This is a genomic window from Janthinobacterium sp. GMG2, assembly GCF_033949445.1.
Taxonomy (GTDB): domain Bacteria; phylum Pseudomonadota; class Gammaproteobacteria; order Burkholderiales; family Burkholderiaceae_D; genus Janthinobacterium; species Janthinobacterium aestuarii.
Genome location: NZ_JAXAWA010000008.1, coordinates 223,047 through 335,463, shown reverse-complemented (window position 1 = coordinate 335,463; position 112,417 = coordinate 223,047). Strand labels below are relative to the sequence as shown.

At 63.6% G+C, this 112,417-nt stretch carries 104 protein-coding genes (2 of these 104 only partly in view); 47 read left to right on the top strand and 57 right to left on the bottom strand.

Going from position 1 to position 112,417, the window contains the following annotated elements:
* A protein-coding gene (locus SKZ59_RS25465) for an NAD(P)-dependent oxidoreductase (protein ID WP_319993322.1) crosses the window boundary here: on the top strand, positions 1 to 39 show its 3' end. It extends 714 nt beyond the left edge of the window; only the last 39 of its 753 coding nucleotides appear in the window; its start codon lies beyond the left edge, outside the window; the stop codon is at positions 37 to 39.
* A gap of 2 nt (positions 40 to 41) precedes the next feature.
* On the opposite strand, the gene SKZ59_RS25460 is transcribed toward SKZ59_RS25465, so the two are convergent.
* The 3 genes from SKZ59_RS25460 to SKZ59_RS25450 form a co-directional block, all read right to left on the bottom strand.
* A complete protein-coding gene (locus tag SKZ59_RS25460) occupies positions 42 to 1,361 on the bottom strand; it encodes a replication-associated recombination protein A (RefSeq protein ID WP_100876302.1) in 1,320 nt (439 codons plus the stop codon).
* A gap of 73 nt (positions 1,362 to 1,434) precedes the next feature.
* Positions 1,435 to 2,091 (bottom strand): outer membrane lipoprotein chaperone LolA, encoded by a 657-nt coding sequence (lolA, locus tag SKZ59_RS25455; RefSeq protein ID WP_034786149.1) that lies wholly within the window; start codon positions 2,089 to 2,091, stop codon positions 1,435 to 1,437.
* 5 nt (positions 2,092 to 2,096) lie between these two features.
* On the bottom strand, positions 2,097 to 4,457 hold the full coding sequence (locus SKZ59_RS25450; protein WP_319993321.1) for a DNA translocase FtsK: 2,361 nt from the start codon (positions 4,455 to 4,457) through the stop codon (positions 2,097 to 2,099).
* 215 nt (positions 4,458 to 4,672) lie between these two features.
* On the opposite strand from SKZ59_RS25450, the gene trxB reads away from it, so the two are divergent.
* The 3 genes from trxB to SKZ59_RS25435 all read left to right on the top strand — a co-directional run bounded on the left by trxB (position 4,673) and on the right by SKZ59_RS25435 (position 7,073).
* Positions 4,673 to 5,626, top strand: coding sequence for a thioredoxin-disulfide reductase (gene trxB, locus SKZ59_RS25445; RefSeq protein WP_034758671.1), 954 nt, complete (start codon positions 4,673 to 4,675; stop codon positions 5,624 to 5,626).
* A gap of 7 nt (positions 5,627 to 5,633) precedes the next feature.
* Positions 5,634 to 6,308, top strand: coding sequence for a Smr/MutS family protein (locus SKZ59_RS25440; protein ID WP_034758675.1), 675 nt, complete (start codon positions 5,634 to 5,636; stop codon positions 6,306 to 6,308).
* A gap of 135 nt (positions 6,309 to 6,443) precedes the next feature.
* The gene (locus tag SKZ59_RS25435) at positions 6,444 to 7,073 is read left to right on the top strand and encodes a trimeric intracellular cation channel family protein (protein WP_034758680.1); all 630 of its coding nucleotides are present in this window, start codon (positions 6,444 to 6,446) and stop codon (positions 7,071 to 7,073) included.
* A 143-nt stretch (positions 7,074 to 7,216) separates the two neighbouring features.
* Here the strand turns inward: SKZ59_RS25435 and SKZ59_RS25430 are convergent, their stop codons facing one another.
* Together SKZ59_RS25430 and SKZ59_RS25425 are read right to left on the bottom strand one after the other, a co-directional pair.
* The gene (locus SKZ59_RS25430; RefSeq protein WP_034758685.1) at positions 7,217 to 7,555 is read right to left on the bottom strand and encodes a P-II family nitrogen regulator; all 339 of its coding nucleotides are present in this window, start codon (positions 7,553 to 7,555) and stop codon (positions 7,217 to 7,219) included.
* A 174-nt stretch (positions 7,556 to 7,729) separates the two neighbouring features.
* Positions 7,730 to 9,346 carry an NAD+ synthase gene (locus SKZ59_RS25425; protein ID WP_319993320.1) on the bottom strand — a complete coding sequence of 539 codons (1,617 nt, stop codon included), beginning with the start codon at positions 9,344 to 9,346 and terminating at the stop codon, positions 7,730 to 7,732.
* 91 nt (positions 9,347 to 9,437) lie between these two features.
* Here SKZ59_RS25425 and SKZ59_RS25420 point away from each other — a divergent pair, with 91 nt between their 5' ends.
* Positions 9,438 to 10,583 (top strand): GNAT family N-acetyltransferase, encoded by a 1,146-nt coding sequence (locus SKZ59_RS25420; protein WP_319993337.1) that lies wholly within the window; start codon positions 9,438 to 9,440, stop codon positions 10,581 to 10,583.
* 52 nt (positions 10,584 to 10,635) lie between these two features.
* Here the strand turns inward: SKZ59_RS25420 and ppa are convergent, their stop codons facing one another.
* Entirely contained in the window at positions 10,636 to 11,178 is a 543-nt protein-coding gene (gene ppa, locus SKZ59_RS25415) for an inorganic diphosphatase (protein ID WP_034758697.1), read from the bottom strand.
* A gap of 611 nt (positions 11,179 to 11,789) precedes the next feature.
* On the opposite strand from ppa, the gene SKZ59_RS25410 reads away from it, so the two are divergent.
* Positions 11,790 to 14,222 (top strand): membrane-bound PQQ-dependent dehydrogenase, glucose/quinate/shikimate family, encoded by a 2,433-nt coding sequence (locus tag SKZ59_RS25410; protein ID WP_257620489.1) that lies wholly within the window; start codon positions 11,790 to 11,792, stop codon positions 14,220 to 14,222.
* Positions 14,223 to 14,315: 93 nt separating this feature from the next.
* Here the strand turns inward: SKZ59_RS25410 and SKZ59_RS25405 are convergent, their stop codons facing one another.
* From SKZ59_RS25405 to hemC, 4 genes are read right to left on the bottom strand one after another with little or no spacing between them, the layout of a single operon-like run.
* Complete coding sequence (locus SKZ59_RS25405; protein WP_080698801.1) at positions 14,316 to 15,512, bottom strand: heme biosynthesis protein HemY; 1,197 nt, start codon at positions 15,510 to 15,512, stop codon at positions 14,316 to 14,318.
* Positions 15,513 to 15,516: 4 nt separating this feature from the next.
* Complete coding sequence (locus tag SKZ59_RS25400) at positions 15,517 to 16,665, bottom strand: uroporphyrinogen-III C-methyltransferase (protein WP_058049383.1); 1,149 nt, start codon at positions 16,663 to 16,665, stop codon at positions 15,517 to 15,519.
* Positions 16,662 to 17,444 (bottom strand): uroporphyrinogen-III synthase, encoded by a 783-nt coding sequence (locus SKZ59_RS25395; protein ID WP_319993319.1) that lies wholly within the window; start codon positions 17,442 to 17,444, stop codon positions 16,662 to 16,664. The genes SKZ59_RS25400 and SKZ59_RS25395 overlap by 4 nt, the downstream gene beginning before the upstream one ends.
* Complete coding sequence (gene hemC, locus SKZ59_RS25390) at positions 17,437 to 18,441, bottom strand: hydroxymethylbilane synthase (RefSeq protein ID WP_319993318.1); 1,005 nt, start codon at positions 18,439 to 18,441, stop codon at positions 17,437 to 17,439. The genes SKZ59_RS25395 and hemC overlap by 8 nt, the downstream gene beginning before the upstream one ends.
* A 243-nt stretch (positions 18,442 to 18,684) precedes the next feature.
* Here hemC and ppc point away from each other — a divergent pair, with 243 nt between their 5' ends.
* From ppc to SKZ59_RS25375, 3 genes are all read left to right on the top strand, one after another.
* Positions 18,685 to 21,534 carry a phosphoenolpyruvate carboxylase gene (gene ppc / locus SKZ59_RS25385; RefSeq protein WP_319993317.1) on the top strand — a complete coding sequence of 950 codons (2,850 nt, stop codon included), beginning with the start codon at positions 18,685 to 18,687 and terminating at the stop codon, positions 21,532 to 21,534.
* Positions 21,535 to 21,713: 179 nt separating this feature from the next.
* Positions 21,714 to 23,510, top strand: a complete 1,797-nt coding sequence (locus SKZ59_RS25380; protein WP_319993316.1) for a PAS domain S-box protein — start codon at positions 21,714 to 21,716, stop codon at positions 23,508 to 23,510.
* A gap of 55 nt (positions 23,511 to 23,565) precedes the next feature.
* Positions 23,566 to 24,705: an HAF repeat-containing protein gene (locus SKZ59_RS25375; protein ID WP_319993315.1), complete on the top strand. Its 1,140-nt coding sequence runs from the start codon at positions 23,566 to 23,568 to the stop codon at positions 24,703 to 24,705.
* A 57-nt stretch (positions 24,706 to 24,762) separates the two neighbouring features.
* Here the strand turns inward: SKZ59_RS25375 and rpoD are convergent, their stop codons facing one another.
* Positions 24,763 to 27,321, bottom strand: coding sequence for an RNA polymerase sigma factor RpoD (gene rpoD, locus SKZ59_RS25370; RefSeq protein WP_034758711.1), 2,559 nt, complete (start codon positions 27,319 to 27,321; stop codon positions 24,763 to 24,765).
* Between the two features lie 580 nt (positions 27,322 to 27,901).
* Between rpoD and SKZ59_RS25365 the strand changes: the two genes are divergently transcribed.
* The 3 genes from SKZ59_RS25365 to SKZ59_RS25355 are packed head-to-tail and all read left to right on the top strand — an operon-like array spanning position 27,902 to position 29,514.
* Positions 27,902 to 28,411, top strand: a complete 510-nt coding sequence (locus SKZ59_RS25365; protein WP_034758713.1) for a ProQ/FINO family protein — start codon at positions 27,902 to 27,904, stop codon at positions 28,409 to 28,411.
* 9 nt (positions 28,412 to 28,420) lie between these two features.
* Complete coding sequence (locus SKZ59_RS25360) at positions 28,421 to 29,068, top strand: 3'-5' exonuclease (RefSeq protein WP_070304052.1); 648 nt, start codon at positions 28,421 to 28,423, stop codon at positions 29,066 to 29,068.
* Between the two features lie 20 nt (positions 29,069 to 29,088).
* Positions 29,089 to 29,514, top strand: coding sequence for an SMI1/KNR4 family protein (locus tag SKZ59_RS25355; protein ID WP_319993314.1), 426 nt, complete (start codon positions 29,089 to 29,091; stop codon positions 29,512 to 29,514).
* A gap of 21 nt (positions 29,515 to 29,535) precedes the next feature.
* On the opposite strand, the gene SKZ59_RS25350 is transcribed toward SKZ59_RS25355, so the two are convergent.
* The gene (locus SKZ59_RS25350) at positions 29,536 to 29,883 is read right to left on the bottom strand and encodes a DUF4870 domain-containing protein (protein ID WP_034758731.1); all 348 of its coding nucleotides are present in this window, start codon (positions 29,881 to 29,883) and stop codon (positions 29,536 to 29,538) included.
* Between the two features lie 89 nt (positions 29,884 to 29,972).
* The gene (locus SKZ59_RS25345; RefSeq protein ID WP_319993313.1) at positions 29,973 to 31,394 is read right to left on the bottom strand and encodes a PLP-dependent aminotransferase family protein; all 1,422 of its coding nucleotides are present in this window, start codon (positions 31,392 to 31,394) and stop codon (positions 29,973 to 29,975) included.
* Positions 31,395 to 31,549: 155 nt separating this feature from the next.
* Between SKZ59_RS25345 and SKZ59_RS25340 the strand changes: the two genes are divergently transcribed.
* Both SKZ59_RS25340 and SKZ59_RS25335 read left to right on the top strand, forming a co-directional pair.
* Entirely contained in the window at positions 31,550 to 32,272 is a 723-nt protein-coding gene (locus SKZ59_RS25340; RefSeq protein WP_413774601.1) for a c-type cytochrome, read from the top strand.
* On the top strand, positions 32,269 to 33,543 hold the full coding sequence (locus tag SKZ59_RS25335; RefSeq protein WP_319993312.1) for a cytochrome c: 1,275 nt from the start codon (positions 32,269 to 32,271) through the stop codon (positions 33,541 to 33,543). The genes SKZ59_RS25340 and SKZ59_RS25335 overlap by 4 nt, the downstream gene beginning before the upstream one ends.
* Positions 33,544 to 33,595: 52 nt before the next feature.
* Here SKZ59_RS25335 and SKZ59_RS25330 read toward each other — a convergent pair whose 3' ends face one another.
* A complete protein-coding gene (locus SKZ59_RS25330; protein ID WP_034758744.1) occupies positions 33,596 to 34,231 on the bottom strand; it encodes an SAM-dependent methyltransferase in 636 nt (211 codons plus the stop codon).
* Positions 34,232 to 34,416: 185 nt separating this feature from the next.
* Between SKZ59_RS25330 and SKZ59_RS25325 the strand changes: the two genes are divergently transcribed.
* On the top strand, positions 34,417 to 35,211 hold the full coding sequence (locus SKZ59_RS25325) for a head GIN domain-containing protein (RefSeq protein WP_319993311.1): 795 nt from the start codon (positions 34,417 to 34,419) through the stop codon (positions 35,209 to 35,211).
* A gap of 60 nt (positions 35,212 to 35,271) precedes the next feature.
* Here the strand turns inward: SKZ59_RS25325 and SKZ59_RS25320 are convergent, their stop codons facing one another.
* Genes SKZ59_RS25320 through SKZ59_RS25310 form a run of 3 tightly spaced genes read right to left on the bottom strand, consistent with a single transcriptional unit; the run spans position 35,272 to position 36,935 of the window.
* Positions 35,272 to 35,814, bottom strand: a complete 543-nt coding sequence (locus SKZ59_RS25320; protein WP_034758748.1) for a YaeQ family protein — start codon at positions 35,812 to 35,814, stop codon at positions 35,272 to 35,274.
* Between the two features lie 39 nt (positions 35,815 to 35,853).
* On the bottom strand, positions 35,854 to 36,735 hold the full coding sequence (gene purU, locus SKZ59_RS25315) for a formyltetrahydrofolate deformylase (protein WP_034758753.1): 882 nt from the start codon (positions 36,733 to 36,735) through the stop codon (positions 35,854 to 35,856).
* A gap of 38 nt (positions 36,736 to 36,773) precedes the next feature.
* Positions 36,774 to 36,935, bottom strand: coding sequence for a hypothetical protein (locus SKZ59_RS25310; RefSeq protein ID WP_319993310.1), 162 nt, complete (start codon positions 36,933 to 36,935; stop codon positions 36,774 to 36,776).
* Positions 36,936 to 37,079: 144 nt separating this feature from the next.
* Here SKZ59_RS25310 and SKZ59_RS25305 point away from each other — a divergent pair, with 144 nt between their 5' ends.
* The 3 genes from SKZ59_RS25305 (at position 37,080) to SKZ59_RS25295 (ending at position 38,711) form a co-directional block, all read left to right on the top strand.
* Positions 37,080 to 37,592, top strand: a complete 513-nt coding sequence (locus SKZ59_RS25305; RefSeq protein ID WP_072456539.1) for a phasin family protein — start codon at positions 37,080 to 37,082, stop codon at positions 37,590 to 37,592.
* A gap of 47 nt (positions 37,593 to 37,639) precedes the next feature.
* Positions 37,640 to 38,020, top strand: a complete 381-nt coding sequence (locus tag SKZ59_RS25300; RefSeq protein WP_034758763.1) for a KGG domain-containing protein — start codon at positions 37,640 to 37,642, stop codon at positions 38,018 to 38,020.
* A gap of 178 nt (positions 38,021 to 38,198) precedes the next feature.
* On the top strand, positions 38,199 to 38,711 hold the full coding sequence (locus SKZ59_RS25295; RefSeq protein WP_034758768.1) for a YgjP-like metallopeptidase domain-containing protein: 513 nt from the start codon (positions 38,199 to 38,201) through the stop codon (positions 38,709 to 38,711).
* Between the two features lie 96 nt (positions 38,712 to 38,807).
* Here the strand turns inward: SKZ59_RS25295 and SKZ59_RS25290 are convergent, their stop codons facing one another.
* The 12 genes from SKZ59_RS25290 to SKZ59_RS25235 all read right to left on the bottom strand — a co-directional run bounded on the left by SKZ59_RS25290 (position 38,808) and on the right by SKZ59_RS25235 (position 52,738).
* Positions 38,808 to 39,413 (bottom strand): PEP-CTERM sorting domain-containing protein, encoded by a 606-nt coding sequence (locus SKZ59_RS25290; protein ID WP_413774600.1) that lies wholly within the window; start codon positions 39,411 to 39,413, stop codon positions 38,808 to 38,810.
* 340 nt (positions 39,414 to 39,753) lie between these two features.
* Positions 39,754 to 40,299, bottom strand: a complete 546-nt coding sequence (locus tag SKZ59_RS25285; RefSeq protein ID WP_034759494.1) for a TIGR00730 family Rossman fold protein — start codon at positions 40,297 to 40,299, stop codon at positions 39,754 to 39,756.
* Between the two features lie 11 nt (positions 40,300 to 40,310).
* Positions 40,311 to 41,084, bottom strand: a complete 774-nt coding sequence (locus tag SKZ59_RS25280; RefSeq protein ID WP_034758773.1) for a hypothetical protein — start codon at positions 41,082 to 41,084, stop codon at positions 40,311 to 40,313.
* A 41-nt stretch (positions 41,085 to 41,125) separates the two neighbouring features.
* Complete coding sequence (locus tag SKZ59_RS25275) at positions 41,126 to 41,797, bottom strand: TetR/AcrR family transcriptional regulator (protein ID WP_034758777.1); 672 nt, start codon at positions 41,795 to 41,797, stop codon at positions 41,126 to 41,128.
* A gap of 138 nt (positions 41,798 to 41,935) precedes the next feature.
* Positions 41,936 to 42,517: a phasin family protein gene (locus tag SKZ59_RS25270; RefSeq protein ID WP_072456533.1), complete on the bottom strand. Its 582-nt coding sequence runs from the start codon at positions 42,515 to 42,517 to the stop codon at positions 41,936 to 41,938.
* Positions 42,518 to 42,669: 152 nt separating this feature from the next.
* Positions 42,670 to 46,308 carry an EAL domain-containing protein gene (locus SKZ59_RS25265; protein ID WP_070304064.1) on the bottom strand — a complete coding sequence of 1,213 codons (3,639 nt, stop codon included), beginning with the start codon at positions 46,306 to 46,308 and terminating at the stop codon, positions 42,670 to 42,672.
* Between the two features lie 285 nt (positions 46,309 to 46,593).
* Positions 46,594 to 47,550: an esterase/lipase family protein gene (locus SKZ59_RS25260; protein ID WP_319993309.1), complete on the bottom strand. Its 957-nt coding sequence runs from the start codon at positions 47,548 to 47,550 to the stop codon at positions 46,594 to 46,596.
* Entirely contained in the window at positions 47,547 to 49,181 is a 1,635-nt protein-coding gene (locus SKZ59_RS25255) for a GMC family oxidoreductase (RefSeq protein ID WP_319993308.1), read from the bottom strand. The genes SKZ59_RS25260 and SKZ59_RS25255 overlap by 4 nt, the downstream gene beginning before the upstream one ends.
* Before the next feature lie 7 nt (positions 49,182 to 49,188).
* Complete coding sequence (locus SKZ59_RS25250; RefSeq protein WP_319993307.1) at positions 49,189 to 49,716, bottom strand: hypothetical protein; 528 nt, start codon at positions 49,714 to 49,716, stop codon at positions 49,189 to 49,191.
* 71 nt (positions 49,717 to 49,787) lie between these two features.
* Positions 49,788 to 50,984, bottom strand: coding sequence for an MFS transporter (locus SKZ59_RS25245; RefSeq protein WP_319993306.1), 1,197 nt, complete (start codon positions 50,982 to 50,984; stop codon positions 49,788 to 49,790).
* A gap of 90 nt (positions 50,985 to 51,074) precedes the next feature.
* Complete coding sequence (locus SKZ59_RS25240) at positions 51,075 to 51,977, bottom strand: LysR substrate-binding domain-containing protein (protein WP_319993305.1); 903 nt, start codon at positions 51,975 to 51,977, stop codon at positions 51,075 to 51,077.
* Positions 51,974 to 52,738 (bottom strand): RNA methyltransferase, encoded by a 765-nt coding sequence (locus SKZ59_RS25235; RefSeq protein WP_319993304.1) that lies wholly within the window; start codon positions 52,736 to 52,738, stop codon positions 51,974 to 51,976. The genes SKZ59_RS25240 and SKZ59_RS25235 overlap by 4 nt, the downstream gene beginning before the upstream one ends.
* Positions 52,739 to 52,933: 195 nt before the next feature.
* Between SKZ59_RS25235 and SKZ59_RS25230 the strand changes: the two genes are divergently transcribed.
* On the top strand, positions 52,934 to 53,716 hold the full coding sequence (locus SKZ59_RS25230; protein ID WP_034758799.1) for an inositol monophosphatase family protein: 783 nt from the start codon (positions 52,934 to 52,936) through the stop codon (positions 53,714 to 53,716).
* An 80-nt stretch (positions 53,717 to 53,796) separates the two neighbouring features.
* Here SKZ59_RS25230 and SKZ59_RS25225 read toward each other — a convergent pair whose 3' ends face one another.
* The 10 genes from SKZ59_RS25225 to SKZ59_RS25180 all read right to left on the bottom strand — a co-directional run bounded on the left by SKZ59_RS25225 (position 53,797) and on the right by SKZ59_RS25180 (position 62,771).
* Positions 53,797 to 54,738 (bottom strand): type II secretion system F family protein, encoded by a 942-nt coding sequence (locus SKZ59_RS25225; protein ID WP_319993303.1) that lies wholly within the window; start codon positions 54,736 to 54,738, stop codon positions 53,797 to 53,799.
* Between the two features lie 18 nt (positions 54,739 to 54,756).
* Positions 54,757 to 55,725 (bottom strand): type II secretion system F family protein, encoded by a 969-nt coding sequence (locus SKZ59_RS25220; protein ID WP_319993302.1) that lies wholly within the window; start codon positions 55,723 to 55,725, stop codon positions 54,757 to 54,759.
* A 5-nt stretch (positions 55,726 to 55,730) separates the two neighbouring features.
* The gene (locus SKZ59_RS25215) at positions 55,731 to 57,077 is read right to left on the bottom strand and encodes a CpaF family protein (protein ID WP_319993335.1); all 1,347 of its coding nucleotides are present in this window, start codon (positions 57,075 to 57,077) and stop codon (positions 55,731 to 55,733) included.
* A 63-nt stretch (positions 57,078 to 57,140) separates the two neighbouring features.
* On the bottom strand, positions 57,141 to 58,301 hold the full coding sequence (locus SKZ59_RS25210) for an AAA family ATPase (RefSeq protein ID WP_319993301.1): 1,161 nt from the start codon (positions 58,299 to 58,301) through the stop codon (positions 57,141 to 57,143).
* A 37-nt stretch (positions 58,302 to 58,338) separates the two neighbouring features.
* The gene (locus SKZ59_RS25205) at positions 58,339 to 58,611 is read right to left on the bottom strand and encodes a pilus assembly protein (RefSeq protein ID WP_319993300.1); all 273 of its coding nucleotides are present in this window, start codon (positions 58,609 to 58,611) and stop codon (positions 58,339 to 58,341) included.
* 9 nt (positions 58,612 to 58,620) lie between these two features.
* The gene (locus SKZ59_RS25200) at positions 58,621 to 60,117 is read right to left on the bottom strand and encodes a type II and III secretion system protein family protein (RefSeq protein WP_319993299.1); all 1,497 of its coding nucleotides are present in this window, start codon (positions 60,115 to 60,117) and stop codon (positions 58,621 to 58,623) included.
* 27 nt (positions 60,118 to 60,144) lie between these two features.
* Positions 60,145 to 60,978, bottom strand: coding sequence for a Flp pilus assembly protein CpaB (cpaB, locus tag SKZ59_RS25195; RefSeq protein ID WP_319993298.1), 834 nt, complete (start codon positions 60,976 to 60,978; stop codon positions 60,145 to 60,147).
* Between the two features lie 42 nt (positions 60,979 to 61,020).
* The gene (locus SKZ59_RS25190) at positions 61,021 to 61,581 is read right to left on the bottom strand and encodes an A24 family peptidase (protein ID WP_319993297.1); all 561 of its coding nucleotides are present in this window, start codon (positions 61,579 to 61,581) and stop codon (positions 61,021 to 61,023) included.
* Positions 61,582 to 61,697: 116 nt separating this feature from the next.
* On the bottom strand, positions 61,698 to 61,871 hold the full coding sequence (locus SKZ59_RS25185; RefSeq protein ID WP_070304077.1) for a Flp family type IVb pilin: 174 nt from the start codon (positions 61,869 to 61,871) through the stop codon (positions 61,698 to 61,700).
* A gap of 204 nt (positions 61,872 to 62,075) precedes the next feature.
* Positions 62,076 to 62,771 carry a LuxR C-terminal-related transcriptional regulator gene (locus tag SKZ59_RS25180; protein WP_072456492.1) on the bottom strand — a complete coding sequence of 232 codons (696 nt, stop codon included), beginning with the start codon at positions 62,769 to 62,771 and terminating at the stop codon, positions 62,076 to 62,078.
* 558 nt (positions 62,772 to 63,329) lie between these two features.
* Here SKZ59_RS25180 and SKZ59_RS25175 point away from each other — a divergent pair.
* Genes SKZ59_RS25175 through SKZ59_RS25165 form a run of 3 tightly spaced genes read left to right on the top strand, consistent with a single transcriptional unit; the run spans position 63,330 to position 65,778 of the window.
* Positions 63,330 to 63,818 carry a TadE/TadG family type IV pilus assembly protein gene (locus SKZ59_RS25175; protein ID WP_319993296.1) on the top strand — a complete coding sequence of 163 codons (489 nt, stop codon included), beginning with the start codon at positions 63,330 to 63,332 and terminating at the stop codon, positions 63,816 to 63,818.
* Complete coding sequence (locus tag SKZ59_RS25170) at positions 63,818 to 64,420, top strand: TadE/TadG family type IV pilus assembly protein (RefSeq protein WP_319993295.1); 603 nt, start codon at positions 63,818 to 63,820, stop codon at positions 64,418 to 64,420. Before SKZ59_RS25175 ends, SKZ59_RS25170 begins: the two co-directional genes overlap by 1 nt.
* Positions 64,420 to 65,778, top strand: coding sequence for a vWA domain-containing protein (locus SKZ59_RS25165; RefSeq protein WP_319993294.1), 1,359 nt, complete (start codon positions 64,420 to 64,422; stop codon positions 65,776 to 65,778). Before SKZ59_RS25170 ends, SKZ59_RS25165 begins: the two co-directional genes overlap by 1 nt.
* A 13-nt stretch (positions 65,779 to 65,791) precedes the next feature.
* On the opposite strand, the gene SKZ59_RS25160 is transcribed toward SKZ59_RS25165, so the two are convergent.
* Both SKZ59_RS25160 and SKZ59_RS25155 read right to left on the bottom strand, forming a co-directional pair.
* The gene (locus SKZ59_RS25160; protein ID WP_319993293.1) at positions 65,792 to 67,642 is read right to left on the bottom strand and encodes an amidohydrolase; all 1,851 of its coding nucleotides are present in this window, start codon (positions 67,640 to 67,642) and stop codon (positions 65,792 to 65,794) included.
* A gap of 67 nt (positions 67,643 to 67,709) precedes the next feature.
* Positions 67,710 to 68,363 (bottom strand): hydrolase, encoded by a 654-nt coding sequence (locus tag SKZ59_RS25155; RefSeq protein ID WP_034758835.1) that lies wholly within the window; start codon positions 68,361 to 68,363, stop codon positions 67,710 to 67,712.
* Between the two features lie 222 nt (positions 68,364 to 68,585).
* Here SKZ59_RS25155 and SKZ59_RS25150 point away from each other — a divergent pair, with 222 nt between their 5' ends.
* Entirely contained in the window at positions 68,586 to 68,828 is a 243-nt protein-coding gene (locus SKZ59_RS25150; protein ID WP_319993292.1) for a hypothetical protein, read from the top strand.
* Positions 68,829 to 68,835: 7 nt separating this feature from the next.
* Here SKZ59_RS25150 and SKZ59_RS25145 read toward each other — a convergent pair whose 3' ends face one another.
* The 3 genes from SKZ59_RS25145 to SKZ59_RS25135 form a co-directional block, all read right to left on the bottom strand.
* The gene (locus SKZ59_RS25145) at positions 68,836 to 70,962 is read right to left on the bottom strand and encodes a TonB-dependent receptor (RefSeq protein WP_319993291.1); all 2,127 of its coding nucleotides are present in this window, start codon (positions 70,960 to 70,962) and stop codon (positions 68,836 to 68,838) included.
* 75 nt (positions 70,963 to 71,037) lie between these two features.
* Positions 71,038 to 72,465, bottom strand: coding sequence for a M23/M56 family metallopeptidase (locus SKZ59_RS25140; RefSeq protein WP_319993290.1), 1,428 nt, complete (start codon positions 72,463 to 72,465; stop codon positions 71,038 to 71,040).
* A gap of 3 nt (positions 72,466 to 72,468) precedes the next feature.
* Complete coding sequence (locus SKZ59_RS25135) at positions 72,469 to 72,846, bottom strand: BlaI/MecI/CopY family transcriptional regulator (protein WP_072456461.1); 378 nt, start codon at positions 72,844 to 72,846, stop codon at positions 72,469 to 72,471.
* Between the two features lie 414 nt (positions 72,847 to 73,260).
* On the opposite strand from SKZ59_RS25135, the gene SKZ59_RS25130 reads away from it, so the two are divergent.
* The 6 genes from SKZ59_RS25130 to SKZ59_RS25105 all read left to right on the top strand — a co-directional run bounded on the left by SKZ59_RS25130 (position 73,261) and on the right by SKZ59_RS25105 (position 77,905).
* On the top strand, positions 73,261 to 74,631 hold the full coding sequence (locus tag SKZ59_RS25130; RefSeq protein WP_034758850.1) for a DEAD/DEAH box helicase: 1,371 nt from the start codon (positions 73,261 to 73,263) through the stop codon (positions 74,629 to 74,631).
* Between the two features lie 131 nt (positions 74,632 to 74,762).
* A complete protein-coding gene (otnI, locus tag SKZ59_RS25125; protein WP_319993289.1) occupies positions 74,763 to 75,545 on the top strand; it encodes a 2-oxo-tetronate isomerase in 783 nt (260 codons plus the stop codon).
* A gap of 97 nt (positions 75,546 to 75,642) precedes the next feature.
* On the top strand, positions 75,643 to 76,452 hold the full coding sequence (locus SKZ59_RS25120; protein WP_319993288.1) for a hypothetical protein: 810 nt from the start codon (positions 75,643 to 75,645) through the stop codon (positions 76,450 to 76,452).
* Positions 76,437 to 76,910 (top strand): hypothetical protein, encoded by a 474-nt coding sequence (locus SKZ59_RS25115; protein ID WP_051992001.1) that lies wholly within the window; start codon positions 76,437 to 76,439, stop codon positions 76,908 to 76,910. Before SKZ59_RS25120 ends, SKZ59_RS25115 begins: the two co-directional genes overlap by 16 nt.
* 84 nt (positions 76,911 to 76,994) lie before the next feature.
* Entirely contained in the window at positions 76,995 to 77,414 is a 420-nt protein-coding gene (locus tag SKZ59_RS25110; protein WP_034758858.1) for a VOC family protein, read from the top strand.
* A 110-nt stretch (positions 77,415 to 77,524) separates the two neighbouring features.
* Positions 77,525 to 77,905, top strand: coding sequence for a TraR/DksA family transcriptional regulator (locus SKZ59_RS25105; RefSeq protein WP_072456609.1), 381 nt, complete (start codon positions 77,525 to 77,527; stop codon positions 77,903 to 77,905).
* A gap of 162 nt (positions 77,906 to 78,067) precedes the next feature.
* On the opposite strand, the gene phbB is transcribed toward SKZ59_RS25105, so the two are convergent.
* The gene (gene phbB, locus SKZ59_RS25100; protein ID WP_072456454.1) at positions 78,068 to 78,814 is read right to left on the bottom strand and encodes an acetoacetyl-CoA reductase; all 747 of its coding nucleotides are present in this window, start codon (positions 78,812 to 78,814) and stop codon (positions 78,068 to 78,070) included.
* 168 nt (positions 78,815 to 78,982) lie between these two features.
* On the opposite strand from phbB, the gene SKZ59_RS25095 reads away from it, so the two are divergent.
* Positions 78,983 to 79,849, top strand: a complete 867-nt coding sequence (locus SKZ59_RS25095) for a universal stress protein (protein WP_319993287.1) — start codon at positions 78,983 to 78,985, stop codon at positions 79,847 to 79,849.
* Positions 79,850 to 79,869: 20 nt separating this feature from the next.
* Here the strand turns inward: SKZ59_RS25095 and SKZ59_RS25090 are convergent, their stop codons facing one another.
* From SKZ59_RS25090 to SKZ59_RS25080, 3 genes are all read right to left on the bottom strand, one after another.
* The gene (locus SKZ59_RS25090) at positions 79,870 to 80,229 is read right to left on the bottom strand and encodes a hypothetical protein (protein WP_034758862.1); all 360 of its coding nucleotides are present in this window, start codon (positions 80,227 to 80,229) and stop codon (positions 79,870 to 79,872) included.
* 196 nt (positions 80,230 to 80,425) lie between these two features.
* On the bottom strand, positions 80,426 to 80,992 hold the full coding sequence (locus SKZ59_RS25085; RefSeq protein WP_319993286.1) for a glycine zipper domain-containing protein: 567 nt from the start codon (positions 80,990 to 80,992) through the stop codon (positions 80,426 to 80,428).
* A gap of 186 nt (positions 80,993 to 81,178) precedes the next feature.
* A complete protein-coding gene (locus tag SKZ59_RS25080; protein ID WP_319993285.1) occupies positions 81,179 to 83,293 on the bottom strand; it encodes a serine hydrolase in 2,115 nt (704 codons plus the stop codon).
* A gap of 164 nt (positions 83,294 to 83,457) precedes the next feature.
* Here SKZ59_RS25080 and SKZ59_RS25075 point away from each other — a divergent pair, with 164 nt between their 5' ends.
* Both SKZ59_RS25075 and SKZ59_RS25070 read left to right on the top strand, forming a co-directional pair.
* The gene (locus SKZ59_RS25075) at positions 83,458 to 85,119 is read left to right on the top strand and encodes a histidine kinase (RefSeq protein WP_319993284.1); all 1,662 of its coding nucleotides are present in this window, start codon (positions 83,458 to 83,460) and stop codon (positions 85,117 to 85,119) included.
* Positions 85,116 to 85,805 (top strand): LytTR family DNA-binding domain-containing protein, encoded by a 690-nt coding sequence (locus tag SKZ59_RS25070; protein ID WP_319993283.1) that lies wholly within the window; start codon positions 85,116 to 85,118, stop codon positions 85,803 to 85,805. Before SKZ59_RS25075 ends, SKZ59_RS25070 begins: the two co-directional genes overlap by 4 nt.
* A 4-nt stretch (positions 85,806 to 85,809) precedes the next feature.
* Here SKZ59_RS25070 and SKZ59_RS25065 read toward each other — a convergent pair whose 3' ends face one another.
* Both SKZ59_RS25065 and SKZ59_RS25060 read right to left on the bottom strand, forming a co-directional pair.
* On the bottom strand, positions 85,810 to 86,682 hold the full coding sequence (locus tag SKZ59_RS25065) for a zinc-dependent peptidase (protein ID WP_319993282.1): 873 nt from the start codon (positions 86,680 to 86,682) through the stop codon (positions 85,810 to 85,812).
* Positions 86,683 to 86,950: 268 nt separating this feature from the next.
* Positions 86,951 to 87,451 carry a winged helix-turn-helix domain-containing protein gene (locus SKZ59_RS25060; RefSeq protein WP_223278908.1) on the bottom strand — a complete coding sequence of 167 codons (501 nt, stop codon included), beginning with the start codon at positions 87,449 to 87,451 and terminating at the stop codon, positions 86,951 to 86,953.
* Between the two features lie 467 nt (positions 87,452 to 87,918).
* Between SKZ59_RS25060 and SKZ59_RS25055 the strand changes: the two genes are divergently transcribed.
* The 10 genes from SKZ59_RS25055 (at position 87,919) to SKZ59_RS25010 (ending at position 96,797) form a co-directional block, all read left to right on the top strand.
* Positions 87,919 to 88,155, top strand: coding sequence for a hypothetical protein (locus SKZ59_RS25055; RefSeq protein ID WP_034758874.1), 237 nt, complete (start codon positions 87,919 to 87,921; stop codon positions 88,153 to 88,155).
* 398 nt (positions 88,156 to 88,553) lie between these two features.
* Positions 88,554 to 89,555 (top strand): ABC transporter substrate-binding protein, encoded by a 1,002-nt coding sequence (locus SKZ59_RS25050; RefSeq protein ID WP_070304092.1) that lies wholly within the window; start codon positions 88,554 to 88,556, stop codon positions 89,553 to 89,555.
* 15 nt (positions 89,556 to 89,570) lie between these two features.
* Positions 89,571 to 90,392, top strand: a complete 822-nt coding sequence (locus SKZ59_RS25045; protein ID WP_034758877.1) for an ABC transporter permease — start codon at positions 89,571 to 89,573, stop codon at positions 90,390 to 90,392.
* Between the two features lie 11 nt (positions 90,393 to 90,403).
* Positions 90,404 to 91,195 carry an ABC transporter ATP-binding protein gene (locus tag SKZ59_RS25040; RefSeq protein WP_319993281.1) on the top strand — a complete coding sequence of 264 codons (792 nt, stop codon included), beginning with the start codon at positions 90,404 to 90,406 and terminating at the stop codon, positions 91,193 to 91,195.
* 30 nt (positions 91,196 to 91,225) lie between these two features.
* Positions 91,226 to 93,127 carry a sensor histidine kinase gene (locus SKZ59_RS25035; protein ID WP_319993280.1) on the top strand — a complete coding sequence of 634 codons (1,902 nt, stop codon included), beginning with the start codon at positions 91,226 to 91,228 and terminating at the stop codon, positions 93,125 to 93,127.
* The gene (locus tag SKZ59_RS25030; protein WP_081368342.1) at positions 93,114 to 94,460 is read left to right on the top strand and encodes a sigma-54-dependent transcriptional regulator; all 1,347 of its coding nucleotides are present in this window, start codon (positions 93,114 to 93,116) and stop codon (positions 94,458 to 94,460) included. Before SKZ59_RS25035 ends, SKZ59_RS25030 begins: the two co-directional genes overlap by 14 nt.
* Before the next feature lie 116 nt (positions 94,461 to 94,576).
* Complete coding sequence (locus tag SKZ59_RS25025) at positions 94,577 to 95,062, top strand: hypothetical protein (RefSeq protein WP_219329634.1); 486 nt, start codon at positions 94,577 to 94,579, stop codon at positions 95,060 to 95,062.
* Positions 95,063 to 95,089: 27 nt separating this feature from the next.
* Positions 95,090 to 95,602 carry a hypothetical protein gene (locus SKZ59_RS25020; RefSeq protein WP_219329635.1) on the top strand — a complete coding sequence of 171 codons (513 nt, stop codon included), beginning with the start codon at positions 95,090 to 95,092 and terminating at the stop codon, positions 95,600 to 95,602.
* A gap of 115 nt (positions 95,603 to 95,717) precedes the next feature.
* Positions 95,718 to 96,047 (top strand): hypothetical protein, encoded by a 330-nt coding sequence (locus SKZ59_RS25015; protein ID WP_319993279.1) that lies wholly within the window; start codon positions 95,718 to 95,720, stop codon positions 96,045 to 96,047.
* A 69-nt stretch (positions 96,048 to 96,116) separates the two neighbouring features.
* Entirely contained in the window at positions 96,117 to 96,797 is a 681-nt protein-coding gene (locus SKZ59_RS25010) for a hypothetical protein (RefSeq protein WP_319993278.1), read from the top strand.
* A gap of 54 nt (positions 96,798 to 96,851) precedes the next feature.
* Here SKZ59_RS25010 and pbpC read toward each other — a convergent pair whose 3' ends face one another.
* Both pbpC and SKZ59_RS25000 read right to left on the bottom strand, forming a co-directional pair.
* Complete coding sequence (gene pbpC / locus SKZ59_RS25005) at positions 96,852 to 98,936, bottom strand: penicillin-binding protein 1C (RefSeq protein WP_319993334.1); 2,085 nt, start codon at positions 98,934 to 98,936, stop codon at positions 96,852 to 96,854.
* 17 nt (positions 98,937 to 98,953) lie between these two features.
* The gene (locus SKZ59_RS25000; protein ID WP_319993277.1) at positions 98,954 to 104,698 is read right to left on the bottom strand and encodes an alpha-2-macroglobulin family protein; all 5,745 of its coding nucleotides are present in this window, start codon (positions 104,696 to 104,698) and stop codon (positions 98,954 to 98,956) included.
* Positions 104,699 to 105,169: 471 nt separating this feature from the next.
* Here SKZ59_RS25000 and SKZ59_RS24995 point away from each other — a divergent pair, with 471 nt between their 5' ends.
* On the top strand, positions 105,170 to 106,198 hold the full coding sequence (locus SKZ59_RS24995) for an OmpA family protein (protein ID WP_070304100.1): 1,029 nt from the start codon (positions 105,170 to 105,172) through the stop codon (positions 106,196 to 106,198).
* 71 nt (positions 106,199 to 106,269) lie between these two features.
* Positions 106,270 to 107,217: a YihY/virulence factor BrkB family protein gene (locus tag SKZ59_RS24990; protein ID WP_319993276.1), complete on the top strand. Its 948-nt coding sequence runs from the start codon at positions 106,270 to 106,272 to the stop codon at positions 107,215 to 107,217.
* Positions 107,218 to 107,274: 57 nt separating this feature from the next.
* Here the strand turns inward: SKZ59_RS24990 and SKZ59_RS24985 are convergent, their stop codons facing one another.
* From SKZ59_RS24985 to SKZ59_RS24975, 3 genes are all read right to left on the bottom strand, one after another.
* Positions 107,275 to 108,474: an AI-2E family transporter gene (locus tag SKZ59_RS24985; protein ID WP_413774599.1), complete on the bottom strand. Its 1,200-nt coding sequence runs from the start codon at positions 108,472 to 108,474 to the stop codon at positions 107,275 to 107,277.
* Between the two features lie 72 nt (positions 108,475 to 108,546).
* A complete protein-coding gene (locus SKZ59_RS24980) occupies positions 108,547 to 108,858 on the bottom strand; it encodes a BON domain-containing protein (RefSeq protein WP_034758914.1) in 312 nt (103 codons plus the stop codon).
* 82 nt (positions 108,859 to 108,940) lie between these two features.
* The gene (locus SKZ59_RS24975; protein ID WP_034758917.1) at positions 108,941 to 109,495 is read right to left on the bottom strand and encodes a hypothetical protein; all 555 of its coding nucleotides are present in this window, start codon (positions 109,493 to 109,495) and stop codon (positions 108,941 to 108,943) included.
* 269 nt (positions 109,496 to 109,764) lie between these two features.
* On the opposite strand from SKZ59_RS24975, the gene SKZ59_RS24970 reads away from it, so the two are divergent.
* The 3 genes from SKZ59_RS24970 to SKZ59_RS24960 are packed head-to-tail and all read left to right on the top strand — an operon-like array spanning position 109,765 to position 110,771.
* Complete coding sequence (locus tag SKZ59_RS24970; protein WP_034758920.1) at positions 109,765 to 110,211, top strand: glycine zipper 2TM domain-containing protein; 447 nt, start codon at positions 109,765 to 109,767, stop codon at positions 110,209 to 110,211.
* Between the two features lie 60 nt (positions 110,212 to 110,271).
* Positions 110,272 to 110,424 (top strand): DUF3309 family protein, encoded by a 153-nt coding sequence (locus SKZ59_RS24965; RefSeq protein WP_010396415.1) that lies wholly within the window; start codon positions 110,272 to 110,274, stop codon positions 110,422 to 110,424.
* Between the two features lie 44 nt (positions 110,425 to 110,468).
* Positions 110,469 to 110,771 carry a hypothetical protein gene (locus SKZ59_RS24960; RefSeq protein ID WP_219329638.1) on the top strand — a complete coding sequence of 101 codons (303 nt, stop codon included), beginning with the start codon at positions 110,469 to 110,471 and terminating at the stop codon, positions 110,769 to 110,771.
* Between the two features lie 81 nt (positions 110,772 to 110,852).
* On the opposite strand, the gene SKZ59_RS24955 is transcribed toward SKZ59_RS24960, so the two are convergent.
* Positions 110,853 to 112,007, bottom strand: coding sequence for a patatin-like phospholipase family protein (locus tag SKZ59_RS24955; RefSeq protein WP_319993275.1), 1,155 nt, complete (start codon positions 112,005 to 112,007; stop codon positions 110,853 to 110,855).
* 136 nt (positions 112,008 to 112,143) lie between these two features.
* Positions 112,144 to 112,417 carry the 3' portion of a hypothetical protein gene (locus SKZ59_RS24950; protein ID WP_319993274.1) on the bottom strand. 65 nt of this gene lie beyond the right edge of the window, so 274 of the gene's 339 nt are visible here — the last part of the coding sequence; its start codon lies off the right edge, out of view; the stop codon is at positions 112,144 to 112,146.

The following is a 112,417-nucleotide window of genomic DNA, read 5'->3' as shown; positions in this document are numbered from 1 at the left end:
GCGCCGCAGGATGACGGTTTTACCCTGCTGGGGCTGTAACCTCAGCCCTTGCCCGCTGGTTTTCCTGCTTTTCTGTCCAGCTCGCGCAGCCACGCCAATTTATCGGCGATCTTGCTTTCCAGGCCGCGCGGCACGGGCTGGTACCAACCCGGTTCCGCCATGCCGTCCGGGAAATAGGTTTCACCGGCCGCGTACGCGTCCGGCTCGTCGTGCGCGTAGCGGTAGGCGTGGCCGTAACCGAGTTCCTTCATCAACTTCGTCGGTGCATTGCGTAGATGCACGGGCACTTCCTTCGACTTGTCTTTCTTCACAAACGCCATCGCCGTATTGAAGGCGTTATAGCCGGCATTGCTTTTCGCGGCAATCGCCAGGTAAATCACCGCCTGGCCCAGCGCCAGCTCGCCTTCGGGCGAACCCAAGCGTTCATACGTTTCGGCCGCATCATTGACCATGGTCAGGGCACGCGGGTCGGCCAGGCCGATGTCTTCCCAGGCCATGCGTACGATGCGCCGCGACAGATAGCGGGGGTCGGCGCCGCCGTCGATCATGCGGCAAAACCAGTACAGGGCAGCATCGGGGTTGGAGCCACGCACGGACTTGTGCAACGCGGAAATCTGGTCATAGAAATTGTCGCCGCCCTTGTCAAAGCGGCGCGAATTGAGGGTCAGCGCGTTGTCGACAAAGGCCGCGTCGATCCTGGTCGTACCCGTCGAGCTGGCGGCCGTCTCGGCCTGTTCCAGCAAATTCAGGAAACGCCGCGCATCGCCATCCGCATAGCCGATCAGGGTGTCGGCGGCCGCCTCGTCAAACGTCAGGTGCGTCAGCGCCGTGCTTTGCGCCTTGGCCAGCAACTGTTTCATCTCGTCTTCGTTAAGCGATTTCAACACATACACTTGCGCGCGCGACAGCAGTGCCGAATTGACTTCGAAGCTGGGGTTTTCCGTGGTGGCGCCGATGAACGTCACCAGGCCAGATTCGACGAAGGGCAGCAAGGCATCCTGCTGCGATTTATTGAACCTGTGGATTTCGTCGACGAACAATAAAGTGTGCTTGCCGAACTGGTCCAGGCTGTGGCGTGCCTGGTCCATGGCCGCGCGGATATCTTTTACGCCGGCGAACACGGCCGACAGGGCGATGAACTCGCTGTCGAAGGCGTTCGCCATCAGCCGTGCCAGGGTCGTCTTGCCCACGCCGGGCGGCCCCCACAAAATCATCGAATGGGCCTTGCCCGCCTCGAACGCGAGGCGCAGCGGCTTGCCCACGCCCAGCAGATGCGTCTGGCCGATGACTTCATTCAGGGTAGCCGGCCGCAAGGCTTCGGCCAAGGGCTGGCGCGGTGCGGTGGAAAAGAGATCCGCCATATTGAGTTACCTAATAAGAATGCAAAAGCCCCGCATTGCTGCGAGGCTGGCTCATACGCAAGGCGCGACAGTCTTAATTGTTGATGACGTCGGCGCCCTTGGGCATGACAAATTTAAAGTGATTGGCAGATAAGGCCGGATTTTTCTGGAAGTTCTTGAACGCCAGCACCGACGTCTGCCCGAACGAATCGCGCAACTCCATCGCTTCCGGCACGCCATTGCGCAGGCCGATGGTGATTTCGTCGAACGTCGTGTCCTTGGCTTTCGGTGTCGCTTTCAGCCATTCCAGGCCATCGCGCGTGCCCGCTTCGGCCAAGGTGAAATTCTTTTCCAGGTCATTGCTGCCGAACAGGATGGCTGCTGGCGAGGAACCGAGCGCGTCGCCCAGTTTCTTGACCGTCACCTGGCTCAAGTCCTTGTCGTAGATGTACAGCTTGTCGCCATCGGCTTGCAGCAGCTGCTCGTACGGCTTCAGATAGGTCCAGATGAACTTGCCTGGGCGGGCAAACTCGAACGTGCCGCTGGCCGGCGTCGACACTTTCGCCTTGCCGCTGGCGTCCGCCTTCTTGACCTGGCGCTGCACGAACTCGCCCTTGGCCGACTTGGTGCCGGCCGCAAAGCTCTTGAATTGCTCGAGCGCACTGGCCGAGGCACTGGCCGCGAACAGCAGGCTGCAGGCAACGCTGGCCGCGCCGATCATCATTTTTGCTGCGAAAGTCGTGTTCTTCATTCTATTTACCCTTGTTCACTACTGGCCGCCGGCACCAGGATTTCCCGGTTGCCATTGGATTGCATGGTTGATACCACCCCGCTCTGCTCCATCTGCTCGAGCAGACGGGCGGCGCGGTTGTAGCCGATGCGCAAATGACGCTGCACCAGCGAAATCGAGGCGCGGCGGTTTTTCAGCACCACCGCCACCGCCTGGTCGTACAGGGCATCGGCCTCGCCGCCGCCCTCGCCAGGCACGCCGCCTTCAGCGCCGTCGCCTTCCAGGGTGCCGCCTTCGAGGATGCCCTCGATGTAATTCGGTTCGCCCTGCAGCTTGAGATGGCTGACAACGCGATGGACTTCTTCATCGGACACGAACGCGCCGTGCACGCGCATCGGCAAACCAGTGCCGGGCGGCATGTACAGCATGTCGCCCATGCCCAGCAGGGTTTCCGCGCCCATCTGGTCGAGAATGGTGCGCGAGTCGATCTTCGACGATACCTGGAAGGCGATACGCGTCGGGATGTTCGCCTTGATCAAGCCCGTGATCACGTCTACAGATGGGCGCTGTGTGGCCAGAATCAAGTGCAAGCCGGCGGCGCGCGCCTTTTGCGCGATACGCGCGATCAATTCCTCGACTTTTTTACCCACCACCATCATCAAGTCGGCCAGCTCGTCGATGATGATGACGATGGTCGGCAGTTTTTCCAGCGGCTCCGGCGAATCCGGCGTCAGGCTGAACGGATTCGGGATATGTTCTTCACGCTTTTTCGCGTCGGCAATCTTCGCGTTGTAGCCAGCCAGGTTACGCACGCCCATCTTGCTCATCAGCTTGTAGCGGCGTTCCATCTCGTTCACGGCCCAGTTCAGCGCGTGGCCGGCCTGGCGCATGTCGGTCACGACGGGCGCCAGCAAGTGCGGAATGCCTTCGTAGACGGACATTTCCAGCATCTTCGGATCGATCAAAATCAGCCGTACGTCGAGCGGGTCGGACTTGTACAGCAGCGAGAGAATCGTCGCATTGATGCCCACGGATTTACCGGAACCGGTCGTACCGGCCACCAGCAAGTGGGGCATTTTCGCCAGATCTGCCACGACGGGCTTGCCGGCAATATCCTTGCCCAGCGCAATCGTCAGGCTGGAGACTCCATCGTTGTAGACCTTGGAGCCGAGGATTTCCGTCAGGCGCACGATCTGGCGCTTGCTGTTCGGCAGTTCCAGCGCCATGTAATTCTTGCCAGGAATGGTTTCCACCACGCGGATGGAAGTCAGCGACAGCGAACGGGCCAGGTCGCGCGCCAGGCCCACGATCTGGCTGCCTTTGACACCCGTGGCCGGCTCGATTTCATAGCGCGTGACGACGGGGCCGGGGTAAGCGGCCACTACCTTGGCATCCACGCCAAAGTCCGACAATTTCTTTTCGATCAGGCGGCTCGTGAATTCCAGCGTTTCCACGGACACGGTTTCCACCACGGGCGGCGCTTCATCGAGCAAGGACAACGGCGGCAGCTTGCCATCGCCCAGGTTCTCGAACAGATGGGCCTGGCGTTCCTTTTCCACGCGCTCCGATTTCACCACCGTCACCACCTGCGGTTCAATCTTCACGGGCGGCGCGGCCACGTGTTTCTCCACGTGCTTGGCCCGCTCGATGACTACCACTTCGTCGCGGCGCACGGCAGCCACTTCTCCCTGGCGGCGGTCTTCGCGGTCCTGGTAGCGCAGTACGAACCAGTTGACGGCGTCTTCGATGGCGCCACCGATGCGTTCGGCCACTTGCAGCCAGGATACGTGGAAGAACAAGCTGAAACCCAGGCCGAACAGCAGCAACAGCAGCAAGGTCGCGCCCGTAAAGCCAAAGGCCACGTGGGCCGAGTGCCCGACCAGCTGGCCCAGCACGCCGCCCGGATCGCGCGGCAGCTGCACGTGCAAGCTTTTTGCCATGCGCAAGTATTCGAGTCCCATGCTGCCGATCAGCATGATGGAGAAGCCGACGATGCGAATCAGCATCTCGACATGGTGCTCGCGCTCCACCTCTTCCTCTTCCAGCAGGAAGCGCTTGCTCAGGCGGCGATAGCCATGCCATACCGTGCGCAGCAGCCACACGCACCACCACCAGGCGGAAAAGCCGAAGATATACAGCAGCAAATCGGAAAAGGTCGCACCGAGCTTGCCGCCCAGGTTGGCCACCTTGTCGACATTGGTGGCGTGCGACCAGCCGGGGTCGAGCTTGTTGAAGCTGGCCAGGATCAGCACGAAATACAAGGCAAACGCGGCCAGCGCGAACCAGCGCGCCTCGGACAGCAGCCGCACCAGCCGGTTGGGCAGCGGGCGGCGTTCGACCGGTTTTCGGGTGTAGCTATTTTGATTGGCCTGGGCTGGTTTAGTCATTCTGGGAAGCGCTGCAAGGTGAAAAATGTTTCTGAAAGGGAATTTCCCATAATAAGGAAGTATTCTAAGCCATATATGCCTCGGACGGCCCCACGATTCGTCGCTACAGGCGGCTTGGTCTATAATCGTGGATTGCTTGCGCAAGCGCAATACGCCCTTGTTCTTCGCGCGTATGCCCCCAATTCGGATAGACCCCACTCATAGAGAAGCCTCCCATGACCACTACCAAACACGCCCGCGTTTTGATCCTCGGCTCCGGCCCAGCCGGCTACAGCGCCGCCGTCTACGCCGCCCGCGCCAACCTGAACCCGATGCTGGTCACCGGCGTGGAACAAGGCGGCCAGTTGATGACCACCACCGACGTGGAAAACTGGCCTGGCGACCCGATGGGCGTGCAAGGCCCGGACCTGATGCAGCGCTTGCTGCAGCACGCCGAGCGTTTCAATACGGAAATCGTGTTTGACCACATCCACACCACTTTCCTGAATGAAAAACCGATCCGCCTGAAGGGCGACAGCCACGAATACACGTGCGACACGCTGATCATCGCCACGGGCGCATCCGCGCAATACCTGGGCCTGCCATCGGAAGCGGAATTCATGGGCAAGGGCGTGTCCGCCTGCGCCACCTGCGATGGTTTCTTCTACCGCAACCAGGAAGTGGCCGTCGTCGGCGGTGGCAACACGGCCGTCGAAGAAGCGCTGTACCTGTCGAACATCGCCAATAAAGTCACGCTGATCCACCGCCGCGACAAGTTCCGCGCGGAAGCGATTTTGATCGACCGCCTGAACGCCAAGGTTGCCGAAGGCAAGATTGTGTTGAAATATAACCACACTCTGGACGAAGTGACGGGCAACGAAGGCGGCGTGACGGGTCTGAACATCAAGTCGACCATCGACGGCAAGGTCGAAGCGCTCTCCGTGCATGGCGTCTTCATCGCCATCGGCCACAAACCGAACACGGGCATCTTCGAAGGCCAGCTGGACATGCACAACGGCTACATCAAGACCAAGACGGGCTTGGAAGGCATGGCCACCGCCACCAGCGCACCGGGCGTGTTTGCCGCCGGCGACGTGCAAGACCATATCTACCGCCAGGCCATCACCAGCGCCGGCACGGGTTGCATGGCAGCACTGGACGCCCAGCGCTACCTGGAAGGCCAGGAGTAAGCGTCGCATGGCGTCGATGAAAGACTTTGCCGACCTGAAAGCGGTCAGCAAGCAGCTCAAGGAGCAGGCCGACGCGCGCGCCCAGGCTGAAGCGGAGCGCGTCAAGCAAGTCAAGGTGCAGGCCGTGGAGAGCAATCTGTTCAAGGCCAGCATCGGCGGCGTCAAGCGCCTGCCCGAGTCGGACCGCTACGTGCCCAGCCTGCCCAAGGCGGGCGCCATGGCGGCCCAGCAGCCGGCGCGCAAGTTGTCTCCGGAAGAGGACGATGCGGCCGTGCTGCGCGAGTCGCTGTCGGACTTGTTCGAAGTCGACCATTACCTGGAAAACGATCCGGCCCTGAACTACGCCCGCCCCGGCGTGGGATCGGACGTGGTCAAGAAGATGCGCAAGGGCCACTGGCCCATCCAGGATGAGCTGGACTTGCACGGCTTGCGCCGCGACGAGGCGCGCGACGGCATCGGCGCCTTTTTGAACCAGGCCACGCGGCGCAAGCTGCGCTGCGTGCGGGTCATCCACGGCAAGGGTTTCGGCTCGAAAGGCCAGGAACCGGTCTTGAAATCGATGGTGCACAGCTGGCTCGTGCAAAAGGATGAAGTCATCGCCTTTTGCCAGGCGCGCCGCTCTGAAGGGGGCGATGGCGCGCTGGTCGTATTGCTTTCTTCCGCCCTGCAGCCCATCCGCTGAGCACCGCAGCAAGAAATTACAATTCAGTAACAAGTTAGCCCATGCGCACGGCCCCGTTTGTCACCATTCGGGGCCGTGTCATGTTAACCTGTGACAATTATTTCCTGCTTAGCGTCTCGTGCACGCGCTCCACCCATGATGCCACCCCAATTGCCGCCTGGCTCGCTGATCAAGATCATTGAGGTCATCGCCATCCTGGTGGGCGCGTTTTCCGGCTTCATCGAAGCGCGCCGCAAGCGCATGGACCTGGTCGGCGTATTCGTGGTGGCCTTCATCACGGCATTTGGCGGGGGCACTTTGCGCGACATCCTGCTCGACAAGCGGCCATTGTTCTGGGTCTCGCACCAGGAATACGCGATTCTCATCTTCGTGCTGGCCCTGACGGCCGCGCCCTTGATCCAGCACTTGCGCCAGATCGTCTCGGAACGCCTGATCGTCATCGCCGACGCCATCGGCCTGGGCATGTTCGCCATCGCGGGCGTGGCCGAAGCGACGCGCGCCGGCATGCCGCTCTTCATCGCGTCGATGATGGGGGTGATTACGGGGATTTTTGGCGGCGTGATGCGCGACATCGTCTGCAACGAAGTGCCGATGGTATTTCGCGACGGAAAACCGTACGCGATCTGCGCGTTCTTCGGCTGCTGGGCTTATCTGCTGCAGATGCACTTCGGCGCCGAGCACGACTTCGCGCTGTGGACCAGCGCCAGCGGCATCACGATTCTGCGCCTGATTTGCTGGAAATTCGATATGCGGCTGGGGCGCTGATACGTCAACCGGCAACGTTGTTGGCGGCGCATGTCGGCTTACGCGCTGGTGCGCTAAGCCGACCTACGGCACGACACCCATTGCTACGCGTAGGTCGGATTAGGCTCAAAGAGCCGTAATCCGACACCATTGCTGGCTTGAACTTACACCGCGTCCGGGCCGGTTTCGCCCGTGCGGATGCGGATCACCTGCTCCACATCGCGCACGAAGATCTTGCCGTCGCCGATCTTGCCCGTGCGGGCTGCCTTGATGATGGCGTCGACCACCAGTTCCGACACGCTGTCGTCCACCACCACTTCGACTTTGACTTTCGGCAGGAAGTCGACCACATACTCGGCGCCACGGTACAGCTCGGTATGGCCCTTCTGGCGGCCAAAGCCCTTCACTTCCGTCACGGTCAAGCCCGTCACGTTCACGTCGGCCAGCGCTTCGCGCACTTCGTCGAGCTTGAATGGTTTGATGATGGCGGTAATCTGTTTCATGGCTTTCTCCTTATTGATAATCGACAATTCTTCACCAACTGGCTTAACGGGACCCCGCAAAACCGTAGCGAGCAAGTTCAATACCGGGCTGAGTAGCGGAGCCGTACTTTAAGTACGGTGAGCAACGGATGCCCGGTAGTGAGCTGCGCAGTAGGTTTGGCGGGGTTCCCTTCGTTATTCGTAGAACTTCGACGTGATCGGGTAGCGCCAGTCGCGGCCAAAGCCACGGTGCGTGACGCGGATGCCCACTGGCGACTGGCGCCGCTTGTATTCATTGATCTTGATCAGGCGCGTGATTTTCGCCACGTCGGCCGGCGGGTAGCCAGCCTCGATAATGTCGGCGATCGGCCGGTTTTCTTCCATGTACAGCTGCATGATGCCGTCGAGTACGTCGTATGGCGGCAAGGAATCCTGGTCCAGCTGGTCGGCGCGCAATTCGGCCGACGGTCCGCGCGTCAGGATGCGCTCGGGTATCACGTCCGACACGCTGTTGCGCCAGGCGCACAAACGGTAGACGAGGGTCTTGGCGATATCCTTGATCACGGCAAAGCCGCCCGCCATGTCGCCGTACAAGGTGCAATAACCGACAGCCATTTCGCTCTTGTTGCCCGTCGTTAGCACGATGCTGCCATGCTTGTTCGACAGGGCCATCAGCAAGGTGCCGCGGATACGCGCCTGGATGTTTTCTTCCGTCGCGTCTTCCGCCAGTCCGGCGAACTCGTCAGCCAAGGTGGCGCGGAAGGCGTCGAAGGTGTGCTTGATCGGAATTTCATCGTAGCGCACATTGAGGCGTTTTACCATGTCGCGCGAATCGATCCACGAGATATCGGCCGTGAATTGCGATGGCATCATGACGGCGCGCACCTTGTCGGCGCCCAGCGCATCGACGGCAATCGCCAGGGTCAGGGCGGAATCGACGCCGCCCGACATGCCGATCAGCACGCCAGGGAAACCGTTCTTGCCGATATAGTCGCGCACGCCCAGCACCAGCGCCTGGTACACCTGCGCCTCGGTCGTCAACGGCGCGGCCAGCGGCTGCCGCACGGGCGTGGCGCCGTCGAATTCGACCAGTTGCAAGTCTTCCTCGAAGTGGCGCAGCTGGGCGCACATCGTGCCGGCCGCATCCATCACGAAGGAGTCGCCGTCGAAAATCAGTTCATCCTGGCCGCCGACGAGGTTGGCGTAGACGAGGGCCATGCCTTGCGCGCTGACATTCTTGCGCATGGTGTCATAGCGCAGATGCTGCTTGTTCATGTGGTATGGCGAGCCGTTCGGCACCAGCAGCACTTGCGCGCCGGCCGCACGGGCGCGCATCGGTGCGTGCTCGAACCACGTGTCTTCGCAGATATTGATGCCGAAACGCACGCCCTTCACGCCAAACACGAAAGCCTGGTCCGACGACGTAAAGTAACGCTTTTCATCGAACACGGTCGTGTTCGGCAAATCATGCTTGCGGTAGGTGCCCAGTACTTCGCCGTTCAGCAGCACGGAGGTGGCGTTGTAGCGCACGCCCTTCTCGTCTTGCAGGGGCAAGCCCACCACCACGTGCAGATCCTTGAACTGGGCCAGGTCGGCAGCCAGTCCCGCAAACGCTTCCTGCGTTTTTGCGTAGAATGCATTGCGCAGCAATAAGTCCTCGGGTGGATAGCCGACCAGCGACAGTTCCGGCGTGAGCACGATATCGGCGCCCGCTTCAAAGGCGCGGCGGGAAAGGTCGAAGATCTTGGCACGGTTGCCGGCTAGATCGCCGACCGTACTATTCATTTGAGCAATTGCGACTTTGACTGTCATGATGATGATGGATATTTTCGTTCTATTAAACAAGACAGGGGCGCGCAGGCCGGTGGCGGCGCCCCGAGAGTGATGAATGCACACTACAACAATGAATTATCGCACGGCTATCGTCACTACCCTGGCTGAAATTGGCGAAGCGGCCTGGTCTGAACTGCTGGCAAGCCAGGCGGACGCCAAGGCGGAGGCCAATCCCTTCCTTTCCTACGCCTTCTTGCACGCGCTGCACGAGTCCGGCTGCGCCAGCGCGGACACGGGCTGGCAGCCGAATTACCTGGTGCTGTGGCAAGGCGAAACCTTGGCCGCCGCCCTGCCCCTGTACCTCAAAATGCACTCGTATGGCGAATACGTGTTCGACTGGGCCTGGGCCGACGCCTATCGGCAACATGGCCTTGAATATTACCCGAAACTGTTGTCCGCGATACCGTTTACACCCGTCAGCGGCACACGCCTGCTGGCCCGCGATGGCGAGGCGCGCGCTGCCCTGCTGGCCTTTCTGCAGGCGCAGCAGCAAGCGGCCGACGTGTCGTCCTGCCACATCCTGTTCCCGCCGGAAAGCGAAGCGCGCCAGCTGGAGCAAGCTGGCTACCTGATGCGTAGTGGCGTGCAGTTTCACTGGCTCAATCCCGGCTACACGGATTTCGAGCAATTCCTCGCCACCCTCGAGCACAAGAAGCGCAAGAATATCCGCGCCGAGCGGCGCAAGGTGCGGGAAGCAGGCGTCACCATGCGCCAGGTGCACGGAGCGAACGCCACGGACGCGGACTGGAAACTGTTCCACCGCTGCTACAGCAATACCTATGCGGAACACCGCTCCTCGCCCTATCTGTCGCTGGACTTCTTCCGACGCCTGGGCGCGAGCATGCCGGAAAACACTCTCTTGGTGATCGCCGAGCGTGAAGGCCGGGCCATTGCCGCCTCGCTGGTGATCCACACGGCTGACACCCTGTATGGCCGCTACTGGGGCGCGCTCGAGCACGTGCCCTGTCTGCATTTCGAGACGGCGTACTACCAGCCGCTGGAGTTTTGCATCGCCAATGGCATCGCCACCTTCGAAGGGGGCGCCCAGGGCGAGCACAAGATGGCGCGCGGCTTCCTGCCGCAAAAGACGTGGTCCGCCCATTGGCTGGCGCACCCGGCCTTTGCCGACGCCGTGCAGCGCTTCCTCGAGCGTGAACGGGGCGGCATCGATGCCTACCTCGACGAGTTGAACGAACACAGTCCGTTTCGCGCATAAAAAAACGCTCCCGGCCATGACTGGCGGGGAGCGTTTTTCTTACTCGATGTTCTTAGGCTTTGGCGGCGTCGGCCTTGAACGCAGCGACGCCGTTCAGGATTTCTTCCTTGGCCACTTCCGGGCCATACCAGCCGTCGATCTTGACCCATTTGCCTTTTTCCAGATCCTTGTAGTGCTCAAAGAAATGCTGGATCTGGCGCAAGCGCAGTTCGTTCAAGTCTTCCGGCTTTTGCCAGTGGCTGTAGATCGACAGGACCTTGTCGACTGGCACGGCCAGCACTTTCGCGTCTTCGCCCGACTCGTCGGTCATTTTCAGCACGCCGATAGGACGGCAGCGCACAACCACGCCCGGGATCAGCGGGAACGGGGTGATGACCAGCACGTCAACCGGGTCGCCGTCCGGCGACAGGGTGTTCGGCACGTAGCCGTAGTTGCACGGGTAATGCATGGCGGTACCCATGAAGCGATCGACGAAGATCGCGCCGCTTTCCTTGTCGACTTCGTACTTGATCGGATCGGCATTCATCGGGATTTCGATGACGACGTTGAAATCGTTCGGCAGGTCGCGGCCGGAAGAGACGTTATTCAAACTCATGGGATTCCTCATTAGCGGGTGGTGTTTTAACCGCGCAATTATAGCGAAGTACAGGCCGCTTGTGCGACGCAGCAGCGGCCCGCCGGCGTTTTGCGCGTCCTGCCAGCAACAGTGACGCGCCCGGCCCGTTGGACTGCGCAGCCTGCCGTTGAGAGTATAAACAGGCCACCGAAAATAATAAGTAGAAACACTTAAGCATTACTACGGTCAGTCCCGAATTAATTCCGTCAATATCCGCCTATTTTCATTTCAATATCACCATGCGGCAAACATGGTTATTATATTTGATATTGCATTTTATGCAGCCAATTATAACAACAGCGCCAGTCTTATTCTCCCCACAATGCGGGCGCATGACGACGCAGCCGCTTCAATACCGCCCTCCAGCCCTGGAATCCCCTCTTCCAGCATAATATTTGCGCTTATTTGAAGCATTTATTTATTCAAATGGCGAACCTTCCAAAAAATGGCGCGACCAGAAGACAATCATCAATTCTGATAAACTGTCACATTCTGGTGTTTCCAAAACTTCGCATACTCTGCAAACAAAGCCTTCGCTAGATTCAATATGGCGCATCACGCGCCACCGATAAATCCTTGCAAAAAGGAATATGATGATTCCCTCTTTCCGGCCCGGGCCTTTATTAAAGGTCACCGGCGTTATTTTCATTCTGTTTGGCCTCGCCCTGCTGGGCGGCGGCATCTGGCTGGCCTCTCTGGGCGGCTCCTGGTACTACCTGCTGGCCGGTATCGGCATGCTCGTTGCCGGCGCGCTGGTGTTCCAGGGCAAGCGCAGCGCGCAACCGTTCATGGCCTTCCTGCTGATCGCCACTCTCATCTGGTCCGTCATTGAAGTGAAATTCGACTGGTGGCAATTGCTGCCGCGCCTCGACATCTGGTTTGCCGCCGCCGTCTGGCTGCTGCTACCCTTCGTCAACCGCCGCCTGGCGCCAGCCGCCGCGGCGAAACAGGGACAAGCGGGCAAGACGGCGCTTTCCGCCGCCGTGGCCCTGACCGTCATCGCCGGTGTCATCGCCCTGTTCCAGGACTACCATGACCTGCATGGCGACGTGCCTGCCGAAAACATGGCCGCCACGGCCACGGCCACGGGCGACCTGGCACCCGGCGTCGAGCACAATGACTGGTCCGCGTATGGCCGCTCCGGCTATGGCGACCGCTATGCCCCGGCCGCGCAAATCACGCCGGCGAATATTTCCGGCCTGAAAGAAGCCTGGACCTACCACACGGGCGACTTCAAGGGACCGAACGACCCGGGCGAGATCGCCAACGAAGTGACGCCGCTGAAGGTCAATGACATGCTGTATTTGTGCACGCCGCACAATATCGTCATCGCCCTGAACCCGGACACGGGCAAGGAAATCTGGCGCCACGATCCGAAGATCAACCGCGACGCGGCCAGCTACCAGCACATGATCTGCCGCGGCGTGGCGTACTGGGACGTGAACGCGGGCCGCGCGAAGAACAATCCAGCCCCCGAAGCTGCCGGCATGGAATGCCCGCGCCGCATCCTGGCGCCAACCATGGATGGCACCATGATCGCCGTCAACGCCGATACGGGCGAGTCGTGCAAGAGCTTTGGCAACAACGGCGTCGTCAACCTGTACAAGAACATGGCGATGATCAAGCGCGGTTTCCTGATGCCGACCTCGCCGCCGGCCGTGTCGCAGAAAATGGCCGTGATCGCCGCCAGCGTGACGGACAACCATTCGACGGAAGAGCCATCGGGCGTGATCCGCGGCTACGATCCCGTCACCGGCAAGCTGATGTGGAACTGGGACCCGGCCACGCCGGAAGATACGCAACCCTTCCCTGAAGGCAAGAACTACACCAACAACTCGCCGAACTCGTGGGGCGTGGCCAGCATCGATGAAAAGCTGGGCATGGTCTACATCCCGATGGGCAATGAAACGCCCGATACCTGGGGCGGCAACCGCAACAAGAATGGCGAGAAATTCAACAGCGCCATCGTCGCGCTGGACCTGGCAACGGGCAAGGTGCGCTGGGTCTACCAGACCGTGCACCACGATATCTGGGATATGGATATCGGCGGCCAGCCGAGTCTGGTCGACATCGACACGCCGAAAGGCAAAGTGCCATCCGTCGTGGCCACGACAAAACGCGGCGACATCTACGTGATCGACCGCCGCGATGGCAGCCTGGTCGTGCCGGCGCCGGAAAAACCCGTGCCGACGAGCAATCCTGCCGCCGGCGACACCCTGTCGCCCACGCAGCCGTTCTCGGCCCTGACCTTCCTGCCTGAACGCAACATCAGCGAAGCGGACATGTGGGGCACGACACCGTTCGACCAGCTCGCCTGCCGCATCATCTTCAAGGAACGCCGCTATGAAGGCCCGTTCACGCCGCAAACGGCTGGCAAGGGCGCCGTCATCTCCCCGGGCCCATTGGGTATCTTCGAATGGGGTGGCGCGGCCATCGATCCCGTGCGCCAGTTGTTGATCGTCAACCCTGACTACATGGGCTTCCTGGAAAAACTCGTACCGCGCGCGGAAACGACGGCCAAGGGCGGCACCGGTGGCGAAATGGGCTTGCAGCCGCAGACGGGCGTCCCGTTCGCCGTGGAAATCAAGGCATTCCTGTCGCCGCTGGGCTTCCCGTGCCAGGCACCGCCGTGGGGCTATGTGGCCGCCGTCGACCTGCGCACGATGAAAAAAGTGTGGATGCACAAGAACGGCACCACGCGCGACAGCGGTCCCGTGCCGATCCCGCTACCACTGGGCGTGCCCAGCCTGGGCGGCATGGTCACCACCGGTGGCGGCGTGACCTTCCTCAGCAGCACGCTCGACTACTACATCCGCGGCTACGACGTCAGCAACGGCAAAGTGATCTGGAAAGCCCGCTTGCCAGCCGGTGGCCAGGCTACGCCGATGAGCTATGTGTCGAACAAGTCGGGACGCCAGTTCGTCGTCGTCATGGCCGGCGGCCACGGTTCGCTGGGCACGAAGATGAGCGATACCCTGGTCGCGTATGCCTTGCCCGAAGGCGCCGCCGTACCGAAAAAGTAAAGCGCGAAGAAGTAAAGTAGCAAGCTAGCAGCGCAAAAAAAAGCCGTTCAGTCTGCACTGAACGGCTTTTTTACGTCTGAAGAAACAAGTGGCTTACAGGATGGTCGCCAAGGCGCACTGCCGGTAATGGGCGGCAGCCTGTTCCGTCTGCTGCAAGGCGTCGTGCATCTGCGCCAGCTTCAGGTGGGCGTCGCGCACCATCTGCGGCTCGTTCGCGTCCGACAAGGCCTGCTCCAGGTGGCGCTGGGCCTTGCCCCACAGTTTTTGCTTGAGGCACAAGGTGCCCAGGGTCAGCGCCAGTTCCGCATCGAGCGGACGCTGTTTCATCCATTGTTCGCAATGCTCGATCTGCAGCAGCAGGGCCGGCGTGCCGCTTGGCGCCGCCGCTTCGCGGTAGGCGCGCACGACTCTCTCGTCCCAGTCGGCGGCCAGCGACTCTTCGCACACGAGGCGCGCTTCGTCGTGCAGGCCACGCGCATTCAGGGCCGTGGCGGCGCGGCAGGCGATGTACGGCTTGACCCGGTCGCTGCTGGGCACGGTGGACCACACGCGCATCAAGGATTCCGCGTCATGCGACGGATCGGACAGCAAATGATCGTATGCCAGCTCGCGCAGGCGCGACGACAGGGCCGGATGCAGGGCGCGGTGCTTGTCGAGCGAGCGCACGAGGCGCAGCACTTCCGGCCAGTTCTTCGCCTGCTGCTCGGCCTTGAGCGACCATTGCAGCGCGTGGATATGGCGCGTGCCGCTGGCATTGAGTTCGCGCACGGCGGCCAGGGCCGCTTCAGGCTGGTGGTCGTCAACCAGCAATTCCGTCACCGTCATCAACCGGGCCGTCTTCAGGCTGGCATCGCCTTCGACGCGGGACAGCCAGCTGTCGCGGCGCTCGGACTGGCGCATGCGGTGCGCGGCGCGCGCGCCGATCAGCGCGGCCAGGCCGGCGTTTTCTTCCAGTTCGGCGGCGCGCAAGGCGGCCTTCTCTGCATGGCCGAAACGGCCTTCGAACAGGGCTTTCAAGGCTTCGCGCAAGCCCTTGTTGCCATCGCGCTCACGCTTGCGCTGGCGGTAGGCCGCCACTTGCGCCGGCATGCGCACGGTGGCGCGCACGGCGCGCACCAGCAGGTACAGCAGCACGAACAGCACGACCTGCAGCAGCAGGAAGAAGTTCAGCGACAAGTCGATGCGGTATGGCGGATAGAACAGCACCACGTTGCCAGGGTTGAAACGGGCCGTCACGGCGATACCGATCGCCGCGGCCATCAGGGCGAGTAACCAGAGAAATAGACGCATGGGCTCAGGACTTCGCTTTGTAGTTGCGCACAGCCGTCAGGCTGTCGGACAAGGTTGGCATTTCGATGGCCAGGTTGCTGCCCTGCACCTGGCGCAGCAGCGCTTGCGCCGTCTGCGTGCTCTTGGCGCGGGTGTCGAAATACTTGGCCAGCGCATCCTGCGCAGCGATCAAGTCGTTACGGAAAGCCGTTTCATTACGCGACAACAAAGCCATGCGGGCATTGAGCAGGCGCAGCTTGACGTTTTCGCGCAAGAAATACGATTGCGTCGGCGACAGCATCAGCGCTTCCGGCGTATCGACGCGGCGGATACGGATCAACTGGCGCACGTCGGCCCACATGTCGCCGCTCCAGGTATTGAAGCCGTCGCGCACTTTTTGCAGCATCGGTTCCGGCGCAGGCGGACCCACCAGCTTGCCGGCGGCATCGCGCACGGGCTTGGCCTTGCCCGGTTTTTCCGGCGCGGCCGGCAAGGCCGGCGTTTCGTCTGACAGCATCGGCAGCGAGTCGATCTGGGCGATCACGGCGTCGAGGCGCAGGGCCACGCCCGTCGAATCGACGCTAGGGAGGGCCTTGAGTTTTTCCATGTCGCGCCCGATGGCGCGGCGGATGGTGATGAATTGCGGCTTGTCCGAGCGCGACAGGCTGCGGTCTGCGTTTTGCAGGGCGATCAGCGCGCCGGGCACGTTGCCGGCCAGTTGCAGTTGCTGGCTGGCCGTCGACAGCACTTGCTCGATTTCCGTCAGCGCCCACTCGTCGCGGTTCTTCGACAAGTCGTTATACAGTTGTTCCAGGGCCAGCTGCTGGCTTTGCGTTTCGCTCTGGCGGTTTTCCAGCGCGCCCACCTTGATTTCCAGCTCTTTCGTGCCTTCTTGCACGTTGCGCGCCAGCACGCCCGTTTCGGCGTTGCTGACATCGCCCTTTTGCAGGCGCTTGGCCACTTCTTCGCGCAGGTTGCGGATCTGCTTGCTGGTCGACCAGCTTTGCGCAGCCAGCAGCACGGCCAGCACGATGACGGCGATGCTCATGGGCTTTTGCAGCTGTTCCAGCAAGGTCGGCGCGCGGCCGGCAGGTTGGTCGGCCGCCTGCGGCGCCGTCTTCACGGCGCTGCCAGGCGTTGCATTCGGTTCGGAGAGTGTAGGCATTTCGTTCATGGTCGTGATTGTAACGCGGCGAGCACTCCTGCGTCGCCTGATCCTGTCAGGGTGACACGGGCAAAACCCAGGGCCGCCGCCGTTTGTGCAATGCGGGCGTGCGGCACGATCAGATGCTGCTGTTGCATTTTCACAACAGCCGTCTTTTCAGCATCCAATTCCTCCAGCAGCGCCAGCAAACCGCGCAGCGCTTCCGAGCTGGTGATGATCCAGTCATTATTATGCTGCAACAGCTTTTCCAGGGTCGCCCGCAAGGCCGGCGTCAGCGTCGGCACCTTGCGGCGGTAGGCCGTAACGAACTCGACTTCGGCGCCGGCCGCGCGCAAGCCGTCGGCCAGGTAATCGCGTCCGCCATCGCCGCGCACGATCAGCACGCGCTTGCCGCGCAGGGCCGGCAAGTCCAGCGCCAGCAGTAAATGTTCGGAATCGCTGCGCGCCGTGTCGAGCGGGCTGGTGATGGCCGCGTTGGCGTCCGTCACGCCATGCGCTGCCAGGGCCATCTTGCTGCCCTCGCCCACGACGGCCAGCGGCACACCTGGCGGCCACGCGGGCAAGTGCGCAAAGACGCAATCGATGGCGTTCGGCGAGACGAACGCCACCAGGTCAAAATCGCGCAGGCGCGCCAGCACGGCCTGCAAGTGCGCGCATTCGTCCTCGCCGTCGAGCGCGTGGATTTCCAGCAGCGGCAGCAGCTGCACGGGCAAGCCCAGCGCCGCGATGTGGGCGGCCAGCGGCCCCGCTTGTTGCGCGGGCCGCGTGATCACCACGGTGTCAGGCATGCGGCGCCAGGCCTTCATGGTTGTCGGGCGTGACGGCGCACGAGGCGAGGATGCCGGCGGCGTCTTGCCCGCGCAGCAGTTCGGCCACTTGCTCGCCCAGCAGTTCCGGCGCGCCAGCCGGACCACTGACGTCGGCGCTGGCCATGCGCGCGCCGTCCGGCGTGGCGACCATGGCGCGCAAGCGCATCTGTTCACCTTCGACTGTAGCGAACGCGGCCAGCGGGATCTGGCAGCTGCCGCCGAAAATCTTCGACACCTTGCGCTCGGCCGTGACGGCTTGGGCCGTGGCCGCGTGGTTCAGCGGCGCCAGCAGGCGCACGAGGTCGGCGCCGTCCGCGCGCCCGCTGCGGATCTCGATCGCCATGGCGCCCTGGCCTGCCGCCGGCAGGCTGTCTTCCGGCGCCAGCACGGCGCGGATGCGCGATTCGAGCCCCAGGCGCTTCAGGCCGGCGGCGGCCAGGATGATGGCCGCGTAATCGCCACGGTCAAGCTTGCCCAAACGCGTATCGAGATTGCCGCGCAGGGGCAGTATGGTCAGGTGCGGATAACGGGCGGCGATCAGCGACTGGCGGCGCAGGCTGCTGGTGCCGACGACGGCGCCGTGCGGCAGCTCGGCCAGGCTGGCGTAATCGTTCGACACGAACGCGTCGCGCGGGTCTTCGCGCTCGAGGATGGCGGCCAGGGCAAAGCCTTGCGGCAACTCCATCGGCACGTCTTTCAGCGAATGCACGGCCAGGTCGGCGCGGCCCTCTTCCATCGCCACTTCCAGCTCCTTGACGAACAGGCCCTTGCCGCCTACCTTGGACAGGGCGCGGTCCAGAATCTGGTCGCCGCGTGTGGTCATGCCGAGAATTTCAACGCTACACTGCGGATACAGGGCGGCCAGGCGCGCACGCACGTGTTCGGCTTGCCACATGGCCAGACGGCTCTCGCGCGTGGCGATCACCAGGCGGGCAGGAATATTCAATTCGTTCGGGGTCAATTCGGATGCTTTCAAAACAAGTTCTTTCGCTGTGGCTGTCGTTGTCATTGTCGTTGCCATTTCGCCCGTCCGATATCAATTTGTATCGGAATGGCGCCCGGCGTCGCTATAATCGTTATCCCTTGGCCTAGAAGGCCAAGTCAGGCTAGCGTCCATGTTGAAGACCACAAATTTTATCATGCGCCCCCTCCCCTCTGCGGCCAAACGCCCGGTGCGATCCACATTCCCTTGCTTTTACACTTACTTTGGTTCTTTATTATGCTCAATGACGCAGTAGCACCAGAAATAGTTCCAACGGCCGGCTCCGACAAGGACGCGCCGCTGAAAGAAGACATCCGCCTGCTGGGCCGCCTGCTGGGCGACGTGCTGCGGGAACAGGAAGGCGACGCCGTCTTCAATGTGGTGGAAACCATACGCCAGACTTCCGTACGCTTCCGCCGCGAAGCGGACGCGGACGCGGCCCTGGAACTGGACGCCATGCTCAAGGAACTGAGCCGCGAACAGACGATTTCCGTCGTGCGCGCCTTTTCCTACTTTTCGCACCTGGCCAACATCGCGGAAGACCAGCACCACATCCGCCGCCGCCGCGCCCACCTGCTGGCCGGCTCGCCGGCGCAAAAGGGCAGCGTCAGCTTCGCGCTGAAAAAACTGCGCATGGCCGGCGTGCCGCGCAAGACCGTCGACACCTTCTTCCAGGACGCCCTGATCGCGCCCGTGCTGACGGCCCACCCGACGGAAGTGCAGCGCAAGAGCATCCTCGACGCCGAGCACGACATCGCCCGCCTGCTGGCCGAGCGCGACCTGCCGCAGACGCCGAAAGAACGGCAAGCCAATATGCAGCTGCTGCGCTCGCGTGTCGCCACCCTGTGGCAGACGCGCATGCTGCGCTACTCGAAGCTGACGGTGGCCGACGAGATCGAAAACGCCCTGTCCTACTACCGCATCACCTTCCTGCGCGAACTGCCGGGCCTGTATGACGATATCGAGGAAGACATCGCCGCCGAGTACCCGAACGGCGACGGCACGATAGAACCGATTAATGCCGCCTACGTGCAGATGGGCAGCTGGATCGGCGGCGACCGCGACGGCAACCCGAACGTCAACGCGGGCACCATGCAGCACGCACTGGCGCGCCACGCCACCACCATCCTCGATTTCTACCTCGACGAAGTGCACGCGCTGGGCGCGGAATTGTCCGTCTCGACCCTGATGGTGGGCGTGAGCGCCGAACTGCAGGCGCTGGCCGACCAGTCGCCGGACGCTTCGCCGCACCGCAGCGACGAACCGTACCGCCGCGCCCTGATCGGCATCTATGCGCGCCTGGCCGCCACGGCCCGCGCGCTGGGCGCCACCAACATCCTGCGCAAGGAAGTGGGCCCGGCCGCCGCCTACCCTGACGCGGCCGCGTTTGTGGCCGACTTGCGCACCATCGTCGCCTCGCTCGAATCGCACCACGGCGCCGCCCTCGTGCGCCCGCGCCTGGCCACCCTGGCGCGCGCGGCCGACATCTTCGGTTTCCACCTGGCGTCGCTCGACATGCGCCAGACCTCCGACGTGCACGAGCGCGTGCTGGCCGACCTGTTCGCGAAAAGCGGCGTGGCCGCCGATTACACGGCCCTGTCCGAGGAAGGCAAGCAAGCGCTGCTGCTGAACGAACTGGCCCAGCCGCGTTTGCTGTATTCACCCTACATTGCCTACGCCACGGAGACGGATTCCGAGCTGGCGATCCTGCGCGCGGCGCGCGACATCCGCCAGCGCTACGGCGCGCGGGCGATTCGCAACTACATCATCTCGCACACGGAAACCGTGTCCGACTTGCTGGAGGTATTGCTGCTGCAAAAAGAAACAGGCTTGCTGCGCACCGACTGGAAAACAGAAGGCGACGGCGACAGCACGTGCGAGCTGATGGTCATCCCCCTGTTCGAGACGATCCCCGACCTGCAGCGCGCGGCCGGCATCATGAGCCAGGTCATGGCCTTGCCCCTGGTAAAACAATTGATCGCCAAGCAGGGACAGCTGCAGGAAGTCATGCTCGGCTATTCCGATTCGAACAAGGATGGCGGCTTCCTCACGTCGAACTGGGAACTGTACAAGGCGGAACTGGCGCTCGTGTCCGACTTTCAAAAGGCCGGCGTCAAGCTGCGCCTGTTCCATGGCCGCGGCGGCACGGTGGGCCGTGGCGGCGGCCCCAGCTACGAAGCCATCCTGGCCCAGCCGCCGGGCACCGTCAACGGCCAGATCCGCCTGACGGAACAGGGCGAGATCATCGCCTCGAAGTTTTCCAACGCGGAAATCGGCCGGCGCAACCTGGAATTGCTGGTCGCCGCCACCCTGGAAGCGAGCCTGGCGCCGCAGGAAGCCAATCCGGCCCGCAACGGCCAGCTGGCGCAGTTCGAAGCCGTGATGGCGCAATTGTCGGACCTCGCCTATCACGCCTACCGCCACCTCGTGTATGAAACGCCGGGCTTTACGGAGTATTTCTTCTCGGCTACGCCGATTGCGGAAATCGCCGAGCTGAACCTCGGTTCGCGCCCCGCCTCGCGCAAGGCCAACCAGCGTATCGAAGACTTGCGCGCCATTCCCTGGGGCTTTTCCTGGGGCCAGTGCCGCTTGCTGCTGCCGGGCTGGTTCGGCTTCGGCAGCGCCATCGAAGCCTGGATCAATCAGGCCGACGGCGATGCGAAAGATGACAGGATCGCCACCCTGCGCGCCATGTACGCCGAATGGCCATTCTTTGCCACCCTGCTGTCGAACATGGACATGGTGCTGGCCAAGACCGACCTGGCGATCGCCTCGCGCTATGCGGAACTGGTGGCGGACCAGGGCTTGCGCGAACGCATCTACAAGCGCATCACGGACGAGCATGGCAACACCTTGCGCTGCCTGGAGCTGATCACCGGCAATACGGAACGGCTGGCGGGCAATCCGCTGCTGGCCCGCTCGATCCAGAACCGCTTCGCCTATCTCGATCCGCTGAACCACTTGCAGGTGGAATTGATCAAGCGCAACCGCACCCTGTCCAACGCCGGTAAAGTCGACGAACGGGTGCACCGCGGTATCCAGCTGTCGATCAATGGCGTGGCGGCAGGCTTGCGCAACACGGGCTGATCACGTCAAGCTGCCATCGGCAGGCAGGGGCCGGCACCGCAAGGGCCGGCCCTTTTGCTTGCCCAATGGAAAAATATTCTCAAGAAAGCAACATTTGGTATTACACTAGCGTGGAATATCTTCCCCCCACTCCGGCGCCAGGCGCACCGCAGCGGCCAACCACGACGCCAGGAATGCGGATGAGCAAATGGTCGATTGAAACGCTGGGTGCGGCATGCGCCGCCATCATCCTGGTCGTGCTGGGCTGGCTGGCGGGCGCGGCCTGGCAGGAACTCAACTTCTGGGAACATGTCTGGCTGTCGCTGCTGCTGGCGGCCGCTGGCGGCATCGCACTGTGGCTGCTGCGCGTGCTGCGCAACCACCTGGCCAGCACGCGACTGCAGCTCGACGCCAGCGTCATGCGCTACCGCGACCTGAGCGAGACGGCGCAGGACGGGATGTGGCAAACGGACGCGGAAGGCACGATATTGCATCTCAACCAGCGCCTGTGCGACATGCTGGGCATTCCGGCGGAAAAGCTGCTGGGCCACAAGATGAGCGAATTCCACGATGAAGCGACCTTGCTGCGCCTGTGCCCGCTGAGACGCACGCAGGAACACAGCTGCATGGGCGAACTGCAGTACTGGCACAGCGACGGATCGGAACGCTGGGCCATGATCAGCGGCCGCTGCCTGTACGACCAGCTGGGCACCTTGACAGGCGCGCTCGTGCTGGCCAACGACATCACGGAACACAAGCGGGCCGAACACGCGCTCAGCGTCGCCCATGCGGAGCTGGAAAGCCGCGTGGCCCTGCGCACGGCCCAGCTGCTCGACGTGAATCTCCAACTGTCCGCGGAAATCGCCATGCGCGCGCAAACGGAAGCGGCCCTGGCGCGCAGCGAGGAACGGCTGCAGGACATCATTTCCATGATGCCCCTGTCGCTGTTCCTCAAGGATGCCGATTCGCGCATCTTGCTGATGAACCAGGCCTGCGAACAGCAATGGGGCGTGCGCCAGCAGGACATCGCCGAAGGACGCGACCTGCAGCACTTTCCCAAGGAGCAGAACATGGGCTTCCACGCGGCGGACCGGGAAGCGTTTGCCAGCCGCAAGGTGGTGATCCGCGAAGAATTGGTATGGAACGCGCAGTTGCAGGAAAACCGCCTGGTGCAGACACACAAGAAACCCGTATTTGACGACGACGGCCGGCCGCAGATGATCATCGCCATGGCCATCGACATCACCGACAGCAAGCGCAACGAGGAAAACCTGGAACGCACCCTGGCCCAGCTGCGCGAATTGACCGACCACCAGCAAACCATCAAGGAAGAAGAGCGGCGCCGCATCGCGCTCGACATTCATGACGACCTGGGCCAGAACCTGATGGTGCTGCGCATCGATGTGTCGCTGCTGCACGCGCGCACGGCCAAGGGCCATCCGCGCCTGCACCGCCACGCGCAGCGCGTGCTCGACACCATCGATACCACCATCCGCTCCGTGCGCACCATCATCAATGACTTGCATCCCAGTACTCTCGAGCTGGGACTGGGCCCCGCGGCCGAATGGCTGATCCGCCAGATGGAGGGCCGCGGCGCCATCCGCTACCGGCTCAAGCTCGACAGCGAGGCGCCGGACCTGGGCCTGGACCAGCGCCAGACGTCGGCCATCTTCCGCGTGCTGCAGGAATCGCTGTCGAACATCGTGCGCCATGCCCAGGCCAGCGAAGTGGAAGTGGCGCTGGAGCAGGACGCGGACGCCATCGTGCTGCGCATCAGCGACAACGGCATCGGCATGCAGCCGGGCGACCACGGCAAGCGGGCCGCCTTCGGTCTGAAAAGCATACGCGAACGTGTCCACGCGCTGGGCGGCGAACTGCGTATCGACAGCCAGGCCGGCCAGGGCACGGTGCTGGCCATCCACCTGTCGCGGGCCAGGAAAGGCGCGCCAGTCAACCATGACGCAACACAAGAATTAGCAAAAACAGTAGAAAATTAAGTATGTATTTTCGACATTAAAAAGTATAGTAAGTTTTTTCTTTGAGGAAACTATCATGCCGCCACGGTTCTCCCGCCTCCCCGCCCCACTGCTCGGCCTGTGCCTGCTGGCCGCCGTCTCCACCGCCAGCGCCACCATCTATGCCGAACGGGGCTTTGGTGAAAGGGATGGCAATGGCAGCATCGCGTCCGACCTGAACCCGGCGGGCCTGGTGGCCGGCATCATCATGGAGGAAGAGGGACGGCGCCGCGCCGTGACGTACCAGCATGGCCGCATCCGCGAGCTGGGCACCTTGGGCGGCGATGAAGGTTTCACCAAGGCCATCAATATCCATGGCGTGGTGGTCGGTTCGGCGCAGACGGCCAGCGGCGCCTGGCACGCCTTCCGCTACGATGCGGCGGGCGGCATGCGCGACCTGGGCACGCTGGGCGGCACCAGCAGCTACGCCACGGCCATCGCGCGCGGCGGCCAGGTGGCCGGCTATGCCGATACCAGCGGCGGCGATTTCCACGCCTTTGTGACGCAAGCCGACCACAGCCTGCAAGACCTGGGCACCCTGGGCGGCGCCAGCAGCTATGCCAGCGGTCTGAACAGCCATGGCGTGGTGGTGGGCACGGCCCAGCGCGGCGATGGCTACCGCCGCGCCTTCGTCTACCGCCCCGGCGCGGGCATGCAGGAAATCGGCACCCTGCCCGGCGGACGCATCAGCTCGGCCACCGCCATCAACGACGCGGGCCTGATCGTGGGCGCCTCGGAAACGGAAAAGCGGCGCTGGCACGCCTTTGCCTGGGACGGCAAGCGCATGCTCGACCTGGGCGCCATGATCGGCCAGGGCGACAGCTACGCCACGGCGGTCAATGCGGCCGGACACGTCGTCGGCAGCGTCAACATCAACGGCTATGAACCGATGACCTTTGTCTACAAGGAAGGCGTGATGACGGTGCGCCGCCGCGACGACGGCCTGTACCTGACCAACAAGATCACGGACGCCGGGCTGGTGGTGGGCGCCGTCTACACGGGGCATAAATTCCAGGCCTTCGCCGTGCCGTCGCAAGCGTCGCCGCCACCGCCGCGCCGCAACCCGCTGGACTGGCTGTTCCTCACCTTCATCCTCGGCGCCAGCGGCGTGGCGCTGTACAAGCTGCAGCGCCATCACCGCGCCGGCCTGCCAGGCCAGCGCACGTATTTTATGTAAGCAACGCTGGGGATGGACGAAAAAAAAGAGGCTTGCGCCTCTTTTTTTTGTGACTGCTTAGTTTTGCGTCAGGAAAGTTTTCAGCTTGTCCGAACGCGAAGGCTGGCGCAGCTTGCTCATGGCTTTCGCCTCGATCTGGCGGATGCGCTCGCGCGTCACGTCGAACTGCTTGCCCACTTCTTCCAAGGTGTGGTCGTTCGACATTTCCACGCCGTAACGCATGCGCAGCACTTTCGCTTCGCGCGGCGTCAGGGAGTCGAGCACTTCCTTGATCACGTTGCGCATCGATGCGTGCAGCGCGGCGTCCAGCGGCGCCAGGGTCGTGTTGTCTTCGATGAAGTCGCCCAGTTGCGAATCGCCATCTTCGCCCATCGGCGTTTCCATGGAAATCGGCTCTTTCGCGATCTTCATGATTTCGCGCACCTTGTTTTCCGGCATTTCCATCTTGACGGCCAGAGTCGCCAGGTCCGGCTCGCTGCCCGTTTCCTGCATGATCTGGCGCGAGATGCGGTTCATCTTGTTGATCGTTTCGATCATGTGCACCGGCACGCGGATGGTGCGGGCCATGTCGGCGATCGAACGCGTGATCGCCTGGCGGATCCACCAGGTGGCGTAGGTCGAGAACTTGTAGCCGCGGCGGTATTCGAACTTGTCGACAGCCTTCAGCAAGCCGATATTGCCTTCCTGGATCAGATCGAGGAATTGCAAGCCGCGGTTGATGTATTTCTTGGCGATCGAAATGACCAGACGCAAGTTGGCGACCGTCATTTCGCGTTTTGCGTGACGCGCACGCTTTTCGCCGGCAGCCATCTGCTTGTTGATCTTGCGCAAGTCAGCCAGCGGCAAGGCCACGCGCGCTTGCAGGTCGATCATCTTCTTTTGCAGTTCCTTGACGGCAGGCACGTTGCGGCTGAGGATGGCGCTGTACGGATACTTGCAATCGACTTCGCGGTCGACCCATTCCAGGTCGCATTCATTGCCCGGGAACACCTTGATGAAGTGGGCGCGCGGCATGCCGCATTTGTTCACGCACAGTTCCAGCACGGCGCGCTCGATGTGGCGCACTTCTTCCATCTGGCCGCGCAGGGTGTCGCACAGCTTTTCCACGACCTTGGCCGTGAAGCGGATGCCCAGCAATTCCTGCGAAATGGCTTCCTGTGCCTTGATGTAGGCTTTCGAGTTGTAGCCCTCGGGCGCCTTGCGCATCTTGTCGTACTGCGTCGAAATGACGTTGAATTTCTCCAACGCATTCTTTTTCAGCTGCGCCAACTGCTCGCTCGAGAAACCGGCCGCGCCGCCATTGGCGTCGCCGTCTTCTTCCTCGGCTTCTTCTTCCTCTTCCTCGTCGTCACCGCTGGCGGCGGCAGGCGCGGCGGCAGCGGCTGGCGCCGGGGCATTGCTTTCGTTCAGATCGACGAAGCCGTCGACCACTTCATCGACCTTGATTTCGTCGCGCGCGATTTTTTGCGACAGCGCGACGATTTCGCCGATCGTGGTCGGGCAGGCGGAAATGGCCTGGATCATGTCTTTCAGGCCGCCTTCGATGCGCTTGGCGATCTCGATCTCGCCTTCGCGCGTCAGCAGCGCCACGGCGCCCATTTCACGCATGTACATGCGCACGGGGTCGGTGGTGCGGCCGAAGTCGGAGTCGACGGTCGACAAGGCGGTCGCGGCAGCCGCTTCCACTTCATCGTCGCTGGTGACGGTGGCGACGTTGTCAGTCAACAACAGGCTTTCCGCGTCAGGGGCGCGCTCGTAGACGGCGATGCCCATGTCGTTGAACGTGGCGATGATGCCTTCGATCGCTTCCGGATCGATGATGTTTTCCGGCAATTGGTCATTGATCTCGGCATAGGTGAGGAAACCGCGTTCCTTGCCCATGTTGATCAAGCCCGTGATCTGCTTGCGGCGGCGTTCCAGGTCCGCTGCCGATGCTTCCGGATCGCCCAGTGCATCGGCCAGGCCGCCCTTGGCCTTGCGGTCGCGCGCTTTCGACACAGCCTTCAGTTCGGCGCGTTCGACGGCGTTCAGTGCTGCCACTTCATCGTTTTCCGGCGTGAATTCGCTCGGTTTGCGGCCACGGCGGCCTGGCACCTTGACGGTCGGCAGGAAGTAATTCGACGTATCGATGGCGGCCAGGGCGTCGGCGTCCGTGGTCTTGCTGACCACTTGCGCGCCGGTGATGATGGTCACGGGCGCCGCTTCCGGCTTGGCGCGCACAACTTTCGAACGGGCTGCCGTCACCACTTTGTTCGTGGCGGCGCTTTCGCTGACCTTGCGCGGCGCGGCCGGAGCCTTGGCGCCAGGGGCGATCTTCACGCTTGGCGTCTTCGCCGGGGCGGCTTCAGCGGCCTCGGTCACGTCGGCAACAGCCTCGGCGGCTGGCGCGCTGACGGCCGCTTCCGCAGCCGTATCGGCCGGTGGCACGGCGGCCAGGCGCGAGCGGCTTTTCTTCACCACCGTGACGACGGTCGGCGCCGTCGTGACGGTAGCTTCCGGATTCGCTTGCGCATTATCGATGAAGTAAGATAAAGTCGTTTTGGGTACGGCAAGTGGTGCCGCGGCTGGGCGTGGCGCCTTGGCGGACAACGTTAAAGTTTTTGGCGTATTCTTCATGAGATATCTCTTAATGCGAGACCAGATGGTGTCGGCGCGAAGTGAATGATTCCACCTAAGCCTGCGAAACCGGACTCGATGGAGCGTATTGTTGCGGCTACCGTGTTAACGGCAGCGGCGCCTGTCTATCGGGACGTTCAAAGCCCGCGCATCCGTCATGCGGAGCGGCGGGGCCGAAGCCGGGTCAGATAAATAAGCGATGTACATTGCGGAATGAAAAAAAGCCCGTACCAGAACGGGCTTGAATCTATTGTTGTTCAGTGAAGACACAGCGGAGAGCAAGATTATGCACGAAGGCCAGTTATCTGGATAATTGATAAGAGGAATATCCGATATCAAAAATACTAATAATTGGGATCCTGTACCGCACTGCTCCTATCCCCTGCACACCTGAGCCAGACCGTCAAAAACGGGGTCCAGTCATCAGCGCAAGCCGACATTATACACATTTCCCGCATTTCGCGCTGCGTCCGCTGTAGCGCGGACCCGCCTATCGCAGCGCAAGTTGAGCGCAAGTTGCCAAAAAAGACAATGCACTTGCCTGTGGCGCGTGCTATGCTCCCCTTTTATAGCCCAACCAATGATGTCGATGACCAGCTCCACGCCAGACCAGCAAGCCACCACTCCTGACACGCCAGTCGATGCAGCCCCAGCGGCGGCACCGGCCGCAGCGACCACGCCGGCGCCTGCCGGCCTGACCGCGCGCGCCCTGCTGAAGCAGTTCCAGGAGCAATTCCCGCCATTCCGCGATTGCCTGCCCTTGTCGATCGGTATCGACAAGCAGATCCTGGCACGCCTGCCGGACCTGGACCGCAAGCTGATGCGCACGGCGCTGGGCATCCACACGGGTTCGCTGCGCTACCTGCGCGTGATGGAAAAAGCCAAGGTACGCTACGACCTCGACGGCACGGCCGGCGCGGAAGTGACGCAAACCCACCGCGACCACGCCACGCAAGTATTGCAGCAGCGCTTCAAGAAGGAAGCCGAGCGCAAGAAAGCCGAGCGCGATGCAGCGGCCGCCGAAGAAGCAAACCGCTTGCGCCTGGAAAAACTGAATCAGCTGACCGCGAAATTCTCGCGCAAAGGCTGATCCGGTTTCATGGACACAGCTGCCGCACCGCCACTGCCCCCGTATCAAGGCATCGCCCTCGACCACGTCAAGCTGGTACGCACCAGCGATGATGCAAAAGCGGCCATGGCCGCCCTGCTGGCAGCGGACGCCATCGGCTTCGATACGGAATCGAAGCCGACGTTCGTCAAGGGCGAGTCTTCCACGGGCCCCCATCTGATCCAGCTGGCCACCGACGACATCGCCTACCTGTTCCAGGTGGGCAGCACGCCGGCGCCGGCCCTGGCCGAACTCAAAGCCATCCTCGAATCGACCACCACCCTGAAAGTGGGTTTTGGCCTGTCCGACGACGTCAAGCGCCTGCGCAACAAGCTGGGCATCGCGCCAGCCCAGGTGCTCGACCTGTCCGTCGCCCTGCGCGGCGGCCAACGCAACGACCTGGGCGCGAAGACGGCCGTGGCCAAGTTCTTCGGCCTGCACCTGCAGAAATCGAAAAAAATCTCCACCACCAATTGGGCCACCTCGCGCCTGACGGAAAAGCAGATCCTGTACGCGGCCGACGATGCGCAAGTGGCCCTGCGCGTGTACCGCCGCTGGATCGCCGAAGGCGGCAAGGTCACGCCGCAAAAAGCCCCGCGCGCCAGCACGCCACCGGCCCCGCCGCCCGCTCCCGCCTGAAGCTGGCGCCTTTCCGCAGCATGAACAAGAACAAGTCCATCGGCACCACGCTTGAGGCGATCGCCGCCGCCGAACAGGCGCTGGGGCGAGCGCTGCCCGCGTCCTACGTGCAATGGTTGTTGGTCAACAATGGCCGCGCGCTGGGCGCCTTGAGCATATTTCCCGTCTACGACGCGGCCAATGCGCGCAAGACGTGGGAATCAATCGAGCGCCACTACAACACGGGCTGGCAGGAATGGCTGAGGAATGTGGGTGGCGGCAACGAGGCCAGCGCCCTGCTGCCCTTCGCCCAGTTCGGCACGGGCGATTACTATTGTTTTGACTATGCGCAAACGGGGCCATCGGGCGAGCCCGTGGTCGTGCTGTGGTCGCATGAAACAGGCGCCACCAGCGTGGTGGCGCCCGACTTTGCGTCATTCCTCATACTGCCCGGCCGGCCGGGCTAAAACCCGGCGGCCGGCGCAGCCTTATTTGACCAGGCGCAAGGTCAGCGGATAGCGGTAAGTGATGCCATTGCTGGCCTTGACGGCCGCGACGATCGAGCACACCAGGTTGGCCAGCGCCACGATCCAGAACAGGAACAGGCCGATCAGCACGAACGACAGGATGAAGCAGGCGAAATACCAGATGATCAGGGTGATCTGGAAATTGAGCGCTTCGCGGGCGTTCTCGGCCGAGAATTTATCCGCATCATCCTTCTTGATCAGGTAAATGATCAGCGGCGCCACCCAGCTGGTGAACAGGCCGCCAACATGGGACAGAATGGCCATCGTCGTATCTTGCGTACGACCCACTTCCGGCTGCGTGTTATCCATTATCATTCCCATCATTAGTTATAGATACATCAATATAACAGCAATATTTCCTTTTGGAATGAAACACTTGCTGGTGCAAGGGACTTTTTTCATGTGCCGCTTGCCGCCGCCTGCGCCAGCCGTCCCAGGGTGGCGATGGCCTCTTCCAGTTGCGGACTCCACGGGTGGCCGTAATTGAGGCGAATGCAGTGGCGAAATGCGCGCGTGGCGGAAAAGATGGGGCCGGGCGCAATGCTGATGCCGGCCGCCAGCGCGCTGCGGTGCAAGGCCAGCGCATCGATACCCACGGGCATTTCCACCCAGACAAAATAGCCGCCCTGCGGCCGCGTCACACGCGTGCCGGGCGGAAAATGCACGGCGATGGCTTGCAGCATGGTGTTTTGCTGCGCCGCCAGGGTCAGCCGCAGCTGGCGCAAGTGACGATCGTAGCCGCCCTGCGCCAGGTAGTCGGCCAGCGCCATCTGCAGGGGGATGGGTGCCGACAGGCTGGTCGTCAGTTTCAGGCGCTCGACCTGGCGCGCATAGCGGCCCGCCACGGCCCAGCCCAAACGAAAACCGGGCGCCAGGGTCTTGGAAAACGAGCTGCAATGCATGACGAGACCCGCGCTGTCGTGACTTTTCGTCAGACCGGGGCGCTGCTTGCCAAAGTACAGCTCGCCATACACGTCATCCTCGATCAGCGGCACGCCATGGCGCGCCAGCAGTTCAACCAGCGCGCGCTTCTTTTCCGGCGGCATCAGGCTGCCCAGGGGATTCTGGAAACTCGTCATCAGCCAGCACGCCTTGGGCTGGTGACGCTGCAACAGCTCTTCCAGCGCGGTCAGGTCGACGCCATCGCGGGGGCTGGTGGCAATTTCCACGGCCTTGAGTTCCAGCCGCTGCAGCGCCTGCAAACAGGCATAGAAGCTGGGCGACTCGATCAGCACCGTGTCGCCGGGCCGAGTGACGGCTTGCAGGCACAGGTTCAGCGCTTCCAGCGCGCCATTCGTGATGACGATGTCGTCGCTGGAAACGGGCACGCCGTCGAGCTGGTAGCGCAGCGCGATCTGGCGGCGCAGTTCCGCATTGCCCAGCGATAAATCCGTGACGGTGCTCCACGGGTCGAGACGGCGCATGCTGGCAGACACGGCCCGCGCCAGCCGTTCCATGGGAAACAGATGCGGGCTGGGAAACGCCGAGCCGAAGGGCACGATATCGCGCGCGCCCACGGCGCCCAGCACTTCGAACACGAGGTCGCTGACGTCAACCGTGGTGCTGGCGGCCAGCGGATGGGAACTGTCCGGCTCGGGCGCCAGCGCGGCGCGCTGCGGCGCCACGTAATAGCCGGAGCGGGGACGCGAGACGATCATGCCGCGCGCTTCGAGCAAATAATACGCCTGGAACACCGTCGACGGGCTGACGCCCCTGCGCGCATGCTGCTGGCGCACGGACGGTAACTTATCGCCAGGCAGCAACAGCTGCGCGCTGATCATGGCGGCGACTTCTTCCGCCAATTCCTCATATCGTTTCAACCCTGCTCCTCAAACTGATCCGTAGTTTTATTGCACAACTGATCCTGTCACAGTAACAGCACCCGGTATATGCTAGGCTCATAAAAATTAGCCGGGCAGCAACACCGGTACACAATATCGACCGACGAGACAGGCTATTTTCCATGCAACTCTCCATGCTACCGCATTCCCTCTCCATGCTGGCCCTGGCCCTCGTGCTGCCCGGCATGGCGCTGGCCGCGCCCGCCGCGCTGCCAGCCAGCCACGACAGCCTGGAGCAACGCATCAAGGCGTGCACGTCCTGCCATGCGCAACAGGAAAAGCACGACGCCTTCTTTCCCCGCATCGCCGGCAAGCCTGCCGGCTACCTGTACAACCAGCTGCTGAACTTTCGCGAGGGACGGCGCCAGTATCCACTGATGAACTATATGGTCGAACACTTGTCTGACGATTACCTGCGCGAAATTGCCGAGTATTTTGCGGCACAGCACCCTGCCCCGCCGCCGGCCCAGCCCAGCAGCGCTGGCGCGACGGCCCTGGCGCGGGGACAGCAACTGGTGCTGCGCGGTGACGCCGGCAAAAAGATTCCCGCCTGTATCGCCTGTCACGGCCAGCAGCTGGCCGGCGTGGCACCCGCCATCCCCGGCTTGCTGGGCTTGCCGCGCGACTATATCAATGCCCAGCTGGGCGCGTGGAAGAACGGCATCCGCCGCGCCCATGCGCCCGACTGCATGGCGCAAGTGGCGCAGCGCCTGTCCGACGCGGATGTGGGCGCCGTCTCGGCCTGGCTGGGCACGCAGGTGGCCAGCGCCGATGCCCGCCCCGCCAGCAGCAGCACCGTGCCCTTGCCGCTGCATTGCGGCGGCGTGCCTGGTTCCAGCGCGCAGGTGGCGCCATGAAAAAATGGATGATCGCGGCGGGCTTGCTGCTGATTACCGGCGGCAGCGCCACATTCCTGCTGTATCCAGCGGACGACCCGGGCCCGCCCGCCGTGGCCAGCACCCTGAGCCAGGAACAGCTGGTCGCGCGCGGCGCCTACCTGGCCAAGGCGGGCGACTGCATGGCTTGCCACACGACGCGCGGCGGCGTGCCGTATGCGGGTGGACGGGCCTTGCAGACGCCGTTCGGCAAGGTGCTCTCGCCCAACATCACGGCGGACAAGGAAACAGGCATCGGCAGCTGGACGGCCGACGATTTCTGGCGCGCCATCCACAACGGCAAGTCGAAGGATGGCCGCTTGCTGTATCCGGCCTTTCCCTACACCAGCTACACCAAGGTGCAGCGCGAAGACAGCGACGCCCTGTACGCGTATTTCCAGAGCGTGCCGCCGCACAAGCAGGCGAACGCGCCGCACGCGCTGCGCTTTCCCTACAACCAGCAGATTGCGCTGGCCGCCTGGCGCGCCCTGTATTTCAAGCCGGGCGTGTACCAGCCGCTCACAAACAAAAGCATGGAATGGAACCGCGGCGCCTACCTGGTGCAGGGCCTGGGCCACTGCAGCGCCTGCCATAGCAGCCGCACGACCCTGGGCGGCAGCGACGACGGCCTGTCGGGCGGCCTGATCCCCGTGCTGGGCTGGTACGCGCCGTCGCTGACGTCGGATGCGGAAGCGGGTCTCGGCGACTGGGATACGGCGCATATCGTGGAATTGCTGCAAACGGGCGTGTCGCCGCGCGCCACCGTCTTCGGCCCCATGGCCGAAGTCGTGCGGCAAAGCTTGCAGCACATGAGCACGGCCGACGTGCAGGCGATGGCCGTCTACCTGAAAAGCCTGCCCGGTCCCGCGCAGCCCGCACAACGGGCACCGCGCGACACGTCGGAACAAGCGAGGCAGCAACTGGCGCTCGGCGCGAAACTGTATGAGGCGCAATGCGCGAGCTGCCACCAGGCCGACGGCAAGGGCGTGCCGCCAGGCTACCCGCCGCTGGCCGGCAACCGCGCGCTGACGACGCAGTCGGCCGTCAACGCCATCCGCCTCGTGCTCAATGGCGGCTTTGCGCCCGGCACCCGAGGCAACCCGCGTCCCTACAGTATGCCGCCGTTCGGCCCCGTCATGGATGATGCGGAAGTGGCAGCCGTGGTCACCTATCTGCGGGCGTCGTGGGGCAATGATGCGCCGGCCGTGTCGGCGCTGGAAGTCAATAAATACCGCAGCGTGCCGCTGGAATAGGAGGCATGAAAAAGCCGGCTTGCGCCGGCTTTTTCATGAACCACAGCAATCCTCAGCGGAACTTGCTCTTGTGCCCCGTCTTCAAGTCCAGCGCATAGCGCACGCCATTGTCCGTCAGCATGACTTCATCGGGCGGCTCTTCGCCGGCCAGGGCGCCGTCGATCAAAGGCAAGCCTTCACCCTTGCGCATCAGGTCGTCGCAGCGCTCGTACACGTTGGCGCAACCGGTGGATGCCATCAGCGATTGCACGATGGCCACTTTCCACGCGTCGACGCCGCCGGCGTTGAATTCGCAGATCAGATAGCCTTGCACGCCGCCAAACAGCTGCACCACGAGGCCCGGCAAGCCCTCGTCCTCGCCCTTGATCAGGGTCAGCAGCTGGTTTTCGCCCGCCTTCTTGATGGCTGGCAGTTTTTTCTCGATGGCGGCCTTGACTCTGCGCTTGATCAGCGCGTGGTCGACCGGTTCGTCTTCCTTGAAGCTCCAGATGCGCGCGCGGATCTGCGACTTCGAATTGTAGGCGGCGCGGGCGATGAACTGCTTCGACGAGCTTTGCACGATGGCGGTCGAGCCGGGCTTCATTTTTTCCTGCGGCTTGCCTTCGACTTTTTCAATCGCGGATGCGTAAATCCACGATTGGCCCAGCAAGCTCTTTTCCTTGCCCTGTTTGATGGTGATGATCAGCATGTAATTCCAGTAGTGTGAGCGGCGCGTGCCGCCCGTCGTATGTCCCACCGACATAATACCTCATGCCATCCTGTCGCAGCCTCCTGCATTCCATGCCGCTGCTGGCGCAGTCTGTCGCAGGACGGTACGCAGACGCGGCCGGCTGGCATACCATGCTCTCATACCAATTCCAACAGGGAGCAAGAATGACACCGATACTTTTCCACCGCCGCCACCGCCGCCACGCCAGCGCCGCGGCCGCCCTGCTGCTGGCCGCCTGCGCGCTGGCCATCCCTGCCGCGCCGGCGCTGGCGTCGCCGCTCGACTGGATTTCCGGCAACAGCATCCAGGGCAGCGGCAAGCTGCAAAAGCAGACGCGCGACGTGGGCAGTTTCCATGCCGTGGCGCTGAACGTGCCGGGTACGGTCGAACTGCGCATCGGCAACACGGACAGCGTCACCATCGAAGCGGACGACAATATTCTGCCGCTGATCGACACGGCCGTGGAAAACGGCACCCTGCGCATCCGGCCCGCCAAGCGCAACGCCAACTTCCGCCAGAGCAGCCTGACCATCGTCATCCAGGCGCGCCATGTGGAGCGCGTCAGCGTGGGCGGCTCGGGCAACATCACGGCAACGGGCTTGCGCGCCGAGAACCTGCGCTTCGACGTGGGCGGTTCCGGCTCCATCCACGCGCGCGACCTCGACAGCCGCCAGGTGTCCATCGCCATCGGCGGCAGCGGCAGCTTCAAGGCCAGCGGCAAGACGGAACAACTGACGGCATCGATCGGCGGCTCGGGCAATATCGAGGCGGGCCACCTGGCCGCGCGCGAAGTGCAGGTGAGCATCGGCGGCTCGGGCGAAGCCACCGTGTGGGCCAAGCAAGACTTGGCCATCAGCATCGGCGGTTCTGGCGAAGTGAGCTACTACGGCGACCCGCGCATCAGCCGCAGCATGCAGCGTTCGAGCAGCATCCGCCGCCTGGGCAGCGCGCCGAATTAATCAAGCGCAATGCAAAAAGCCCGGATCGCTCCGGGCTTTTTGCGTTTCAGACAGCCGACATCAGCGGGCCGGCTTGACCGGTTCGCGGTCGATCAGGACCGTGTTGACGCTGTCCGTCAGCCAGATCTGGCCATCCTGGATCGTGCATTGCAGTTGCATGTTGCGCTGCGCCAGCTTGCTCATGTCTTGCGCCGCCTCGGATGGCAGGTTGATCACGGTCAAGTTCTTCGCCCGTTCCAGTTTATTCGCGATCTGCTTCCACCAGATGTGGCTCGTTGCGCCATAGCTGTAGACGATGACCTGTTCCGAACGTCCGCACGCCTTGAGGATGCGCTTTTCGTCGGGCTGGCCCACTTCGATCCACAGCTGGATGGCGCCCGTCAAGTCTTTCTGCCACAGGTCGGGCTCTTCCGTGTCGAACAGGCCCTTGGTAAAGGTCAGCGCCTCGTCGGCATGGATGGCGAACGCCAGCAGGCGCACCATCATGCGCTCGTCCGTTTCGGACGGGTGGCGCGCCAGGGTCAGCGCGTGATCCTGGTAGTAATTGCGGTCCATGTCGGCGATCTGCAGATCGGCTTTGAAAATTGTTGCTTTGAGGGCCATCGTGTTTCTGTCTCGGTAAAGTGAATAGTGAAGTCGGTATCAGCGGAAAACCACCGTCTTGTCGCCATTTTTCAGGATGCGGTGCTCGACGAACCATTTCACGGCGCGCGCCAGCACCACGCACTCGACGTCGCGGCCGATGGCCGTCAGGGTTTCCGCATCCATCGCATGGTCGACGCGCTCGACGTCCTGCTCGATGATCGGGCCTTCGTCCAGGTCGCCCGTGACGAAATGGGCCGTCGCGCCGATCAGCTTGACGCCGCGGTGATGCGCCTGCGCATACGGCTTGGCGCCCTTGAAGCTGGGCAGGAAGGAATGGTGGATATTGATGGCGCGGCCATCGAGCGCCTGGCACAGGCCCGGCGACAGGATTTGCATGTAGCGCGCCAGCACCACCAGGTCGATCTTGTGCGTGTCCATCAGGTCGATGATCTTCGCTTCCTGCGCCAGCTTGGCCGCTTCCGGCGCGCCGGTGGCCAGCGGCAGGTGGTGGAAGGGAATATTGTAGCTGGCCGCCAGCTGGTAGAACTCCATGTGGTTCGACACGATGGCGGGAATTTCCACGTTCAGCAAGCCGCTCTTGTAGCGGAACAGCAAATCGTTCAGACAGTGGCCGATCTTCGACACCATCAGCATGACGCGCGGCTTGACGCGCGCATCGTGCAATTGGCCATGGAAAGCGCCGTTCAGCTGCATGGCTTGCGACAGGTCGGCGAAGTCGCTGCGCAACTGGGCGTCGCTGACGGCGCCGTCTTCCAGCGCGAAATGCACGCGCATGAAGAACAGCTGGGATTCCTGGTCGCCAAATTGGGCGGAATCGAGGATGTTGCAGCCGTGTTCGGCCAGGAAGCCGGAGACGCGGTGCACGATGCCGCGCTGGTCCAGGCAGGACAGGGTCAGGATGTATTCGGGATGCGTCATGGTCGCGGAATCAGGTAAAAAGTAAGGCTATGCTCGGCTCAGCCACGCGCGCCGGCCATCGGCTGCGCTGCCGCGAGCCGGCTATTGTCGCACGGCCGGGCCTGTAAACATGCATTTTCCACACAAGCGGCATGGCTGCCGACTGCGGCGGCCTGATTGACGTTCATTTGATCTGGCACAAAGTGATCGCGTTTTTCCATCTGCCGGACCCCATTCTCGCGCCAAACCGGCATCTGCCATGGAACCTGGCACGCCGTTGGGCGTCTATCTCTTTGCTTGTTTCACCACACGTCGCACCCGGCGCACCGGGTGTTTCCCGGATCAGTTTTTCATTGAGGTAGAACATGTTCACAAACAGTATTTCCCCCAGTCTCAGCCCCGCCCTGAAGTCCCATCTCGAGGCCCAGTGCAGTTTCGCCACGGAACTATCGCGCAAGATGTTCGATACGGTGCAGCAATTGAGCGAGCTGCATCTGCGGCTGGCGCAAGACCTGCTGCAGGAATGGAGCAACGCCAGCCAGCAACTGCTGTGCGCACGCGACACGGGCGAGTTCATGTCGATGGCCGCCGGCCAGCTGCAGCCAAGCGGCAACAAGCTGCGCCAGTACCAGCAGCAACTCGGCAATCTCGTCGCCAACGCCAATGTCGAAATGAACCGCACGGCAGAAAATCACCTGCCCGAAGCGCGCCGCACGGCCGTGGCCTTCGCTGACGAAGTGGTGCGCAAGACGGCGGAAGAAACGGAAAAAGCCGCGCAACGCCAGCGTGAAATGATTGAAAAAATGCATGCCACGGGCCACCGCGACGGCGCGGGCAGCAGCCGCGATACCAGCAGGCAATCCGAGCAGGCGCATTGAGCACCTGCATTGACCACTTGACCCCACTCGACAGCAAGGAGAGCGACATGGCTAGCAATCAAGGAAATGAACAGGGCAAAGGCGCTGGCAGCAGCCAGAAAACCAGCGAATCGGGCAGCGCCAAAGGCACGAGCAAACGCGGTTTCGCCGCCATGAATGAGGAGCAGCAACGCGAAATTGCCAGCAAGGGCGGCCAGGCAGCCCATCAAAAAGGCACGGCGCATGAATTCGACTCGGAAGAAGCACGCCGGGCCGGGCAGAAAGGCGGCGAAGCCGTCAGCCGCAACCGCGAACACATGGCGGAAATCGGCCGCAAAGGCGGCGAAAGCCGGCAATCGGCCCAGCGCGCCAATGAAAGCCGCAGCACGGCGGCGCGCGGCGGCGGCACTGGCCGGCAGGGCGGCAAGGACGAAGACGACAAGGGCTGACCAGAGTTGACAGGACTGCCCGGGCTGAGCGGCTTGGCCCGGCAGCGCACGACTTGACGCAGGAAGGCGCGGGGCGGCCCTGGCGGCCCCATGCAAGGGCTGGCGCAGCGCCGGGGGCGGCGGTATGGTACATTCTCGCCTTACCGACACCTCCGCGCCACCTCCCGCCCTTTCCCGCATGCAGCCATCCCTGAAATACCTGAGCGCCTATTCCGAACAAACGCAAGCGCAAGTGCAGCAACTGATCGCACAGGACAAGCTCGGCGACGTCCTGTTGAAACGCTATCCGAACGCGCACGATGTGCGCAACGACAAGGCTTTGTATCAGTATGTGCAGGACTTGAAGAATGAATTTCTGCGCAATGCCGAGCCCATCAACAAGGTGGCGTTCGACAGCAAGATCCATGTGATCCAGCATGCGCTGGGCTTGCATACCTCGATCTCGCGCGTGCAGGGCGGCAAGCTCAAGGCCAAGCATGAAATCCGCGTGGCCACCATGTTCAAGGAAGTGCCGCTGGAATTCCTGCGCATGATCGCCGTGCACGAACTGGCGCACGTCAAGGAAAAGCAGCACGACAAGGCGTTCTACAAGCTGTGCACGTATATGGAACCGCAATACCACCAGTACGAATTCGACGTGCGCCTGTACCTGACCCAGCTCGACCTGTCAGGCCAGCGCCTGTGGTCATGAAGTCCTGGTCATGACATCCATGTAAAAATGCCGCCCGGCATACAACTGGGCGGCATTTTTACTGATGCGCCGGCATGACCGGCGCCATGTTCAAGCTCAGGCGGCGTTTTTGCGGCGAAGCATGAAGCCCATCAGGCCCAGACCGCCCAGCAGCATGCCGTAGGTGGCCGGTTCCGGCACGGCGCTGACAGTGGCGGCGATATTGTCTACCTGGAAGGTGTGCAAGGCGCCTTCCTTCCACGTTGCCGACAGCAGATTGCTGAAACCTGTAAACGTGTAATCGGCAAAGGTGTGGCCGCCACCGAGGGTGAAGGTCTGGCTCACCGTGCCGCCGCCCACTTGGTGGCCGACGAACGTCACGTCAAAGGAACCGGGCAAGCTCACGAAGTCGGCCAGGCTGATCGAGCTCAGCGAGAAAGCGGCGCCATCGGCACGGCTCAGGGTGGTCGTCGACAGTGGGGTCGCGCCGAGACCGGCCGAGCCGGCATAGGCGAAGCTATCCTGGTGCGCCGAGCTCAGCAGGCCGAGGAAGCTGCTGTCGAAGTTGTAGCCGCCTTCGGAGTAGGAATTGAACACGGAACCGAAGTAGCCTGGTTGTTCCAGCGAATCAAAGCCGATGGTGGTGGTTTGTGCGTGGGCGCCGCCAGCAGTAGCGAGAACGGCGGCGACAGCGGTCGCTCGCAAGAGGGTCATTGGTTTCAAAATAGCATCCTTTCGAGATGATGAAGTAGCGTGGTTGTGGCAACTTGAAACGGCTCGGCACCTTTTTTGGGGAGTCTGTACAGCGCTCGTCGGTGTCCGATATTCCTAACTTTTGAACCCTGACAGTAGACCACAGCCATGATTAAAAATCATCTTCATTTTCAAAAAAACATGCTTCTAGAGCAATTTTATAGCCATATTTTTATTAATTAAGTCATTCAGCCCGATCAATTTTCCCGTGCAGAAATAAAAAAGCCATGCAGTGCGCACCGCATGGCTCTTTCAAGCGACATCAAAAATAGTTGATCGGCGGCGCCCGCACGGCCAGGCGAACATGGCGTTACGGCACGCACTCCTTCAGGCGCTGCACCAGCGCTGCCGGATCGGCGTCGGCATTGAGGAATGCCGCGTGCTGCGGGCGGATGAAACCCTGTTCCTTGCCATTTTGCACGAAAGCGATCAAGCCATCGTAGAAACGGTCGACATTGAGCAGGCCGATGGGCTTGGCGTGCAAGCCCAGCTGGGCCCACGTCAGCATCTCGAACAGTTCTTCCAGGGTGCCATAGCCGCCGGGCATGGCGATGAAGGCGTCGGACAGGCTGGCCATCATCGCCTTGCGCTCATGCATGTCCTTCACGATGAACTGGCGCGTCAAGCCCATGTGGCCCACTTCGCGTTCGACCAGCTGGGTGGGAATCACGCCCGTTACCTCGCCGCCCAGGCGCAGCACTTCATCGGCGATCACGCCCATCAGGCCCACCTTGCCGCCGCCATACACGAGCGAAATATTTTCCGCCACCAGCACGCGCGCCAGTTCGCGCGCCGCCACGGCATAGTCCGGCGAGACGCCCGCGTTGGCGCCACAGTACACACATAAAGCCTTGATCACAGTAATCCCTACCCTTTCAATTCATCGATTGCCGCCTCGACTTCGAGGCGTTCCTTGGCGTCCAGCGCCACGCACTCGGCCGCCTTTTCATACAGGGCCAGCGCTTCCGCCAGCTTTTTCTTTCCGTCGAGCATGTTCAACGCGCGCGCATATTCACTGTGCGCCAGCGCCGAATACGGCGTCAGGGCCAGCGCCGTCTTGAAGTGCTGGTAGCCGTCTTCCTTGTTGGCGCCGTAGGTCAGGCTGCCTATCATGGCGCCGACCTTGTCGATAATTTCCGTATGATAAATCCCAAACGCGATATGCGCTTCCGCATGCATGGGCGCTACCGTCATCGTGCGGTCCAGGCTGTTGCGCACGCGCGCGCCCATGCCTTGCGCCAGTGCCTTGACGACGGACGTGCCCAGCGCGTAGCGGCCCAGGCTGTAGGCATGCCAGTAGTAGCCGGCCGGATTGTCCGGCTGCTCGCTCTGCTGGCGCTCGCAGCGCTCGGCCACTTCCTCGTACATGTCGAGTTTCTGGCTGTCGTTTCCTTCCAGGTGCGTGGCATAGATGCAGGTGGCCTTGTGCGCCACCGCATAGCCGGGCACGCCGACGGCCAGGCCCAGCTTCACGGCGCGCTCGAAGTCGCCCGCGTGGAAGGCCAGCCAGGCTTGCAGCAGCGCAGGGTGCGTGGGAAACGGTTCCACATCGCCCGCATGCAGGCGCGGCCAGGCCGCTTCCAGGGTTTGCGGCGTGTAGACATATGCTTCGTCCGGATAGGGGAATTGTTTCCAAGCCATCTCTCTCTCCTGTAATTGACGACGTGGCGCCAGCAGCAGCGTCAGTCGTTCTTGAGTTTGGTCACATACTCTTCCGACAGTTTGCGAAACAGCAAATGCGTTTCATTGCGCAGATACGGCCCGATCAGGGACAGCACCTGGTAGCAGCCGCGCGCCAGCGCATCGGACATCGATTGCTGCTCGCTGTACTTGCGCGGGTTGCGCACGTACTCGTACGACAGCCAGTAGGTGGCGACGACGACCATATTCGTCGCCATGGCAGCGACTTCCATATCCGACGCTTCGAGCGACTGTTCGCTGCGCAAGTCTTCGCACAGCTGCGTGGCTACCTTGATCTTGTGCGCCAGGATCAGTTTGAAGTGCAGTTCCAGCTTGCGGTTGCGCGACAGCAAATCGTTGAGGTCGCGATAGAAAAAGCGGTAGCGCCAGATCAGCTCGAACATCAGGTGCAGGTACAGCCAGACGTCCTCGATATTCGAGCGGCGCCCGTCGGGCACGGTCAGGATGCGTTCGATTTCCGCCTCGAACTGGACGAAGATCGAGTTGACGATGTCGTCCTTGTTACGGAAGTGGTAATACAGGTTTCCCGGCGAAATGTTCATCTCTTCCGCAATCACGGTCGTCGTGATATTCGGCTCACCAAACTCATTGAACAGGCGCAGCGACAACTCCAGGATGCGTTCGCGGGTACGGCGTGGTGCTTTTTGTAGCATGGCGGGCAATCTCTCTGTGTTCTGCCTCAAGCATACCACCTAAGATAGTCGTAATGAAACACTGCGCCCGCTGGCACCGGCGAAAACCGCAGGCAAAAAAAAACCTGCGCGAGCAGGCTGGAGGAATGCGGCGCCAGCTCAGGCGGCCGGCGCTTTTTTCTTCGCCGCCGGCCTCGCGGCGGGTTTGCTCACCGCTTTGCTCGCGGGCTTGACCGGCGCTTTGGCGGCAGCCGCTTTCGGCGCAGTTTTCGGTACGGCTTTCGGTGCGGCTTTCGGCGCCGCCTTCACGGCGGGCTTGGCCGCCGCCTTCAGCTTGGGCGCCGGCGCGGCCTTGGCCGACAGCGCTGCCACTTGCCGGCTCAAGGCATCGATCTGCGCGTGCAGCGCAGCGATGTCCTGCTGCGTGGGCACGCCGATGGTGGCCAGCGCGCGCGCGACGCGCTCTTCGAACACTTGCTCCAGCTTGTCCCACGAGCCGCTGGCCTGCTTGCCCACGCCATCGGCCAGCTTGCCGACGCTGCCGCTGACGTCGGCCACCTTGTCTTCGGCCCGTTTCTGGAATTCCGTGCCTTCCTTCACCAGCCTGGAAAACACGCGTCCGCCCTCTTCCTGCGCCTTCGCAAAAGCGCCGAGGCCCGCTTGCCAGATCTGCTGCGCGGACGAGCGCACGGCACTCGTCAATTCCGTATCTTCCGTCAGCGCCTTCAATTTCTTCACCATCGCCAGCTCCCGTCATGTGAAAGGCCATGCCACTTCATGGATGCGTTTTATTCTAGAGAGCAAAACTAGAGACGGGAGTCTAATTCGATGGAAAGCTGCTGCGCAAGGTGCGCCAGCGCACGCGGCGGCCAATTACCCGCTGCGGAAAATCCTCAGGCCGCCGCTTTCACCTGGCCATGCAGCAGCTTGTGCAGCCGAAACCCTTCGCGGATATTCTCGCGCAGCACGGCGCCTTTCCACGGCTTGGTATAGAAGCGGTCGACGGCGCCGCGGTTGATGGCTGCCATGATGGGCGTCAGGTCGGCAAAGGCCGATAGCATGATGCGGAAGGTGTCGGGGCACAGGTGCTTGACCCGCTCCATGAATTCGGTGCCGCTCATGAGCGGCATGCACTGGTCGCACAGGATCACCTGCACCTTGTGGCGCGCCAGGATGTCGAAGCCCTCGGCGGCCGTCTGCGCCGTCAGAATGCGGTAGCCGTCCTGCGCCAGGAAGTCGCTGAGCACGTCGAGCATGAAGACATCGTCGTCGACGATCAGCAAGGTTTGCTGCTCTTCGCTGCCCGCATCCTGCGGCGCCTGCAGCAGCTTGCCGCCCATCAGCATCTGCTCGAATTCTTCCTGCGGCACGGGGCGGCTGAAATAATAGCCCTGCATCTCGTCGCAGCCGTGGCGCCGCAGATAGGCCAGCTGCGCATCGTTTTCCACGCCTTCGGCGATCACTTCCAGCTTCATGCTGTGGGCCATGCTGATAATGGCCAGCACGATGGCCGCGTCGTCCGGATTGCTCGTCACTTCGCGCACGAAAGCGATGTCGATCTTCAGCTTGTCGATGGGGAAGCGCTTCAGGTAGGCCAGGCTGGAATAGCCGGTGCCGAAATCGTCGATGGAAATCTGAATGCCCAGCGCCTTCAGGTTGCGCAGCACGGCGATGGTTTCCTCGGCATTCGACATCAGCGAGCTTTCCGTCAGCTCCAGCTCCAGCAGGTCGGGCGCGATATCGTGCTTGCGGATCGCCTTGAGCACCTCTTCCTCCAGGCCGCCGACGAAGAACTGGATGCCCGACACGTTCACCGACAGGTGTACGGGGCCGATGCTGCTGGCGCCCCATTCGCTGATCTTCTTGCAGGCCTCGTCGAGCACCCAGTTACCGACGCGCACGATGAGACCCGTTTCTTCCAGCAGGGGAATGAACAGGGCCGGCGAAACCATGCCGTGGCCGGGACGGCGCCAGCGTATCAGCGCCTCGGCGCCGCTGATGCGCCCCGAGATGATATTCACCTTGGGCTGGAAGAACAGCACGAATTCCTCGTTGTCGATGGCACGCCGCAGGGCATTTTCCATGTCCAGCCGCGCCATCGATTGCGCGTTCATTTCCGCCGTGAAGAAGCGGAAGGCGTCGCGCCCCGCTTCCTTGGCGCGGTACATGGCCGTGTCGGCATATTGAATCAGGGTGTCCGCATCGGCAGCATCCTCGGGGAAGACGGATATGCCGATGCTGACCGTCACCGTCACCTCGTGGCCCTGCAAGTCGAAGGGCTTGCGCATCGCCTCGCGGATCTTGTCGACCACGCCGACGGCATGCTGTGCGCCTTCGGGCAGCAGCAGGATGGTGGCAAATTCATCGCCGCCAAAGCGGCCGATGGTGTCGCGCACACGCAGGCAATCGACAAGGCGGCTGGAAAACTGGCGCAGAAGGTCGTCGCCGATCGTGTGGCCCAGGGTATCGTTGATATTCTTGAAGCGGTCGACATCCATGAACAGCACGGCCACGGCCCACTGGTGCTCGGCCGCCTGGGCCAGCGAATGGGTCAGTGAAGCGTAGAACTGGCTGCGGTTCGGCAAACCCGTCAAGGTGTCGAAATGAGCCAGTTTCATCAGGCGCTGTTCGGCGTCCTTGCGCTCCGTGATGTCGCGCGCCACGGCCACCAGGATCCAGCTCTGCCCCGAGCGCAAGGTGCGCCGCTGCACTTCCACCGACAGGGGCGATCCGTCCTTGCGCTGCAGCTGCAATTCCGTCATCGGGCCGCCCTGGTCGCCGGCCAGCAGCTTGTTGTACAGCTCTTCCAGCTGGGATTCGCCCTCGTGCGCACGGCCCGGGCCCACGCGCAGGAAATCCTCGCGCTCGAAACCGAGCATGCGGCACGCCGTCTGGTTGACGTCGACGAAGCACATGCCGGCGCGGTCGACGAGGAAAATCGCGTCGGCCGTGGCGTCCATCGCCAGGCGGAAGCGGCGCAAGTCTTCATCGAGGCGGATGCGCGCCGCCATGTCCAGGGTCAGCTGCTCGTGGTGGCGCTTGATCTCGTCGTACAGCAGCAGATTATCGTAGGCGACGGCGATCTGCGCCGCCACCGTGGCGGCGACCCGTTCGTCGACTTCGGAAAATTCATTCGCCCCCAGCTTGTCGACCAGGTACAGCCAGCCGTGGCTGCGCTCGCGCGACGCGATGGCCACGCCGAGGAAGGAGTGTACGGGCGGGTGCGTGTCGGGCAGGCCCAGCGCGCCGGGGTCGCCCTTCAAGCCATTGACGCGGTAAGGCTGGCGCTGTTCCAGCAAGCGGTTCAAAATGCCCGTGCGCGGCGTGCTGGCGATGCGATCGAGGTTTTTCTCGGCGCCGCACGAGGAAAAATAGCTGAGCTTTTCGGCGCCCTCTTCCAGTACGCCGATGCAGGCGTACTTGGAGACGCAGATATTCTGCGCCACCTTGCAGCCCGCCTCGATCAGGGCGCGCGGATCGCGTTCGGCGCCCAGCTCGATGCCCAGTTCGATCAGGGCCGTCAGGCGCAGGCTCACCGCCTGCAGGCTCGACAGCGAGCGCGACAAGCGCTCCGTCATGATGCCCAGGTCTTCGGGGAGCGCGGCTTGGCCCTCGCGCTGGCTGGCCAGCTGCGAAATCTGCTGGCTGCTCGATTCGAGTTCGTCGAGGTAGCCGCTGACCTGGTGCTCGATGCCGGCCAGCTGGCCCGTGGCGGGAAGCGCCGCCCCGCCGCCCGCGCCCGGCGCCGCCGGCACCTGGGGCGCCGCCGGCATCAGTCCCAGCGCCTCGTTGACCGTGCGTACGATGACTTCGGGATCGGACGGCTTGGGCAAGACCCAGCGCACGCCGCACGCCTGCGCCAGCAGGATCGCTTCCTGCTCGCGGTAGGTGGCCGTATAAAAGATGATGGGCACGTCGGCCAGCGCGGGATCGGCATGCACGCGCGTGACGAATTCGTAGCCGTCCATGTTCGGCATGAGGATGTCGGAGATGATCAGGTTGGGCCGCTCGGTACGCAGTATTTCCAGCGCGTCGGCGCCGTTGGCCGCCTCCAGCAGGCGGTGGCCGCCGTAGCCGAGAAGTGCGGTCAGGAACTCGCGGTTCAGCACATGATCATCGACGATCAGGATGGTGGCTATGTCGTTTTTAACTGGCGTCGACGGCGCCCCGGGTAAAAAAGACTCCAGCTCCGCGACGAACAGGTCGGGTTCGATCGGCTTGCCGATGTAGCCATTGAAGCCCGCTTCGAGCAGGCGCTCGCGGTCGCCCACCATGGCCAGCGCCGTCACGGCCAGCGCCGGGATCTTGCGCAGCTGCGGGTCCTTCTTCAGCTCCGCCACCACGCCATAGCCATCGAGCTTGGGCAAATGCACGTCGCAAATGATCAAGTCCGGCAACTCGCTGCGCGCCATGCGCACGCCCTCTTCGCCGTCATAGGCGGCCAGCGGCGTGTACCCGAAGGCACGCAGCAAGTACACCATCAATTCCATATTGGTGGCGTTATCTTCGATAATCAGGATACGTGCGGACAATTAGCGCCCCCAATAAAAACGGCATGGACTCATTTTTCCGCATGCGCGGGCTACATAACAATCGTATAACATCTTGCCATAGATTCAGAGAAATTTCTGGCCCACGTACGCCTGCAGAACGGCTCAAGCGGCCTCATGAACAAATTTTCCCCGCTTATCTTCTGACGTTAGCTTAATACAGTACGCCAGTGGAAAACAGCATTTTCTGCCTCGTGCGTTGTTAAACATGGGCAACAGCAGAGTCAAAAGAGACAGTCTTGCCATGCAGACAAAACACAACAGGACTCAGGCGAAATGGGGAGCGGAGGGAGGCTGGGCGACTTCGCTCTTGATAGTGATTTCTGCCAGTAGCTGGCGCAGCACGCGCGCATCGCTGGCCAGCGCCACGTGGCCGATGCCGCCGAAAGCGATATTGCGCGCGCCCGGCAGCTGCGCGGACGCTTGCGGCGCGACGATATTGTCGTGATGCGAATAGATCGACGTGATCAGGGCGCGCGTCTCGGGCGTCTCGCTGGCGGCCAGCTGCGCCAGCCAGCCGCTGGGCGTGCCATCGACGCGGCTCATCTGGCGCGCATTGGCACCCGCCGCCAGGTTGGCCAGCGCCGTGCCGTGGTGCGGCGTGCCGATCGTGATGATGCGGGCCACGCGGGCCGCGCCGTAATGGCGCAGCCAGGCGCGCGCCACCAGGCCGCCCATGCTGTGGGCGACGAGAATCACGCGGTCGCTGCCCGTGCGGGCGCATAGCTCGGTGATGGCTTGTTCCACCTGCGGCACGAACTCCTCGATGTCGGCGCCGATCGGTTCCAGGTCGACGCCGTCGTGCACGATGCCGGCCCGGGCCAGTTGCCGGCTCAGCTTGGTCCAGTAGCCGCGGTTGCACACATAGCCGTGCACCAGCAGCACCGGCATGCCTTGGCCGGGGATGGTGCCGGCCGCATGCAGGCGCGGACGCAGCATGCCCCATGACGACGTCCACAGGGTGGCACGCAGTTCGCCCAAAAACAGGCGCGCCGCGCCCATGGTGCCCAGCTGGTATTCAGGCGGCACGGGGCTGCCCAGGCGCCGGCTCTCCCGGAAATTGCGCACGACGATCAGCGCGCGCACGGCCAGCAGCATGGCCAGCGCCAGCAGCACGGCCAGCAGCGGCGAAGCGACGCCCCACGCCTGCATGGCCAGGTACGCCAAGCCCAGCACGGCCAGTAGTTGCAGCAGCATCAGCCACTTGAGGATGCGCGCGATCATGCGGTCGCCGCAACGGGAACGGGCGCGGGCTTGCCCGTCAGCGCTTGCGCCAGGCCGCTGGCCAGGCGCGCTGTCAGCGCGTAGATCGTCAGTTGCGGATTGGCGCCGATCGAGGTGGGGAACAGCGAGCCGTCGTGCACGGACAGGTTGCGTACGCCGTGATAGCGGCCGTCGGCGCCCGTCACGCCCAGGCGCGCATCGTCCGACATGGCGCAGCCGCCCATCACGTGGGCCGACACCACGCGCGCCAGCAGCGCCTTCATCGGCAACTCGCCGATGGCCTGCTTTGCCTGCGCCCAGCTCGTGTAGTGGCTGGCCAGCTCATGCACGGGATAGACGCTCCTGGCGCCGGCCGCGAACTGGATTTCCGCCATCGACAGCAGCGCGCGCCGCACGCCGTCCCAGAGAAAAGGCGTGAGCGGATAGTCGAGCACGGGCGCGCCGAAACTGTCGATGGAGACGCTGCCGCCCGCCGCATCATGGTGAAAGCCGTCGCGCAGCAGCGCCAGCAAGGCGTGCGCATGGGGAAATTCGCGCATCGTGCGCGCATGCTCGTCGCCGAAGCCGCCCATGGTGGTGGCCATCAGCAGCGGGTGCAAGGGCGGCGCTTCGAGCTTGTAGCCGATGGGGCCATCGATGGGCGCCGTATGCAGGAAATGGTCGGAATAAATCGTCTGTGGCGCGCCCGCATAGGCGTCGACCCTCTGCGTGAACAGGCCCGCCGACACCACGGTCGGATGCAAAAAGGTGCGCCGGCCCAGCAAGCCGTGCGGGTCGGGCGCCTGCGAGCGCAGCAGCAGCGCGGGCGAGTTGATGGCGCCGCCGGCCAGCACGAAGTGTTTGGCGCGCAGCGTCAGGCGCACGCCCGTCGGCACTTGCCCGGCGGCGTCCAGCGCCGTCACCTGCAGGCTGTCGACGCGCTCGCCCTTGAAAATGAAACGTTCGGCGCGCGCATGCACGAGCAGGCCCGCGCCCAGCGCCAGCGCCGACGGGATCGTCGTCACCAGCATCGACTGCTTGGCGTTGGTCGGGCAGCCCATGCCGCAGTAGCCGAGGTTCCAGCAGCCGTTCACGTTGCGCCGGATGGCGGCCGTGGGGATGCCCAGCACCGTGGCGCCACGCCGCAACAAGTCGTTGTTTTCATTGGGCGGCGCGGCCCAGTCGCTCACGTGCAGGCGTTTTTCCATCATGGCGAACCACGGCGCCATGGCATCGACGCCATAGCCGGACAAGCCAAAATGCTTGCGCCAGTATTCGAGGGTGCCGGGCGGCGTGCGGAAGCTTGAGGTCCAGTTGACGGTGGTCGAACCGCCGACCGTGCGTCCCTGCAGGATATTGATCGCCTTGTCGCGCGTCTTGCGCGCGGCCGATTCCTGGTACAGCGCGGGATAAGCGTCCGCTTCGCGCATCTTGAAGTCTTGCGAGGACTTCAAGCCGCCCTCTTCGACGATCAGCACTTTCAAGCCGGCCAGCGCGAGGATTTCCGCCGTCACGCCGCCGCCGGCGCCGCTGCCGATGACGACGACGTCCGCTTCCAGGGTGCGGTCGGCGGCCAGGGTGCTGGCGTCGGTGACGTTCCAGCCGGCGGCCAGGCCGGCGGCAATCGGGTCAGGTATGGGGGATGTGCTCATGGATGCCTTATGCGCTCAGTTCGGGCAGCGGTCCCGGATAGCCGATGGCGGCCCAGTGGGCGGCATCGGCATACCAGGCGCCGAGAATCAAATCGTGCAGGGCCAGGTAAGCCGTCTGCAGTGTCGCCAGGCGGTGCGTGCGCCACGCCTGCAGAAAGGCGGCCACCTGGGCCGGGTCGGCGTCAAGCCAGCCTTTCTCAACGCCGGCGACGAAGCGCCGCGCGGGCGCCAGCGCCAGCAGCCCAAACAGATCCTGCACTTCCTGTTGCGCCGCCAGCGGCAAGCCGCGGATGGCCGTGTCCACGCCGGCGATGGCGCCATCGAGCGCCGTGGCCCGCGCGGTCGCGTCCCGAGTCAGTGCGCTGCCCAGCATCGCCGGCACGATGGCCGCCAGCGCCGCGCGCGCTTCGCCGTCGAGGACGAAGCGGCCCGGTGGCGCCGGTCCGCGCACCAGGCGGTAGGCGGCGCCGCCGGCGGCCAGCACACCGGCGCCGAGCACGCCCAGTTTCAGAAACGATCTGCGTCGCATCCCCATGTCTCCCTTGTTTTGTACGGCCTTTTGCAGGCCAGTGTACGCCAAAGGCAGCGGGCATTTAAACGCAAAAACTAGAGCGACCCGTCTAGTTTGCGCGACGGGAACCATAGCAGCAGCATGGCCAGCAGCGCCGCCAGCGCGCCGCCGATGGCGATGCTGGGTAAGCCAAAGGCGACGATCAGCGCGCCGCCCAGCGCGCCACCGGCCGCCGTGCCCGCATTGAAGGCGGCGATATTCAGGCCCGCCGCCACGGCGTCGCTGCCAGGGCAATGCTGCTGCGCCAGGCGCAGCAGCCGCATGGTCGACAGGGTCACGAGGGCGAAGAACAGCAAGCCCAAGGTGCCGCACAGGGCCAGCATGGCCACGGGCTGGGCGCGCAGCATATAAAACGCCAGCAAATTGAGCGCCAGCGCGGCCAGTGCCAGCACGGTGGCGCGCAGCGCGTGGGGCCTATCCGCGCACCAGCCGCCCAGCAGGTTGCCGCCGATGGCGCACGCGCCAAAGCACAGCATGGCGGCACCCAGCCAGCCCGCATCGAGTCCGCCCAGCTGCAGCAGGAACGGCGAGATATACGTGAAAAAACTGAAGGTGGCCACGCTGACCAGCGCCGCCACGCCGGCCGCCAGCAGCAGGGGCGGCTGCAAGATGGCGCGCAGGCTGGCCAGCGCCGAGACGGCAGCGGTTTCCTGGCGCACGGCCGGCATGGCGAAGCGCAAGCCGGCGCCGCCGCACAGGGCCAGCACGCCGATGGCCGCAAATACCCAGCGCCACGACGAGACGGCGCCTAGCCATGTCCCCAGCGGCACGCCGCCCGCCAGCGCCAGGGTCAGGCCCAGCCAGACGATGGATAGCGCCCGTCCCGCGCGCGACGGGTCGACCAGGCTGGTGGCCGCATGCGAGGCGACGGCCATGAACACGCCATGCGCAAGTCCCACGGCAAAGCGCACACCGAGCAGCGCGCCCAGCGCCGGCGCGGCCGCCATGGCCATGCTGCCGGCCGCCAGCACGAGCATCGTGGCCACCAGCACCTGGCGCGTGGGCCGGCGCGCCAGCATGGCCGTCAGGATCGGTGCGCCGATGGCCGCCCCCAGCGCATACGCGGCAATGGCACCGCCAGCCGCCGCCACGCTGGCGTGCAAGTCGCGCGCCATGGGGGTCAACAGGCCGGCGGCGATGAATTCGGACAAGCCAAAGGCGAAGCTGCACAAGGACAGTAGGTAGATGGCGAGCGGCAGCGAAGCTGCGGCGCGGGTAGTAACAGGAGACATGGCGCTTCCAGCAAATCAAAACGCCATGCTGGCCCCTGGGCCATCATCTGTAAAATATCTTATTTATCTTGAAATGAGACCTTGAAAGTCTCAATGCGTGGAGGACAGCCGCAACTGCGCCAGCAGCCGCTCGCGCACGGGCGACGTGCGCTGCGGGTCCCACGCCATGTACAGGTCGAGCTGGCGCAGCGCCTCGGGCGCGCTGCTTGCCAGCGGCAGCATGATCACGCCGGCAGGTGCGCAGGCCGCCAGGCTGGCCGGCAGCAGCGCCACGCCAAAGCCGGCCGCCACCAGTCCCAGCACCGTTTGCAGGCGGCGCGCCTGCTGCACCACGCGCGGCACGAAACCCGCATGCAGGCACAGGCTGGCCAGCTGGTCGTGGAAACCCTGGCCCAGCTCGCGCGGCGAAGCGACGAAATCGTCACCGGCCAGGTCCGCCAGATCCACCATCGCCTGTCCCGCGCAATGGTGGTCCAAGGGCAGCGCAATCACGATGTCTTCGCCCGACAGGCGCTCGAAGCGCAAGCCCGGCGTACTGCGGCCCGGTGCGCGCAGCAGCGCGATATCGATGTCGCCCCGCTCCAGCCACTCGACCTGCTGCTGCGTCGACGCTTCGCGCAAGGTGAATTGCACGGCGGGCGAGGCGGCGCGAAACGCGCGCAAAGCCTCGAGCACGTGGGCATACGGCGTGATGTGGATAAAGCTCAGGCGCAAATGCCCCTCGATGCCTTGCGCCACGCGGCGCGTGGCGGCCACGCCCTCTTCCAGGCTGGCCAGCACCTGGCGCGCCGTGGCCAGGAAAGTGCCGCCGGCCGGGGTCAAGGCGACCTTGCGGTTCGTGCGTTCGAAAACAGGGTAGCCGAGCGCCTCTTCCAGCCGCAATATCGCCTGCGACAGCGGCGGCTGCGCCATGTGCAGCCGTTCGGCCGCGCGCCGGAAATTGAGTTCCTCGGCGACGGCGATGAACTGGCGCAGCAGCCGGGTCTCTATCATGGGCCTTTTTTGGCTACCGCCAGGATATGGCGCGCGATGCCGCGCAGGATATTGACTTCTTCCGTTTCCAGCCCCGTACGCGAAAACAGGCGTTTCAGGCGCGGCATGAGCTTTTTCGGATTGTCGGCGTCGAGAAAATCGATGGCGACCAGCGCCTGCTCCAGATGCGCATACATGCCGTCGACCTGCGCCAGGCTGGCCGCGTCGCCATGAAAACCGACGGGGCTGGCCATTTGCCCATCGCCGAGCGCCGCCACGCGGCATTCATAGGCGACGACCTGCGCCGCATGCGACAGGTTCAGCGACGAATACTCGGGATTGGCGGGGATGTTGATCAGCACATTGCACTGCTCGACGATCTCGTTTGGCAAGCCGAAGCGCTCATTGCCGAAGATGACGGCCGCGTGCAAGTCTGCGCCGGCCGCCAGCTGGGCCGCGATGGCGCGCGGGGCCGTGACGGGCGGCGAAAATTCGCGCAACCGGGCCGACACGGCGGCCGCGTAATTGCAGCCTTCAAGCGCCTCGGCGATCGAGCCGACGATGCGCGCGCCCGACAAAATATCCTGCGCGCCGCTGGCGAAGGCCACCGCTTCCGCATCCGTCAAGGCATCGGGAAAGCGGGGGTTGACCAGCACCAGATCGGAAAAACCCATCGTTTTCATGGCGCGCGCGACGCCGCCAATGTTGCCAGGACGACTAGTTTCGACAAGAATAAATCGCAGGCGTTTGAAAAGAGACGTGTTGATTTCGGGCAGATTCATTTAAAATAGCGCTATTGCGCGGTATCGATACAGGAAATTTCGGGAAACGGAGTCACAAAACGCTGACGCCAGGCCGGGATTTTAACCACTTCGGCACCGCTCCGCTCTTTAATTCATTCTTGCACTCTATCGTACCGGCGCCGCAAGGCGGCCATGGGCGGTCGCGTGCTTTTAACGGAAGCTCACATGCACCCAATGCTCAATACGGCGATCAAAGCCGCCCGCCGCGGCGCCGCCGTCATCAACCGCGCCTCTTTTGACCTCGACCGCGTCGTCGTCACGGAAAAACAACATAACGATTTCGTCACCGACGTCGACCAGGCGGCCGAACAAGCCATCATCGAGGTGCTGTCCAAAGCCTACCCGGACCACGCGTTCCTGGCTGAGGAATCGGGAGCTTCCGCCAACTCGCACGACGAGAATGAATATCAGTGGATCATCGATCCGCTGGACGGCACCACCAACTTCATCCACGGTTTCCCGCAATACTGCATTTCGATCGCCCTCGCGCATCGCGGCGTCGTCACGCAAGCCGTCATCTACGACCCGGTCCGCAATGACCTGTTCACGGCCACCAAGGGCGCCGGCGCCTATCTGAACGAAAAACGCATCCGCGTCACCAAGCTCGACCGCATCTCGAACGCCCTGCTGGGCACCGGCTACGTGGCCGGCAGCGCCCGCGCGCTGGACGAATACCTGAAGATGTACGCGATCATGGGCGAACGCAGCCAGGGCGTACGCCGCGCCGGCTCGGCCGCGCTGGACCTGGCCTACGTCGCTTGCGGCCGCCTGGACGGCTTCTACGAAAAAGGCTTGAAGCCTTGGGATATCGCCGCCGGCGCCCTGATGATCACGGAATCGGGCGGCATCGTCGGTGAATTTTCCGGCGAATCGGACTACCTGTACAAGGGCGACGTCATCGCCGCCAGCCCGAAGATCTTTGGCCAGATGATCACCTTGCTGACGCCATTCGCCTGATTGCCAGGCAAGGGCTGATGATGTAAAGAAGCTGCCGGAGGAAACTCCGGCAGCTTTTTTTTTGCCCGCTCGACTACCCTTCAGCTGCCCCGCATGGCCGGCAGCAGCACGCGGTAAATCTGCAGGAACGCCGGGCCCATCAGCACGACCATCAGCGATGGAAAAATGAAAAAAATCAGCGGAAACAGCAGCTTGAGGGCGATCCTGGCCGCCGTTTCTTCGGCGCGCTGGCGCCGCTTGGTGCGCAGCTGGTCGGACTGCACGCGCAGCGACGCGGCTATGCTCGTGCCGAAGCGCTCGGCCTGGATCAGCAAGGTCACCAGCGCGTCCACATCGTCCACGCCCGTGCGCAGGGCCAGGTTGCGCAAGGCCTTGTCCTTGGCGCTGCCGGCGCGCAGTTCCAGCGTCACCAGTTGCAGCTCTTCGGCCAGGACCGCGCTTTTCAAGCCGATTTCTTGCGCCACGCGCGCCAGCGCCGCATCCATCGCCAGCCCCGCTTCGACGCACACCGTCATCAGGTCGAGCGCATCGGGAAAGGTCTCGAACACTTCGCGCTGGCGCTGTTTCAAACAGTGCGACAGCCAGACATTGGGCAGGTAATAGCCGAGGGCGGCGGCCGCGACCAGCCATAACAGCATATTCTGTCCGCCCTGGCGCAGCAGGAAATACCCGAGCAGCGGCAAGCCCACGAACAGGCCCGTCTTGGCCGCATAAAACAGGGCTGGCGCGGCCTGGCTGCGCCAGCCGGCATGGACGAAGCGGCTGCGGATGGGCGAACTTTCCCAGCCTTCGTCGGGCAGCGACAGCCTGGCCAGCGGACGCGTGAGGCTGACGGCGTGCGCCACCCAGCGCCGCCTCGCATGGCGCTCCCGGTCGCCGGCGGCACCCGCATCACCGAGCGATTGCAGCCGCTGCTGCACGGCACTGCCGGCAAACAGGCGCAGCACCAGCACGGCCAGCGCGAAAACAATCAGGAACAGCAGGCCCAGCAAAGCCAGCTGCGCCGCATTCATGCCGCTCATCGTGTTTGCTCTTTCATGTCACACCCGGATATGGATAATTTTTCGAATACAGAGCACGCCAACCATCAGCAAGCCCAGCGCCACGCCGACCATCTTGCGCCCGCCCGCATCCGTGTACAGCACGGCAATGAACTGCGGATTCATCACGTGCATCATCAGCGCCGCGCCAAACGGCAGCAAGCCCAGCACCCAGGCCGACATGCGCCCTTCGGCAGACAGCACGCGCACCTGCCCCAGCAGTTTCAATCGGTCACGGATGATGGCGCTGATGCTGCCCAGCAATTCAGTCAGGTTGCCCCCCGTTTCGCGCTGGATCAGCACGGCGATGACGACATAGCGCAAATCCGTGCTGGGCACGCGCGCGGCCAGGTTGCCCAGCGCATCGGCCATCGCGACGCCGAAACTGACTTCGTCGAACACGGCGCGAAACTCGTCGGCCAGCGGCCCCGTCATCTCCTCGCCCACCATTTTCAGCGCGGTGGGAAACGCATGGCCGGCGCGCATGGCGCGGCCCATCAGGTCCAGCGCGTCCGGCAATTGCTGTTCGATGCGCACCAGCCGCCGGCTTCTGGCGCGGCGCGCCAGCAGATACGGCAGCGCGGCGCCGCCCGTACCCACACCCAGGCGCACATACCATGGCAAGGGCAGCGCGCTGGCCGCCAGCAGGCCGGCGGTCGCGCCAAGCGCGCAATAGCCGAGGAAGCCGGCCACGAGCCAGCGCATGCCCGCCTGCAGCAGTAGTTGCTCGATGCGCCACACGCCGGGCAAGCCTTCCAGCACGCCCTGCAGAAACGGATTGCTGCTCAGCGGGCGCTGCTTGGTGATCGACAGCGCCTGTTCGCCATCGCTGGCCGTGTACATGGACTGCAGGCGCCGCGCCACCCGCGCAGCGCCCGCCCCCCGCGCCGCTTGCCACGCCAGCCAGGTGCCCGCCACCAGCAGCACGACGGCAAGGAAGAGGAACAGATAGACAAGATAGGAAAGCATCGCGTTCAGCGTCCCGCCGCCGCGGGTTCGAACAGGGCGGCCGAGACGCCGATGCCAAAGCTGTTCAGGCGCTCGAGGAAACGCGGGCGGATGCCGCTGGCCGAGAACTGCCCGACCACGGCGCCGCCCTCGGCCACGCCCGTCTGCTTGAAGCTGAAGATTTCCTGCATCGTGATGACCTCCCCTTCCATGCCCGTGATTTCCTGGATCGACGTCACCTTGCGCTTGCCATCGATCAGGCGCGACACCTGCACCACCACCGACACGGCCGAGCTGATCTGCTGCCGGATGGCCTTGCTGGGCAAATTCGCCGCCGCCATGCTGATCATGTTTTCCAGCCGCGTCAGCGCGTCGCGCGGCGTATTGGCGTGGATGGTGGCCATCGAACCTTCATGGCCCGTGTTCATCGCGCCCAGCATGTCGAGCGCCTCGGCGCCGCGCACCTCGCCCAGGATGATGCGGTCGGGGCGCATGCGCAGCGCATTGCGCACCAGCGCGCGCTGCGACACTTCCCCCTTGCCTTCGATATTCGCGGGCCGCGTTTCCAGGCGCACGACGTGCGGCTGCTGCAATTGCAGTTCGGCCGCGTCTTCCACCGTGACGATGCGTTCCGTATGGCCGATGAAGCCGGAAATCACGTTGAGCATGGTGGTCTTGCCGCTGCCCGTGCCGCCGGAAATGAGGATGTTCATCTTCGCCTTGCCCAGGCCCTGCAGCACTTCGGCCATCTCGGCCGTCATGCTGCGGTAGGCGACCAGGTCGGCCAGGCGCAGCGGATCGACGGAAAAACGCCGGATCGACATCACGGGGCCGTCAATGGCCAGCGGCGGAATGATGGCGTTCACGCGCGAACCGTCGGGCAGGCGCGCATCGACCATGGGACTCGACTCGTCGATGCGCCGGCCCACGCGCGAGACGATCTTGTCGATGATTTTCATCAGGTGGGCGTCATCGTCGAAGCAGATGTCGGTCAGCTCCAGGCGGCCGCCGCGCTCCACATACACTTGCTTGTGGCCGTTGACGAGGATGTCCGACACGCTGGCATCCGACAGCAGGGTTTCGAGCGGCCCGAAGCCCAGCATCTCGTGCTGGATGTCGCGCGTGAGGCTCCGGCGCTCGGCGTCGTTGATGACGACCGCCTCTTCGTCCAGCAAGCGCTCGACGAGACCGCGCAATTCTTCGCGGATGCGCTCCTGCGACAGGCGCTGCATGCTTTCCAGGTCGACCCGTTCGAGCAGCAGCCCATGGATGCGCAGCTTGAGGGCGCGGTAGCCGTGGTTGTCGATGGCCGCCGCGCGTTGCGGCGCGAGCGCGGCGATCTTGGCGCTGCCGAGCCTTTCGCGGATGGACAAGGCGGCGGTGGGGGAACTAGCCATGCAATGCTCCTGTTCTGGGGTGTGGGTCAAGCATGTGCATCAAGCGCGCCGCAGGACGCGGCCCAGCCAGCCCTTGCGCGCCGTGCTGGCCGCGCCGCCGCCCAGGCTGGCGGCGAACTCCTGCAGCGAGCGGGTGATCGGGCTGGCTTTGTCGAGCTGCAAAATCGGCATGCCCTGGTTGACGGAGGCGGCCGCCGAGGCATAGTGATTGGGCACCGTGCGGTAGACGGCCGTGCCATACGCCGCTTCCAGGTCGCGCAGGCGGATTTCGCCGCCCTTGTCGTGGCGGTTGACGATGATGTGCACCTTCTCCTTCGCGTATTCGAGCGAGCGGAACATGCCCAGCAGGCGCTTGCCGTCGCGGATGTACGGCAAGGTCGCCTGCAGGACGGGAAAGATCATGTCGGCGTGGTCGAGCGCGCGCACGCTGACGGCGTCGAGGTTGCGGCCCACGTCGAGCACGATGAAATCGTACTGGCGCCTGGCTTGCCGGATGATGGCGTCGATGTGTTCGGGCGCCACTTCGCTGGCGTGGGCCGGATCCTCGGGCGCGGCCAGCACACTGTAGTTGGGCAGGATGTGCAGCATGCTCGACCCCAGGAACGAAGAGTCGAGCCGGTGGATGTCGCGCGTGACGTCGGACAGGGTGGCCAGCGGCTTGTTCTCGGAAACGAAGAGCGAAGCGTCGCCAAAATGCAGGTTCATGTCGATCAGGGCAACGCGCTGCTGGCCGCCGGCGGCCAGCGCATAACCGAGGTTGCTGGCGATGAAGGTCGCGCCGCTGCCGCCCTTGCAGGAAATGAAGGCCAGCACCTTGCCGTTGCCATGCTCGCGCCGCTCCAGCTTTTCCTCGATGCGTTCGAGCGCCGCATGCAGGCTGGCCGGCACGGCGGGAAACGGCAGCACGTCGCGCACGCCCGCGCGCATGGCCTGCAGCAGGAATTCGGGCGGCTGCTGGTGGCACAGCACGATGAAGGCCATGCGCGGATGCAGGTTGCTGAGGCGCTCGATGGCGGCCAGGTCGGCGCCGTCGTTCGATGGACGGTCGAAGATCAGCACGTCGGGCAGCGATTGCGCCGCCTGCAGCGGTTCGAGCGATTCGCCGCCCGCGCTGATCTCGTCGAGCCGGTTGCGGCTGCGCAGCAGCCGCCCCAGTTCGGACAGTATTTTTTCATCCCTGGAATTGATGGCGATTTTCACGATATGCCTTGCTGATTCTGTGGTGACGGTGCCAGGCTCACGGGCGCGCCCCGACGCCGATGGTCAGGGCGGCCCCTTGCGGCGCGGGCGCGGCAAAGCTTTTCTGGTACGCCGCGTGGGCGGCCTGCGCGGCCTTGCCGTCGATACCGGCCACGGGGTCGCGGTTCGCGCCCGCCTGCGGCGCCAGCACCTGGCGCGCGCGCAGCTGCTCGACGCTGTGGCCGAACTGGCGGTCCAGGTTCGACGTGGCGGCGCAGCCGCTGGCGGCCAGGGCGGCCAGCAGCACGGGAAAGTAAAAAGAATGCTGCATGGTGTGCTCCTATTGAATGTCCGGGCCGGCCGGCGCTGTCTGTGTGGCCGCTTCCTGCCGTGGCCGTGGTGGAGCGGCGCCTTCCATTTTTCCTTGCAAGAAGAACTCGCCGCGGCTCGGTGCCACATAGGCGTCGGTCGGCAGCACGACAGCGGCGCCATCGGCGGTATCGAGCGGCTTGACCAGGTGCGGCGTGATGATGAATACCAGTTCGGTGCGGTCAGTCTGGAAATCGCTGCTGCGGAACAGCGCGCCCAGCACGGGAATCTCACCCAGGAAGGGCAAGGCCTTGATATTGGTCGTCACATTGTTCTTGATCAAGCCGCCAACGGCAAAGCTCTGGCCATCGAACAGCTGCACCGTGGTCGTGGTGCGCCGCGTGGTAAAGGCCGGCAGCACCGCATTGGCAGCGGCGCCCCCGCCCGTGGTGATACCGATGCCTTCGCGGTTCAGTTCCGACACTTCCGGTGCCACCTTCAGGTTGATGCGCCCCCCTTCCAGCACGGTGGGCGTGAACTTGACGGCGATGCCGAATTCCTTTTCTTCCAGCGTGATCTTGTTGGTCGTGCTGTCTTGCGCTACCGGAATGAAAATCTTGCCGCCCGCCAGGAAACTGGCTTCCTGGCCGCTGATGGCCATGATGTTCGGTTCGGCCAGCACCTTGACGAGGCCGTCGCGCTTTTGCGCGTCGAGCGTCAGGCCGTTGCCATTCTTGCCGTTGATGGCGCCCAGCTGGCTGGGGTTGCCGCTGAGCAGGTTCGACAGCAAGCCGTAGCTCCAGTTGCCGCGCGTGCCGCTGATGCCCACGCTGGCACCGAGCTGGTCGACCAAGGTCTTCGACACTTCGGCGATCTTCACTTCCAGCATCACCTGTTGCGGCGCCGCGACCGACAGCATATTGATGACCTTGACGGCGCCGCCCGTACTGGCCGCGCCGTCGGCCGCTGCGGCCGGCTCGCCGGCGCCCCGCTGCGCATAGGCTTGCGCCATCTCGAGGATCTGGCTGGCCTTGACGCCGTCGCTCACCTGTCCCGACAGCACGATGCTGCCGCCGGCCGCGCCAACTTTCACGGCGCGCTCGCCAGGGAAGACATAGGCGAGCTGCGCCTGCAAGCCTTCGACGTCGATCTCGACTTCAATATCGACGATCACGGGACGCTGCTGCCGGTCCCACAGGATCAGGTTGGTGCTGCCCGGGGCCAGGCCCCAGACGAACAGCTGGCTGGACGAGCCCAGCATCCTGGCGCCGGCCACGCGCGCATCGTTGACGGCGATCTGCGACACCGGCAGGCTCAGCTTGCGCAAGGTGGACTTGCCCACGGCGATGCGCACGGGCTCGCCCAGGCGGGCGATATCGGCGCCCAGCGACATGGCCGGCGCCGCCACCGGCGACATGACGGCCTGCCTGGCGGGCGCCGCCGCGATGGCGCCGCCCGGCCAGGCCAGTCCTGCCGCCAGGGCCAGGCGCATGCCCGCACTCGCGGCGTGCTTACGAAATGTATTCATCGGTCATCCTTGCTTGCCTGCTGATTGTTAAAATTGCTGGACGCTCGTATCCATGCCCTTGACGACGGTGACGCTGTCGCGCGCGGCGGCGCGTGCCGGGGCCGCCTGGCGCCGCGCAGCGCGTACGGGCACGGCCGCCGGCGCCGGCGCCTTCAGTTCCAGCAACGACTCCTTGGTGGCGCCGCCCGTGTTGACAGGGTCCGGATCGACCTGGTTGCGCAGCACCAGCGACAGGCTGCCCACGCTGCGCGCCAGGTCCAGCTTTTCCACCTGCTCCGGCGTCAGCTCCAGGGTCACGGCGTTGACCACCTTGGGCTTGTTGTCGTCGCGGCCGGACTCCTGCGCCACGGCCAGCACCAGGATGCGTTCAAGCACGATCTTGGAAATGGCCAGCGGCGCGCCGCCCGCCGGCCTGGCGCGGTCATCCTGCGTATGGACGAGAATGTCGACGAAATTGCCCGGCAGGGCGAAGCCGGCCACGCCCACCACGTCATTGACGCGCACGGTCATGGCGCGCTTGCCGGCCGCCACGATGGCCGACAGGCCGCCCGTGGCGCCGGGCGGCGCGAGTTTGCTTTCCAGCACCGGCTCGCCCCTGCTGACGGCGGTACGCGTGATGCGCCCGTCGAGCGCGCCGGCCTCGCCGAACGCCCCGGGCGGCATGGCGCCGGCCGGCCAGTCCGTGCCGCGCAGCATGGCCGGCGTCACCTTCGCGCCCACGCCGATATCGACCAGCGCGACCATCACCGTCTGGCTGGCCGGCGCGCCCTGCCCCGACATCCAGCGCGCGGCCGCCAGCACGGCGGCCCCCGCCATCAGCAGCGCCAGCAGCAGCACGATCGCAACGCGGCTATTTCTCATTGTTTTTCCTCTTGATCAAGCGTGGGGTTCCGGACGGGCGCGTCATGCATGGCCGCCGGCCGCCAGGGCCAGCCAGATGGCGGTGCCGGCGGCAATGGCGATCGCGTACGGCAAGCTGCCGCCCGGCGCGGCAGGTGCATCAAGCTGCGGCGCCTCGCCCGCCGCGGCGCGCAGCCAGCCTTGCAGCAGCAATTGGCGGGCATTCGCCAGCGCCTGACGCAGCGTGCCCTGATACACGGCGACGGCCAGCGCCAGCACGCCGCCCGCGAGCAGGCTGCACAGCACGGCAAACACGGCGGCGCGCGGGCCGAGAAAAGCTCCCACCATCGCCATCAGCTTGACGTCGCCCGCGCCCAGCGCCTTCATCGCATGCATGGGCAACAGCAAGCCCAGGCCGACGGCCATCCCGCCCAGCGCCAGCCACGGTCCGGCCGGCGTCATGCCGGGCAAGGCCAGGCTGTTGAGCAACACGCCCAGCACGGCGCCGGAAAACACGAGCCGGTTGGGAATGCGCCGGCGGCGCACGTCATGCCACACAGCCGCGGCAAGCAGCCCCCACAAGACTATGGCGGGGCTGAACGTCCAGAAAGAATGAGGGTCCATCGTGTACCTGATGCAAGCCGAGCGCAGCACAGCATGCGCATCGTTGGGCGGGAAGTCGGCAGGCCGGGCCGGATCGGCAGCCGGCCTGTCGGGGTGCAGCGCGGTGGGCCGGCGTTTTAGATCGCCGCGCCCGTCAGCTTGGTGCCGATCGCCTTGAAGGCGCCATCGAGGCCGGTGGTGAAATAGCCGACGGCCGTTACCAGCGCCGCAGCCACCAGCGCCGCGATCAGCGCATATTCGATCGCAGTCACGCCGTCTTCTTCGGCGATAAAGTTTTTAATGCAATTCATATTATTCCCTTTCAGGTCAAGTTTCAAACATGATAAAAACTGAAAATACAGTCTGAAAATAAAAACATCATCCTTGTTTTTATTTGCCAATTTCTGATGCGTGTATTTTATATAAACAAACATCAAATCGAATCAGAGAAAAGTCATTTTATGTGCAGTACAAAACATCTTAATTTTTTATTCACACCCAGTACATATGTACCGTCATTCCGCATGGATGGGCTCGGCCAGCCGGTTGCGGGTGGCGTACACATATAATTCCAAGCGGTTGGTGACATCGAGCTTGCTGTAGATCGATGTCAGATGATTACGCAAGGTTTGCTCCGAGATAAAAGCGCGCTGGGCTATCGCGCGGTTCAGCGCACCATTTCCTTCCACCATCATGGCAACGATCTTGCGCTCCTTCAGCGTCAGCCTGGCGATCCGCTGCTCTTCCGGATCGGGCGCCGCTTCCGGCTTGTTCAGCACGCCCAGCATGCTGTCGAGCAGCGCCGGATCCAGGCACAACTCGCCCTGATGCAGACGGACGATGGCGTCGACCATCTGCTTGACGGGCGTTTCCTTGCCCAGCACCGCGCGCGCGCCGCTGCGCACGGCGCGCCCGCATGCGGCCTGGTCCTGCGTGCCGCTGAACAGCAAGGCCCGCGACACGCCATTGCCGAGCAGCTGCGGCAGATAGTCGATGGCGCAGGCGCTGGCGCCGCTGCAGCCCAAGTCGGCGTCCAGCACGATGACGTCGGGACACAGGGTCCGCGCCAGCAGCAGCGCGCTGTCGATCTCGGTGGAGCTGGCCACCACCTGCATTGCCGGCTGGGCACCGGCGAGCAGCTGCTCCAGGCCCCACAGCCAGGTCTTGTGGTCCGACACCAGCATGACGCGGATGACATTTTTTGTTGACATGCTTTACCTCTTTACTTGAAGCCCACTCCCCTCGGGGAATGTTGTTGATCCGAATCGGCTTGCCTGCCTCGCGCGCGCGCCTTCCGCGGCTGCGCGCAGGGGAAAGAAGTCATGGGGGCACGAAGGAAGAGGCATCGGGCCGGCACGCGCAAACGCGGTGCGTGGCCCAGGCCAGCGGGCGCCGCATGGCGGGCGTGTGCCGGTGGATGGGCAGCGTGGCCGGGGCGGACGAGGCGCGGGCGCGCCAGCGCTGCTGCCACCGCTGCTGTTGCTTACATTGCAGCATTTTTGTTGCATCACCTTGCAAAACAAGTCCTTGCCTGCACGCAGGACAATCCTGACACCAGGCCTGTTTTCATACCCGCGCATATTACTCCCGGCCTTGTAAGGACGGGGCCGGGACAATTGAAATATGGCGATTAATTTCGATTATCTTGACCTGTAATAATTTAAATGGCGGCCACGCCCTTGAAAATCGATATAGAATAATCGCCAGTCAAATGGCGCATTGCCATCCGCCCGACATTCGTCATCGCGAAACTTTACCGGATTATTCCCATGCGTTTAAAACAGGCCGATTCCCGCATATTGCGCAAGCACGGCGGACAAGGCGGCGCCACCTTGCTTGAATTTGCCCTGATAACGCCGGTCTTTCTCATGCTGATAATCGGCATCATCGAATTGAGCATGGCTTATTTTGCCAATATGACCATGCAGCACGCGGTACGCGAAGGCGCGCGTTATGCCGTCACGGGGGCCAAGGACTTGGACCCCGACAGCGCCAACCAGCAGCGCTACCAGGCCGTGATACAGAAGATCAGGGACAGTTCCATGGGCATGTATGACAAGGTCAGCCCCGTGATCGCCGTCAACGGCAGCGATGCCGTCGGCGCCGCCATGTTCGGCCAGGCCGGCGATATCTTCGTCATTTCCGTCGATTGCCGCTGGGCGTTTGCCACGCCGATGATCCGTGCCCTGTTCCGCGATGGGCAGGCGCATTTCGTCGTGGCCGCCACCATGCGCAATGAAAGCTTTGGCGGCCTGTGATGCGCGGCTACTTTCCTGCGCGCGCCCCGCGCGGCATCGCCGCCGTGGAATTTGCCATCGTGCTGCCGCTGCTGGCGCTGCTGCTGTTCATGGTGGTCGATCTGTCACGCGCCATCCAGGCCAAGACCATCTTGCTCAACATCAGCCGCGAAGGCGCCAACCTGGCTTCGCGCTCCACGTCCGACCTGAGCGGATCTAGCCAGGCCATCATGAACGCGCTGGCGGCCAGCACGCCGCCGCTGGACATGAACCAGCGCGGCATGATCTACATCACCAAGATCATGGGCTACACGGCCAAGAGCGGCATGCGCAACATCGTGCTGGAACAGTACCGCTGGGATGCGGGCGCGAAGGCAAGCGGCTACCTGCCCGCCAGCCAGGTGTGGCAATGCGGCAGCTGGAGCAATGGCGCGTGCACGGGCATCGCCAAGGACGAGTCCGCCCCCACGGTGGCCTTGATGCGGGACCAGCTGTCCGACGGCGAACTGATCTACGCCGTGGAAACTTTCTACAATTTCGACATGCTGTTCGGCACCTTGAAATTTGGCAACAGCACGACGCCCGTTCTGGGCCCCAACCTCACTTCGATGACGGTATTCTGATGCGCATTCCACACAAGCGGCAAGGTGGGCAAGTGCTGATCATGGTGGCGCTGTCGGCCGTCGTTTTGATCGCCTCGGTGGGCCTGGCCGTCGATTCGGCCCTCGGCTACTTCGTCAAGGCCAAGCTCAACGCGGCCGTCGACTCGGCCAGCCTGGCGGCGGCGCGCGGCGTCACGGCGGGCAGCTCGGAAGAGGAACAGCGGACCAATGCGCGCCAGTCGGCCAAGGAATTTTTCGACATCAATTATCCGGACCAGTTCCTGCTGTCGACGCCGACCCTGCATCCGGTCGGCGTGGTTTTCGACAAGGGCACCGTCACCATCGACGTCTCGGCCACCGCCTCGCTGCCCGTCTCGCTGATGGGCGTACTCGGCTTCAAGACCCTGAACGTGGCGGCCAGCGCGCAAACCATCCGCAAGGACCTGGACATGGTGCTGGTGATGGATACCTCGGGCTCGCTGGCTAGCAATGCCGACGCCGTGCGGGCGGCGGGCAAGTCCTTCCTGAACAAATTCAACTCCACGGTCGACCGGGTCGGCTTGCTGCACTTCGCCTCGGAAGCGCAGATCGATGTCCCGATCAGGCAGGTCGAGCGCGGTTTCGACCGCGCCAGCATGACCATGAAAGGTGGAAAGATCGATCAATTCGCCTTTGTCGGCGGCACCAATTCTTCCGCAGGCATGTTCCAGGCACGCAAGCAGCTGAACGACATCGGACAGGTCAACCGCTCCAGCCTGCGCGTCATCGTGTTTTTTTCCGATGGCTCGCCTGCGGCATTTTCCTCGTACTTCCCCAATACAGGCGGCAAATGCAAGACGGCGGGCGCGCTGGCCACCTTTACGGCTTTGCAAAGCCCCGCGCTGGTCGGTCTGTACAAGATGGCAGTGAGCGACACGCGCCAGTACGGCGACTGCGATGCCATGCAGATCACGGCGCTTCCTCCTTGGTACAACGCGAATAATGCGTACGCCAAAGCCAACGACGTAGGGCTGCGCGAATTTCCCATCGTCACCAACACACCGCGCGTCGTGACCTCGTCCATCGCCTCGGCCCAGGTGCAATGGACGAATGTGCACCGCGCCTCGCGCAACTTGGTCGAGGCGATGGCGGCCAAAGCACGCCAGGAAGGCATTTACGTCTTTACCCTGGGCATGGGCGCTTCGCTGAAAAACAAGGAGGGACCGGACAAGGAGCTCGGTGAAGACTTGCTGCGCTGCCTGGCCAATACCACCGATGCGAAAGCGGCTTGCCGCAAGCCGGCCGAACCTGTAGGCCTGTACTGCTATGCCGCCACGGACAGCGACCTGAGCCCCTGTTTCACGCGGCTTGCCTCGGCCATCCTGCGCATTTCCAAATAAGGCCCGGTAGCTCCTAGAAGGCGAAGCAGCTGCAGCCCAGGGTGCCCCAGAATCCGGAAAAATCGCTGACCGGCACGGCCGACTTGCGCGCCCGGTCGTGGGCGTGGGCGTGCACGCCGCAGGCGCCCGCGCACTGGTGCGGCATGGCGGCTTGCGCCTGCTTGGCCACGGGCTGGTAATGGCCGGGCACCGTGCGCACGGGCGACCACTCTGGCAGTACGGGAATCGGTGGCGGCGCCAGATTGGTGAACTCCGCCTGACCATAGACGACCTTGCCGCCCACCATGGTCAGCACGGATTCGATGGACTTGATCGCCTCTTCCGGCACCGTGAAATAATCGGCCGACAGCACGGAGAGATCGGCCAGCATGCCCTCGCGGATACGCCCCTTCTTGCCTTGCTCGCTGGAGAACCAGGCGCTGCCCGCCGTCCACAGTTCCAGCGCCGTGTCGCGCGACAGTCTGCCCGCCGCATCCGTCAGGGCCAGGCCGCCCACGGTGCGCCCCGAAACCAGCCAGTACAGCGCCGTCCACGGGTTGTAGCTGGCGACCCGGGTCGCATCCGTGCCGCCGCCCACGGGCACGCCCGCGTCGAGCATGCGCTGCACGGGCGGCGTGGCTTTCGCCGCGTCGGCGCCATAGCGCTCGACGAAGTACTCGCCCTGGAAGGCCATGCGGTGCTGGATGGCCAGGCCGCCGCCCAGCGCCCTGACCCGGTCGATGTTTTTCGGGCTGATGGTTTCCGCGTGGTCGAACAGCCAGTGCAAGCCGCCGAACGGCGTGTCGCGGTTGACCTTTTCAAATACGTCGAGCATGCGGCTGATCGATTCGTCATAGGTGGCGTGCAGGCGGAACGGCCAGCGCTGCTCGACCAGGTGGCGCACGACCTTTTCCAGCTCGTCTTCCATGCCGGCCGCCAGCTCGGGGCGCGGTTCGAGGAAATCCTCGAAGTCGGCGGCGGAAAACACGAGCATTTCGCCGGCGCCGTTATGCCGGTAAAAGTCCGTGCCGTCACCGGGCTTGATCATGCCCGTCCACTTCTGGAAGTCCTGCAGTTCCGCGCCCTTGTTTTGCGTGAACAGGTTGTAGGCGATGCGGATGGTCAGCTGCTCTTTCTGCGCCAGCTCGTCGACGACGGCATAATCCTCGGGATAATTCTGGAAGCCGCCGCCCGCGTCGATGGCGCTGGTGATGCCGAGGCGGTTCAATTCGCGCATGAACTGGCGCGTGGAGTTCACTTGCAATTCCAGCGGCAGCTTGGGGCCTTTCGCCAGGGTCGCATACAGGATCATGGCGTTCGGCCGGGCGATCAGCAAGCCGGTCGGGTTGCCGGCCGCATCGCGCACGATTTCGCCGCCGGGCGGGTTCGGCGTGTTCTTGTCGTAGCCGACGGCGCGCAGGGCGGCGCGGTTCAGCAGTGCGCGGTCGTACAGGTGCAGGATGAAGACGGGCGTGTCGGGAGCGGCCGCGTTGATTTCATCGAGGGTCGGCATGCGCTTTTCCGCGAACTGGAACTCCGTCCAGCCACCGACGACGCGCACCCATTGCGGGTTCGGCGTACGCAAGGCCTGTTCCTTCAGCATGCGCAAGGCGTCGGCCAGCGAGGGCACGCCTTCCCAGCGCAATTCCAGGTTGTAGTTCAAGCCGCCGCGGATCAGGTGCAAATGCGAGTCGTTCAGGCCGGGAATCACCGTGCGGCCATCGAGGTCGATCACCTGCGTGGCGGGGCCGCGATGGCGCATCACGTCTTCCACGTCGCCCACGGCGAGAAATTTGCCATCGGCGATGGCGACGGCGGACGCCAGCGGCTGCGTCCTGTCGACCGTGTGGAAACGGCCGTTGAGCAAGATGGTGTTTGCGTGCATGGGAACTCCCGGATCAAATGAAAACACGGCCCCGCCGGCGGGCGGCGGAGCCAAAATCAGCGAAAAATCAATGGCCTTCGCTGGCGTTGAACATCGATTTGGCGTAGATCAGGCCCAGGCCATAACCGCCGCCGTGCGCCACGGCCGTCGCCACCGTCTCATTGTAGGTCTCGCCGCGGGCCCAGTCGCGCTGCAGTTCCAGCAAGTATTGCACGGACGTCATCGGCTGCGCACCCGCCTGTATCATGCGCTGCATGGCCATCGCATGCGCTTCGTCGGAAACGTCGCCGCTGGCGTCGGCGATCACGTAGACTTCAAAACCCTGTTCCAGCGCCGACAGCGCAGGTCCCACGATGCAGACGGAGGTCCACAGGCCGGCCAGCACGATCTTGCCCTTGCCGTAGCCATTCACCTTGTCGGCGATGCGCGCATCTTCCCAGGTATTCATGCTGGTGCGGTCGATCGGCGCCTGATCCGGGAAGACGGACTGGATCTCGTCGAAGATCGGGCCGGAGAACGATTTGGCGGCCACCGTCGTCAAAATCGTCGGCACCTTGAATTCCGCCGCCGCCTTGGCCACCAGGGCCGCATTGTTGCGCAGCAGGGCCAGGTCGATGGAGCGGGTGGCGAACGCCATCTGCGACTGGTGGTCGATCATGATCAGGGTATGATCGTTCGGGGTCAGCAGTTTTTGGGCGGCTTGGGCGGTGGCGATAGGCATGATGTTTTTTCCTTAGTGAAAATAATTGAATATAAAAATACGGATGTCGTTATACGGTGCTGCTGCTCCTGCCCTTGCGTCACGCTGTGTGTACCGGGCCAGTGCTATGCAGTATGGACGAGATACTTTGAAAACAAAAACGGAAAGAATGCCAAGCTATATGCAATTTTTTCGATAATGAAAAAAATGGCCGCGACAACAGCCTGTCCTCAAGGAGAAAACATGGGATTTGAATTCAGGATCGCGGCCAGCCTGACGCCAGAGCAGCGTCAGCACATCGCGCAGCTGCTGGCGGCACGGCCACAGGCGCCCGGCGCCATGCCCGACACGGACGCCAGGCTGACGGACGCCGGCCTGTATATCTGCCAGTACCTGCGCCCGGAGCCGTGGCACGGCCTGGAAGCCCTGCGCGCCTGGTTTGATACGCACGGCGTGCGCTATGCCGCCGAAGAGATCGACGACTGAATAAAACCTACAAGGAGCCTTCGAGCATGACGCGTAGGGTGCGGTAGCTGCCCGTATCGACCGTGCGCAGCAGGCTGCCGCCGCCATCCGCATACAGGCTGCGCGTGCGCTCAAGCTGGCGCAGCAGATTGGCGCCCGACACGCGCAGGCGCAGCTGGTCGCTGAAGGTCCACAACGCGTACAGATCCAGTTCCCGCCGGACGCCCTGCCAGACCAGCAACTGGCTTGACTCGCGCGACCGTCCACCGCCCTGGTAATGCAGATTGCCGCCCAGGGTCAAGGGCTTGCCGGCCAGCCGGTAATCGGCGCCCAGGTTGGCGCTCCACGGCAGCTGGCCATCGAGGCGGTTGTCCGGGCCGGCGACGGCGTCCAGCGTCGACCAGTTGCGCGCCACGTTCGCCCGCAGGTCCAGCGCCGGGGCGCCCGCCCACAGCGCCGACAGCGGCAGCTTCGCTTCCAGTTCAATGCCGCGCACCTGCGCCCTGCCCTGATTGACGGGCGTGGCCACCCAGCGCCCCTGATCCTGATACAGCCGGTCCAGCATTACGTCGTCGATGCGCCGCAGCGAAGCGCTGGCGCCCAGCATGGCGCCTTGCCCAAGATAGTATTCGTAGGCCGCATCCAGGCCCCACGCCAGTTCCGGGCGCAGCGCCGGGTTGCCCTGGCTATCGGGATTCACGGGACTATTGCCGTTGTCGTTGAGGTAGGGGCGCGGGATCAGCTGGAAAATCTGCGGCGCCTTGTAGGTGCGGGTGACGGCCAGGCGCACCTGATCCTTGCCGGCCAGCTTCCACAGGCTTTGCAGCACGGGGCTCCATACCTGCGCGCGCACGTCGACGCGGCGCTGCGCGCCACCATTGGCGCTGGCCGTGCGCAAGGCTTCCCAGCGCAGCCCCAGATACAGCGACCAGCGCGCGGAGATATCCCATTCATCCTGCGCGAACAGGGCCAGGCGCCGCACTGTGGCCGCATAGTCTTCGTCCGGCAGCACGGGTGGACCGCCCGGCGACAGCTGGCGTTCGCGGCGGAACTCCGTGCGCCGCCGGTTGCCCGCATCCCAGCCCGTCGCCAGCGCATGTCCCTGGCCCAGAGTCCGGCGATAGGTACCGCTGGTCTGCACGCCCACATCATCGAGGCCCGCATCGACCCGGCGCACATTCGCCGGCCCGGGCGCGGCGCTGACGCCCTGGAACAGATAGTCGCTGCCACGGTGGTTGGCATCGAGGCCCAGTTTCATATCGAGGCTATCCCCTTGTCCGAACTTGCGCAGCCAGTGCAGATCGCTGCGCACGGTGCTGCTGTCCTGAGTGAACGCGGCGTCGTTGTCCGGATAATCGGTATGGCCGCCCAGGTAAGCCGTTTCCACGACTTGGCGGCGGCTGGCCAGGCGGCGCAAGCTGACCAGGCTTTGCCAGGCCAGGCTGTCTTCGCCCGCCAGCGCCCATTGCAAACGGGGCGCCAGCTCGAACGTATCGCTGGTCACGCGCTCGGTCAGCGGCATATGGCGCACCACCGTGGGCCTGCCTTCGCCATCAAATGCGCGGTTCCATTCGTCGAGCAAGCCCCGGCGTCCCGTGTGCGCGAGCGTGCCGGCCAGCGCATACGACAGGCGGCCGTCCTTGTCCGCCCACTGCACGGTGGCGCTGCCGGCGGGCATGCCGTGGCTGCCGGATGCCCCCAGCTTGAAGGTGCGTTCGCGCCGCTTGCCCGATTTTTTCAGCACGATATTGATGGAGCCGGCGATCGCCTGGGCGGAAAATTGCGCCGTGGCGGCACGCATGATTTCCACGCGTTCGACCAGTTCCGGGTCCAGCGAGTCGAGCGAAAAACCGGGCGGCACGGGCACGCCGTCGAGCATGATCAAGGTATACCCCTGGCCCAGTCCGCGCAGCTGGATTTGCCCGCCAGCCGTGCCGCCGAGGGTAATGCCGGGCAGGCGTTTCAGGGCGTCGGACAGGGCACGGTCACCCTGGCGTATCAATTCCTCGTGGCCGACGACGATGGCGGCGACGGTGTCGTTGCGGCGCTGGTCCACCTTGCCCGCAGTGACCGTCACGGAAGGCAGGACGTCTTCGGCACGCACGTGCGCCGTCAACGGCAGCGCAAGGCTGCACAATAAAATACTCAATCGCATGGGAAATCCTGAAAAGGGCTGTGGTGATGTCGGCTTGCGCGTTCCCGCGCTAAGCCGACCCGTGGCCAGCTCACGCTAATGGCCGAACTGTTCCTTGCGCACGCGCAGGGCGCGCGCGGTGGCGTTGGCATCAAGGCCGGCCAGCCACTGTTGCGGATCCTGCAAGCGCCCGTCCCGGGTGACCTCGAAATGCAGATGCGGCCCCGTCGCCAGACCGGTGGCGCCCACGGTGCCGATGGCCTGCCCTGCCGTGACGGCCATGCCGGTCGTCAGCGTGACCCGGTCGAGATGGGCATACAGCGACGCGACGCCAGCGCCATGGTCAATGCGCACGGCCTTGCCAAGGCGCGCATCTTCGCTGACGCTGGCGATGCCGTCGGCCGCCGCATGCACGGGCGTGCCGCGCCTGGCGCCCAGATCGATGCCGCGATGGCCTTGCGGCGTCAACTCGCGCACGACGCCAAAGAAGCCGGTCACGCGCATGCTATCCAGGGGATTGCGCAAGAGAGCTGGCGCCGTCGCCGGCGCAGCGAGCATGCTTGCCGGCGCGGCTGCCACGGCCCACGCCAGTGCCGGCTGCAGCGCCAGGCTGGCCGCGCCGATCGCGCACAGCAGCAGCGCCGTCAGCACCCGCAAGGCCGGAGGTGGACGACCCTGGCCGTCACGCATGCGCAGCAGGCGCTCGGCCATGCTGCCGCCACCAAAGGCCAGCCCCGGCAGCGGTTGTGCCTGCAGGCCCAGTTGCCTGACCAGCGCCGCCGCATATTGCTGGCGCTGGCGCGGGGGCCGGCCAGCCAGTACCTGGCGGTCGCAACCGAGCTCTTGCGCCCAAGCCAGCTGGCCGGCCAGCCAGCGCGCGGCAGGATTGAACCACAGCAGCGCCTGCAGGACGGTGGCCAGCAGCCGGAGCACGGGGTCGCGCCGGCGTGCATGGGTCAGCTCATGGGCGATCACCAGCTGCTGCTGTTCCGGCGTAAATTGCGCCAGGTGCGCCGGCAACAGCAGACGCGGCCGCCACACGCCCACCAGCATCGGCGAGATCGGCGCCTCCACTTCCAGCACGTCCATGCCATGCAGCCGGCGGCGCCGCGCAAGCCGCAGCAAGGTGCGCAACATGGCGTGGCCACGCTGCCAGCGCCAGGCGGTCCAAGCGACGCCCAGCAGATAGATCAGGCCCCAGGCGGACGGTACCAGCACCAGCCAGGAAGCAGCGGATGGCAGCCCGGCGGCTGGCGCAGCCATGGCCAGCTGCACGCCGGGCGCCTCGCCGGCCAGGGAAACGGGCACGCTCAGCGCGGGCACCACGCTCAGTTGCCGCGAGTCGGGCAGCAGCGGCAGCACAAACACGGCGACCAGCACCAGTTGGGCACCCAGCCACACGCTGCGCTGCGCCGCCAGCGCGGGCCAGCGCCGTTGCGCCAGACTCAGCAAAGCCCACAGCAGCGGACCGGTCACGAGACAGGCGACGCTGGCCTGCAACAGCGTGAGGGAAAACAGCAGCATCGCTTATTCCTTTCCCTCGAGCGGCCAGTCCTGCAGCAGTTGCTCCAGCGCCGCCAGTTCCTGCTGGTCCACCAGTTTGCTGCCCGTAAACATACTGACCGGCAAGGGACTGTCGATTTCCATCACGCGCCGGCCAAAATCGTGGGCGAACGCGGCCAGGGTGGCCACCTTGTCCACGTTCGCTTCATACACGAGCACGCCATGCACGCTGCGCTGCAGCAGCATGCCCTTGTCCAGCATGCGCTCGACCGTCTTGCGCGTGGACGAAAATGACCATCCCAATTCTTCTTCCACCCTGGCATGCAATTCACGCGCGGACAATGGGTGGTCTTTCCACAAGGCTTTCAATAACGACAGTTCGGTGACGGAGGGCGTGCTCATGGTATATCCTTTAGTGACTATTGACACAATTATGCGACAACAGTCACATGCACGCAAGCACTATTTGCGACAGCTGTCGCATGCGCTAAAACACCTCCCGCGCGTCTTCCGCTCGGGCAGGCCATTTCCAAGTGGCCGCGAAAGGCCGCCTTGCCCGTGATCACGTCGCCGCTGCCCAGTTTCCATATCGTATAGCTGAGGCTTTCCACAACGGCAGCGTGCCTTGACCTCGCTTTTCTTTACTTGCGACATTGCAAACCTGAAACAAAACAGGCGCGTTTTTGCCAGGCTGTTATACTTCGCGTGTGCGGCACATATGACCAGTCCCCTTGCCGCTGTCTTTCGACCCCTAATCTGATTGCCTGCGACTGGCGCCTCACGATGGCGACAGGCCGATCTCACAATAAAGTTACCATGTCCTTTTCCTCCCTCGGATTGTCCGACGCTATCGTACGTGCCGTTACCGAACACGGCTACACCGTGCCGACCCCGATCCAGTCGCAGGCGATTCCCGCCGTGCTGGCTGGCGGCGACTTGCTGGCCGGTGCACAAACCGGTACCGGCAAGACGGCCGGCTTCACCCTGCCCGTGCTGCACCGCCTGTCGACGGACGCCAATGGCGCATCCATCACCAGCAACACCTCGACGCGCCCTATCCGCGCCCTGATCCTGGCCCCGACGCGCGAACTCGCCGCGCAGGTCGAGGAAAGCGTGCGCGCCTACAGCAAGTACACCAAATTGAACTCGACCGTGATCTTCGGCGGCGTCGGCATCAACCCGCAAATCAAGCAGCTCAAGCATGGCGTCGACATCCTCGTCGCCACGCCAGGCCGCTTGCTGGACCACATGGGCCAGGGCACGGTCGACCTGTCGAAAGTGGAAATCCTGATTCTCGACGAAGCCGACCGCATGCTGGACATGGGTTTCATCCGCGACATCAAGAAAGTGCTGGCCGTCTTGCCGCCGAAACGCCAGAACCTGCTGTTCTCGGCCACGTTCTCGGAAGAGATCAAGGCCCTGGCCGACGGCTTGCTGAACAAGCCAGCCATGATCGAAGTGGCGCGCCGCAATTCGACCGTGGAAGTGATCAAGCAAAAGATCCATCCGGTCGACCGCGACAAGAAGCACCCGATGCTGTCCTACCTGATCAAGTCGAACAACTGGACGCAAGTGCTGGTCTTTACGCGCACCAAACATGGCGCCAATAAACTGGTCGAACAGCTGGGCGCGGACGGCATCGGCGCCCTGGCCATCCACGGCAACAAGAGCCAGTCGGCGCGCACGCGCGCGCTGTCCGAGTTCAAGGATGGCACCCTGCAAGTGCTGGTCGCCACCGACATCGCCGCGCGCGGTATCGATATCGACCAGTTGCCGCACGTCGTCAACTACGACTTGCCGAACATTCCGGAAGACTATGTGCACCGTATCGGCCGTACGGGCCGTGCCGGCGCCAAGGGCGAAGCCGTGTCGCTGGTCTGCGTGGATGAGCACGAAATGTTGAAAGACATTGAAAAGCTGATCAAGCAAACCCTGCCGCGCGAAGTCATCGAAGGCTTCGAGCCCGACCTGAACGCCCGCGCCCAGCCTGTGCAATTGCGCAGCGGCACCGGTGGCCACCGCAACAACAGCCGCGCGCCAGCGGGCGCCGTCGTGCGCGTGAAAACCGGCGGCAGCGGCGCCAAGCCACGCAGCGCCGGCCCATCGGGCGGCGGTGGCGGCGGTAACCGCAGCGGCAATGCGCCGCGTTCGGCAGCATCGCACCGTTCCGGCGGTCGCGGCCGTTAATACCCGCAGGTAAGCGTATCGCAGCAATCAAAACCGTTCCAGAACTTGTTTCTGGAACGGTTTTTTCATGCCCGCCACCAATTGCCGATTTGGGCTAGGATAGTGTCCATTGCCCTCACCTGCGTGCCGCCATGCCGAACTTCGCTGCCAACCTCAGCATGATGTTTACCGAACTGCCCTTCCTCGACCGCTTTGCCGCCGCCAGGGAAGCGGGCTTCGATGCCGTTGAATTCCTGTTTCCCTATGCCGTCGAGGCGCGGCAGATCGCCATGCGGCTGGAAACTCACCATCTGCAGCTGGCCCTCTTCAACTTTCCGCCCGGCGACTGGGAGCATGGCGAGCGTGGCATTGCCTGCGACCCGCGCCGGGGCGAGGAATTCCGCAGCAACGTGCAGCTGGCGCTCAACTATGCGCTGGCGCTCGGGGCAAAACAGCTGCACTGCATGTCCGGCATCGTGCCGCCCGGCATGAGCCTGGAGCGGGCGCGGCAAAGCCTGATCGGCAACCTGCAATTTGCGGCCGACGCCTGCCGTCCGCATGGCATCAACGTGCTGATCGAGCCGATCAACCACCACGACATGCCCGGTTACTTCCTGAACCATAGCCAGCAGGCGGCCGACATCATCGCCGACTGCCAGCGCAGCAATATCTTCCTTCAGTACGACATTTATCACATGCAGCGCATGGAAGGCGAACTGAGCAACACCATCCGCGCCATGCTGCCCCTGATCCGCCACATCCAGATCGCCGACACGCCGGGCCGTCACGAGCCGGGCACGGGCGAGATCAACTACCGCCACCTGTTCAAGCTGCTGGACCAGGTCGGCTACGCAGGCTGGGTCGGCTGCGAATACCGTCCCGCCAGCGACACCGTTGCCGGACTCGGTTGGCGCGAGCAATTGACGAGCGCCTGATCGCAGTCTGCTTGCGCCCGCACAAGGCGGGTAGGGCAGGCCGGCACGACAATACCTTTCCATACAGTATTTCCTGTCGAGAGGTGACGTGTCCGCCATGCCCGCCCGCCATCGCCGCGCTCTTTACCTGCACCTGTACCTGAGCCTCTTCCTGGCTGCCGTGCTGTGCGGCTGCGCCACGGCGCACCCCGGGCTGGCGCACGTGCGCGCCCTGGCCGCCGGCACCGAGGCATTGAGCGCCTTCAGCGAACTGTCGCAGCGCCACGTGGACAGCTACCAGCGCGCCCGCCCCTATCTGTCGCCCGCCGAAGACGCGCGCGAACGCCTGCTCGATGCGCAGCGCCGCGCCGCGCAGGCGGACGCCGCACGCCTGGCGCAAGCCGTGCGCCTGTACCTGCAGGCGCTGGGCCGGCTGGCCGATGCCGATGCGTATGACGTGCGGCCGGAACTGGCCGGCGCCGGCGCCGCCCTCCGCGCCTGGCCGGGCAGCGGCATCGACGACCGCCATGTCAGCGCGTACACCCAGTTGCTGCAGCAACTGTCGCGCCTGAGCGGCGCGGCCAGCCAGCAGGCGCACCTGGCACAAGTGCTGCACGATGGCGACGCGCCGCTGCAAGCCTTGCTGGCCGCGCTCGACAGCTTGCTGGCGCTGTACGACAAAAGCGGCGACAACGAGCGCGACATGGTGCTCGGCTTGCTCGACGTGGAAATCGCGTATGCGGACACGCCGCAGCAGCGCCTGCTGGCCGTGCTGGCGAAAAGCATGCAGCAAAGCAAAACCGAGGAATACCGCCTGGCTGGCTTGCGCCATACCCTGGCGCGCCGGCAACTGGCGGCACTGGGGCGCGAACACGCCCGGCTCGCCGCTACCCTCACCACCACGGAGGCACAATGGACGGATCGGTAGGCAGGAGCAGCAACAGCGAACGCCGCGAAGCGGCCCTCAGCAGCGCCATGCGCGTCGAGCAACTGGCCGACAGCCTGTCCCAGGCGGCCGTCACCCTGCACGGCGCCGTCATGCGCGCCATCCGCAAGCGCGCCAGCCAGGGGGCCGACGGCATCAGCCACAGCCAGGCGCAAGCCGTCTTCGCCCTGGAAGTGGCCTTGCGCCAGCAAGCCAACCAGCTGTATGCCGATGCGGCCGGGCACACGGTGGCGGGCCTGGAGACGGCGCAGCGCCAGCTCAGCGGCCTGCTCGACACGGTGCGCCTGCGCATCGCCCGCAACGACGACGTGCGGCACTGGATCAGCCTGGCGACGAGCTTGTTGCACCTGGGCAGCGCCGTGCTCGCCGGCAATCCCGAACGCATCCTCAGCACCCTGGGCAAGGTGCGTGAGCGGCTGCAAGAGATGGCCCCGGAGTGATTGAAATCGGCCGGCGAGCGCCTATACTGGGACCTCCCCCGCGTGGCAATCGTGCTTGCGGGAAGATGACCAGAGGAGACCAAGATGCGTATCGAACCGTATTTGCAATTCAATGGAAACTGCGCGCAAGCGCTCGAATACTACCGCCAGCACCTGCATGGCACCGACCTGTGCCTGATGCCATTCCGGGGCACGCCGGGGCAGGAGCAAGTCAAGGAAGACTGGTATGACAAGATCATGCACGGCTCCGTGCAGCTGGGTCCCACCATGCTGATGGGTTCGGACGGCGGCTGTACCGAGGATGGCGCCAAGGGCATGCACGGCAGCTCGATCTGCCTGACCGTCGATACGCCGGAAGAGGCGGAACGGGCCTTCGACGCGCTGGCGCGTGACGGCACCATCCAGATGCCCATGGAAGAAACGTTCTGGGCCAAGCGCTTCGGCATGCTGAAAGACCAGTTCGGCGTCGCCTGGATGGTCAACTGCCTGAAAGAGCCAGCATAGAACGGCCGCTGCCAGCCTGCGCCGCGTCAAACGCGGCGCGGGTGGTAGCGCAAGCAGAGCCGCCAATCTTGGACTACCATGATGGAAGTAACCTCTACCGGGTGATGGCCATGAATGGATTGCCGCAAGACCAGTTGCAGCGCCTGCAGGGCGTGCTGGAGCAACGCAAGCTGGCGTTGCTGGAACAGATCGAGAACGAAGCGGCCGAAGCGGACGCGCGCGCCTCCTTGCTCAATGAAATCGAAGCCTCGCCGGCCGACAACGCCAGCGTGCGCACCTTGAACGCCCTCGTCAGCGAAGCGGCCGAGCACAATCAGGCGCAGCTGGCCATCATCAAGCACGCGCTGGCCAAGTTTGCCGATGGCAGCTACGGCCTGTGCGACAACTGCGGCGAAGCCATCGGCCTGTCGCGTCTGAACGCCCGCCCCGAAGCGCGCCTGTGCATCGATTGCCAGACGCGGCTGGAAAAAGCCCGGCGCCCAATACCATGACGGCAGCATGACTGCGCAACAACAAAGGGCAAGGCATCGCTGCCCTGCCCTTGTTTTCCAGCGTGACTGCCATTGCCTGCCGTCCGCCGCCAGCGTCTGTGCGCCGGCTGGGTGGACGGGTCTCCTCTACTGCCATTGCCTCTGTGCAAGCTGTACGCTTGCTTAACTCATGTGCTGTCCGCCATTGATGGCGATGTTCGCGCCCGTGACAAACGCGGCCTCGTCCGACGCCAGGTAAGCGACCAGGGCCGCCACTTCGTCCGGCTCGCCCAGGCGGCCCAGGGGAATTTGCGGCAGGATCTTCGTTTCCATGATATCGGCGGGCACGGCCGTCACCATCTGCGTGCGCAGGTAGCCGGGCGAGACCGTGTTGACGGTGATGCCGTGGCGCGCCACTTCCAGCGCCAGCGCCTTGCTGAAACCATGCACACCCGCCTTGGCGGCCGCGTAGTTGCACTGGCCAAACGCGCCCTTCTGGCCATTGACGGACGAGATATTGATGATGCGGCCCCAGCGGTTGGCCAGCATCGGTTCGAGCACCTGCTTGCTCATGTTGAACAGGCTGTCGAGATTGGTGCGCATGACCTCGGACCAGTGCGGCAACTCCATCTTGCGCATGCTCTGGTCGCGCGTGATGCCGGCGTTGTTGACAAGCACGTCGATGCGGCCGAACTGCGCCAGCACGCTGGCCACGGCCTCGCTGCAGGCAGCGAAATCCGTCACGTCGATGGCCAGCGGATGGAAATAATACTGCTGCGCCTGCTGCTCGTCGAGCCAGCTTGCCACCCGCGCATTGTCCGGCGTATGCGCGGCCACAACGGCAAAGCCCGCCCCATGCAGGCGGCGGCACAAGGCCGTCCCCAGGCCGCCCATGCCGCCCGTGACCAGCGCTACCTTTTGTTCCTTCATGACTGTCTCTCCCCGCTTGTTATGGTTGTTCTGCGTGGCATCAAGTGTAGGAGCAGTTTTTATTGCCAGCCTTGCGCCAGATCAAGTGCTCAGCCTGATGCAGTCGTGCGCGGCCGGCACCCCGGACTGTGCCAGAATGGCCGCTACTGCACAGCGAGAGGACAAGCCATGACGTACAAGACCGTATTGCTCCACATCGACGACAGCGCCGGGCGCGCCGCCCGCATCGAAGCGGCGGCCAGCATCGCCCAGGCTTGCGGCGGCCACCTGACGGGTGTGGCGCTGACGGGCGTGTCGCGCCTGCTGTACCAGAACCAGCCCGACCTCGATGCCGACCCGAACCTGAGCTTGCACCTGAACTTCCTGCGCGATCGGGCCACGCACGCCCTCGACGGTTTCGAGGCGCAGGTGCGCGCAGCCGGTGTCGCTTCGTTCGAACAGCGCGTGCTCGACGACGAGGCGGCGGGCGGCATCAGCCTGCTGGCCCGCTATGCGGACCTGGTTGTCATCAGCCAATACAATGCCAAGGATAAGTCGCCGTCCGTGATGCGCGACTTTCCCGCCTACGTGCTGCTGCATTCGGGACGTCCCGTGCTGATCGTGCCGTATACGCCGCCGCTGCCCCTGCTGGCGCCGCCGGCGGCCGCGCGCAATGTACTCATATCCTGGAACGCCAGCAAGGAAGCGAGCCGCGCCGTGAGCGCCGCCCTGCCCCTGCTGCAGCGCGCCGGCCAAGTCCACGTGGCCATCTTCGATGCCCAGGTGCATGCAGCCGAGCACGGCGAACAGCCGGGCGCGGAACTGACGCAATACCTGGCGCGCCACGGCGTGGAAGCGCGGCTGCATTTGCTCGATGGCGGTGGCGTGCGGCGCGGCGATATCGGCGAGGCGCTGCTGTCGCAGGCGGCCGACCTGTCGGCCGACTTGCTGGTGATGGGAGCGTATGGCCATTCGCGCCTGCGCGAAACCATCCTCGGTGGCGTCACGCGCACAATTCTGCAAAGCATGACGATCCCCGTGCTGATGGCGCACTAGGGTGTATTGAAAGCGGCGGGCTAGCCGCCCTGCCAGGGCTGGCTGCGGATCTTTGCCACCTGGCGCTGCGCCAGCCACTGCCACAGCTGCAGCGCGTCGTCCTGCGGCAGGGCCGACATGTGGCGCGGACTGGCCAGGGCGATTTCGCAATCGCGGTCCGACCATTCCTCGAAAGTGACTTCGCCTCCGCTAGCGACCTCGACCTGATACATCAAGCCATCGTCGTAACCAAAACGCAACAGGACGGCGGCCGGGCTGCCATCCTGCGCCACGGCGCCGCCGCGGTAGACCTCGGCCAGCGCATCGGCCAGCTGTGCCGGCGAGGGCGCGCAGATGTCGCGCCCATCGGCCCGTGTCAGAATGAACCATGCCTGTGTCATGACGCGACCTCCTATTCATACCCGTTAGCATGCGAGGCAAGTACTACAGGCAGTCACCTTGGTCCAGTGTCACTTCGGGCGCGCGGAAACTATCCCTGTCGGCATTGTTTACCAATAATTACGAATACTAACAAGGATCATACCTAAATTTCATGCAGCGCGGAATTTATGCATATTCCGCGGCTGGCGCGCCGATTCACGCCACCAGCACGGGTATGCTGAGCGGATCGAAATCCAGCCAGTCGCCATTGGCGATCGTGCCTTCCGCTTCCTCGATGTGCTCGGCGCCGAGACGGTGCAAGGTCTCGAGCGCCCGTTCGCGCTCCTCAAGGCCACCGAGCGCGACGGCGATCAGCATGCCCGGATGGCGGGGCTGGCGACGATTTTCGCCATTACCCTCGCCATTTGCTTCGGGTTCGCCCGCGTCCTTCATCTTGTTGAAACTGTAGAGCGAGCCCACGTGGGCGCCCACGAGCGCCCCCACCACCGGGCCCAGCGGCCCCGTCGCCAGGGTGGTGGCCGCGCCGATGCCCGCACCGACGGCGGCCCCGACGGCCGCGCCTTCCACTACGCCTTCCGGCGTTTCCTTGGCCCCAGGCGACATGTCGCGGTCGCCGCCAAGCGCGTGCAAATCATGCTGGCCCGGCTGGTTGACAAAGAAGGCGCTGATGCGGCTGTCGGGAAACCCCGCCTGGTTCAGGGCCGCGCGCGCGGCGTCGATCTGCTCCTGCAACTGAAAATGACCTGCGATGATGCGTGACATGATACGGCCCTCCTGGTCGGCTGCTGGCGCACCGTGCGCCGCTACGATAGCGTGCGCCGGACGGCGCCAGGATACCGTTCGCTTACGCACACAGTTACGCACACAGCCAATCAATCATGCGGCTGCGCCGTACGGGCTACGGATATCGGACAGGAATTGTTGTGCGCGCAAAGCCCATTAGCTGTTCTAATGCGCCAGCGCCTTCGTCTCGCCAGCGAGGCGGATGATCGCCGCTTTTGCGCCCACGGCGCCCGGATAGCGGGGATCGAGCCGCAGCGCCTGCCGGTAGGCCTCGACAGCCTGCGGGTGCAAGCCTTGCTCGACATAAAACTCGGCCAGGCTATCCTGCAGATTCGCGTCGCGCGGATGCAGGCGGACGGCGGCCTGCAGCACGGCCATGCCTTGCGCCACGGCGCCGCTGCCTTTCAAACGGTAGGCTTCCAGGTTCAGCGCCGCCGGGCTGGCCGCACCGAGCGGATCGCGCTCCAGCGCCAGGCGCAGGGCCGCGAGGGCCGCTTCCGTCTTGCCGGCGTGCAGCAGGGTCAAGCCTTGCAGCGCATGCGCACGGTCGCTGAGCGGATACAGTTCCACGGCCAGGCGGCTGGCCGCCAGCGCCGTATCTATCTCGCCGCGCGCGGCCGACGCTTGCGCCAGTTCCTGCAGCTCGGGCACGAAATCGGGATAGGCGCGCTGGCCACGGAAGGCCGTGCGCAGCTGGCTATCGAGCGCGGCGATGGATGGGGCCGCGGCCGGCCAGGCGATGGCGGCCGTGCGGTCCCAGCTGCCGGCCAGGGTCATGATGGCTTGCTCGAAGGCAGGGTCGAAACGGGGCACGGCGCCGGCCTTTGTTCCTTGCGACAACAGGACATAGTCGCGCGCAAACGCCAGCGCGCCGCCGCGCGCGTATTGATTCAAGTCGACGCCCGACTGGCGCAACTGCCCGGCCATACTGGCGCCGGCCGTGAGAAACACGCGGCCGCCTGCGGGATGGCGGGCCGCGTCGATGAAGGCGCGCGCCGCCCTGGCATCGGGCGCCAGCGCTTGCCGGTTGATTTGCGTAAATGCTTCGCGCGTGGCGGCCGCATCGGCATACGGTTGATCCGTGCGCTCGGCGTACGCCCTGCCCTCTTCGAACAAGCCTTGCGCCACCTGATACGCGCGCTGTGCGCCCGCATCGGCGATATACGTGTTCAGCTGCCACGGTTCGCCCGTGACGACTTCGAACAGGCGCTGCACGAACGCCTCGGGATTGACGCGCTCGAGGTTGGCGGCGACGGCAATGGTGAGCTTGCGCGATGGAAAACTGTACAGATAGGTGACGGTCTCCGGCTGCTGGCCGCTGTGGGCAATCGCGTAGCGCCCGCCCGTCGGGACGACTTCCCAGCCCATGCCATAGTCCGTCAAGCGGCCGGCGCGCGTGGCCATCGGCTGCACCATCGCGGCCACGCTGGCCGCCGACAGTATCTTGCCTTCATGCACGCCCCTGCCGAACGCCAGCATGTCGGGCACGCTGGCGCGCGTGCCGCCGGCGGAAAAGCGGCTGCTGATGTCGACGAATTCCGCATTTTTCCACTCCTTGCCGGCCAGCCGGTAGCCGCGCACGCGATGGGCGATCACGGCGTCGGGGTCATCCATCACGATCGTGTCCATGCCCAGCGGCCCCCATACGTGGCGCCGCATGTAGCCGCCATAGCTTTCGCCCGAGGCACTCTCGATGACGGCACCCAGCAGGTTGTAGCCGTAGCTGGTGTAGCGAAAGCGCGTGCCCGGTTCGGCGATCAGGTCGAACTGCTCGAAGACGGCGATGGACTGGCGCGTATCCTTGTGCTCCTTGAAGTGCTTCTCCGCCTTGCTGTTACGGTAGGCGTCGATGCCGCCCAGGTGGCCCAGTAACTGGCGCACCGTCACGGGAAACGGTTTGACAGGGAAATACGGCACATACGTTTGCACGGGCGCATCCAGGTCGATCTTGCCCTGTTCCACCAGTTGCAGGATGGCCACCGCCGTCATGGGCTTGGTGACGGACGCGAGCCGGTAGCTGGACCGGGCTGTGGCCGGCACGCGGTTTTCCAGGTCCGCATAGCCATAGCCTTTGACCCATTCCACGTCGCCCTGGCTGAACCCGACGGTCACGCCCGGGATGCGGGCCTTGTCCATGCGCTGAGCGACCCAGCCGTCGAAATCGGCCAGGCGCGCGGCCAGAGCAGGAGCGGGAACAGAAGCGGGAGCGGAAGCGGCTTGCGCCACGCCGCAGAACAGCGCCAGCGCGCCGGCGAAACCGTAGTATTTGCTGCTTTGCATAATTAATATTCCATGGTGAGGGCCGTGTCCACAGCACGGCGCTGATGCATGGTAAGTGTCTTTTACACACTGTTGGCGGGCCGTGCACGAAATGCACGAGGCCCGCATGAACGGCACCGAAGCGGATGAAAATGTTGCAAAGGGTTGGCAAATGAGCAGCTACAATGCCCGCCATGCCCTCCTGCTTCCGCTACCTGCTGCTGTGCTGCCTGGCCTTGCCCCCTTTCGCCATGGGCATGGACAGGCTATCGCTGGCCGAAGGCTGGCGCGCCTGCGGCACAACCAGCGCCACGCCCGCCGTCTCGCTGTACCAGCTACTCAAGCCGGGCCTGCTGCTGTGCGTCGAGCGCGACCTCACCGTGGCCGCCACGCCCTCGTCGACGCAGCTGCTGGTGCTGTCGGCGCTGGCTTCCAGCGAAGTCTGGCTCGACGGCATATTGATCGGCAGCAATGGCCAACCGGCCCGCCAGGCCAGCGGGGAACGCGCGGGCGACATCGATTTCGCCGTCCACCTGAGGCCACGGCAGTTGGCCATGGGCACGCACCACCTGCGCCTGCTGCTGTCGACGCAGCAGGCGCCTGAACGCCTGGCGTCGCCACTGTATGCGCTGTACCTGGTCGACCGGCAAGACTACCGCGCGGCGCTGGCCTGGTACAGGCTGCCGCCGCTGCTGCTGGCCGGGGCCTTGGGTGCCGTCGCCCTGCTGTTTCTCGCCTTGACCGCGCTGTACCAGCGGCAGCGGCACTGGGCCATGTTTGCCGCGCTGTGCCTGGTGGCGGCGCTGCTGCTGGTGGTGGAACTCTGGCGCAGCGTTGCCGGCTATGCCTATCCCATGCATTTGCCGCGCCTGTACGCCGTCAGCGCCCTGACCTGGCTGTTTTCCGCCTTGCTGCCCCTGTATTTTTATACGGCATACCGGCTGCCGAGCTGGCCGCTGGCGGCGGCGGTACTGCTGGCGGGCATCGCGCTGGCCGGCGCGCTGTCCGCGCATTTCGACTCGCGCTGCTGGTCGATGTTCTTGACGGGCCTGGCAGCGAGCCTGGCGCTCAACCTGGGCGCCCTGTGGCGCCGCCTGCCGGGCAGTCTCAGCGGCACCTTGATCGCGCTGGCCTCGTGCGCCCTGTTCCTGCTGACGGGCAGCCAGTTTGCCGAAGGTGGCTTCGCCCTCGTCGTGTGCTTCATGCTGCTGCCCCTGTGCGCGCAACTGCTGGCGCAGCTGCTGCGCGAACGCAGCAAGGCGGCACGCGCCCAGCAGCTGGAAAACCAGCTCTTGCGTAAAAGCATGCAACCGCATTTCCTGATGAATTCCCTGAGCCTGATCAGCGAACTCAACTCGCAATCGCCGCAGGCGGCCGAAACCTTCATCGAGGCACTGGGCGCCGAGTTGCGCATGCTCAACGAATTCGCCCAGCAGCCCAGCATCGCCCTGACGCAGGAACTGGCCCTGTGCGAGAATTATCTGAGCATCATGGGCACGCGGCTGCAGCAGCCGTGCAGCCTGCAGCTCGATGGCGAGGCGGCGGGCATCACCGTGCCGCCCGAAACCTTGCTGACGGCGCTGGAAAATGCGTTCAGTCACAACCGCTACCGCCACGGCGCCACCTTTATCCTGCGCATCGCACACCATGCGCAAACGCACGTGCTCACCCTGATCCTGCCCGAAGGCGAGACACGCCAGCATGCGGGCGGCGGCGTGGGCGAACAATACATCCGCGCCAGCCTGCACGCCGTGTTCGGCGATGCGGCCCGCTATGAGCGTGAATATGCGAACGAACAGCAGCAGGCTGGCTGGCGCCTCACCTTTACCTTGCCGGCGGCGCCATGAATGTGTTGATACTGGAAGATGAACCGCTGATCGCGCAAGGCCTAGAACGCGAGGTGCGCGCGCATTTCGGCGCGCGCCTGACGGCGCTGGTGCTGCATGACAATGTCCCGCAAGCGCTGGCCGCGCTGGCCCAGGAACAGGTCGACTTGCTGCTGCTGGACTTGAACCTGCATGGCGCGGACGGCTATGACTTGCTGCGTCTGGCCCAGACAGCCCCGTTCCAGACCATCATCGTCTCGGCCCACGCGGAACGCTCGATCACGGCCTTCGAGTTCGGCGTGCTCGACTTCGTTGCCAAGCCTTTCAGCCGCGAGCGCCTGCACAAGGCGCTGCAACGCTACACGGGACGGCATACGGAAGCGGCCTCGCTGGCTGTGAAAAAACGGGGGGCGCTGGAATGGATCGCCATGGCCGACATCGACCATGTGCAAGCCGATGGCCACTACAGCAATATCGTGCTGCGCAGCGGCGAACAGTGTTTTCATGACCTGGCCATCGACAAGCTCATGGCCCTGCTGCCGTCCCACTTCCTGCGCGTGCACCGCTCCTACATCGTCAACAGCCTCGGCTTCAAACGGCTGCGGATCGCGGCAGGCGGCAAATACGCGCTCGACACGCAGACCAGCACGGGCATACCCGTGTCGCGCAGCAGTTATCCCGCGCTGAAACAGCGGCTGCTGGGCTGAACGTTTACCAATGTGCCGCGTAGTTGGGAAACGGCGAGGCCATGTGCTCGGGCTCCACGGGTGGCGCCATCCAGTCGCGCGGGTCGACCTTGTAGTACTGCAAGAATTGCGCGTACAGTTCTTCGTGGCGCTCGGCCATCTGGTACGGTTTTTCAAAGAAGGTTTCCGTGGCCACGGCAAAGAATTCGGCGGGATTCGTGGCGCCGTAATGGTCCATCACGCTGTGCTGCTGGTAGATGGCGTCGTGGCGCAGGTTGTCGAAGTCGCGCGACAGCACGGTGGCCCAGCTGCGGTAGCTCGACACGCTGGGCAAATACGGCGCGCCATTCGCGGCGCCCGATTCGCTGTCGAGCTGGTGGGCAAATTCATGCAGCACGACATTGTGCCCATCGGTCCAGTCGGCCGCCCCGCGCTGCACGTGATCCCAGGCCAGCACGACTCTGCCATCGCCCCAGGATTCGCCCAATAGCCCATTGGCCGATGGCGTCACCACGCCGCCCGGCCCCACTTCATCGCGCGTGACGATGAATTCCGTGGGATACACGAGGATGGTGTCGAGTTCCGGATACACCTGCGTCTGGCGGTTGAGCAGCAGCAGGCAAGCCTGGCCGGCGATGGTGTAGCGCATCTCGTCCGTGATCTCCAGGCCGCCGCAACCGACGAATTTCTTCTGATACAGGAATTGCACGACGAGACGGCGCAACTGCTCCTGCAGCGGCGCCGGCATGCGCGGATACACGGGAATATTCTTTTCCAGCACGGCCAGGCCTTCCGCCGGCAAGGGCCTGACCAGGGCCCGCTTCAGGCGCCAGCGGGGAAACCACAGCGAAAAGACGATGGCAGCCGTGACAATGGCGATCCACAGCAGCGGGTTCATGCGGAGTCCCGTTTCAGGCAAAACAGTGGCGGACACGATAATGAGGCGGCGTAGGCAGACAAGGACAAGCTCCTTCAAGTGAACCCGCGCGTTGCGGGCAGCAGTCCAGCCCACATGGGGATGCTTGCAGTCTTTTCAATCAGACGACATGAAACGGCCTGTCCCAACGCCAAAAGCCGGGTTGCAACCCGGCTTTCGACATGCATCTGAGAATCAAAACCACAAGCATTCCGCCCGCCGGCCGCCAGGCGGCCGCTCAGACGCGTTTTTACTCGGCAGATTTTTGCTGCGGCGCTCCGAACAAGGCTGCCACCAGCGGATCGCGCGTCACGGGACCGCGGTTGACGCGGATGGCGTAATGCGTGTCATCGGCCAGGATGTGGAAGTGACGGCCGCTGCCTGCCATGCTTTGCTCGCGCAGGCCGGGACGGTCCTTGCGCGGTGGCGCGCCTTCGCGTTTTGGCTGGACGATGGCGGCCAGGAAGGCGCGCACGCGCTCAGGATCCGGCGTCAGCTGGTACACTGCCTTGCCCAGGTAGGTGGCGGTGCCTTCGATGTAGCGGGCCAGTTCGATCACGCCCGCTTCGCGCAGGTCGCGGATGTATTTGCGGGCGCCCGATGGCGAAAACTTGAGGAACCAGGCGATTTCGTCTGCCAGCATCTCGTGCAGCGACAATTCGCCGATCAGCTTTTGCATGTTTTCGATGCGGCGCAGGGTGGCCGACGTCGAACGCACGCGCTCGATCGGTGCCATGGAAATGGGATTCATGCGTTCCGGGGGGATGGGTGCTGCGCGTTCTACCATTTGCGAGCCTTTTTCTGGGCTACGAAGTTCCTGGTGCGCTGCCTTTAATTCGCTCTTCACGTGAGACTGAGTCATTGCATGCATTTGAATACTCCTTTTAAACGATTGCCGGTAGCCCGGATTGTTAAGTTCTTGGCAATTTTTATACCAGAACGCCACGAATCCTGAGCGTCTGGGCACAGAATGCCATCCTGCTCCTCACTGGTCTGTGCGTTAACGAACATTAGAAGCAAGAAAGTGAAAAATATTGCCTTGTTGAATTATTTCTCTCAGTGCATCTATAAAAGACATCTAAAAACGCTGCGCTCGCATACGCGCACAAAGTGAAATAGCGAACAGAAGCGTCGGCATCCTTGCAATAAATTCAAGCTTCGCGCGTGGCACCCGCCGCCCGCATTGCGCCAATCTTGATACTTTGCAAAGGAACCATCATGAATATGCCCAGTCTGCTGGCAGCCGCCGCCCTGATCACCTTGTCCGCCTGCAAAAAACCGGCCGACGCGCCGCTGCCCGAAACGGCGCCCAACCCCGCTTCCGCGCCACAAGTGATGCCGCCCCCCGTCGCGCCAGCCACGCCGGAAGCGGGTCCTGGCAGCACGACGCCGCCTGCGCCGCTGACGGACCCGGCCACCGCGCCGGCCCTGCCGCCCGCCACGGCGCCAAAGTAAGCCCGGCAGACAGAGCTATCCATCAGGCGCCCGCGCGGCGCCGCCCCTACTCCACGGGGGAGTTACGCGTTGCCAGCCTGTTTGCAACGCGTTTTTTTACGATTGGAGTCGGCCATGCCATGAAGGTTCAACGGCATGTAAGCCCGCAAGCCGGTACCGAACCCGCCCGCCACAATGCGGCAATCCGCACAGTCTTTCCCCTGGTCGTGCGGAAAGGCGGAATCTCGCCATTTCCCAATTTCAATAGATTCAAATTAAACCTTTATAAACAATCACTTGCAATAAACGCCAAAATGCGCTCCACTGGCACGGAAGATGCTTTTATATTTTCATAGCCGCCATCAGAGCGGCGGCCTGACCCACTATATAAAAACCATCTACCTTTTGGAGACAACAGCATGGCAAGCACCTTCCGCATCTCGTCCTTCCTCAACACCAAGGCACTGGCCGTGGCCGTCGCCCTGGCCGCGCAATTCCCGCTGGCCGTCCACGCGGCCGATACCGTACGCCTGGGCAACCTGAAATTCGCCCATTACGGCGCCGTCGCCTACATGAAGGAAATCGCGCCGAAATACGACCTGAAGATCGAAGAGCGCATCTTCGCCAAGGGCCTCGACATCGTGCCGGCCATGATCGCCGGCGAAATCGACGTGTCCGCCAGCGCGCTGGAAGCGGCCATCACGGGCCGCGCCACGGGCTTGCCCGTGTACCTGGTGGGCGGCTTTGCCAAGGGCGGCGTGCAGATCGTCGGCCGTCCCGACCTGAACATCAAGGGTATCGCCGACCTGAAAGGCAAGAAAGTCGGCGTCACGCGCGGCGGTCCGCAGGAAATCCTGCTGTTTGCCGAATTGACCAAGGCCAAGCTGACCTGGTCCGACAAGCCGGGCAAGGACGTGCAGATTCTGTACATGGGCTACCCGGACTTGAACCAGGCGCTGCTGACCAAGGATATCGATGTCATGAGCCAGTCCGAGCCGTACTCGACCCAGGCCATCCACAAGAAATATGGCGCGGCCATCATCAAGCCCTACGACACGCCGCTGGGCGAGCCCGTGCGCGCGCTCGTGATGACGGAAAAAATGTACAAGGAAAAGCCGGCAGTGGCCCAGCGCTTCATGGATTGCTTCGTCGCCGCCACTCGCGCCTTCCTGGCCGACCCGAAACTGGCGGAAAAATACGTGCGCGAATCGATGTTCAAGAACCAGATCACCTCTGACGATTACCGCGACGCCATCGACAACGCCATCTTCACGGAAGACATCACGCAAAGCCACGTGCAGCTGACCACCGACTACATGGTGAAATTCGGCGTGGGCCGCATGGCCAAAGCGCCTGCCGCCAAGGATTGGGTCAAGCTGGATCTGCTGGAAAAAGCCAAGAAGTCCTACGCACCTCGCTAATCTGAAAGTGTCATGATGAATATTCAAATGATGAAACGCTTCGCGCACGGCGCCGCCGTGCCCGTCGCCGTGCTGCTGCTGTGGCAAGCCATGTCCACGTTCGGCTGGATCAACCCGCAAATCCTGCCCTCGCCCGTCGCCGTGGTCGTGAAGTGGTATGAATACCTGATTCCCATGGAAGCGTACACGCCCGAAGCGGGCAATTACCTCGTGTGGATGTTCTCCGGCGAACTGCCGCACGACGCCTGGGCCAGCCTGTCGCGCGTGCTGGGCGGCTTTGCCATCGGCGCCGGCCTGGCCTTGCCGCTGGGCTTGCTGATGGGCACCAACAAGACCATCTATAAACTGTTCGATCCGCTGGTGCAGGTGCTGCGCCCGATTCCGCCGATCGCCTACATTCCGCTGGCGATCTTGTGGTTCGGCCTGGGCAATCCGCCCGCCTTCTTCCTGATCAGCATCGGTTCCTTCTTCCCCGTGCTGATGAATACCATCGCCGGCGTGCGCCAGGTCGACGGCATCTACATCCGCGCCGCGCGCAACCTGGGCGCCAGCCAGATGACGATGTTCCGCCGCGTCATCCTGCCGGCCGCCACGCCGTACATCCTGGCCGGCGCGCGCATCGGCATGGGCACGGCCTTCATCGTCGTGATCGTGGCGGAAATGATTGCCGTCAACAGCGGCCTCGGTTTCCGCATCCTGGAAGCGCGCGAGTACTTCTGGTCCGACAAGATTATCGCCGGCATGTTTACCATCGGCCTGTTCGGCCTGGCCATCGATATCGCCATGAATGCCCTGAATAATCATTTGCTGCAGTGGCACCGCGGCCTGGAACACTGAGAGGAACGGCCATGACCACGATCAATATCAACGCAGTCAATAAAATCTTCACCACGGGCGGCGCGGACGTCATCGCCCTGAAGGACATCAACCTGGAAATCGCCAGCGGCGAGTTCATCTGCCTGCTGGGACCGTCCGGCTGCGGCAAGTCGACCCTGCTCAACGCCATCGCCGGCTTCTCGCAACCGACGTCGGGCCAGATCCTGGCCGGCGGCAAGCTGATCACCGAACCCGGCCCCGACCGCGGCATGGTGTTCCAGGAATACGCGCTGTTCCCATGGATGACCATCGAGAGCAATATCGCTTTCGGCCTGGAAATCGCCGGCAAGGCGCCAGCCGAGATCAAGGAACGGGTCGACATGCTGCTGAGCATGCTGGGCTTGACGGAATTCCGTGCCCGCTACCCGAAAGACTTGTCGGGCGGCATGCGCCAGCGCGTGGCCATCGCCCGCGTGCTGGCCCTCGATTCGCCGATCATGCTGATGGATGAACCGTTCGGCGCGCTGGACGCCTTGACGCGGCGCAACCTGCAAGATGAATTGCTGAAAATCTGGAAAGTCTTCGGCACCACCATCGTGTTCGTCACGCACTCGATCGAGGAATCGATCTACCTGGCCGACCGCACCATCGTCATGACCTACCGTCCCGGCACCATCAAGCGCGACGTGGCCATCGACCTGCCCCGCCCGCGCGACCCGAGCGACCCCGAGTTCAACCGCCTCAAGCGCATGCTGGGCGAGATGGTGATGGAAGAGCAGCAGCGTCATCACAATGCCGAAACCATGGCCAGTACCGCCGATTGAGGGAGCTTGATTAAGCGACCGCAAACTTATTTGGGGTCTGACCCGGCGGGTCAGACCCCAAGGCCATTCGCCCCCCTGCTGGCCGTGGGGTCGCTGGCCGTGCTGACGTGGGCGTCGTATGCCTGGGTCAAGCAGCGCCAGCTCGATGAATTGCACCGCACCCTCGATTCGCGCGCGGAACTGTATGCGGCGTCCATCGGCGGCGCCCTCAACAAGTACGAATTCCTGCCCCTGGCCGTGGCCCAGAGCGATGCGGTGGCGCAATTGCTGGAACAGCCCAGCGCCGATAAAGTCACGCAGATCAACGCCTACCTGGTCGACATGAACCGCCGCGCGGGCGCCTTTGCCGTCTACGTGCTCGACGACAAGGGCACGACCCTGGCGTCAAGCAACTGGCAAGACCGCAGCTCGTATGTGGGCGTCAACTATGGTTTTCGTCCGTATTTCAAGAACGCCATCGCAGGCGGCATCGGCCGCTTCTACGGCATCGGCTTTTCCACCTTCGAGGCCGGCTATTTCATTTCGCAGCCCGTGCAGCGCGACGGGCGCATCATCGGCATCGTCGCCGCCAAGGTCAACCTGGACTGGATCGAGCAATCGTGGCGCACGCCCGGCGCGGGCGAACAGATCTGGGTCAAGGATGCGAATGGCGTGATCATCCTGGCCACCACGCCCGCCTTCAAGTTCAAGACCCTGGCTCCGCTGGCGCCGGACGCGAAGAAAGACATCAGCGAACAGCGCCAGTTCCTGCAAGAAAACCTGCCCATCCTGCCGCACCGCGTCAGCCGCCAGTTTGCCGACGGCGCCAGCGTGATGACCCTGGAACGTCCGCAGACGAGTGACACCCCCGCCCTGTCCGGCAGCGCCGACTACCTGGCCGTGAACCGCGCGCTGGGGCCGCTGCAATGGCAGATCACCGTGCTGGCCGAACTCGACCAGGTCGATGAGGCGGCGCGCAACGCGGCCATCGCCGCCGCGCTGGGCTGGGCCTTGCTGCTGCTGGCCCTGATGTATGCCCGCCAGCGCCGGCGCCGCATCGCCGACAAGCTCAATGCGCAACAAACCCTGGCGCGCGCCTATGAACAGCTGGAAATCAAGGTCGAGCAGCGCACGGCCGACCTCGTCCACGCGAATGGCCGCCTGCAAGCCGAGGTGACGGAACGCGAACGGGCCGAGCAAACCTTGCGCTATGCTCAGGCGGAACTGGTGCAAAGCGGCAAGCTGGCGGCCATCGGCCAGATGGCGGCCGGCGTCACGCACGAGCTGAACCAGCCGCTGGCCGCCCTGCAAACGTTTTCCGACAATGCCAAGGTGTTTCTGGCGCGGGGCCAGATCGACGATGCGCTCGATAACCTGACGACCATTTCCGACCTCGTCAAGCGGCTCGGCTATGTGACGTCGCAACTGAAAGGTTTTGCGCGGCGCAGCGACGATGCGCGCAAACCCGTCAGCGTACGCCAGGCGTTTGCGCAAACCATGCTGCAAATCCGCACGCGCAAGAACTCGCAGCGTTTGACCCTGCATGAAAGCTGGCTGGAGGACGACATCATCGTGCTGTGCAACGCCATCGGCCTGGAACAGGTGTTTACCAATCTGATCACCAACGCCATGGATGCCGTGCCGGAAAGCGAAGCCGTGCAGATCTGGTTCCAGGTGCGCCGCGAAGGTAGCCTTGCCGTGTTGCATATCACCGATAATGGCCCCGGCATCCCGCTGGCTTCGCTCGACAAGATCTTCGACCCCTTCTATACCACCAAGGAACACGGGCTGGGCTTGGGATTGTCGATCAGCGCAGGCATACTGCGCGCTGCCGGCAGCGCCCTGGCCGTGCGCAACCGCAGCGCACAGGAAGGGGGCGGCGCACAATTTACCATCACCCTGAGCTGCGACCCGGGGGAGAGAGACAAGGAAACATCTCATGCACGAGAATAATTTTGAAGGCATGCAAGTGCTGCTGGTGGAAGACGATGCCGTCGTACGCAAGGGCGCCCGGCAATCGCTGGAACTGGCGGGCTTGCAAGTGACGGCCGTCGCCACGGCCGAGGAAGCGCTGCCCTACCTGGTGCCTGAATTTGCCGGCATCTTATTGAGCGATATCAAGCTGCCCGGTATCGATGGCTTGAAACTGCTCGATATCGCCGTGGCGCAGGATGCCAGCCTGCCCGTCATCCTCGTCACGGGACATGGCGACGTGTCGATGGCCGTGGGCGCCATGCGCCGTGGCGCCTACGATTTCATCGAAAAACCGTTTTCCGCCGACTTGCTCGTGGAAGTATGCCGCCGCGCCCTCGACAAGCGCCACCTGGTGCTGGAAAACATGAACTTGCGCCGCCAGCTCGAGCAGCGGGTCGGCATCGAAGCGCGCATCGTGGGCCGCAGCGCCGCCATGGCCAAGGTGCGCCAGCTGGTGTTGAACCTGGCGCCGAAGTCGGCCGACATCATCATCCTCGGCGAAACGGGGACGGGCAAAGAATTGATTGCCCGCTGCCTGCACGACTTCAGCGAGCGGCGCGACCATCCATTCGTGGCGATCAACTGCGGCGCCCTGCCCGAATCGATCTTCGAGTCGGAACTGTTCGGCCACGAGGAAGGCGCGTTTACGGGCGCACAGCGCCAGCGCATCGGCAAGATCGAGTACGCGAACGGCGGCACCTTGTTCCTCGATGAAATCGAAAGCATGCCGCTGGCCCTGCAAGTGAAACTGCTGCGCGTGCTGCAGGAACGGCAGGTCGAGAGGCTCGGCTCGAACAAATTGATATCTGTGAATTTCCGCGTGATCGCCGCCGCCAAGGAAGACTTGAATGTACTGGCGGAACAGGGGAAATTCCGGCCCGACCTGTATTACCGCCTGAACGTGGCCAGCCTGACTTTGCCCGCCCTGCGCAACCGGCGCGAGGATATCCCGCTGCTGTTCGAGTTCTTCGTACTGCAGGCGGCGCTGCGCTACGGCCAGCCGGCCGCCCTCGTCAGCGGTGAACTGATCGCGTCCCTGATGGCGCAGCGCTGGGCCGGCAATGTGCGCGAGCTGCACAATGTGGCCGACCGCTTCGTGCTGGGCTTGCTCGACGACACCCTGAGCCCGGCCGGCTGCCGCGAAGCGTCGCTGGCCGAGCAAGTCGACACGTTCGAAATTTCCATCATCGAGGAAGCCTTGCGCCGCCACAACGGCAACGTCATCGACGCGGCGGCCAGCCTGAATATTCCCAAGAAAACCCTGTACGACAAGCTCAAGCGTTTCGATATTTCGACCGAGCAATTCCGCTGACGCCTGCGCCACGGCCAGCCATGCACCCACAGCCGCGGGCGGCGCGCTCCTACTTGCCGCCCTGCCCGCGCGTGCCAGAATCGGTACTCCACTTCATGCCACGAGAAGGAGTTCCCATGAAACCATCTGCATTGATGCTGACCGCCCTGCTGCTGGGCAGCGCAGCCGCCCTGGCTCAGGCGCAATCGACGGGCAATAGCAATACCACGGGCAACACCGGCAACACGGGCACGGCGGCCCAGCAAGATACGCAGCAAAATACGCGACAGGATGACACGACGCCGCGCAAGCATGACAAGAAACAGAAGCAGAAATCGGGAAAATCGCGCAACAACGATACGACGGGACAGTCCACCAGCGGCACCAACTCGGGCGGCGGCACCCCGGGCAGCGCCGGCCAGTCCGCAGGCAACGCCGCGCGCAGCGGCACGCAGAACATGAACGGCAATACGGGCGGCACAGGTACGTCGGGGACTTCGGGAACGTCAGGGACGTCGGGGACTTCCGGCAACTCTGGCACCTCGGGTAACACCGGCAACACGGGCAATTCCGGCACCTCGGGCAACACGGGCGTGGTGCCGCCGCGCCAGCCCGGCCGCTAAGCGCCGGCAACGCGGCACGGGATAGCCATGACGGCGCTGCAGGCCGCGCTGCTGCTGCACGGCCTGCTGGGCGGGGCCGACGTCATCCTCAACCACGAGCTGCTCGTGCGGCTGCCGTCGCGCCCGGGCGCAGCCGCCGAGCAGCGCCTGCACAGCGCGCGCGAAGTCATCTTCGGCCTGCTGTTCCCCTCGCTGGGCCTGTTCAGCTGGCATGGCTGGCTGGCCTGGTGGCCCGTGGCACTGCTGCTGGCGGAGATACTGGTCTCGCTGCGCGACACCGTGGTCGAAGGCGACACGCGCCGCTTGCCCGTACCCGAGCGCATCCTGCACGTCTTGCTGTTCATTAACTTGGGTGTGATCGCCACCTTGCTGCTGCAGGCGCTGCGCGGCTGGCTTGCCCTGCCGGCCGCCATGCAGGCCCTGCCGCCCGGCGGACCCGGCCAGTGGCTGGCCGCCATGGGCGCCATCTCGCTGGCATGGTCCGTGCGCGATGGCCTGAGCGCGCGGCGCCTGCGCCTGCGTGCGGGCCAACATGCGTGAACACTGGCAATATGCTCACACGCGCATGCGGCATATTCCTACTTGGAAACGGCAGCACGCATGTGACAATCCAGTCTCGACAGCAACTCCCAACTTCCCATACAGGACACGCACCATGAAAACTCCCGCTCTCTTGCTGGCCGCCACCCTGATGACCGTTGGCGGCGCCTGGGTGCAAGCCCAGTCGACGACGAATCTGAACCAGACGGGCAACCACACCAACAATGCCAGGGACCCGGGCCAGCAATCGGATGCCTCCGACAAGCTCGACAACAAAGGCAAGCTGGTCCACGACGGCAAGGCCAGCAAAACCCGCACGGACAAGCGCACGCGGCGCGGAAAACAGACGGCCAATCATGGGGTCAAACCGCACAGCGGCACGCCCACCGAGCCGCCAGCGTCCACACCTGCGGTGCCCAGCATCCCCATCGCCCCCACGAAATAGTGTCTGCGCTGCGCCACGTTGCTTCCAAGCACGCTATCATCACGCCTTTACAAGATAGCCAGGAAGACAATGAAAGCAGCATGGTGTGGAATGATGGCGGCGGGCGTATTGGCGGCCGCGAGCGTACAGGCGGCGCCCACGGTGGGCGAGTGCATGGAACTGACGACGGGCATCAAGTTCAGCAAGAACAATGGCGATGCGCAAGTCAACGTCGAGGAAATGTTCGAGGGCAAGAAACAAAAGGGCACGCAGCTGATCCTCAACGGCGGCGTGCTGCTGGCCACGTCCTACCAGGACATCCGCGATGGCCAGGTATTCCTGACGGGCAACGTCCACTACAATGAAGACGGTACCGTGCGCAGCAAGAACGTCTACACGCCGCAGTCCGCCATCCCCGCCAACATGCGCCCCGGCCAGGAAGTGCGCGTGCAGTTCTCGGACACGCAAACGAGTACCCACTACCCGCTGGCGGGCCTGTCCGACAAGATCACCACCTCGACACGCACGGACGAGCGCAATTTCTCCATCACCTTCCTCGGCTGGGAGCGCCTGGAACTGGGCGGCCGCCGCTTCCCCGACGCCTGCAAGTTCGAACTGCATGACGTGGGCGGCAAAAGCAAAGGCAAAAGCGGCGAATACGTATGGTACGCGCAGGGTTTCGGCGTAATCATGACGGACAAGCTCGACAAGAATGGCGAGGTGCAACCGGCGTACCGGATTGCGCTGACGAACATCCTCAGCGCACCGTAAATATTTTTTGATTATATTGCGCTAGAAGCTGGCCAAGGACACGGTTCACCCCGCCTAGTTCAGCGACGCCAGCGCATTGCCCCGCACCTGGAACGCCACCTGCGCCACCGTCTTGCCCGCATCATCGACCAGCGCCAGCGCGTGCTTGCCCGGCACGGGGCGCCAGCTGATGCTGTCAAGCGCCGCGCCCAGGTCCTTGCCATCGAGCACCCAGCGCAAGGCATGGCTGCCCTGGGCCTGGAAGAACACGCGCTGCAGGGCTGGCGGGATGTCGGGGTCGATGGCGAGGATGCTGTCTTCGGCCGGATACACGATGGCAGGAGGCTTCACGGTGTCGCCCAAGACAGCGATGACGGGGCTTTCCGTGCCGGCGATAAACCATTCGCGGCGCGGCGCTTCGAGCGCGGGCTGGTACGCCACCATCTGCTGCAATACGCCTGGCGGCGCTTTCGGGGCGTGGCTGGGCACGTTCTTGTGCAGGTAATCCATGACGTCGCGCCACACGGGCGCGGCGCCCGTCACGCCCGACACGTCCCACATCGGCTTGCCGTCGAAGTTGCCCACCCATACACCCACCGTGTAGCGCGCCGAGTAACCCATGCACCAGTTGTCTCGCATGTCCTTGCTCGTGCCCGTCTTGACGGCGCTCCAGAAATTCGTCCCCAGCTCGTTGCGCAAGCCAAACGTCATGCTGCGCGCGGCGCGGTCGGCCAGGATGTCGCCGACGATGAAGGCGGCGCCCGGCTCCATCACACGGCGCCGGTCCTTGCCAGCCTGGCCCGGCTGCAGGCTGGCCGTGCTGTACAGCCCGCCATTGGCCAGCGCGCGGTAGGCGTTGGCCAGTTCCAGCAAGGTCACTTCGGACGAGCCCAGCGCCAGTGACGGGCCGTAGTACTCGGCCGGTTCCGTCAGGCTCGACAGGCCCACTTCCTTGAGACGGTTGTAAAAGCCGTCCTGCCCCGTCAGCAGCACCGTGCGCACGGCGGGAATGTTCAGGGAGCTGGCCAGGCTGGTGCGGGCGCTGACGTAACCCTTGAAATTGCGGTCGTAGTTTTGCGGCGCATACATGCCCGACGCCGTGGCGACGTCGAGCGGCGAGTCGTCCATGACGGACGCGGCCGTCATCAGCCGGCGCTCGATCGCCAGTTCATATAGAAATGGTTTCAGGGTGGAACCGGCCTGGCGCAGGGCCGCCACGCCATCGACATGGCTGCCGCCCGCATTGCCGACATAGGCGAGGATCTCGCCGCTGCGGTTATCTAACACGATGATGGCGCCGTCGTTGACATTGCGCTCGCGCAAGGAGGCCAGCTGCTGGCGCAGGTTTTCCTGCGCGAAGCGCTGCAAAGGACCATCGAGCGTGCTGGCGACCTGCGCACCGGGCTGCTTCAGCAACTGCTGCGCCACTTGCGGCGCCGGCGTCAGTTCCGCAGCCAGCGCGTTGCGCTGCAAGGCCGTCTGCACGCGCTGGCCGATCAGCTGGCAGCTGCTGTCCATGCGCCACTCTTTTGCCAGCGCGCAGGCACGCCGCGTGACGGTGGCCGGCGGCGCGTTCGGCGCGCGCACGAGGCTGGCCAAAATGATGGCGTCCGTCTGGTTCAGGCCGGACGGCGCCTTGCCGAACAGGCTGTACGAGGCGGACGCAATGCCCTGCAGCTCGCCGCGGAACGATACCAGATTCAAATACGCTTCAAAAATCTGTGCCTTGCTCCAGCTGTCTTCGATGGCTTGCGCCGCGCGCATCTGGTCCCATTTCTGGCGCAGGCTGCGCCCGCCCGAGGACGCCTGCAAGTCCGCGTCGAGCTGGCCCGCCAGCTGCATGGTGATGGTCGAGGCGCCCCGGGCTTTCTTGGAAAACAGATTGTCCCAGGCGGCTGTGGCCAGCGCGGACACATCCACACCGCCATGCTGCATGAAGCGCTGGTCTTCCGCCAACAGCACGGCTTGCTGCACAGCCGGTGAAATATCGGCCAGCGGCACCCACGGCAGCCGCCGCACCTTCATGTCCACGCGCAAGGATTGCAGCGGCGCGCTGCTACGGTCGAGCAACTGCGCTTCCGAACTGCGGTAGGCGGCCTGCACCTGGGCCGGCGTCAGGACCGCCTCGGCAAGGACCGGGCTGGCCAGCAGGCAGCCCATCAGTAAAACCTTGCCTTTCACTGCCCCACCTTCACATTCGCGTTCGGCGACTCGCCAAACATTTCGGGCGAATACATGGCTTCGATGCGCGTGGCCGGCAGGCTGAAATCGCCAGCATTGTTCAGGCGCACCGTGTATTCCACGCTCCAGCTGCCCTTCGGCACGAAAGCGTAATACGCGCGGAAGGCGTCGAATGCGCGCTCCTCGAACGTGGGCCAGACCCAGCCCGTGGATTTCTCGCCCGCCGTCATCAACTGCGAATCACGGCCCAGGCCGTTGCCCAGCACGGTGGCGCTGGCGGGGATCGGGTCGTCGACCACGACCCAGCTCATGTCCGCCTGCGCCGACAAATCCAGGCGCACGCGGTAGACGTCGCCGCGCGACCATGCGCCCGCCGTCTTCTGTTCCACCGGCGTAACGGTTTTCTTGATCGTGTAGCCGCTGGACACGGGCGCCTTGAGCGGGATCGCCGCCAGGCTTTGCACGGTGGCCCACGGTTTGCCCGTGCCGCTGTGCGCCAGGCCCAGGGTGTCCGTGCCCTTCGGCCACGCTTGCAGCACGGGTCCCACTTTCGCCGCGCCATTCCACACAAGTGCTTGCGTATCGCCGCCCAGCTTGACGGCGCTGGCGCCCGTCACAGGCGTGGACTCGAACTTGGCCGAGAATTTGGCAATGGCCAGCGTGCCCCAGGCGTTGGCTACCGTCGTATCCCAGCGGCCCTTCTTCTGGCGACCCATGCTGCCGCGCACGAGGCGGCCGATGTCGTCTTTCCACGCCGGGTTGTCCATCACGGCCAGCAGCAGGCGGTTGGCGTTGACGTCGCCCGAGACCATCAGCCACCACCAGTTATCCTTGCGCTCGGTGGAAAAGCCCATGGTCGTGCCCTGGAAATTCAGGCGCGAACGCAGTATCTGCTGCGCCTCGGCCAGCAGCGCATCGCGGCGTGCCAAGCTTGGCGTGCGTTGCAGCAACAGGCTCCAGTCGATGACGGCCGAAGTCGGCCACAGATTCGGGTTGATGCTGATGCTTTCCAGCGCATCGGGCGGCACTTTATTGGAACGCGACAGCGCTTCCAGCGCGGCGAGCTTGCGCACGGCCAGGTCCGTCGTATCCAGGGCGGAACGGCGCACGATGCGGCCCTGCACGAAGGCTGTCAAGGCTGCTTCCATGCGGTTTTTCGTCTGCTCAGGAATCGCATAGCCCGCTTCCCGGGTTGCCGACAACACATACGCCGTCAAGCTGTCGCTGCCCTGCTCCATGATGGGGAAGTATTTCAGCATGCCGTCACTGTCCAGGTAGGCGGGCAGGCTGGCGGCCAGCTTGTTCCACGCTTCCTGGTCTTGCAGGGCGATGGCTTTCGACGTGTTTTGCTCGAAGCAGGTGTACGGATACGCGGCCATGTATTCGCGCACGCCTGGCAGTTCGCCGCCGAGCTTGGCGACAAAGCTGGTCTGGATGCCGCCCCGGCCCGGCAAGGCGCCGGCCGGCATTTGCACGGACAGATTGATGGGCTTGTCGACTTGCTGCAAAGTGGCCTGGTACGTGCGCACGGGCGTGGCCTGGCCCACCTTTTGCGTAATTTTCAGTTTATCGGTATGGCTACCTGCCTTGGCGCCGATCTCCCACACAATCTGCTGCGCACCGAGCGGCACCTGGTAATCCCAGCCTACTTCGCGCGCTTCGCCCGCCGCCAGGGTCAAGCTCTGGCGTGGCAGCGCCTTGCCGGCCGCTGTGGCGTTCAGGTCCACGCTCAAGGACGCGGCCGAGGTGTTGCGCACGGTAAAGCCAGCGCGCAACTGGTCGCCTTCGCGCACGAGAGTTGGCAAGCCCGACATCAGGATCAAGTCTTGCGAGCTGCGGATGTCCGTGCTACCCGTGCCAAACAGTTCCTTGCCGGCGCTGGCGATGGCGACGATGCGAAACGCCGTCAATGAATCGTTGAGCGGCACTTGCACCGTGGCTTCGCCCTTGGCGTCGAGCTTGACGGTGCCCTTCCAGAACAGCAGGGTATCGAACAGCTCGCGGCTGGCGCCCTTGCCGCCACCACCGCCGGCCGGGAAAGCCTTGCGGCCGAAGTGGCGCTTGCCGATCACCTGCATCTGCGCCGTCGCCGTTTCCACCTGCAGGCTGCGCTGCGCCATCATGGTATCGAGCAACTTCCAGCTATCGTTGGGCATCAGTTCCAGCAAGCCCGTATCGACGGCCGCCAGCGCCACTTCCGCGCCGGCCGGCAATGGTTTCCCGTCGGCGCGGCGCACGCGCACGGACACCTCCGCCTTGTCACGCGTTTTATACACCTCCTTGTCGGACACCACCATCACGTTCAGTTCATGCGCCTGCCACCCCACGTTCAGCGGTGCGATGCCCATCTTGTAGGCCGGCTTGCCCAAGTCCACCAAGGCCGTCGGCTGCACGCCATCGACCCTGCCCCGCACGACAAACACGGATACATACACATTCGGCGCGTAGTTCGGTTTGACCGGGATATTCACCACCGGTTCCCGGCCATTGAGCTGGCGCACATAGGTATCGAGAATGCCTTCGCGCTCGACCGTGATCAGCGCCGTGCCCGAACGGAACGGCATGCGTACTTGCAAGCTTGCTTCCTGGCCCGGTTCATAGCGTTTCTTTTCAGGCAGCACGTCGATGCGGTCATTGTCGCTGGCGTTGAACCACCAGTCGCCGCTGCCGGCCACCCACGTTTCGCGGTTGGCGACAGCCGCGTTGCCGGCACTGTCCTGCGTGCTGGCGCGCAGAATCAGATTGCCGCTGGCGGGCGCCTTCACGTCGCACATCAACAGGCCCTTGCCATCCGTCTTGCCCGAGCACGCCGGGCCCAGCTTGATGACTTCGCTGCTGTTTTCATATGCATAGAAGCCGCCAATCAGCCGACGGCGGTGCGAATAGCTGTTGCGTTGGAAGAAATCAACGGCGACTGGGGCATTCGCCACGGGCTTGCCATTGGTGCCCAGCACGGCCACCGTGAACTTGAAGGCATCCTTGCTCAAGGCCCAGGCGTCGGGCTTGATGCCGATCAGATAGTTTGATGGCCACAGCGGGACGCGCGTGGCAACGGAAGCCGTCTCGCCATTCGCATCCTGGAACGCCATTTCCGCCACCAGGTCGCGCGGCGTGGACAGCTGCGGCAGCTGGTCGATAACGATGCGCGCGCCACCCGCCTTGTCCAGGGTCAAGCTTTGCGTGCGCGCGGCAGCCGCGCCTGCACCGGCATGCCCGCCATTGCCCTCGTCCTGCCACCCGCCCTCATCGTCGTCGTAGCCGGTGCCCTGTTTCACAAGACCTTCCTTCACGTCGCCATTGCTGAAACTGAAATCGGGATAATCGGCAAACGTCACGCTCTTGTCTTGCAGCACCGTGCGCAGCTTGACGGGCGCATTGGTGGCCGCGCCGCCGGCCAGATACGTGATTTGCGCATCGAGGGCCAGCTGCCTGGCCTGCACGGCGGGCGCTTTCGGTCCCTGCAGCACGGCTTTCATGGTCGGCACGCGGAACGCTTCCACGCGGAAACTGCCGGATGGTCGGCCCGCCATCGTCACGCTGTACTCGCCCTGCTTGGCGTCGGCGGGGATGACCCAGTCGCTTTCCGCCGTGCCGCTGGCGGACCAGCGCAGCGGCAATTGATAGTTCTGGTCGCTGCCCTGGTGCGTGATGACGACGGAGGTGGCGCTGCCGGGACCGTTGTTCTTGTCGACCAGGCTCATGCCTTCGCCCGTGTGCTTGCGGATGAAATGCTTCATGTGCACGGTTTCCCCGGCGCGCAGCAAGGTGCGGTCAAATACCGTCGCCAGCAGGGTGTTGTCGGCGCGCGTGTCGTCCGTGGGCAAATTGAAACGCCACGCTTCGATGCCGCCCACCCAGTCCGACAGGGTGAACGTCATGTCGCCGCCGCTGCGCGCGCTGATAAAGTAGCGGCCATTATTCTTGCAGCTGGAATTGGCCAGCTCGCCGGGAATATGCGCCACACCGTCCGCACCCGTGGCGCCTTGCCACAGCAGCTTGCCGGCGCAGTCGCGCACGGCCACTTGCGCCTTCGCAACAGGCGCGCCCTTGTCGAGCGACGTCACCCACACGAGCGACGATTGCGCGCCATGCTTGAAGTGGGCCGCCAGATTCGTCACCAGCGCGGCCGTGCGGATGTAGGCCGTCGTCGGTTTGCCCAACAACACTTTGCCAAGGATGGGGCTGGCCAGTTCGACCACATAAAAGCCCGGCTTTTGCAGCGGAATGCCGATCACTTCAAAGGTTTTCTTGCCATCGGGACGGGGCAGGCTGATGGGACGCGTGCCGGAGGCGCCCGCCAGCACGGATTTGCTCATGTTGCCCGCATATTGCGCGTACGGCTGCCAGTATTCGCCGCCGTCGCCGTTGCCGGCCAGGCGCTGCATCCACTCGATGATGAACTTGTCGTCATTGTCGGGCACGCGCAAGGTGGCGCCAGTGGCTGCTGCGGATGGCTGGGCGACTTCCTTGCCCGTCAGCACGGGTTCGATATTGCGCACGGTGACGGGCAGCAAGCCGTCGCCCTTCGCTTCGATGATGCCGAACGGGGCCGGGAATTTGAGCAGCGGCGGCTGTTCGCCCGTACGCACCGTCATGGGGAAGCGCGCGCGATTGAGCAAGGCGCGGCCCGCGTCATCCGTCAGCTTCGGCGGCAGGCTCAAGACAAAACTCGCTTGCACGGGGAAGGGGCCGTTGAAGGCGGCGCTGTACAGGAATTCCGCCTTTTCCTCCTCTTTTGAAATCGTCGGCGCATACGTCTTTCCTCCCCCCTTCAAGATCATGGCGCGCACCTGCGCGGCGCTCACGGGCGCGGAAAACTGCACGCGCATGGGCAGGAAGGGTATGCATTGCTCCTTCGGGTTGCTGCGCTCGCAGCTGAATTTGGCCGTGAAGTCGGGACGCGTTTTGAACCGCAGGGTTTGCGCTTTCTCCGTGGCGATGCCGCTGGCACTGGCGATGCCCTCGCCCCACACGAGCGACACCTTGGCGTTGGCGGGGAAGCTGCGCTTGCATTGCAGCACGGTGACGGGCAACGGCGGCGCGCCCTTGCTGGCCACGGGCATGCCCACTTTCCATACGACGCCCCGCTTCTTGAAATACACGGTCAGGTAGCGGTCGAGAAAGCTCTTACGCAGGGTCAATACCTGCTCCAGTTCCTTGCCTTTGAACAGGCGTACGGGAATCTTTTCATTGATGCCATCGGCGCGGCAATACGCGTTGGCGGCCACGCTGGCCTCGTTCGGCGCGGCGTCCAGGCCCAGCACGAAGATCTGGTTTTCATCGATGTACGGCTGGCCGTCATACGGTACGGCCTCGACGATGGCCGGGCCGCCCGTGGTGAAACGGTACGACGTCGTCCCCTGCAAGGCCTGGCCCGCCTGGTCCTTCAGCCCCGGCTTCAAGGTGAAGCTGCAGGCCACGCCGGCCGGCAAGTCGCGCTCGAAATCGAAGTTCCAGTTGCGCTCGTCGGCCCAGCGCCCCGCGCCCGCCACGACGCCAGGCTCGGCCTTGCCGCAATCGATGGCGAACGGCGCGGGCAAGCCCATGTCGCCGAACGGCACCATCGGCGTGGCGAACTGCGCCCGTACCTGGCGTACGGCCTTGACCGTGCCGCTCGGTGAAAACACGGATACGCCGCTATCGGCCCAGGCCGGCGTCGCCGAGCCCAGCGACAGCAGCAGGCACAAGGCCCCCAGTTTGCCGGTCAGCGGGGAAGAAAAAATACGGGGCAGGTCAGGCACGGGTGACTCCTTGATGAAAAGTGGCGGAGCTGGCTGCGGCGCGCAAAAGTTGCTTGGCGGAAGCCTGGAAAAGCAACGGAACGCGGCAGGAATACAACATCAATGTAATATTAGTTATCAAGCTCATCATTGTTGCTAATATACAGTGGCATGCAGGTGACAAGTCGTACGATTGCCTCTTGCCGCGGCGCCAGGAAGTGGCGTGCTTGTAAAAGTTTCACCTAGCAAATTAGTTTTTTTCAACAGCAAAGTCATTGTCGTGAATCTGCAACACCATTGATATACCGCAATGCTTTGTGCGCCAGCGCACCGACCACCTGAACCTGCAACCGTATTCTCTAGTCCAACAGCAGTGCATTTATCGCAAGAAAACGCACCTGGAAGTGTGGTCGATCTCTAGCAATAGCACGTGTAGCAAGATGTCGTTTTGATGCCGTAGAGAAAATCTCTTATCAACGTTGGGAGTTACTTGTGAATAATCTAAAAAAAATCGCCGTTGCCGCCGCAGTCCTGTGCTCTGCCCTCGGCGCACAGGCCCAGGAAATCAATCCCTCCTGGTATATTCAACCTAGCATCAACGCACTCAAGCCAGATTCCGACTTCGCCACGGATAAAACCGGCTATGGCGCAGGCTTGCGCTTCGGTAAGCCTGTTTCCCAGGACTGGGATATCCAGCTGGGCACCACGTATGCACGTTCCAAGGATGGCGGTCAGCGCTACCAGCAAAATACGCTGGGCGTAGACGGCTTGTATATGTTCTCGCGCAAAGCCTTCCGTCCCTTCCTGCTGGTCGGTGCCGGTATGCAACGCGACAAGGACACCAGCTTCGCCTTCGGTGAGCGCAGCAAGAGCTCGCCATACGCCAGCGTGGGCCTGGGTTTCCAGTCCAGCATCACCGATCAACTGTCCGTCCAGGCTGACGTGCGCAACGTCCACGGTTTCCTGCGCGGCAACACGTTCGACCCGAGCAGCAAGGCCAACAACTACTACGTGACCGTGGGCCTGAACTACGCGTTCAACAAACCGCCTGCACCGCCGCCACCACCGCCACCGCCGCCAGTGCGTGAAGAAGTGGTCGTGGTCGTGCCGCCGCCACCGCCGCCACCGCCACCAGCACGCTTTGAAAAAGTGACGATGTCGGCAACGGAACTGTTCGCGTTCGACAGCGCCAAGCTGGGTCCGACACAGACCAAGCTCGACGAAATCGCACGCGTGCTGACGGCAGCGCCGGACGTCAACAACGTCGTCATCAGTGGTTATGCCGACCGCATCGGTTCGCCCAAGTACAACCTGAAACTGTCGCAGCAGCGCGCTGATGCAGTCAAGGAATACCTGGTCGCCCACGGTGTCGCCGCCAACCGCCTGACGGCCGAAGGCAAGGGCTCCACGAATCCTGTCGTCACGTGCAACAACAAGAAACGTGCCGACCTGATCAAGTGCCTGGAACCAAACCGCCGCGTTGAAGTGGAGCAAATCACCATCGAACGCCGCGTGCAGTAAGCTGAACAGTGGTACGCCACTTGTGAATTAAAAAAAAGGGGCTCGCGCCCCTTTTTGCATTGAAAGCCACCATGAATTTCTCTACCCGCTATCCCAAACTGGCCAGCCTGGCGCCGTTCAGCAAGCAGATGCGCAGTGTCCTCGTCTGTTCCGTCACTGAATGGCTGGAACACCGCGCCTCGAGCAAGGGGGCCGCCCTCGCCTATTACACCCTGTTTTCCATCGCCCCCATCCTCGTGCTGGTAATCGCCATCGCCGGCTTTTTCTATGGCCCGGCCGCCGCGCGCGGCGAGCTGATGGGGCAATTGCAGGGCTTGCTGGGCACGCAAGGCGCCGAAGCCATCCAGCTCGTGCTGGCCGGCGCGAAAAACCATGAACAGGGCCGCATCGCCACCCTCATCGCCAGCGCCCTGCTGCTGTTTGGCGCCACCAGCGTGTTTGCCGAGCTGAAAGCGAGCCTCGATGAAATCTGGCAAGTGCCGCCCTTGAAGGAAGCGGGCGCCTGGGACATGCTGCGCACGCGCTTGCTGTCGTTCGGCCTGGTGCTGGTGCTGGCCTTCCTGCTGATGGTATCGCTGGTGGTCAACGCCGCCATGGCCATCCTCGCCAACTTCTGGGAAGGCGTGTGGAAGGACACGGCCGTGCTGTTTACCCTCCTGTCGAACCTGATCGGCTTTGCCGTCATCGCCAGCCTGTTTGCCGTCATCTATAAAATGCTACCGCGCGTGCGCCTGTCCTGGCGCGACGTGCTGATCGGCGCCATCGGCACGGCTTTCATGTTTTCACTGGGGAAATATGCGATTGGCGTGTATATCGGCAATAGCGGTGTGGCCAGCAGCTATGGCGCGGCCGGTTCGCTGGTAGCCCTGCTGCTGTGGGTATATTACTCGGCGCAAATCTTCTTCCTGGGCGCCGAATTCACGCGCCAGTTCGCCCTGCAACTGGGCAGCATGAAGGATATGCCGAAGACGGAAGACGGCGACCTGCAAGTGAAGATATTGAAACGCCACCAATCGTAGGCAGTCTGCACGCAACAACGGCGCCCGCAGGCGCCGTTGTTCTTATGCAGCCTCAACTTACTCGCCCAGCAATTCCGCCACCACTTCCATGCCCTGCACGCGCTCGGCCACGACCTTCACGATGACGATGATGGGTACGCCCAGCAGCAAGCCCCAGACGCCCCACAGCCAGCCCCAGAACAGCAGGCTGATGAAGACGGCCGTGGGATTCATGCGGGCAATACGCCCCGTCATCCACGTGGTGACAAAAGTGCCTACCAGGGTGGCGATGGCCATCGACGTGCCCGTCACCAGCAAGACCATTTCCAGCGATTCAAACTGCAAAAAGGCGACGAGCCCCGTGGCGATGGTGATGAGCAAGGGGCCGAAGTACGGCATGATGTGCAGCAAGCCGGCCACGATGGCCCAGGCGCCCGCGTTTTCCAGGCCGATCACGCGCAGGGCGATCCACATCAGGACGGCCAGCAAGCCATTCGTGACGAGCAGCATGAACATATAGTTCTGGATCGAGGTATTGATGTCTTCCAGGATGTGCACGGTGACCTTCTTGCGGCTCAGCGACGGTCCCGTCAGCTTGACGAGCTTGCGCTTGAAGGTGTCGCCCGACAGCAGCAGGAAAAACACGAGGAAGATGACCATCGTGGCCTGGCTGATGAAGCCCACCAGGCCCAGCGAGCCTGCCCAGACCCAGTCCATGATCTTGAAGTTGGGACCTTCGGACGCTGCCGCGGCGCGGCGCGTGTTGCGGCGCGCCTCGGCGCCGGCGGCCACTTGCTCGATTTCATTGGCCACGGCCTGCATCTTCTGGAAAGTGCTGTTCTTGCCGCCCGTATTGGCGGCGATCAGGCGCGACAGTTTATGCGTGGCGGCAGGCAGCTCTTCAACGATGGATTCGAATTCGCCCTGCACGCGCTCGACCAAAACGATGGAGCCGAACAGGATCAGGGCCGTGACGACCGTGGTGCCGATGGCGCGCGGCAGGCGTAGCTTTTCCAGCCAGGCGACGACGGGATTGAGGGTGTAGGCAATGAAAATGCCGAAGATGACGGGAATGAGGAATTTCTGTGCCCACTGCAGCGCATAAATGAAGCTGACGGTGGCAATGATGCCCAGCGCCATGCCACGCGCATTGACATGCAGCGGCAAACGCAAGGATGCGTCTAGGTGCTCCACGGGAGTGCCGGGAGGTGGCCCGGCAGGCTCGGTGGAGGCAGCCGCCACCGGCTCGGGCGGGGTATCTGAAGGCTGGATATGCATGCGATTCCCGCGACGGTCGGTGGTGGGCCGCAGCGCCAGCCGTGGGGCTGGCCGCTGCGGCGGGTCAGGCCATTACTTGACGCGGATGTCGTTTTTCACCGACTTCACGCCCTTGACGCCACGGGCAACTTCACCCGCTTTGGCGGCATCGGCTGGCTGGGCAACGAAGCCGCTCAGCTGAACCACGCCCTTGAAGGTTTCAACGTTGATTTCCGTCGATTTCAGGGTAGGCTCATTGAAGATGCTGGCTTTCACTTTGGTGGTGATCGCGGCGTCGTCGATGTACTCGCCCGTGCCTTCCTTGGTTGGGGTCGAAGCGCAGCCTGCAACGGCGAACAGGGAAGCGACGAAAAGGCCAGTAGCGATAGATTTAGTGAATTTCATGGTTTTTTCCTTAGGAGTGGTCAATCAATGTGCTCACAATGAGCTTCTTATACCAGTGTGGTGACTGCGCGCCGGATGGAGCTCAGTAGCCAAACTGGGTTTTTGCAGCCTTGATACAGTCATCCTTGGCTGCGCCGGCTAATGCATCGCATTTTTCTGTCGCGACCTTGTACTCGGCTTTTCTCTTTGCTTCACGCGCATCGCTGCGCGCTTCGATGACTTTCTTGTCCGCCTTGGCATCGGCCAGGGCCGCCACCTTGGTGGACTTGGCCAGCTTGACGCAGACATCCTTGTCGTTGCCCGTCACCGCATTGCAGCGCGCCAGGTCGACGTCGTAATTGGCATCGGCAATCTTGATGCGGGCCTTGGTGTAGGCACGCAAGGTATTCGTGTATTGCGCCTGGGCCACGGCTTCATCGTAGGTACGCACGGCCTTCGCTTCGGCGATGCAGACATCCTTCGGGTTGCCCGTGATTTTTTCACACTCGGCATGCGCCAGCTTGTAGTTCAGGGCCGCCTGTTCATTGGCCGCCTTGTAGGCTGCTTTTGCTTCCGGCGTGGCGGCCACTGCCTGGCCGCCCCAGGCGGCGCACGCCAGGCTGACGACGATGGCGGTGAAAAGCTTATTCTTGTTCATATTGTATTTCTCCCTGGTGGTACCAAACATGTCTGCTTGGCATGACTACCGTTTTACGTGGATAGTCGCCGCTCTTCTGTACGCTGCCGTACACAAGTAATTTATTTTGAAAGCGAAAGGGATACAGGGAGAAATAACAACGTTTTGGTGGATCGCTACGGTAAAAAATACCATTTTTGGCAGCAAATAACTACGTGCGGCAGCGTACAGACCCGGGACGGGGGCATGACTAAGATGGCACTACACCCTCACCTCGTCAGGAGAATAAAATGAAAACCAACGCCACTTTGGCCGCACTGATGCTCGCCGCCACCGCCGTACTGAGCGGTTGTGCCACCGGCCCTTCCCAATCACAACAGTATTACCCGGCCAACCAGCCTGAGTCCGCCATGTACGGCACTGTCGATTCCATCCAGATCGTGCAGGGTGGCGGTCAAACCAGCGGCGCCGGCGCCGTGGTCGGCGGCATCGCCGGCGCCCTGCTGGGCAATACCATCGGTTCGGGCAGCGGGCGCACGGCCGCCACCGTGGCGGGCGCCGTCGCCGGCGGCGTCGTGGGCAACCAGGTCGAAGGCCGCAAGCAGCAGGCACAGGCTTATCAGATCAGCGTGCGTCTCGACAACGGCGAATACCGTACCGTGGTGCAAGACAACGCCAATGATTTGCGCCCGGGCAACCGCGTGCGCGTCGTTGACGGCCGCGTCTACCGCTATTAATCCGTTGGCCGGGCTTGCCAGCAAGCCTGCGCCGGACCATGCACCAAACAAGGAGATACCATGGGCACCATCATTCTGATCATCTTGATCCTGGCCCTGGTCGGCGTCCTGCCCACCTGGCCGCATAGCCGCAACTGGGGTTACGGCCCCAGCGGCATCGCCGGCCTGGTCGTAGTGATACTGATCCTGCTATTACTGACAGGCAGGTTGTAAAAAAAGGCGCTACGGCGCCTTTTTTATTTCAAGGAGGAAATATCATGACTATCCACAACACACTCTTGGCGACCCTGTTCGCCTGCAGTCTGGCGCCGCTGGCACTGGCCCAGACAGCCACGCCGCAGCCGGGCGACCCGCAACGCTGGTACCAGGAAGACAGCACGGCGCAAGCCCAGCTGCGCACCCTGCGCAAGGAAATCGCCGCCGCCCTGGCCGAGGCCAAAAAAGCCTGCCGTACGGAACCGTCCGCCGCGCGCGCCACCTGCCTGAAGGATGCACAAGACACGTACCGGCAAGACATGGCGAATGCGGAAAAACTGCGCGCAGCGGCGCATACGCAGTAATGCAGCAATGCGCCGTACTCTTGCTCTGTACTCTTGCAACGCCTGGCAAAACCGACGCGCAGCAGGTTTTGACAGGCGTCACTAAACAGCGTCGCGTTCGTAGGGTGGCAGTTCGTGCACCACGAGCGGCGTATCTTCCGTGACAAAAGCCAGCCAGCCGGCCGCCTTGATCGCGCGCAAGCCATCCTGGTAGCCCTGCTCCCAGCGCCATTCGATCGAGCCCTTGGAGAAATTGATATCCTTGGCCGCCATATGCCAGTCGCGCCCCGCATACGGCAGGCGCACGATGTGCATGGTGCTGTCGCAACCGAGCGCCACCAGTTCTTCCGTCTGCTGGCGGTTGTGCTTGGTGTCGGGCAGGCCGGCATACAGTTCGCGCAATTTGCGCTGCAAGGTGTGCGTGTTCACATAATCGGCGATATGCCGCTTCGAGCGCGACGCGAAGGTGACATCCTTTTGCCGCGTCTGCACTTCATCGAGGGTGGTCGGTTCCGGCCCTTCCGAGCTCCACAGATCCACCATGAAGACCAGGGTGTCGACGTGGGGCGTGTCGTCGAGCACGGTTTCGAGCGGCGTATTCGAGTACAGGCCGCCATCCCAATATAAATCGCCATCGACGCGCACGCCGGCAAAGCCGGGCGGCAAGGCGCCGCTGGCGCGGATATGGTCGGCCGTCAGGGCTTGCTGCTGGCTGTCGAAACTGGTGAGGCTGCCGCATTTGACGCGCAGGGCGTTGACCGTCAGGCGCATGCCGCCCGGCTCGTTCAGGTAATCGAAGTCGACCAGTTCCTCAAGGGTGCTGGCCAGCTCGCTGGTGTCATAAAAACTGGCCTCTTCCGGCTTGACGGCGATTCCGGCAGGAAACAGGCTGAAGGTGCGCGGCTTGAAGAAGCCGGGCACGCCGCGCAGCACCGTATCGAGCGTGGCCAGCCAGATGTTCGAGCGGCGCTGCTGGTCGGAGACCAGGTTCATGTCGATGCTGTCGCGGTGCGCCACGCGCTGCCAGAACTGTTTCAGGCGCACGAGCCGGTCTTCGTGCTTGTTGCCAGCCAGAATGGCGGCATTGATGGCGCCGATCGAGGTGCCCACCACCCAGTCGGGCGCCAGGCCATGTTCGTGCAGAGCGTGATAGACGCCGGCCTGGTAGGCGCCCAGTGCGCCGCCGCCCTGCAGCACCAGCACGATGCGCAGGCGCGAGGGATTTAACTGATTGATCGGTGTCTTCGAATGCGTCATCAAGATGGCCCCTCTGTCCGCCGCGCGGAATGCGGCGTGAATCATTGTAAGGGATTGCGTCAGTGCGCGCCGGACCTTGGGTGCAGGCAAAAAAAACGCCGTCAATGACGGCGTTCCTGTGCAACACGGCTGGCGTTCAGCGCTTGCGGCGCAGCCAGCTGGCGGCAACGGCGGCAATGGCCACGAGGACCAGGGCCGGCTTGACCAGCTTCTTGCGTCCGATAAACGATAGCGCCGTCAGCACGTAGGGCATGGCGCCTTGCAGCCGCATGCCGCCCGGCGCCAGCAGGGACTCGACGCGGTGGCCGGCAAAGCCGACCGCCGTCTCGACCACGCCCTGCAGCATCGACTCGGGACGCAATGCATAGCCCACGTTGGCGCGCGCATGCACGATGCCCACGCGGTACATT

Bases quoted from the DNA above. Each gene is read 5' to 3' on its own strand.
- SKZ59_RS25170 (WP_319993295.1), top strand. From the start codon at position 63,818: ATGCGCGGCTACTTTCCTGCGCGCGCCCCGCGCGGCATCGCCGCCGTG.
- SKZ59_RS25350 (WP_034758731.1), bottom strand. From the start codon at position 29,883: ATGGATAACACGCAGCCGGAAGTGGGTCGTACGCAAGATACGACGATG.
- SKZ59_RS24975 (WP_034758917.1), bottom strand. From the start codon at position 109,495: ATGAACAAGAATAAGCTTTTCACCGCCATCGTCGTCAGCCTGGCGTGC.
- SKZ59_RS25235 (WP_319993304.1), bottom strand. From the start codon at position 52,738: ATGAATCTGCCCGAAATCAACACGTCTCTTTTCAAACGCCTGCGATTT.
- SKZ59_RS24955 (WP_319993275.1), bottom strand. From the start codon at position 112,007: ATGACGCATTCGAAGACACCGATCAATCAGTTAAATCCCTCGCGCCTG.
- SKZ59_RS24990 (WP_319993276.1), top strand. From the start codon at position 106,270: ATGAATTTCTCTACCCGCTATCCCAAACTGGCCAGCCTGGCGCCGTTC.
- SKZ59_RS25010 (WP_319993278.1), top strand. From the start codon at position 96,117: ATGAAAGCAGCATGGTGTGGAATGATGGCGGCGGGCGTATTGGCGGCC.
- SKZ59_RS25075 (WP_319993284.1), top strand. From the start codon at position 83,458: ATGCCCGCCATGCCCTCCTGCTTCCGCTACCTGCTGCTGTGCTGCCTG.
- SKZ59_RS25130 (WP_034758850.1), top strand. From the start codon at position 73,261: ATGTCCTTTTCCTCCCTCGGATTGTCCGACGCTATCGTACGTGCCGTT.
- SKZ59_RS25245 (WP_319993306.1), bottom strand. From the start codon at position 50,984: ATGTCTCCTGTTACTACCCGCGCCGCAGCTTCGCTGCCGCTCGCCATC.
- SKZ59_RS25320 (WP_034758748.1), bottom strand. From the start codon at position 35,814: ATGGCCCTCAAAGCAACAATTTTCAAAGCCGATCTGCAGATCGCCGAC.
- rpoD (WP_034758711.1), bottom strand. From the start codon at position 27,321: ATGAAGAATACGCCAAAAACTTTAACGTTGTCCGCCAAGGCGCCACGC.
- SKZ59_RS24980 (WP_034758914.1), bottom strand. From the start codon at position 108,858: ATGAAATTCACTAAATCTATCGCTACTGGCCTTTTCGTCGCTTCCCTG.
- SKZ59_RS25040 (WP_319993281.1), top strand. From the start codon at position 90,404: ATGACCACGATCAATATCAACGCAGTCAATAAAATCTTCACCACGGGC.
- pbpC (WP_319993334.1), bottom strand. From the start codon at position 98,936: ATGGGCTGCCTGCTGGCCAGCCCGGTCCTTGCCGAGGCGGTCCTGACG.
- SKZ59_RS25225 (WP_319993303.1), bottom strand. From the start codon at position 54,738: ATGAGCGGCATGAATGCGGCGCAGCTGGCTTTGCTGGGCCTGCTGTTC.
- SKZ59_RS25295 (WP_034758768.1), top strand. From the start codon at position 38,199: ATGCAGCCATCCCTGAAATACCTGAGCGCCTATTCCGAACAAACGCAA.
- SKZ59_RS25200 (WP_319993299.1), bottom strand. From the start codon at position 60,117: ATGAATACATTTCGTAAGCACGCCGCGAGTGCGGGCATGCGCCTGGCC.
- SKZ59_RS25115 (WP_051992001.1), top strand. From the start codon at position 76,437: ATGGACGGATCGGTAGGCAGGAGCAGCAACAGCGAACGCCGCGAAGCG.
- SKZ59_RS25405 (WP_080698801.1), bottom strand. From the start codon at position 15,512: ATGCGTCTATTTCTCTGGTTACTCGCCCTGATGGCCGCGGCGATCGGT.
- SKZ59_RS25070 (WP_319993283.1), top strand. From the start codon at position 85,116: ATGAATGTGTTGATACTGGAAGATGAACCGCTGATCGCGCAAGGCCTA.
- SKZ59_RS24960 (WP_219329638.1), top strand. From the start codon at position 110,469: ATGACTATCCACAACACACTCTTGGCGACCCTGTTCGCCTGCAGTCTG.
- SKZ59_RS25175 (WP_319993296.1), top strand. From the start codon at position 63,330: ATGCGTTTAAAACAGGCCGATTCCCGCATATTGCGCAAGCACGGCGGA.
- SKZ59_RS25335 (WP_319993312.1), top strand. From the start codon at position 32,269: ATGAAAAAATGGATGATCGCGGCGGGCTTGCTGCTGATTACCGGCGGC.
- SKZ59_RS25410 (WP_257620489.1), top strand. From the start codon at position 11,790: ATGATGATTCCCTCTTTCCGGCCCGGGCCTTTATTAAAGGTCACCGGC.
- SKZ59_RS25440 (WP_034758675.1), top strand. From the start codon at position 5,634: ATGGCGTCGATGAAAGACTTTGCCGACCTGAAAGCGGTCAGCAAGCAG.
- SKZ59_RS25160 (WP_319993293.1), bottom strand. From the start codon at position 67,642: ATGCACGCAAACACCATCTTGCTCAACGGCCGTTTCCACACGGTCGAC.
- SKZ59_RS25300 (WP_034758763.1), top strand. From the start codon at position 37,640: ATGGCTAGCAATCAAGGAAATGAACAGGGCAAAGGCGCTGGCAGCAGC.
- SKZ59_RS25135 (WP_072456461.1), bottom strand. From the start codon at position 72,846: ATGAGCACGCCCTCCGTCACCGAACTGTCGTTATTGAAAGCCTTGTGG.
- SKZ59_RS25150 (WP_319993292.1), top strand. From the start codon at position 68,586: ATGGGATTTGAATTCAGGATCGCGGCCAGCCTGACGCCAGAGCAGCGT.
- SKZ59_RS25085 (WP_319993286.1), bottom strand. From the start codon at position 80,992: ATGTCACGCATCATCGCAGGTCATTTTCAGTTGCAGGAGCAGATCGAC.
- phbB (WP_072456454.1), bottom strand. From the start codon at position 78,814: ATGAAGGAACAAAAGGTAGCGCTGGTCACGGGCGGCATGGGCGGCCTG.
- SKZ59_RS25055 (WP_034758874.1), top strand. From the start codon at position 87,919: ATGAATATGCCCAGTCTGCTGGCAGCCGCCGCCCTGATCACCTTGTCC.
- SKZ59_RS25325 (WP_319993311.1), top strand. From the start codon at position 34,417: ATGACACCGATACTTTTCCACCGCCGCCACCGCCGCCACGCCAGCGCC.
- SKZ59_RS25310 (WP_319993310.1), bottom strand. From the start codon at position 36,935: ATGGAAAAACGCGATCACTTTGTGCCAGATCAAATGAACGTCAATCAG.
- SKZ59_RS25180 (WP_072456492.1), bottom strand. From the start codon at position 62,771: ATGTCAACAAAAAATGTCATCCGCGTCATGCTGGTGTCGGACCACAAG.
- SKZ59_RS25155 (WP_034758835.1), bottom strand. From the start codon at position 68,363: ATGCCTATCGCCACCGCCCAAGCCGCCCAAAAACTGCTGACCCCGAAC.
- SKZ59_RS25030 (WP_081368342.1), top strand. From the start codon at position 93,114: ATGCACGAGAATAATTTTGAAGGCATGCAAGTGCTGCTGGTGGAAGAC.
- SKZ59_RS25090 (WP_034758862.1), bottom strand. From the start codon at position 80,229: ATGACACAGGCATGGTTCATTCTGACACGGGCCGATGGGCGCGACATC.
- SKZ59_RS25365 (WP_034758713.1), top strand. From the start codon at position 27,902: ATGATGTCGATGACCAGCTCCACGCCAGACCAGCAAGCCACCACTCCT.
- SKZ59_RS25280 (WP_034758773.1), bottom strand. From the start codon at position 41,084: ATGGCTTGGAAACAATTCCCCTATCCGGACGAAGCATATGTCTACACG.
- SKZ59_RS25065 (WP_319993282.1), bottom strand. From the start codon at position 86,682: ATGAACCCGCTGCTGTGGATCGCCATTGTCACGGCTGCCATCGTCTTT.
- SKZ59_RS25435 (WP_034758680.1), top strand. From the start codon at position 6,444: ATGATGCCACCCCAATTGCCGCCTGGCTCGCTGATCAAGATCATTGAG.
- SKZ59_RS25340 (WP_413774601.1), top strand. From the start codon at position 31,550: ATGCTACCGCATTCCCTCTCCATGCTGGCCCTGGCCCTCGTGCTGCCC.
- SKZ59_RS25185 (WP_070304077.1), bottom strand. From the start codon at position 61,871: ATGAATTGCATTAAAAACTTTATCGCCGAAGAAGACGGCGTGACTGCG.
- SKZ59_RS25190 (WP_319993297.1), bottom strand. From the start codon at position 61,581: ATGGACCCTCATTCTTTCTGGACGTTCAGCCCCGCCATAGTCTTGTGG.
- purU (WP_034758753.1), bottom strand. From the start codon at position 36,735: ATGACGCATCCCGAATACATCCTGACCCTGTCCTGCCTGGACCAGCGC.
- trxB (WP_034758671.1), top strand. From the start codon at position 4,673: ATGACCACTACCAAACACGCCCGCGTTTTGATCCTCGGCTCCGGCCCA.
- SKZ59_RS25360 (WP_070304052.1), top strand. From the start codon at position 28,421: ATGGACACAGCTGCCGCACCGCCACTGCCCCCGTATCAAGGCATCGCC.
- SKZ59_RS25110 (WP_034758858.1), top strand. From the start codon at position 76,995: ATGCGTATCGAACCGTATTTGCAATTCAATGGAAACTGCGCGCAAGCG.
- otnI (WP_319993289.1), top strand. From the start codon at position 74,763: ATGCCGAACTTCGCTGCCAACCTCAGCATGATGTTTACCGAACTGCCC.
- SKZ59_RS24965 (WP_010396415.1), top strand. From the start codon at position 110,272: ATGGGCACCATCATTCTGATCATCTTGATCCTGGCCCTGGTCGGCGTC.
- SKZ59_RS25220 (WP_319993302.1), bottom strand. From the start codon at position 55,725: ATGCTTTCCTATCTTGTCTATCTGTTCCTCTTCCTTGCCGTCGTGCTG.
- SKZ59_RS25230 (WP_034758799.1), top strand. From the start codon at position 52,934: ATGCTCAATACGGCGATCAAAGCCGCCCGCCGCGGCGCCGCCGTCATC.
- SKZ59_RS25095 (WP_319993287.1), top strand. From the start codon at position 78,983: ATGACGTACAAGACCGTATTGCTCCACATCGACGACAGCGCCGGGCGC.
- lolA (WP_034786149.1), bottom strand. From the start codon at position 2,091: ATGAAGAACACGACTTTCGCAGCAAAAATGATGATCGGCGCGGCCAGC.
- SKZ59_RS25240 (WP_319993305.1), bottom strand. From the start codon at position 51,977: ATGATAGAGACCCGGCTGCTGCGCCAGTTCATCGCCGTCGCCGAGGAA.
- SKZ59_RS25025 (WP_219329634.1), top strand. From the start codon at position 94,577: ATGAAACCATCTGCATTGATGCTGACCGCCCTGCTGCTGGGCAGCGCA.
- SKZ59_RS25375 (WP_319993315.1), top strand. From the start codon at position 23,566: ATGCCGCCACGGTTCTCCCGCCTCCCCGCCCCACTGCTCGGCCTGTGC.
- SKZ59_RS24970 (WP_034758920.1), top strand. From the start codon at position 109,765: ATGAAAACCAACGCCACTTTGGCCGCACTGATGCTCGCCGCCACCGCC.
- ppa (WP_034758697.1), bottom strand. From the start codon at position 11,178: ATGAGTTTGAATAACGTCTCTTCCGGCCGCGACCTGCCGAACGATTTC.
- SKZ59_RS25020 (WP_219329635.1), top strand. From the start codon at position 95,090: ATGACGGCGCTGCAGGCCGCGCTGCTGCTGCACGGCCTGCTGGGCGGG.
- SKZ59_RS25250 (WP_319993307.1), bottom strand. From the start codon at position 49,716: ATGGGGATGCGACGCAGATCGTTTCTGAAACTGGGCGTGCTCGGCGCC.
- SKZ59_RS25255 (WP_319993308.1), bottom strand. From the start codon at position 49,181: ATGAGCACATCCCCCATACCTGACCCGATTGCCGCCGGCCTGGCCGCC.
- SKZ59_RS25140 (WP_319993290.1), bottom strand. From the start codon at position 72,465: ATGCTGCTGTTTTCCCTCACGCTGTTGCAGGCCAGCGTCGCCTGTCTC.
- SKZ59_RS25420 (WP_319993337.1), top strand. From the start codon at position 9,438: ATGAATTATCGCACGGCTATCGTCACTACCCTGGCTGAAATTGGCGAA.
- SKZ59_RS25305 (WP_072456539.1), top strand. From the start codon at position 37,080: ATGTTCACAAACAGTATTTCCCCCAGTCTCAGCCCCGCCCTGAAGTCC.
- SKZ59_RS25395 (WP_319993319.1), bottom strand. From the start codon at position 17,444: ATGCCTGACACCGTGGTGATCACGCGGCCCGCGCAACAAGCGGGGCCG.
- SKZ59_RS25425 (WP_319993320.1), bottom strand. From the start codon at position 9,346: ATGACAGTCAAAGTCGCAATTGCTCAAATGAATAGTACGGTCGGCGAT.
- SKZ59_RS25145 (WP_319993291.1), bottom strand. From the start codon at position 70,962: ATGCGATTGAGTATTTTATTGTGCAGCCTTGCGCTGCCGTTGACGGCG.
- SKZ59_RS25430 (WP_034758685.1), bottom strand. From the start codon at position 7,555: ATGAAACAGATTACCGCCATCATCAAACCATTCAAGCTCGACGAAGTG.
- SKZ59_RS25165 (WP_319993294.1), top strand. From the start codon at position 64,420: ATGCGCATTCCACACAAGCGGCAAGGTGGGCAAGTGCTGATCATGGTG.
- SKZ59_RS25270 (WP_072456533.1), bottom strand. From the start codon at position 42,517: ATGGTGAAGAAATTGAAGGCGCTGACGGAAGATACGGAATTGACGAGT.
- SKZ59_RS25050 (WP_070304092.1), top strand. From the start codon at position 88,554: ATGGCAAGCACCTTCCGCATCTCGTCCTTCCTCAACACCAAGGCACTG.
- SKZ59_RS25080 (WP_319993285.1), bottom strand. From the start codon at position 83,293: ATGCAAAGCAGCAAATACTACGGTTTCGCCGGCGCGCTGGCGCTGTTC.
- SKZ59_RS24985 (WP_413774599.1), bottom strand. From the start codon at position 108,474: ATGCATATCCAGCCTTCAGATACCCCGCCCGAGCCGGTGGCGGCTGCC.
- SKZ59_RS25460 (WP_100876302.1), bottom strand. From the start codon at position 1,361: ATGGCGGATCTCTTTTCCACCGCACCGCGCCAGCCCTTGGCCGAAGCC.
- SKZ59_RS25275 (WP_034758777.1), bottom strand. From the start codon at position 41,797: ATGCTACAAAAAGCACCACGCCGTACCCGCGAACGCATCCTGGAGTTG.
- SKZ59_RS25045 (WP_034758877.1), top strand. From the start codon at position 89,571: ATGAATATTCAAATGATGAAACGCTTCGCGCACGGCGCCGCCGTGCCC.
- SKZ59_RS25205 (WP_319993300.1), bottom strand. From the start codon at position 58,611: ATGCAGCATTCTTTTTACTTTCCCGTGCTGCTGGCCGCCCTGGCCGCC.
- SKZ59_RS25380 (WP_319993316.1), top strand. From the start codon at position 21,714: ATGAGCAAATGGTCGATTGAAACGCTGGGTGCGGCATGCGCCGCCATC.
- cpaB (WP_319993298.1), bottom strand. From the start codon at position 60,978: ATGAGAAATAGCCGCGTTGCGATCGTGCTGCTGCTGGCGCTGCTGATG.
- SKZ59_RS25330 (WP_034758744.1), bottom strand. From the start codon at position 34,231: ATGCTGATCATCACCATCAAACAGGGCAAGGAAAAGAGCTTGCTGGGC.
- SKZ59_RS25120 (WP_319993288.1), top strand. From the start codon at position 75,643: ATGCCCGCCCGCCATCGCCGCGCTCTTTACCTGCACCTGTACCTGAGC.
- SKZ59_RS25450 (WP_319993321.1), bottom strand. From the start codon at position 4,457: ATGACTAAACCAGCCCAGGCCAATCAAAATAGCTACACCCGAAAACCG.
- SKZ59_RS25355 (WP_319993314.1), top strand. From the start codon at position 29,089: ATGAACAAGAACAAGTCCATCGGCACCACGCTTGAGGCGATCGCCGCC.
- SKZ59_RS25015 (WP_319993279.1), top strand. From the start codon at position 95,718: ATGAAAACTCCCGCTCTCTTGCTGGCCGCCACCCTGATGACCGTTGGC.
- SKZ59_RS25060 (WP_223278908.1), bottom strand. From the start codon at position 87,451: ATGAATCCCATTTCCATGGCACCGATCGAGCGCGTGCGTTCGACGTCG.
- SKZ59_RS25260 (WP_319993309.1), bottom strand. From the start codon at position 47,550: ATGATCGCGCGCATCCTCAAGTGGCTGATGCTGCTGCAACTACTGGCC.
- ppc (WP_319993317.1), top strand. From the start codon at position 18,685: ATGCTCAATGACGCAGTAGCACCAGAAATAGTTCCAACGGCCGGCTCC.
- SKZ59_RS25105 (WP_072456609.1), top strand. From the start codon at position 77,525: ATGAATGGATTGCCGCAAGACCAGTTGCAGCGCCTGCAGGGCGTGCTG.
- SKZ59_RS25400 (WP_058049383.1), bottom strand. From the start codon at position 16,665: ATGAACGAAATGCCTACACTCTCCGAACCGAATGCAACGCCTGGCAGC.